At 42.7% G+C, this 115343-nt stretch carries 83 protein-coding genes, 2 tRNA genes and 3 rRNA genes (1 of these 88 cut by a window edge); 58 read left to right on the forward strand and 30 right to left on the reverse strand.

Features of this window, described 5'->3' with window-relative positions:
* Window positions 1-27 precede the first annotated feature (27 nt).
* Window positions 28-414: a hypothetical protein gene (locus tag ACEN9X_RS14940; protein WP_413671102.1), complete on the reverse strand. Its 387-nt coding sequence runs from the start codon at window positions 412-414 to the stop codon at window positions 28-30.
* A 151-nt stretch (window positions 415-565) separates the two neighbouring features.
* On the opposite strand from ACEN9X_RS14940, the gene frr reads away from it, so the two are divergent.
* Window positions 566-1129 (forward strand): ribosome recycling factor, encoded by a 564-nt coding sequence (gene frr, locus ACEN9X_RS14945; protein ID WP_413671103.1) that lies wholly within the window; start codon window positions 566-568, stop codon window positions 1127-1129.
* A gap of 73 nt (window positions 1130-1202) precedes the next feature.
* On the forward strand, window positions 1203-2963 hold the full coding sequence (locus tag ACEN9X_RS14950) for an ABC transporter ATP-binding protein (protein WP_413671104.1): 1761 nt from the start codon (window positions 1203-1205) through the stop codon (window positions 2961-2963).
* Window positions 2964-3542: 579 nt separating this feature from the next.
* Here the strand turns inward: ACEN9X_RS14950 and ACEN9X_RS14955 are convergent.
* The 7 genes from ACEN9X_RS14955 to ACEN9X_RS14985 form a co-directional block, all read right to left on the reverse strand.
* Entirely contained in the window at window positions 3543-4148 is a 606-nt protein-coding gene (locus tag ACEN9X_RS14955; RefSeq protein ID WP_413671105.1) for a biliverdin-producing heme oxygenase, read from the reverse strand.
* 15 nt (window positions 4149-4163) lie between these two features.
* Window positions 4164-4520 (reverse strand): response regulator, encoded by a 357-nt coding sequence (locus ACEN9X_RS14960; protein ID WP_413671106.1) that lies wholly within the window; start codon window positions 4518-4520, stop codon window positions 4164-4166.
* Between the two features lie 4 nt (window positions 4521-4524).
* Window positions 4525-4944, reverse strand: a complete 420-nt coding sequence (locus tag ACEN9X_RS14965) for a response regulator (protein WP_413671107.1) — start codon at window positions 4942-4944, stop codon at window positions 4525-4527.
* A 2-nt stretch (window positions 4945-4946) separates the two neighbouring features.
* Window positions 4947-7169, reverse strand: coding sequence for an ATP-binding protein (locus ACEN9X_RS14970; protein WP_413671108.1), 2223 nt, complete (start codon window positions 7167-7169; stop codon window positions 4947-4949).
* Window positions 7170-7661: 492 nt separating this feature from the next.
* Complete coding sequence (locus ACEN9X_RS14975; RefSeq protein ID WP_413671109.1) at window positions 7662-8399, reverse strand: LytR/AlgR family response regulator transcription factor; 738 nt, start codon at window positions 8397-8399, stop codon at window positions 7662-7664.
* Between the two features lie 54 nt (window positions 8400-8453).
* The gene (locus tag ACEN9X_RS14980) at window positions 8454-9788 is read right to left on the reverse strand and encodes a DUF1080 domain-containing protein (protein ID WP_413671110.1); all 1335 of its coding nucleotides are present in this window, start codon (window positions 9786-9788) and stop codon (window positions 8454-8456) included.
* 18 nt (window positions 9789-9806) lie between these two features.
* On the reverse strand, window positions 9807-10862 hold the full coding sequence (locus tag ACEN9X_RS14985; RefSeq protein WP_413665911.1) for a sensor histidine kinase: 1056 nt from the start codon (window positions 10860-10862) through the stop codon (window positions 9807-9809).
* 241 nt (window positions 10863-11103) lie between these two features.
* On the opposite strand from ACEN9X_RS14985, the gene ACEN9X_RS14990 reads away from it, so the two are divergent.
* From ACEN9X_RS14990 to ACEN9X_RS15000, 3 genes are read left to right on the forward strand one after another with little or no spacing between them, the layout of a single operon-like run.
* Entirely contained in the window at window positions 11104-11313 is a 210-nt protein-coding gene (locus ACEN9X_RS14990) for a hypothetical protein (protein ID WP_110586698.1), read from the forward strand.
* A complete protein-coding gene (locus ACEN9X_RS14995; RefSeq protein ID WP_413665912.1) occupies window positions 11307-12206 on the forward strand; it encodes an ABC transporter ATP-binding protein in 900 nt (299 codons plus the stop codon). The genes ACEN9X_RS14990 and ACEN9X_RS14995 overlap by 7 nt, the downstream gene beginning before the upstream one ends.
* Before the next feature lie 3 nt (window positions 12207-12209).
* The gene (locus tag ACEN9X_RS15000) at window positions 12210-13010 is read left to right on the forward strand and encodes an ABC transporter permease (protein WP_413665913.1); all 801 of its coding nucleotides are present in this window, start codon (window positions 12210-12212) and stop codon (window positions 13008-13010) included.
* Window positions 13011-13165: 155 nt separating this feature from the next.
* Here ACEN9X_RS15000 and ACEN9X_RS15005 read toward each other — a convergent pair whose 3' ends face one another.
* The 3 genes from ACEN9X_RS15005 to ACEN9X_RS15015 form a co-directional block, all read right to left on the reverse strand.
* Complete coding sequence (locus ACEN9X_RS15005; RefSeq protein ID WP_413665914.1) at window positions 13166-14512, reverse strand: M28 family peptidase; 1347 nt, start codon at window positions 14510-14512, stop codon at window positions 13166-13168.
* A 485-nt stretch (window positions 14513-14997) separates the two neighbouring features.
* Window positions 14998-18168, reverse strand: a complete 3171-nt coding sequence (locus ACEN9X_RS15010; protein ID WP_413665915.1) for an ATP-dependent DNA helicase — start codon at window positions 18166-18168, stop codon at window positions 14998-15000.
* Window positions 18169-18375: 207 nt separating this feature from the next.
* Window positions 18376-20088 carry a glycoside hydrolase family 3 protein gene (locus ACEN9X_RS15015; RefSeq protein ID WP_413665916.1) on the reverse strand — a complete coding sequence of 571 codons (1713 nt, stop codon included), beginning with the start codon at window positions 20086-20088 and terminating at the stop codon, window positions 18376-18378.
* Between the two features lie 199 nt (window positions 20089-20287).
* Here ACEN9X_RS15015 and ACEN9X_RS15020 point away from each other — a divergent pair, with 199 nt between their 5' ends.
* Entirely contained in the window at window positions 20288-20968 is a 681-nt protein-coding gene (locus ACEN9X_RS15020) for a porin family protein (protein ID WP_413665917.1), read from the forward strand.
* Window positions 20969-21197: 229 nt separating this feature from the next.
* Here the strand turns inward: ACEN9X_RS15020 and ACEN9X_RS15025 are convergent, their stop codons facing one another.
* Window positions 21198-22604: a methyltransferase RsmF C-terminal domain-like protein gene (locus tag ACEN9X_RS15025; RefSeq protein WP_413665918.1), complete on the reverse strand. Its 1407-nt coding sequence runs from the start codon at window positions 22602-22604 to the stop codon at window positions 21198-21200.
* A 798-nt stretch (window positions 22605-23402) separates the two neighbouring features.
* Between ACEN9X_RS15025 and ACEN9X_RS15030 the strand changes: the two genes are divergently transcribed.
* The 6 genes from ACEN9X_RS15030 to ACEN9X_RS15055 all read left to right on the forward strand — a co-directional run bounded on the left by ACEN9X_RS15030 (window position 23403) and on the right by ACEN9X_RS15055 (window position 29991).
* Window positions 23403-24923, forward strand: a 16S ribosomal RNA gene (locus ACEN9X_RS15030).
* A gap of 232 nt (window positions 24924-25155) precedes the next feature.
* Window positions 25156-25230 (forward strand) — tRNA-Ile (locus ACEN9X_RS15035).
* Between the two features lie 95 nt (window positions 25231-25325).
* Window positions 25326-25399 (forward strand) — tRNA-Ala (locus ACEN9X_RS15040).
* A gap of 287 nt (window positions 25400-25686) precedes the next feature.
* Window positions 25687-28564 (forward strand): 23S ribosomal RNA (locus ACEN9X_RS15045).
* 325 nt (window positions 28565-28889) lie between these two features.
* Window positions 28890-29001: ribosomal RNA gene (rrf, locus tag ACEN9X_RS15050) — 5S ribosomal RNA — on the forward strand.
* Together the 16S, 23S and 5S rRNA genes with 2 tRNA genes alongside form the textbook arrangement of a ribosomal RNA operon.
* A gap of 504 nt (window positions 29002-29505) precedes the next feature.
* Complete coding sequence (locus tag ACEN9X_RS15055; protein WP_413665919.1) at window positions 29506-29991, forward strand: hypothetical protein; 486 nt, start codon at window positions 29506-29508, stop codon at window positions 29989-29991.
* Here ACEN9X_RS15055 and ACEN9X_RS15060 read toward each other — a convergent pair.
* The 3 genes from ACEN9X_RS15060 to ACEN9X_RS15070 all read right to left on the reverse strand — a co-directional run bounded on the left by ACEN9X_RS15060 (window position 29988) and on the right by ACEN9X_RS15070 (window position 31773).
* The gene (locus tag ACEN9X_RS15060; protein WP_413665920.1) at window positions 29988-30293 is read right to left on the reverse strand and encodes a hypothetical protein; all 306 of its coding nucleotides are present in this window, start codon (window positions 30291-30293) and stop codon (window positions 29988-29990) included. The genes ACEN9X_RS15055 and ACEN9X_RS15060 overlap by 4 nt on opposite strands.
* A 4-nt stretch (window positions 30294-30297) precedes the next feature.
* Window positions 30298-31014 (reverse strand): pirin family protein, encoded by a 717-nt coding sequence (locus ACEN9X_RS15065; RefSeq protein WP_413665921.1) that lies wholly within the window; start codon window positions 31012-31014, stop codon window positions 30298-30300.
* 174 nt (window positions 31015-31188) lie between these two features.
* On the reverse strand, window positions 31189-31773 hold the full coding sequence (locus ACEN9X_RS15070; protein WP_413665922.1) for a Crp/Fnr family transcriptional regulator: 585 nt from the start codon (window positions 31771-31773) through the stop codon (window positions 31189-31191).
* Between the two features lie 284 nt (window positions 31774-32057).
* Between ACEN9X_RS15070 and ACEN9X_RS15075 the strand changes: the two genes are divergently transcribed.
* The 5 genes from ACEN9X_RS15075 (at window position 32058) to ACEN9X_RS15095 (ending at window position 37425) form a co-directional block, all read left to right on the forward strand.
* Window positions 32058-33230, forward strand: coding sequence for a glycoside hydrolase family 172 protein (locus tag ACEN9X_RS15075; protein ID WP_413665923.1), 1173 nt, complete (start codon window positions 32058-32060; stop codon window positions 33228-33230).
* Window positions 33230-34081 carry a fumarylacetoacetate hydrolase family protein gene (locus ACEN9X_RS15080; RefSeq protein WP_413665924.1) on the forward strand — a complete coding sequence of 284 codons (852 nt, stop codon included), beginning with the start codon at window positions 33230-33232 and terminating at the stop codon, window positions 34079-34081. Before ACEN9X_RS15075 ends, ACEN9X_RS15080 begins: the two co-directional genes overlap by 1 nt.
* An 83-nt stretch (window positions 34082-34164) precedes the next feature.
* The gene (locus tag ACEN9X_RS15085) at window positions 34165-35301 is read left to right on the forward strand and encodes a DUF6786 family protein (RefSeq protein WP_413665925.1); all 1137 of its coding nucleotides are present in this window, start codon (window positions 34165-34167) and stop codon (window positions 35299-35301) included.
* A gap of 33 nt (window positions 35302-35334) precedes the next feature.
* Window positions 35335-36615 (forward strand): L-fucose:H+ symporter permease, encoded by a 1281-nt coding sequence (gene fucP / locus ACEN9X_RS15090; protein ID WP_413665926.1) that lies wholly within the window; start codon window positions 35335-35337, stop codon window positions 36613-36615.
* Between the two features lie 21 nt (window positions 36616-36636).
* On the forward strand, window positions 36637-37425 hold the full coding sequence (locus ACEN9X_RS15095; protein ID WP_413665927.1) for an SDR family oxidoreductase: 789 nt from the start codon (window positions 36637-36639) through the stop codon (window positions 37423-37425).
* A 215-nt stretch (window positions 37426-37640) separates the two neighbouring features.
* Here ACEN9X_RS15095 and ACEN9X_RS15100 read toward each other — a convergent pair whose 3' ends face one another.
* Both ACEN9X_RS15100 and ACEN9X_RS15105 read right to left on the reverse strand, forming a co-directional pair.
* Entirely contained in the window at window positions 37641-38420 is a 780-nt protein-coding gene (locus ACEN9X_RS15100; RefSeq protein WP_413665928.1) for a GLPGLI family protein, read from the reverse strand.
* Between the two features lie 6 nt (window positions 38421-38426).
* On the reverse strand, window positions 38427-41231 hold the full coding sequence (locus ACEN9X_RS15105; RefSeq protein ID WP_413665929.1) for an outer membrane beta-barrel family protein: 2805 nt from the start codon (window positions 41229-41231) through the stop codon (window positions 38427-38429).
* Window positions 41232-41595: 364 nt separating this feature from the next.
* On the opposite strand from ACEN9X_RS15105, the gene ACEN9X_RS15110 reads away from it, so the two are divergent.
* Both ACEN9X_RS15110 and nagB read left to right on the forward strand, forming a co-directional pair.
* Complete coding sequence (locus ACEN9X_RS15110; RefSeq protein ID WP_413665930.1) at window positions 41596-44160, forward strand: kelch repeat-containing protein; 2565 nt, start codon at window positions 41596-41598, stop codon at window positions 44158-44160.
* 696 nt (window positions 44161-44856) lie between these two features.
* A complete protein-coding gene (gene nagB, locus ACEN9X_RS15115) occupies window positions 44857-46776 on the forward strand; it encodes a glucosamine-6-phosphate deaminase (protein WP_413665931.1) in 1920 nt (639 codons plus the stop codon).
* A 436-nt stretch (window positions 46777-47212) separates the two neighbouring features.
* Here nagB and ACEN9X_RS15120 read toward each other — a convergent pair whose 3' ends face one another.
* Window positions 47213-49480 (reverse strand): aconitate hydratase, encoded by a 2268-nt coding sequence (locus tag ACEN9X_RS15120; protein WP_413665932.1) that lies wholly within the window; start codon window positions 49478-49480, stop codon window positions 47213-47215.
* A gap of 215 nt (window positions 49481-49695) precedes the next feature.
* On the opposite strand from ACEN9X_RS15120, the gene ACEN9X_RS15125 reads away from it, so the two are divergent.
* A complete protein-coding gene (locus ACEN9X_RS15125; protein WP_413665933.1) occupies window positions 49696-50187 on the forward strand; it encodes a hypothetical protein in 492 nt (163 codons plus the stop codon).
* An 88-nt stretch (window positions 50188-50275) separates the two neighbouring features.
* On the opposite strand, the gene ACEN9X_RS15130 is transcribed toward ACEN9X_RS15125, so the two are convergent.
* Entirely contained in the window at window positions 50276-53464 is a 3189-nt protein-coding gene (locus ACEN9X_RS15130; RefSeq protein ID WP_413665934.1) for a S41 family peptidase, read from the reverse strand.
* Between the two features lie 37 nt (window positions 53465-53501).
* Between ACEN9X_RS15130 and ACEN9X_RS15135 the strand changes: the two genes are divergently transcribed.
* A complete protein-coding gene (locus ACEN9X_RS15135; RefSeq protein WP_413665935.1) occupies window positions 53502-54785 on the forward strand; it encodes a glycosyltransferase in 1284 nt (427 codons plus the stop codon).
* Complete coding sequence (locus ACEN9X_RS15140; protein ID WP_413665936.1) at window positions 54778-55530, forward strand: glycosyltransferase family 2 protein; 753 nt, start codon at window positions 54778-54780, stop codon at window positions 55528-55530. The genes ACEN9X_RS15135 and ACEN9X_RS15140 overlap by 8 nt, the downstream gene beginning before the upstream one ends.
* Before the next feature lie 214 nt (window positions 55531-55744).
* On the opposite strand, the gene ACEN9X_RS15145 is transcribed toward ACEN9X_RS15140, so the two are convergent.
* The 6 genes from ACEN9X_RS15145 to ACEN9X_RS15170 all read right to left on the reverse strand — a co-directional run bounded on the left by ACEN9X_RS15145 (window position 55745) and on the right by ACEN9X_RS15170 (window position 62368).
* Window positions 55745-58225, reverse strand: coding sequence for a hypothetical protein (locus tag ACEN9X_RS15145; protein WP_413665937.1), 2481 nt, complete (start codon window positions 58223-58225; stop codon window positions 55745-55747).
* An 85-nt stretch (window positions 58226-58310) separates the two neighbouring features.
* Window positions 58311-58607: a hypothetical protein gene (locus tag ACEN9X_RS15150; protein ID WP_413665938.1), complete on the reverse strand. Its 297-nt coding sequence runs from the start codon at window positions 58605-58607 to the stop codon at window positions 58311-58313.
* Window positions 58608-58623: 16 nt separating this feature from the next.
* Window positions 58624-58878, reverse strand: coding sequence for a DUF4834 family protein (locus tag ACEN9X_RS15155; protein ID WP_413665939.1), 255 nt, complete (start codon window positions 58876-58878; stop codon window positions 58624-58626).
* A gap of 162 nt (window positions 58879-59040) precedes the next feature.
* The gene (gene uvrB, locus ACEN9X_RS15160; protein WP_413665940.1) at window positions 59041-61065 is read right to left on the reverse strand and encodes an excinuclease ABC subunit UvrB; all 2025 of its coding nucleotides are present in this window, start codon (window positions 61063-61065) and stop codon (window positions 59041-59043) included.
* A gap of 315 nt (window positions 61066-61380) precedes the next feature.
* A complete protein-coding gene (locus tag ACEN9X_RS15165) occupies window positions 61381-61860 on the reverse strand; it encodes a MarR family winged helix-turn-helix transcriptional regulator (protein WP_413665941.1) in 480 nt (159 codons plus the stop codon).
* 10 nt (window positions 61861-61870) lie between these two features.
* A complete protein-coding gene (locus ACEN9X_RS15170) occupies window positions 61871-62368 on the reverse strand; it encodes a GNAT family N-acetyltransferase (RefSeq protein WP_413665942.1) in 498 nt (165 codons plus the stop codon).
* Between the two features lie 132 nt (window positions 62369-62500).
* On the opposite strand from ACEN9X_RS15170, the gene upp reads away from it, so the two are divergent.
* The 16 genes from upp to ACEN9X_RS15250 all read left to right on the forward strand — a co-directional run bounded on the left by upp (window position 62501) and on the right by ACEN9X_RS15250 (window position 78490).
* Window positions 62501-63145, forward strand: coding sequence for a uracil phosphoribosyltransferase (upp, locus tag ACEN9X_RS15175; protein ID WP_413665943.1), 645 nt, complete (start codon window positions 62501-62503; stop codon window positions 63143-63145).
* 107 nt (window positions 63146-63252) lie between these two features.
* A complete protein-coding gene (locus tag ACEN9X_RS15180; RefSeq protein WP_413665944.1) occupies window positions 63253-63981 on the forward strand; it encodes a YjjG family noncanonical pyrimidine nucleotidase in 729 nt (242 codons plus the stop codon).
* Window positions 63978-64511: a DinB family protein gene (locus ACEN9X_RS15185; protein ID WP_413665945.1), complete on the forward strand. Its 534-nt coding sequence runs from the start codon at window positions 63978-63980 to the stop codon at window positions 64509-64511. Before ACEN9X_RS15180 ends, ACEN9X_RS15185 begins: the two co-directional genes overlap by 4 nt.
* 259 nt (window positions 64512-64770) lie before the next feature.
* Window positions 64771-65625: a UDP-2,3-diacylglucosamine diphosphatase gene (locus ACEN9X_RS15190; protein ID WP_413665946.1), complete on the forward strand. Its 855-nt coding sequence runs from the start codon at window positions 64771-64773 to the stop codon at window positions 65623-65625.
* A gap of 121 nt (window positions 65626-65746) precedes the next feature.
* A complete protein-coding gene (locus ACEN9X_RS15195) occupies window positions 65747-66739 on the forward strand; it encodes a glycosyltransferase family protein (RefSeq protein ID WP_413665947.1) in 993 nt (330 codons plus the stop codon).
* A gap of 61 nt (window positions 66740-66800) precedes the next feature.
* A complete protein-coding gene (locus ACEN9X_RS15200) occupies window positions 66801-67787 on the forward strand; it encodes a DUF6427 family protein (RefSeq protein ID WP_413665948.1) in 987 nt (328 codons plus the stop codon).
* Between the two features lie 99 nt (window positions 67788-67886).
* The gene (gene purQ, locus ACEN9X_RS15205; RefSeq protein ID WP_413665949.1) at window positions 67887-68579 is read left to right on the forward strand and encodes a phosphoribosylformylglycinamidine synthase subunit PurQ; all 693 of its coding nucleotides are present in this window, start codon (window positions 67887-67889) and stop codon (window positions 68577-68579) included.
* Window positions 68579-69322 carry a type III pantothenate kinase gene (locus tag ACEN9X_RS15210; protein ID WP_413665950.1) on the forward strand — a complete coding sequence of 248 codons (744 nt, stop codon included), beginning with the start codon at window positions 68579-68581 and terminating at the stop codon, window positions 69320-69322. The genes purQ and ACEN9X_RS15210 overlap by 1 nt, the downstream gene beginning before the upstream one ends.
* On the forward strand, window positions 69315-70637 hold the full coding sequence (locus tag ACEN9X_RS15215) for a hypothetical protein (RefSeq protein ID WP_413665951.1): 1323 nt from the start codon (window positions 69315-69317) through the stop codon (window positions 70635-70637). The genes ACEN9X_RS15210 and ACEN9X_RS15215 overlap by 8 nt, the downstream gene beginning before the upstream one ends.
* 9 nt (window positions 70638-70646) lie before the next feature.
* Window positions 70647-71225: an LPS export ABC transporter periplasmic protein LptC gene (gene lptC, locus ACEN9X_RS15220; protein WP_413665952.1), complete on the forward strand. Its 579-nt coding sequence runs from the start codon at window positions 70647-70649 to the stop codon at window positions 71223-71225.
* A 105-nt stretch (window positions 71226-71330) separates the two neighbouring features.
* Window positions 71331-73448, forward strand: a complete 2118-nt coding sequence (locus tag ACEN9X_RS15225; protein ID WP_413665953.1) for a SurA N-terminal domain-containing protein — start codon at window positions 71331-71333, stop codon at window positions 73446-73448.
* 167 nt (window positions 73449-73615) lie between these two features.
* Window positions 73616-74131 (forward strand): DUF2480 family protein, encoded by a 516-nt coding sequence (locus ACEN9X_RS15230; RefSeq protein WP_413665954.1) that lies wholly within the window; start codon window positions 73616-73618, stop codon window positions 74129-74131.
* Window positions 74132-74224: 93 nt separating this feature from the next.
* Window positions 74225-75019 carry a DUF3108 domain-containing protein gene (locus ACEN9X_RS15235; protein WP_413665955.1) on the forward strand — a complete coding sequence of 265 codons (795 nt, stop codon included), beginning with the start codon at window positions 74225-74227 and terminating at the stop codon, window positions 75017-75019.
* A gap of 10 nt (window positions 75020-75029) precedes the next feature.
* Window positions 75030-75593, forward strand: a complete 564-nt coding sequence (locus ACEN9X_RS15240) for a DUF3109 family protein (protein ID WP_413665956.1) — start codon at window positions 75030-75032, stop codon at window positions 75591-75593.
* 145 nt (window positions 75594-75738) lie between these two features.
* Window positions 75739-76875, forward strand: coding sequence for a GDP-mannose 4,6-dehydratase (gmd, locus tag ACEN9X_RS15245; RefSeq protein WP_413665957.1), 1137 nt, complete (start codon window positions 75739-75741; stop codon window positions 76873-76875).
* A gap of 28 nt (window positions 76876-76903) precedes the next feature.
* On the forward strand, window positions 76904-78490 hold the full coding sequence (locus ACEN9X_RS15250; RefSeq protein ID WP_413665958.1) for a gliding motility protein RemB: 1587 nt from the start codon (window positions 76904-76906) through the stop codon (window positions 78488-78490).
* 102 nt (window positions 78491-78592) lie between these two features.
* Here the strand turns inward: ACEN9X_RS15250 and dxs are convergent, their stop codons facing one another.
* A complete protein-coding gene (dxs, locus tag ACEN9X_RS15255) occupies window positions 78593-80524 on the reverse strand; it encodes a 1-deoxy-D-xylulose-5-phosphate synthase (protein ID WP_413671141.1) in 1932 nt (643 codons plus the stop codon).
* A gap of 210 nt (window positions 80525-80734) precedes the next feature.
* Here dxs and ACEN9X_RS15260 point away from each other — a divergent pair, with 210 nt between their 5' ends.
* The 4 genes from ACEN9X_RS15260 (at window position 80735) to ACEN9X_RS15275 (ending at window position 87720) form a co-directional block, all read left to right on the forward strand.
* Window positions 80735-82027 (forward strand): hypothetical protein, encoded by a 1293-nt coding sequence (locus ACEN9X_RS15260; RefSeq protein ID WP_413665959.1) that lies wholly within the window; start codon window positions 80735-80737, stop codon window positions 82025-82027.
* Between the two features lie 131 nt (window positions 82028-82158).
* A complete protein-coding gene (locus tag ACEN9X_RS15265; RefSeq protein WP_413665960.1) occupies window positions 82159-82905 on the forward strand; it encodes a segregation and condensation protein A in 747 nt (248 codons plus the stop codon).
* 395 nt (window positions 82906-83300) lie between these two features.
* Window positions 83301-84587 carry a serine hydroxymethyltransferase gene (gene glyA, locus ACEN9X_RS15270; RefSeq protein ID WP_413665961.1) on the forward strand — a complete coding sequence of 429 codons (1287 nt, stop codon included), beginning with the start codon at window positions 83301-83303 and terminating at the stop codon, window positions 84585-84587.
* Window positions 84588-84591: 4 nt separating this feature from the next.
* On the forward strand, window positions 84592-87720 hold the full coding sequence (locus ACEN9X_RS15275; RefSeq protein ID WP_413665962.1) for a PAS domain S-box protein: 3129 nt from the start codon (window positions 84592-84594) through the stop codon (window positions 87718-87720).
* Window positions 87721-88055: 335 nt separating this feature from the next.
* Here ACEN9X_RS15275 and ACEN9X_RS15280 read toward each other — a convergent pair whose 3' ends face one another.
* Both ACEN9X_RS15280 and rlmN read right to left on the reverse strand, forming a co-directional pair.
* Window positions 88056-88754: a ComF family protein gene (locus tag ACEN9X_RS15280; protein ID WP_413665963.1), complete on the reverse strand. Its 699-nt coding sequence runs from the start codon at window positions 88752-88754 to the stop codon at window positions 88056-88058.
* Window positions 88755-88777: 23 nt separating this feature from the next.
* A complete protein-coding gene (gene rlmN / locus ACEN9X_RS15285; protein ID WP_413665964.1) occupies window positions 88778-89845 on the reverse strand; it encodes a 23S rRNA (adenine(2503)-C(2))-methyltransferase RlmN in 1068 nt (355 codons plus the stop codon).
* 155 nt (window positions 89846-90000) lie between these two features.
* Here rlmN and ACEN9X_RS15290 point away from each other — a divergent pair, with 155 nt between their 5' ends.
* Window positions 90001-91170 (forward strand): amidohydrolase family protein, encoded by a 1170-nt coding sequence (locus ACEN9X_RS15290; RefSeq protein WP_413665965.1) that lies wholly within the window; start codon window positions 90001-90003, stop codon window positions 91168-91170.
* Window positions 91171-91276: 106 nt separating this feature from the next.
* On the opposite strand, the gene ACEN9X_RS15295 is transcribed toward ACEN9X_RS15290, so the two are convergent.
* Window positions 91277-91798, reverse strand: coding sequence for a YceI family protein (locus ACEN9X_RS15295; protein WP_413665966.1), 522 nt, complete (start codon window positions 91796-91798; stop codon window positions 91277-91279).
* A 179-nt stretch (window positions 91799-91977) separates the two neighbouring features.
* Between ACEN9X_RS15295 and ACEN9X_RS15300 the strand changes: the two genes are divergently transcribed.
* The 15 genes from ACEN9X_RS15300 (at window position 91978) to ACEN9X_RS15370 (ending at window position 113454) form a co-directional block, all read left to right on the forward strand.
* Window positions 91978-92259: an acylphosphatase gene (locus ACEN9X_RS15300; protein WP_413665967.1), complete on the forward strand. Its 282-nt coding sequence runs from the start codon at window positions 91978-91980 to the stop codon at window positions 92257-92259.
* 13 nt (window positions 92260-92272) lie between these two features.
* Entirely contained in the window at window positions 92273-93778 is a 1506-nt protein-coding gene (locus ACEN9X_RS15305) for a polysaccharide biosynthesis C-terminal domain-containing protein (protein ID WP_413665968.1), read from the forward strand.
* Complete coding sequence (gene dut / locus ACEN9X_RS15310) at window positions 93775-94209, forward strand: dUTP diphosphatase (protein ID WP_413665969.1); 435 nt, start codon at window positions 93775-93777, stop codon at window positions 94207-94209. The genes ACEN9X_RS15305 and dut overlap by 4 nt, the downstream gene beginning before the upstream one ends.
* A gap of 171 nt (window positions 94210-94380) precedes the next feature.
* Window positions 94381-96081 (forward strand): tetratricopeptide repeat protein, encoded by a 1701-nt coding sequence (locus ACEN9X_RS15315; RefSeq protein ID WP_413665970.1) that lies wholly within the window; start codon window positions 94381-94383, stop codon window positions 96079-96081.
* Window positions 96059-96844: a DUF4292 domain-containing protein gene (locus ACEN9X_RS15320; RefSeq protein WP_413665971.1), complete on the forward strand. Its 786-nt coding sequence runs from the start codon at window positions 96059-96061 to the stop codon at window positions 96842-96844. The genes ACEN9X_RS15315 and ACEN9X_RS15320 overlap by 23 nt, the downstream gene beginning before the upstream one ends.
* Window positions 96845-96860: 16 nt before the next feature.
* Window positions 96861-98171: a murein hydrolase activator EnvC family protein gene (locus tag ACEN9X_RS15325; protein WP_413665972.1), complete on the forward strand. Its 1311-nt coding sequence runs from the start codon at window positions 96861-96863 to the stop codon at window positions 98169-98171.
* A 59-nt stretch (window positions 98172-98230) separates the two neighbouring features.
* A complete protein-coding gene (locus ACEN9X_RS15330) occupies window positions 98231-98671 on the forward strand; it encodes a twin-arginine translocase TatA/TatE family subunit (RefSeq protein WP_413665973.1) in 441 nt (146 codons plus the stop codon).
* A 33-nt stretch (window positions 98672-98704) separates the two neighbouring features.
* Window positions 98705-98881: a twin-arginine translocase TatA/TatE family subunit gene (locus ACEN9X_RS15335; protein ID WP_091219083.1), complete on the forward strand. Its 177-nt coding sequence runs from the start codon at window positions 98705-98707 to the stop codon at window positions 98879-98881.
* Between the two features lie 103 nt (window positions 98882-98984).
* Window positions 98985-100409, forward strand: coding sequence for an Asp-tRNA(Asn)/Glu-tRNA(Gln) amidotransferase subunit GatA (gatA, locus tag ACEN9X_RS15340; RefSeq protein ID WP_413665974.1), 1425 nt, complete (start codon window positions 98985-98987; stop codon window positions 100407-100409).
* Window positions 100410-100476: 67 nt separating this feature from the next.
* Window positions 100477-101754, forward strand: a complete 1278-nt coding sequence (locus ACEN9X_RS15345; protein WP_413665975.1) for a transglycosylase SLT domain-containing protein — start codon at window positions 100477-100479, stop codon at window positions 101752-101754.
* 646 nt (window positions 101755-102400) lie between these two features.
* Window positions 102401-102769 (forward strand): iron chaperone, encoded by a 369-nt coding sequence (locus ACEN9X_RS15350; RefSeq protein WP_413665976.1) that lies wholly within the window; start codon window positions 102401-102403, stop codon window positions 102767-102769.
* A 146-nt stretch (window positions 102770-102915) separates the two neighbouring features.
* Window positions 102916-105195: an NADP-dependent malic enzyme gene (locus ACEN9X_RS15355; RefSeq protein WP_413665977.1), complete on the forward strand. Its 2280-nt coding sequence runs from the start codon at window positions 102916-102918 to the stop codon at window positions 105193-105195.
* Window positions 105196-105475: 280 nt separating this feature from the next.
* A complete protein-coding gene (gene ruvA / locus ACEN9X_RS15360; RefSeq protein ID WP_413665978.1) occupies window positions 105476-106060 on the forward strand; it encodes a Holliday junction branch migration protein RuvA in 585 nt (194 codons plus the stop codon).
* 24 nt (window positions 106061-106084) lie between these two features.
* Window positions 106085-113095, forward strand: a complete 7011-nt coding sequence (gene sprA, locus ACEN9X_RS15365) for a cell surface protein SprA (RefSeq protein WP_413665979.1) — start codon at window positions 106085-106087, stop codon at window positions 113093-113095.
* Between the two features lie 185 nt (window positions 113096-113280).
* Complete coding sequence (locus ACEN9X_RS15370) at window positions 113281-113454, forward strand: DUF2683 family protein (protein WP_413665980.1); 174 nt, start codon at window positions 113281-113283, stop codon at window positions 113452-113454.
* 170 nt (window positions 113455-113624) lie between these two features.
* Here the strand turns inward: ACEN9X_RS15370 and ACEN9X_RS15375 are convergent, their stop codons facing one another.
* On the reverse strand, window positions 113625-115343 hold the 3' portion of the coding sequence (locus ACEN9X_RS15375) for a hypothetical protein (protein WP_413665981.1). Its footprint extends 84 nt past the window's final position; only the last 1719 of its 1803 coding nucleotides appear in the window; its start codon lies off the right edge, out of view; the stop codon is at window positions 113625-113627.

A 115343-nucleotide genomic window follows, 5' to 3' on the forward strand; every position in this document is an offset into this window, starting at 1 on the left:
ATAAGTTGAATGCGGACAAAAGCATTATCACGGAGTAACTTTATCTTTCTTCACCTTAACGCTATCCGGATTAACTACGTCTATTCTTTTAATCAGCATATGATATTTCATTCCCGGCTCATCTGTTTTAACAACGGGCATATTATCACTCGGGTAAGTTTTAACTACCGGCATACGGCTGTAAACAGGTTCATCGGCGATAAGCTCTCGGGTATTTAACAAGGTGTTATTATTTAGGAGCCCGTTTTTCGGAAGTATCGGAATCAACTTCGATAGATTAGTATCTGCCTTTAATGGTTTCAGGTTAAAAAGCTTATCGACAGGATTATTATTGTTAGGCACTTTATTAAGCGTTTGTGCTTTAAGCTGACCTGCACAGGCTATCAGAATAACAAAAAATAAAGTTTTTTTCATGGCGATAATATTTTATACTAATATACCTATCATTCAATAATATTTAAATGTTAAATAATGTTATTAAATGTTAAATGCTTTTGAATTGTACCCAAATACCAAAGCTGTAAAATCATAGATTTTGTTACTTTTGTTGAAAATTTAAAAACCGATGAGCGAACTCATTAAAAAACAAGTGAACGATGCAAAGGCTTTGATGGAAAAGGCCATTGACCATGCAGATAGCGAATTAAATAAAATACGTGCAGGTAAGGCGAGCCCTTCATTACTTGACGATATCAGGGTTGATTACTATGGCACCCAAACACCATTAAGCCAGATAGGCAGTGTTAACACCCCTGATGCCCGTACCATTGTTGTTCAGCCATGGGAAAAATCATTGTTAAACCCTATCGAAAAAGCTATTAAAGAAGCTAACTTAGGTGTTAACCCACAAAACGACGGTATCATTATCCGTATCAATGTACCACCACTTACCGAAGAGCGTCGTCGTGACCTGGTTAAGAAAGCTAAAGCAGAAGCTGAAACCGGTAAGGTAGCTGTTCGGAACATCCGTAAAGATGCCAACGAAAAGATCAAGAAACTAAAATCAGAAGGTGTTTCTGAGGATGAAATAAAAACAGGTGAGGCTGAAGTTCAAAAACTTACCGACGCTTACATCGCTAAAGTTGATCAGCTTTCAGAGGCTAAAGAAAAAGATATCATGACGGTTTAATATTAACCTTATGTCAAATTAAAAGGGAATGAGCTACTTAGCCATTCCCTTTTTTTATGTTTGTTGCCGAAACATGAATGTATTAATCTCTTACTTAAAAAAACACCGCTGGATTGTGGTATTTGCACTATTCCTGGCGGCCATGAATATAGGTTTCTCGCTGTTGGATCCCTGGATAACCGGTCGTATAGTTGACCGCGTTATTGAACAGCGCACCTCCCTTCACTATGACGAATATTTAAACAAAGTATTATTGCTTGTAGGGGCAGCTATTGGTGTTGCCATGGTATCGCGGATAGCCAAAAACTTCCAGGATTATTTTACCAATATCATTACCCAAAAGGTTGGCGCCGAAATGTATGCCGATGGCTTAAAGCACTCGCTTGAGCTGCCGTACCAGGTATTTGAAGATCAGCGCAGCGGCGAAACCCTGGGCATATTACAAAAGGTACGGCTGGATTGCGAAAAGTTTATTACCTCTTTTATCGGGATCCTGTTTGTATCGTTAATCGGGATGGTATTTGTAATTGTTTACTCTATCAATGTGAGTTATAAGGTTACGCTTGTTTATTTTGCTGCAATACCCGTTATTGCCTTTGTAAGTATGGCCATGAGCCGGAGGATCAAGAAAATCCAGAAAACAATCGTAGCCGAAACAACTGCTCTTGCAGGTTCAACTACCGAGTCGTTAAGAAATATCGAACTGGTAAAAAGCCTGGGTTTGGCAAAGCAGGAAATAGCAAGGTTAAATAATACAACCTACAAAATCCTCGACCTGGAACTGAAAAAAGTGAAGTACGTGCGCAGCATGAGCTTTGTACAGGGAACCACGGTAAATTTCGTGCGCAGCGTAATGGTTGTGGTACTGTTAATGCTCATCTTTAAGAGTACTATTTCGCCGGGCCAGTACTTTAGCTTTTTGTTTTATTCCTTCTTTTTATTTAACCCTTTGCAGGAGTTGGGCAACGTGATCCTTTCATGGCGCGAGGCCGAGGTTTCTCTTGGTAACTTCAACAGGATATTGAGCATCCCTATTGATAAAAAACCTGAAAAGCCGGTGCTGCTTGAAAAAGTAGATAAACTGACCTTTAACGATGTTAGTTTTAAACACCTAACGGCTAACCGTAACGCGCTTAATCATATCAGCTTCGAAACTAATTCGGGTGAAACGATAGCGTTTGTAGGGCCGTCGGGTTCGGGTAAAACAACGCTGGTGAAATTACTGGTAGGTTTGTATCAGCCTTTACAGGGGGATATTTTATACAATGGTACGGTAAGCAATGATATCGATCTTGATCAGTTGCGTGAGAAGATTGGTTTTGTAACCCAGGATACACAACTGTTTTCCGGTACTATCCGCGAGAACCTGCAATTTGTGCGTCCCAATGCTACCGATGAGGAATGTATGGATGTACTGCAACGTGCCGCCTGCCAAACCCTGCTTGCCCGCGCTGATAAAGGTTTAAGTACTGTAATTGGCGAAGGTGGTGTAAAAGTTTCGGGTGGTGAAAAACAGCGTCTTTCCATAGCGCGAGCGTTACTGCGCCAACCGGATATCCTGGTATTTGACGAAGCTACCTCATCACTTGATTCTATCACCGAAGAGGAGATCACAGAAACCATCCGTAATGTATCCGAAAAAGAAAATCATATCACTATCCTGATCGCTCACCGATTATCAACTATTATGCATGCCGACAGTATTTATGTACTGGAGAAAGGCCGCATTATTGAAGGCGGTAAACATGCCGATCTGATTGCTCAAAAAGGTTTGTACTACGCTATGTGGAGGCAACAGATAGGAGAGAAGGATACAGCAGATGCGTTGGATTGAAATCCCCATTTTATAAAGAAGGGGCTGTAGCATAATCGTGATACAGCCCCTTCTTATTTTGACTTATTCGGATACTTAAGTGATAGGTAGTTTTGGGTTGACTCTACTGACAGAAGGGGGTTAACAGGGTTAACAGAATTTTGTGCCTATTTTTACTTATATCGCTTGTAGTCAATTAGTTGGGTGTTTTTTATGCCAAAAAAGTGTTAACCCCCCTTTTTAGTATAAATATTATCGGCTAAGTTACAATTCAAAGGTAACACAACACCAGGGGTGGTCAATTTGATTTTTGATACAGCGTCTTCTTATTTTTCTTTGTTTCATTATAATGACGTGATCGTAAGCTATTGATTATTAGGTCTATTTTTGATTTTTTTTGTGATATGGGCGTTGCCTGCGGCCCGGGCTATCCGCTGCAAGTCCTCGCCTTCCCTGCCCGCAAACCCAACCCGCGCTGTGGGCTTTACGCTTCTATCCCTAACGCTGCCCCCACGCAATACCCTAAAACATAGATTAGACGTCATCACGATTTTTTCAGGATTTTCCTGATGGGTGACTTGCAATGACGGAGTTAAACCTTTATACCTCCGGCGGTGCAAGTACTACGGTAGTAGTAGCTATCTTAGTGTTTGCCATATGCTCAAACAAACTTACAGCATTTTTTATCGCTGCTTCGTGTTCAGTTTCAGGTATCGTATTAAGTACCTCTAAAAATTGTTTCCACTTTAAGCCAAGCTGATCGCCATACACCTGGTAATAATGATAGTTCAGATTGTAAGGCAACAACTGCTCATTGGTTTTGAGGCGTTTTGCTATGACGCTGCCGCCAAGCGTTGCGCCTTCCAACACATACATGGCACCCAAAACTGAGGCATCACTGTTTACGTCGATAAAACCGGGGGCAGTGTTTGGCGCCCCCCCCACTGCCGAATTGATCTCCTCCAGGTCACGTAGTAATGCCGGTAGTTTTATCCTGCTTTCGATATGCAGTTTTTGACGCAGTTTATCGCTAAGAGCAGAAAACAAAAAATCTTCTGTTGCGAGGTGAGTAGCATAGTTTACTGTCAATATGGTTTGATACTGCTCAAATGTAAGCGAGCCATCCATAATCTGGCTTACAAACATTTTTTGCTCAAGCTGATCATGCAAATGGGCTGTAGCCTGTTTTATTTTTTCATGAAGCATAGATATGCGTGTTTTTTACGCCGCTAAGATACCATCTATGCATTTGTAAAGATCATCAAGTGCAAAAGGTTTCGCGAGGAATGAAGTTGCATTGAGCATTTTAGCGAGGTGTATAATATTTTCATGACCAGAAAATAATACAAAAGGTATAGTCCTGTGGTCATCATATTGATGAATTTCTTTAATGATCTCCCCGGCCTGCCGCTGGCCAATATAGTTATCGAGTATGATCAGGTCGGGCAAAAAGTTTTCGATTTGTGCTACAACCTCGTGGCCGTCGCGTTTAACCTCAACCTCATATTTATCGCCCAGAGCGATGCCCATGATGTCGGCTATATCGGCATCATCTTCAATAACTAATATTTTTTTCAATGCTTTAATTGATATTAAGGTTTTTAGTGAACCAAAAGTTATAAAGTGATTCAACGCAACTTACCAGGTTTAAATAACCGGCGGGCTTAGTTAAATAGGCATTAGCGCCAAATTCAAGCGATGCTTTAACGTCTTTGGGATTATCAGAGGTTGAAAAAAATACCACAGGCACATACTTTAAAAATGGAATTTCACGGATACGTTTTACCAGATCGAGCCCCGAAAGCCCCGGCAAATTGAGATCGAGCAGTATAAGCTTCGGTTTAACCCTGGCTTCGGTAAGCTGCTTTAATTGCTCAAGCGCATCTTTCCCATTATCAATGATCTTTACGGTAAGTCCATTTTTTACTTCTTGTACGGCATGCTGCATTATAAATGCAAAATCTTCGTCATCTTCAACATATAAAATATCAGGCGAACTCACAACTAACTAATTTTAAAAGATATATAAAAAACTGTGCCAAATCCTAATTTGCTTTCAAACCAAATACGTGCTTTGTGTTTTTCAACAATGCGTTTTACAATGGCAAGGCCAACGCCTGTGCCCTCAAACTCCAGCGCGTTGTCCATGCGTTTAAATAATTCAAACACACGGTTATAATAGTTAACATCAATACCAACGCCGTTGTCAGATACGGAATAAACTATTTCGTTGGTTTTAACCACTCCTTCAATTTTTACTTTGGATGGGGTTGCTTTTGATGAATATTTAACGGCGTTATTAATCAAATTGGTGAACACCTGTGTTATCATTACACTGTCTCCTTCAATTGATGGTGTTTCGCCAATGGTAAATTCAATATTTTCAGGGTTCAGGGCCGATAGTACTTCCCTTTTAATTTCATTTAGTAACAGCTTCATGTTAATTGGCACCGCTTCAATTTCGGCACGGCCCACACGCGAGTAATGCAGGATCTCTTTAATGAGCATATGCATTTTGTCGGTACCCTTTATAATCCTGTCGAGCATTTTCTTAGCCTGTTCATCCAGGCTTTTGTTGCTCGATAGCAGCAACTCTGAGTAATTTTTTATAGAAGAAAGTGGGGTCCGCAGGTCATGCGATATGGTATAACTAAAAGTGTCCAGCTCATCATAGGCCAGTTGCAAACGTTCGTTCAGGATCCTGATCTCGTTTGCTTTACGGTTAATGGCATAAATGATGTCTTCCCGTACCCGTAAAACTGCAGTGATCTCATCTTGTTTCCACTTTTCTGAGGTGTTTTTGACGATTTGTGTCCAGCTTTCAAATGATTTCCTTGGTGATAGCTGTAATAAGCCATTTGCCGTTTCTTCAACCGGTTTTTCGGGATTGCCTGCCCAGTTAATAGACTTTATTTGCTCCGGTTTAAACCAGATGATCATTTCGCCAAGTTCTCTTGACAATGAACAGGCCAATATACCACTGGCAACGCCGCTGTAATCCTTTGCCGCCGGGAATATCTCAGGGAAACGGTGCGTGCTGTAAACGGTATCAACCATATTTACTTTAAGCCATTCAATTATGTCGGTAATTTGCTCTTCTGTAGGCGCCTGTCCTATGATGTTTATTTCGTCATCATATATCAGTGCTGCACCTGTTGCTGTGGTAACATCTTTAATTGTAACCTTATTGCGGGTTAATGCAAAAGTGAAATCGGTGTCTTTTTTTATATAATCGGCAATGGTATTGACCGCCTCACCCAGTTCATGGAGTTTTGCCGAGTCTTCTTCGTCTTGTCTGTATTCCAAAGCTGATGACAGGATTTGGCCGATCAGTTTAGAGGCATCGCGCGATTTATAATCTATAAATCGGGGCGAATAATTATGGCAGGCGATAAGTCCCCAAAGTTCACCGTGGGCGATAAGTGAAATACTAAAGCTCGACCCAACCCCCATGTTTTTTAAATACTGGATGTGGATAGGTGATACTGCCCGTAATACCGAATGGGTAAGGTCGAGCGGTACAGTTCCTTCCTCATAAGTAATAATAGCCGAACTTTCTGAATTTACATCGGCTATGATACGGGTAAGATTGATCTTATAAAGCTCGCGGGCCTGTTTGGGGATATCCGATGCCGGATAATGTAAACCTAAAAAAGGTTCCAGGTCGTCGTTCTTCACTTCGGCAGTTACCTCGCCGTGCCCGTCCTCATTAAATTTATAGATCATTACCCTATCATAGTTGATGATCTTTTTTATTTCAAAGGCAGCGTTTTGCAGCAATATGGATAGATTTTTACCACTTAAGATCTCAGCTACGGAGCGACCAATAGTTTTTTGGATGTCATGCCCCAGGTCTGATTCGGTCGGCTCAAATTCCAGCACCAGGTCATTAGTTGAATGACTGATGATGAGATTATAATTAACGCCTTTTATATCAATAGCCAGTGGATTAATGGTGTCCGAGCTTTTTGAACCTTTGGCCAGGTTTAGCAATTGTTGTAAGGATGCGGTATTGCTTGCTATGGCTAATTGCTCTTCCAGCTCAGCAATATTTTTACCTAACAGCCTGGCGGCATTAACACCGGTGTAGCTTTCAATGTTTTGGCTGATGTAGGAAATGTTGTACGATTGGCTGTTTACAGCGATCAAAAAACCGTGCGATTGGATCTTTCCGGGGATATGGATGGGTTCTCTGTCGCAGTTGGTCAGGTCTACCTGGTAACTCATAGTATGTTTTATAGGATCAATGACCGTGTAAAATACAAAAAATTCACTTTTATGAAATATATTTTTTAAATAGGTAAGTTGTAAGGAGGGGGGTATTTGCGGAATAAATAAATCATGTCATTGCGAGTACCCATCAGGGGAAGCCTGAAAAAAATCGTAATGACGTAAAAAATATATTCCAGCGATACTGTGCGGGGGCCGCGTTAGTGATAGTAGCGGATACCGGCCATGTGGCTAATGCCTGTGCAGTATGAGCGGATAGCACGGGCCGCAGGCAACGCCCACATTCACAAAACTGATAAAAAACATACTTAATAATCAATAACATACGATCACGTCATTATAAGGAGCCGCGTAGGCCTAAGTTAAGGGGCGACGTGGCAATCCCGTAGTTATATTGAGCGGACATGCATTGGCTACAAGGTTGCCACGCTGCGCTTAAATGTCGTGTTTTTATAAGTGTTGGTATTATTTGCGAATCAACGTTAACCCCTAAATATTCTTATTCTCAATCATCCGGAAAAACTCGTCGCGGTAAGTGTCGCCAACGGGGATGATCTTCTCACCTATCTGGATACGGCTCCGTTCAATGCTGTCTATTTTATTGAGGGCGACGATATACGATTTATGAACCCGCACGAAATGTTTTTCGGGTAAGGCATCCTCCATCTTTTTCATGCCCTGCAGGGTGATGATCCGCTCAGCAGAGGTGAAGATGCTGATATAGTCTTTCAAGCCTTCTATAAAAAGGATATCGTGCAAATAAACCTTCTGAATTTTATGCTCGGTTTTTACAAAGATAAAATCGGTTGAAAAATCATCCTGCTGCACAGGTTCGGCCTGTACAACTACCTGCTGCGGCTTAGCCACTACCGGTTGGATAATGCTTTGAGCCTTTTGCACCGATTTAAAAAAGCGATCAAATGCGATAGGCTTTAAAAGGTAATCAACCACGTCAAGTTCATAGCCCTCAAGCGCATATTGTGGATAAGCGGTGGTTAAAATAACTTTGGCCTTGCCGTTGGCTATTTTCAAAAACTGGATGCCGGTAAGCTCGGGCATTTGCACATCTAAAAATACCAGGTCAACTTCTGCGGCCTGAACCATGGTGAGCGCCTCGATAGGGTTGGTTGTGGCTTTAACCAATTGCAAAAAAGGCATCTTGGAAATATAGTCTTCCAAAATATGCAGCGCCAAAGGCTCATCGTCAACTACCAAACATCTGATCATAGCGTAAAAATAATGTAATAATGGATATCTTAAATTTTTTAATGTGCTGTTTTGTTATAACGGTGTCAAATCAACCGATTTGTACCAAATTTCTGCCCCTTCCGATTGTAGCAGGATCCGACCGTGCGATAAGGATGCTATCCCCCAGTTTACCCGGTGCCCGTTTATATAGTGCTCAATCTGGGTGCCGTTACAAATGATTTCGATGGTGTTCCACTCGCCGTGCGGGTTTTCAAAATTTGCCGTGCGGTAAACACGCTGCTGGTCCCACTCAATGGCCGATTTATTAGGTGTAACAACACTGGTATGCTGTACGCACCAGATATCGCCGCAATCACCTTCCTGGATTTGGCACTCTATCGACCTGGGCCATACCACATCTTTATCGCCTTCGCCAAAATGGTATAAGATACCGGCATCGCGGGCTCCTTTTTCGCGTGGGTGGTATTGTTTGGTTCCCCATTTAAACACCACCTTCAGGTAATAATTATCGTACGATTTTTTGGTAGCCATGTAGCCAAAGTATTTGCCCATAACATGTACCATCCCATTTTCTATGGCGAAATTATTATGTACGTCGTTATCCTTGCCCAAGGTATCCAAATAAGTATACCAGCCTTTTTTATCCTTACCGTTCAATAGTTTTTGAACACCAAGCTCCCTGATCCAGATATTGCGGAACGATACCGGGAACTCATGCTCCTGCAATAACAGCGGCAGTGCGAAAGGATGTTTTTGATATTTAGGCTGACCAACGTGTGCTACCGTACCTTTTATAGCCACGTGGTTTTGCACCAGCACACCATTATGCATCACCGTAATAAACGCAGGCGTTTTAACCGAGCTATCAATATTAAAACGCGGTGCGGTATAAATGATATCATATTTTTGCCACTCGCCCGGTTTAAGCGAAGCATTCACCTGCGGTACATATTGTTTGTAAATGGAACCGGCCTGCCCGTTAGAGTAAGTGCGGTTTTTATAGCTATCAAGGATCTGCAGTTCGTACCGGCTTTGCATAATTACACCGCTATTTCCGCGCTCCTGCCCTTCGCCTTTAACAACGGTCGGGGTGCGCCATTCGATATGCAACTGACAATCGGCAAAGTTTTGTTTGGTGATGATGGAGCCGCTGCCCGGCTTAACAGTTACTATACCGTCCTTTACTATCCAGCCCGGTTTGTTGCCCTTCTGATCTGTCCACTTATCAAGGTTTTTGCCATCAAACAAAATAATAGCATCAGACGGAGGTTTGTCGCCTGCACCCGGCAAAACAACTTCTGGTTCGGGGTCCCAAACCTCGGTTGCTTTTGGATCTGTTTGTGCACGGACTGAAAACGCCGATGCCGCTAAAAACAAAACTGTGAGTAGATTTTTCAGATAGGCCATGGTTATAATGGGTTATAACTATAAATCTATTGATAATTCGCAAGTGTAAGTATATTCTTCGTCCCTGATTTTTAGGGAATACCTGTTGGGGTAAAGCAAATCGAGCCGGCGTTGTACGTTTATCAAACCAATACCGCCAACCGCATCGCGGTTATGGTTATGTTTTTTGTTTTGGATATAGAAATGCAGCTTGCCGTCGGCCACATTAATAAGCAACTTTATGGGCGAAGTGATATCATTGGCAACGCCATGCTTAAAGGCGTTTTCGATAAAAGCAATCAGCAGCAAGGGTTCTATTTTCTGATCGGTAATATTGCCATCCACCTTAAAGTCAATAAAGGCTTTGCTGCCGAAGCGGATCTTTTGCAGGTCGATATAATTTTGCAGGTACTGGAGCTCTTTGCTTAAATCAACTTTATTATCGTTACACTCATATAACATATAACGCATAATTTCCGAAAGCTTCAAAATGGCTTCGGGGGTAGTTTCGGAACGCTGGTAGGCCAGCGAATAGATACTGTTCAGGGAGTTAAACAAAAAATGTGGGTTGATCTGCGACTTCAAGAAGGCGAGCTCTGCAATGAGGCGCTGGTTTTCCAGATCGCGCTGGATCCGTTCGTTCAGGAACCAGTCTGTACTGAACTTCAGGGCGGTACTTAAAAAAACAAATATCAGGCTGGTGAAAATACTGCTGTAAAAATAGGTGGCGAAGCTGGTAACGTGCCCTTTTTGATGTACCAATACAATATCTTTAAATAAAAGGCCTACCCCATATTTGGCTACACCGTAAACTATGATGCTTGTAAGCACAAAAGTGGCGTATTGCCAATATCGTTTTTTATTGAGGAATTTTGGTATGAAAACCAGGTAGTTAAGATAAAACAGGCTAATGTTAATGGTAGGATAAAGCAAAAATATCACCAGTAATTCCTTGGTACTGAGCATTGCATCGTTAAGCCTCGCCAAAAAAACAAAAAAGGATATAATGGCCGCCCAGAAAAACAGGTGCCAAAAAATTATCCATGCAGTTTTGATGCCTGTTCTGGATTTCGGTAATGGTAATGAAGCCTCCATTCGCTGTTTTTAAATCCCTTTTTTATTTATGGGTGTGGCATCTAATTTAATATTTTGATAATGATATCGGCCTGTTATTTATATATAGCCGCCCTTTTTTTCGATGAACTGGCTTTTATTATCGATGAACCGGTTAAAAGATGCAGAAAAGCGTTCATCTATAAACAAAGTGTGTTGGTCTAAATGATTTTAGCAGGTTATTTTTTTGATATTCCTTTGTTGTATAAAATCACCACTCACAATGAAAACGCTTATCAAAAATTCAAATCCTTTTATAATGTTATTGATCCCGGTAATGTTTGCCCTTATTTTGGGGGTAAGCTACCAGTTCGAGCAAAAAAAGGAAACAGCAATAATTGGCCGCACAGCAGTACATGCTACCTCATTGTTTCACAAAGGTTTTGTAATGGTTAAAACCGTTTGCTCAATTGCAAAAAATAATATATGGTAATTAAAACCGAAGGGCTTTCCTTCACCTTTGGTAAGCAGCAGGTAGTTAAATCGCTGGCGCTGCAAGTTCCGGAAGGAAGTATATATGGTTTTCTCGGTCCCAACGGTGCCGGGAAAACCACTACCATCAAGCTTCTGCTTAACCTGCTAAAACCTGATGCAGGCAACATCAACATCTTTGAGCAGGACATCAAAACAAACCGCATCAGCATACTTTCACAAATAGGCTCGCTTATTGAGCAGCCTGCTTTATATCAGCATTTAACCGGGAGAGAAAATTTATTGAACAGGGCCTTATTGTTGCAGGTACCCGCTCAACGCGTTGAAGATATGCTTAACCTTGTGCAGCTAAGCCATGCTGCCAATAAAAAGGCCGGCCAATATTCACTGGGGATGAAACAACGCCTTGGCATTGCACTGGCGCTGCTGGCCGATCCTAAATTGTTAATTTTAGATGAGCCTACCAACGGACTGGATCCCAATGGCATTATTGAGATCCGCGAGTTGCTGAAAAAATTGGTTGCTAAACACGGTAAAACCGTTTTTATATCAAGCCACCTATTGGGTGAAATTGAACGCATGGCTACCCATGTGGGTATTATTAACAACGGCGCTATGCTTTTTCAGGGCAGTATAGCCGATTTGCAGGCCATCAGTAAACCGCTGGTACGTGTTGAGGCAGAGAATACTGTCGACGCTGCCAACCTGTTAACACGCAACCATATCAATGTAACTGACGTAACCGACGAACATTTACTGGTACCCTACATTTCCAAACAGCAAATGGGCGAGATTAATACGCTGCTAAACAAAAACGGACAAACGGTTTACAGCATCAGCAAGCAACAAAAAGATCTCGAAAAACTATTTTTAGATATCACCCAAAGCGCCTAAGCCATGAAAGGATTTATACTATCATTCCGTTCGGAGTTTTATAAAAGCCGTAAAACACTTGGCTTTTGGGCCTCTGTTATACTGCCTTTGCTGATAGGGGTTTTGCTGTTTGCCGGGTTTTATACCAAAAGTGAAAAGTTGGTATCATTGCCGCCAATGATGCTTTGGCTACAGTTTGCTGGTGCTATTTTGGCTGTCATGGGGTCGCTAATATTGCCGATTTATATCATTTTTATTGCCTACTCAGTAAATAGCATTGAACACAGGGCTGATACCTGGAAAACGTTGTTTAACCTGCCAATTCCGCGCTGGTCAGTTTATGCAGCCAAATATTTTTATGCAGTATTCCTCGTGTTTTTATGTTTAACGCTGTTTGTACTGTTCACTATAGGTTTTGGTAATTTGCTGAGTATAGTTAAACCCGAACTCCGGTTTGATAATTACCATATGGAAAGTGAACTGGCGCAGATCTATTTTAAACTTTTTTTATCATCGTTAGGTATCCTTTCTATCCAGTTTTTGCTCAGCTTATTTTGGGCCGATTTCTTAAAACCGATGGGGATAGGCTTTGTATGTACCATAGCCGGAGTTGTAGCAGCTACAAAAGGTTGGGAGTATAGTTACTTATTTCCATACGCTCACCCCATGGCAGCTATCAGCAGCATGTTAAAAAATAATCATGGTGATCCCTCTAACAGGTTACAGATAGATGTTTTTACCAAAGACGTATTTGTAAGTATGGCGATAGCCCTGGTGGTATTTATTGCCGGATATTTTATTGTGCAGCGTAAGAGCGTGAAGTAGCTGTTAGTGATTAGAGGCTGGAGGTTAGGAGCTTTTTCCCAAATAGTTATTGCAAGGTATGAAGCAATCGATTAGCACAGCCGCTCTGTATAGCATGCGATTGCCGCGCTGCGCTCGCAATGACATGGGTTTTTTAGTATGCAATTTCCATCAATTTATCTCACAGGCTTCGGAAATACAGGTAAACTCTCATGCCCATCTGCATCAACCGACTGCACCGCAAAAAAATAATTATCCTTTGAGTAATTCAGCGTAGCCGAAGTATCGGTTACATAAAATTTCTTTTCCCAATAAGGGCTGATAGTTTCACGCATCAGTATATAATAGCCAGCCGGTTTTTTACCCGTAGCTGGACTTTCCCATTTCAGTTTGGTTTTGTTGGTTAGGTCACTTGTTATTATACCCACACTTTGAGGCTCGGCTGGGGCGAAAGCAAGATTGGCCAATACCGCAAGGTTCATGCGGGCCACCTTTTGTACATAAGTAAAATCGACAAAATCGGGAAGGTCGCCGTATTCAACGCCATTTTCCGTGCGGATATTCTGGTGCTGACGGTTAAAGTTTTCATTCATTTCGGTAAACCTTACGGCAGTAAAGCCCTGTTCTAAAAATGGCAGGTGATCACCGCCGCGCAGGTAACGGTCGCGCCGGTAAATAAGCTTTACATCCAATTGATCAACATAGCGCTCCCCAATTTCTTTGGTATATCGTGCCAGCTGCCTCGACGGACTATCGTTTTCGCCACCTAACGATTTTAGCGCTGCCACTTGTTTGTCCGTAGCAGCGGTAGGCACACCATCACTAAAAACCCTTACACTGCGGTTGTCCTTCAGGTCGGTTTCCATGCCGTAGGTATTGCCTACGATGTCATTATTCAGCATGGCATCCACATTCCAGTTTTCGGCTTTGGCCCGTCTGGCAACATTGGCCGATCCGTAAAGCCCTTGTTCTTCGCCAACCACCGTCATGAAAATAATAGTAGCCGGGAACGACCGTTTGGCCATCACCCTTGCCAATTCCATCGAAAGTGCCGTGCCCGAAGCATCATCATTGGCTCCGGGCTCAATACCGTTGGCATCCATCACGTCGTTAATCCGCGAATCGTAATGACCCGAAACCAGGTATACCCGGGTATCATTCGGATCTGTACCTTTTAATATAGCCAGTACATTTTTTAATTTGATAGGTTTATCAACGCGCTGACTTTTGGACTGTGTGAAAGTATCAAACTGAACGGTCATCCGCCCGTTTGATTCCGCGGCATATTTCTCCATTTCAGCTTTGATCCAGTTTCGGGCTGCTCCGCTTCCGGTGCTTTTGCTGGTGGTATCACTCAGCGTATGGCGGCTCTTGAAGCTTACCAGCTTGCGAATGGTAGCTTCAATATTTTTGGCCGATACCTCATCAACCATTTGTTTAATAGCAGCATCCTGTTTTACGATGGTTTGGGCGGTGGCCGGAAGGGTTAGGATGAGGAGGATAAATGGGAGAATGTGTTTCATAAAATGATGTCTGAACCCGAATTTATGGAATTAATGAATTGACAGAATGAAACGCATTGTAATAATCCCGTGATGGTGTTTTTTTAATGACGTCGCACGTTCAAGAGTTCACGCAATAGCCGTTAACTCAAGGAAGCAAAAACGCGGGATTGTGCGATTCCCCTCTTGAGAGGGGCGGAGGGGTGTGTTTCTGTTTTGATAAACTTATAGCAGAAACACACCCCAGCTACCACTTGTTCCTACGCGCTCCCTCTCAAGAGCAGGGCTGTTGCATTCTAAATCAATGTGCTTTAAAAATCGCACGGTCGAGCATCCACGCTCGAGTGTTGGCCCTTTTTGAGCGTCCACGCTCGCGTAACAACATCAAAAAGGTAAGCGTGGACGCTTACCGGAGCCATAATTCAAGCGAAAGACGCTTGAGCTTGCGACTAAACATTAGAATGCAACAGCCCTGCTCTCAAGAGGGGATTTTGAAAATATTCTTTTTATTCCCCTTCCTCCTCCGCAACAATCCCTAAAATCTCATCGGCCTGTTTAAAATTGCTTTTTACAAAATGGCACCAGTCGCATTCTTTTTTGCCGCAGCCTGTGCTGAAATTGTGCGCCATGATCTGTTCATAGGTATCTTTGATCTGCCCGGTTACTATCTCTACATCCTCAGGTGTTATCACAAATTTTTCGCTGTAATATTCACCATCGCTTATCGGTTCAACAAAATCAAAAATGGTGCTTATCACCTGCCAGTCGGTAGTGCGGTCATGATCTATCAGTATTTTATAAAATACAGCTTGTCGCCAGTAATCGCCCCCGTTTGGTGCATCGTTGGTTGGGCGCAGTAGCTTATCTTTGGCATTTTTGGGTTTGCCGGTTTTATAGTCAACAACAGTAGCCTGCTTGCCGTCAAATTCAATTTTATCCAGGTTACCTTTAATAGGTACACCTGCTACTTCGATGTTTTTTATTGATCGCTCGGTTACCGCTATTTTATTCCAGTGCGGTACATTTTGCTCATAATACGGAGGCAGGATCTTTTCGCCATAAGCTGAGCGTAGCTTGAACTCATCTTTAGTAAATGAATCGCGGTTGCGGGCCATATACCATCTGAATTCACGCATGAAATTTTCTGTACTCAAAAACTCGTTATCATTATCCTTCAACTGCCTGTAAGTTTTGTTAAGCGCCCAGTGCACTGCCTGTCCAAATGTAGCCGCCGGACTTTTGCCCGATGGCACCCTGATGAGGCACTGAAAATAAAAGCGCAGCGGGCAATCCAGATAACTGCTTAGGTGGGTTACCGATAAAGTATAGTTTTGCAGCAGCTGATTAATATAGTTTTTATCCAATAACTCAACTTTAGGTTTGTCGGTTTCGCTAAACTGGGTTGCCTGGAAGTCGATCATATCATCGGCGTTCACTTTTGGATATTGTACCTGCAGGTTGGTACTGGCCAGTATCTCACCTACAAACTGGCTTGCTTCCTGGTCTTTGTCTTTTTTATCTTTAGCAGCGTATGAGATTACGAGGTGCTGCTTGGCGCGGGTTACGGCCACGTAAAACAACCGGCGGGCTTCCTCTTTTTGAGCTATATCGTCGGCCACGGCACGGGTAAGGGTATCCGGGTAACTGAAACCGCTGTTACGGCCTTTGCTGTCCCAGGTACGTTTATCGCAACCAATAAAAAACACGTATTCAAACTCAAGGCCTTTGGAGCCGTGTGCGGTAAGGAAGTTAATGCCGTTTTCAGAAAAGATACTTTGGTTGAGCTCCAGGCGAATCTGGTGCTTCTTCATCATCTCAATGGTCTGGATCAGGTCATTCAGACTGATATCGGGCCTTTTGCGACTTTCATCCTTCAGAAAATCAAAAAAGCTGGTGAGCATCTGCATGTAGCTGCCTTTATCCTCCTGCTGCATAATGTATTTAAGGATGCCCATTTTGGAGATAACGCTTTGAAAAAGCTGCTGCAGGGTAACACTTACTGCGTCTTTAAGCAGGTAATCAATATTGCTTACGAGGTATCGCATTTCCTGTTGTTGATCGGGCTGAAAAAGGTCAGCTTGTTTGGGTGGCCTCATTTCGCTCACATAACGGCGGATGGATGTTTTAGGCTGATTGTAGGCCAGCGTACCAAAGTTTTCCTTAAATACCGCTACACTTGCTTTGGCAATTTCAATAGGAGGGATATTGAAAAAGTCATAGTGCATGATCTCAAACAGCAGTTCATCACCACTGTATGGTGAGTCGAGCTCCATGGCAAGGTATTGTAAAATATTGATGATCTTTTCGCCGAAGGGCTGAGTGAGTATATCAATTTTACGTTTGGTATTTACCTGGATCTTTTGCACATCCAGGAATTTGATCATTTCTTCAACCTGGTTGTGATTGCGATAAATCACGGCTATCTCTCCTGGATGTATACCTTCGGCAACCAGTTGTTTGATCCGGAGGGATACATCAACCAGTTCTTTATCGGGATTTTCATACTCGCGGATCACCGGCTCAACCAGCAAGTCATTAAAACGAGGGTGTGATGATTTTAAAGCTTTATCTAAATTAAGCTGGCTGGTCAATCGCTCAAAGTTATTGTCGATAAGGGCTTTTGAAATATCGAGGATCTGCTGGTTGGAGCGATAGTTATGTTTTAATACTACAGTATACAGCGTATCTACATAATCATTAGCAAAATCAAGGATGTTTTTCATGTTGGCACCCTGAAATTTAAATATCGACTGGTCATCATCGCCCACCACAAAAACGTTTGGCGTATCCCAGTAATTAAGCAAAAAACGTAACAGCTCATTTTGCGAACCGCTGGTGTCCTGAAATTCATCTACCAAAATATATTGGTAACGCTCCTGGTAACGGCGTAATATTTCTTCATTATCACGGAAGGCACGCAACACCCAGATGATCATGTCATCATAATCATAGCGGCCGCGGTTTTTCATCTTTTCAGTATAATTCTGGTACTCGCCAACGGCTGCCAGCAGCTTTTTCATTACGTCATGCGCGGCATCGATATCTTTTTGTTTAGGGTCGCCAACCTTGATGCCTGCTTTGGCATTGGCCCGTTTATAAATAAACTCTTCGCGGTTGGGCAAGTCTTCCAGGTATTCATTTACCGCCTGTTCAATCATAGCGGCATCCCAGTTTTCCCGTTTCATAGTGCTGAACAGGCTTTTGAGGCGGGGCACATCATAATAAATATCGCCGGTAAAACGCTTCAGCAGGTGATCGTTCGGGAATTCGTCAACCAGTTCGCGGAAAAGCATAGCCGATTCCAGGTCCGACAGTGATTCCAAATTCAGTTTGCCGAAATATTCCAGGTTTTCCTGGATAATCTCGTTACAAAAAGCGTGGAAGGTATATATATTAATACGGTAAGCATCGGGGCCTATAAATTCAAAAAGGCGTTTACGCATGGCCACAGCGCCGGCGTCGGTATAGGTTAAGCACAATATCTCACTGGGCGAAGCGTCAGTATCAGTCAGGATCTTGCCTATCCGGGCCGCCAGGATCTGGGTTTTACCGGTACCGGGCCCTGCTACTACGAGCACCGGGCCATCCATTTTATTAACTGCCGCCAATTGCTCGGGGTTTAATCCTGCTAAAGCTTCTTTAAACTTGTTATTATATTTATTGAATGTAGATTGCATAAGCCCCCTCTAAATCTCCCCCTGAAGGGGGAGACTTTTAATTTGGTTATTAAAATTCCTTGTATTCTGATGTTTGATAGTCAGGCGTGCTTAAGATACTTATCTGAACACCAAAGCTGCCGGTATCAAAATTAGGACTTAAAATGGAAATTGATTACTTCCGTTATTATTATACTTAGCGCTCCCCCTTTAGGGGGCCGGGGGGAGCTACAACCCCATCCCCGTCGTAAAAAACGCATTCACGCTTACAGGCAATTTGCCGGTAGGTTTTAACCGGCCGTTCAATACTTTGGCTGCCGACTGTTGCAACTCGGGCGACATCTGGTAGCAAACCATTAAGTTGCCTGCTTTTTCAAGTCCCGGCAACCCGGCAATAGTATAGGCATTAGCAAACACACTAAAGGCCGTGTTTTTGCGCGATGCCAGATCGGCTATCATCAATTTTACATCGCCGCTGTAATCGAGTTTGCTTTGCGGGCGCAAGCGGGTATCATGTATGCCCACAATTACCTGCTGGTATTGTTTTAACCAGTTCAGGATATTGGTAACTTCAATCGCCGGTGCATCTTTATTAACTATAAATATGCGGCTGTTCGGGAAACTTTTTGCCACTTCCATCTGAAAAACAGTTGGAGAGCTAACCCCTATACTCACTATGGCCGTTTTTAAAAAAGGATTAAGCTTTGGGCCATTATTTTTTAATTGTGTTACCGAGGCATCGCTTAATTGTTGAACTAACGTTTTAGCAGCATCGCTGTTAATGTCCTGGCTAAGGTTAGTTAAGGCCGTTGGCTTATATTGGTTAAGCCCCGCCCAAAATTTAGCGAGTAAAATCTTTTTGATTCGTGCTTCAAACTCTGCGGCGCTAACACTGCCGTGTCTCAGGGCTTTACGGATCAGGCCAATGGCGCGGTCGGAGTTTTCAGATAGCTCAATGATATCGTTGCCTGCAATAAATGCCTTTACATCGGCCTCGCCATTAGGGAAGTATTTTGTCACACCTTTCATTTCCATCGCGTCGGATACCACCAGGCCTTTAAACTTTAACGAATCTTTCAGGATGCCGGTAATGATAGGGCGCGAAAGGGTAGAAGGGAGTTTGGGCGTATTATCCAACGAGGGAATATTCATGTGGGCTATCATCACGCCGCTGATGCCGGCATTGATGGCTTCCCGAAATGGATACATCTCCAATGAATCCAACCGCCCGCGGCTATATGGCAGCAAAGGCAAATCAAAATGCGAATCAACATTGGTATCGCCATGACCAGGAAAATGTTTGGCTGAAGTAAGGAGACCGGCATCCTGCATCCCCTTAAAATAAGCAATTCCCTTTTTTGCCACATTGTACATATTATCACCAAAAGAGCGATAATTGATAACCGGGTTATTAGGGTTGTTATTAACATCCATATCGGGGCCCAGGTTCATTTGCATGCCCAGGCGCTTAAAATCATAAGCCACCTGTTGCCCCATTTTGTAAATCAGGTTATTATCCTGTATAGCGCCAAGCGTCATTTGATATGGATACGATATGGTAGAATCGAGGCGCATGCCTAATCCCCATTCGCCATCCATCGTTATAATTAAAGGTACTTTAGCCAGTTTTTGATATTTATTAATAAGCGCAGCCTGGCGCACCGGTCCACCCTGAAAGAAAACAACACCGCCCAATTGCTGCTCTTTAATCACCTGCCCTACCGAATCCTCATACATTTTCCCTTTGTTGGTGTGCGCTCTTACAAATAGCAATTGCGCAATCCGTTGTTTGCGGCTCATTTTATTATACACCGAATCCACCCAGCGGTTTTGTTTGCCTAATAACTGGATATAGCTTTCATTTTGAGCAAAAGCATTGGCAGTAAAAAATGTGAAGATGATAATTAACGGATAGAAAATGCGGGTTTTAGAAGCTTGCATATGCCAAATGTAGCGTTATTCTGAATTTTTGATGAAAATGATGTTATAACTATAACAAAAATCAAACTCATAATAAACCTTTGTGTTTTTTATTAATCTATCACGTTATTAACATACATACAAGGAAAAGCTGTTAATAACCGGTAAGCCATCGGGGCAACGGCTTTTCCCCGCCACTTATTTAAAACAGAGAAAGACGATGAAAAAATTACTTTTTTTGGCGATTGGCCTTTTTACCGTTGGCACAGTTAGCGCGCAGGGATATTATTATGGCCCGCGTCACCGCCGCCCGCCCCGTGTTGTTGAAAGGCGCGAGCCTCAGCGCCGTTATGATGATTTTTATACCCCAAAAGTTGGCATAGCAGTAGGTTTAAATGTTTCAAACACGGTTGACGCTTATAATAGCAACTACAGCTCAAGTTCACTTGCCGGCTGGCACGCAGGTTTAACATTTGATGTGCCTATTATTTATCCGCTATCGTTTGCTCCCGAGGTATTGTTTTCGCAAAAGGGATATGAGGTAAATGACAGGGACGGGAAATTTACGCAACGCACCAATTATATTGATGTGCCGTTGCTGGCTAAGTTTAGGGTAGTACGTGGCTTTAACATCCTGGTAGGGCCGCAGCTTACTTTCTTAACTTCAACCAAAAATACGTACGAAACCGCTGTGGGCACCAGTATCGATCATATCGACAATGATGCCGATCATAGCTACGTAGCCGGCGTGGTAGGTGTAAGCTTTGATATTAACCGAAATGTCGAGATTCGCGGCCGTTATAACATCGACCTTGGCGAAAATCGCCCATATGCCGATCAGGATTTGCCAAACTATCGTAACCAGGTTTGGCAAATTGGTTTAGGGTTTAAGTTTCAATAAGTAATAAGGTACTGTATTATAGTACTTCATTTTCGCGTAAAGGCGCCGAGCCGCAAAGTTTGAAATAGCTTCTCTTTGCTACTTAGCGCCTTTGCGTAATTTTTAGTTCTAAGACTATATTTTAATAATTATATCTATTATGGCGTTGCCTGCGGCCCGGGCTTTGCACTCATACGCCTGCAGGCATTTCGCTCGTGGCCGGTATCCGCTGCAATCCCTAACGCTGGGGCTACCATTCCCTCGGGGGATGCGCCGACAGAATCCTTATTTCTTTAGGATAATAATTATTGATACGGTTAGGTAGTAATTTGGCCCAACCCAGCGCGTGCCCTTCAAAGGTCATCAATGTCCAGCCTTTATTCGTTGTGGTCAGGTCTATATTATCCCGGCGCAGGTATTGAATGGCTTGATCCTTATTAAGGGGCGTTTCCCAAACAGCATCTTTATTAACTATAAGGCTTAGCGCCAATTCATGATCTGGGATCAGGTCTTTACCGGCAAGCTTACCTATAATTACGCCCGATTTTTTAATATACAATTGTCGCTGTAATATATTAAGACTTTCCTTATGCGCCCGGTTAATAGCCATCCAGTCGTCGTTTACTTTGAAGTAGTAAAAGAGGTCTGGGTTATTAATGTATGAGCGTATCTGGTCAAGTTCCTTGCCCGGTAATTTTTGCTGGGTGTTGTTTTTAAATGATGTAAGGTCGCCGCTATTTTCTTTTTTGCGAAGGCAGGAAGCAAATAAGCCTTCGCCTTTAACTTTGCCCGGATAAAAACGGTAACCCCAGGCTTTCTTCTCCGGCGATTGGGTTTCAACAATCCCCCAGTCGTTATTAATTGGTATGCGGATACTTTGCATTTCAAATTCCGTACAAAGCCAGTCCAGGATATCCTCGTTTTCCTGGTGCGAGTAGGAGCATGTGCTATATATAAGATAACCATCTTCCTTTAAGGCCGGGTAAATATCAGCCAGTATGCGTTCCTGCCGCTGATGACAAAGGTTCACATTCCCTTCCGACCATTCGTTCATCGCATCCGGATCTTTGCGGAACATGCCCGAACCCGAGCAGGGGGCATCAACCAGTATAATATCGAAAAAGCTTTTTAACCTCCCAAAATCTTTGGGATCGTTATTGGTGACTATGGTATTGGCCGTGCCCCAGCGGTTTAAATTATCTGTTAATATGGGTACGCGCGTTTTAATGATCTCATTTGCTACTAACAAATCGGTAGGCTGCAGCGCCGAATTAAGGAGTGTACTCTTACCTCCTGGTGCTGCGCAAAGGTCAAGTACTTTTATTTCGTCATCGTTATTTTGGTTGATCGTTTTAAAAATATGATCGATAAACATAGACGATGCTTCCTGTACATAATAACACCCGGCATGAAAAAGCGGATCAAACGTGAACGATGGACGGCTCTCCAGGTAATATCCGTTGCTGCACCAGGGTACATTTTGTGTGCTTTTTGAGGTAGATGACTTAAAAGGGTTTAGCCTTATAGAGGTTGGCGCATCCTCAAACTGGTGTGCTTTTACAAAATTTTCTTCGTCGAAACCGTTTTCTGCGCCCAATGAAGCGATGAAATGCGGAGGGAAATTAAGCTCATTCATATGCATTTCAAATATACGCATTAGGTAAATGCCCTTCCTTACCTAATTATAACAGTAAGTTTATGTTTATTTAACCTTAATTTACAGCGAGTTGCAGCGATGGTGATGTTTTTTTGAAAATATATCTTGGTTGGAAGCTGATTTTCTGTGTACATTTGTGGCCGCCTTTGAGAAAAAGGTGTTGTTTTTTGAAGAGTAAAGGCGAATAAAAAAGATTTAAAAAAGTGAAATTTTCACTTGCTAAATCAAAATAGAATTCACACCTTTGCAGCCCGCAAACGAGGGAGCGGGGATGGTTCTTTAAAGGTTGAGATTGAGTTAGGGAAGAGGAGAAAAAAGATAAAAATCTTTTTGTGGAATTGGGAAATAATTCACACCTTTGCAGCCCGCAAACGAGGAGAAAGAGAGAGGGGAGCGGGTCTGAAACTTAGAATAAAAAAAATAAAAAAAAAGTTTTGGAAATAAAGAAAAGGTTTCTACCTTTGCAGCCCCAAGCGGGACAGAAGTTTAAAAGCTTCTAAAGAAAAGAGGATGAGGGTTTTAGGTTCTCGGAATCAAAGCGGAAAGAGAGCGATTCTCGCCGGATAGAAAATGACAAATCAGATCAGGTAATCCTGATAGATTATATAGCAGAACCGTGAAGGGGAGGCGAAAAAGTTCTTTTAAGAAATGGAAATCATGTAGCGTAACGGGAGATCGGAAGGGGCTGAGGCAACGGAAGATTGAAGAGTTACAAACAAAATGAGAGACTGTATAAAGATATAATAATACAGATTCTATTAATTAATAATAGGGTCAGAGATTAAAACAAAACATTTTACAATGGAGAGTTTGATCCTGGCTCAGGATGAACGCTAGCGGCAGGCCTAATACATGCAAGTCGGACGGGATCGGGGAGCTTGCTCCCTGTGAGAGTGGCGCACGGGTGCGTAACACGTATGTAACCTACCTTAGTCAGGGGGATAGCCTCTCGAAAGAGAGATTAAGACCGCATAACATTATGATGTGGCATCGCATTATAATCAAATATTTATAGGACTAAGATGGGCATGCGGAACATTAGCTAGTTGGTAAGGTAACGGCTTACCAAGGCTACGATGTTTAGGGGATCTGAGAGGATGACCCCCCACACTGGTACTGAGACACGGACCAGACTCCTACGGGAGGCAGCAGTAAGGAATATTGGTCAATGGACGGAAGTCTGAACCAGCCATGCCGCGTGCAGGAAGACGGCCCTATGGGTTGTAAACTGCTTTTGCAGGGGAATAAACCTCGATACGTGTATCGAGTTGAATGTACCTTGAGAATAAGGATCGGCTAACTCCGTGCCAGCAGCCGCGGTAATACGGAGGATCCAAGCGTTATCCGGATTTATTGGGTTTAAAGGGTGCGTAGGCGGCCTGTTAAGTCAGGGGTGAAAGACGGTAGCTCAACTATCGCAGTGCCCTTGATACTGATGGGCTTGAATGTACTTGAGGTAGGCGGAATGTGACAAGTAGCGGTGAAATGCATAGATATGTCACAGAACACCAATTGCGAAGGCAGCTTACTAAAGTATGATTGACGCTGAGGCACGAAAGCGTGGGGATCAAACAGGATTAGATACCCTGGTAGTCCACGCCCTAAACGATGAACACTCGATGTTGGCGATATACGGTCAGCGTCTAAGCGAAAGCGTTAAGTGTTCCACCTGGGGAGTACGCCCGCAAGGGTGAAACTCAAAGGAATTGACGGGGGCCCGCACAAGCGGAGGAGCATGTGGTTTAATTCGATGATACGCGAGGAACCTTACCCGGGCTTGAAAGTTAGTGAATAGAGCAGAGACGCTCTAGTTCTTCGGAACACGAAACTAGGTGCTGCATGGCTGTCGTCAGCTCGTGCCGTGAGGTGTTGGGTTAAGTCCCGCAACGAGCGCAACCCCTATGTTTAGTTGCCAGCATTTAAGGTGGGGACTCTAAACAGACTGCCTATGCAAATAGAGAGGAAGGAGGGGACGACGTCAAGTCATCATGGCCCTTACGTCCGGGGCTACACACGTGCTACAATGGATGATACAGAGGGCAGCTACCTGGCAACAGGATGCCAATCTCATAAAGTCATTCACAGTTCGGATCGGGGTCTGCAACTCGACCCCGTGAAGTTGGATTCGCTAGTAATCGCGTATCAGCAATGACGCGGTGAATACGTTCCCGGGCCTTGTACACACCGCCCGTCAAGCCATGGAAGCTGGAAGTGCCTGAAGTGCGTAACCGCAAGGAGCGTCCTAGGGTAAAGTCGGTAACTGGGGCTAAGTCGTAACAAGGTAGCCGTACCGGAAGGTGTGGCTGGAATACCTCCTTTCTGGAGCAGTTTCTCAGAGTGATTCGGAACTGTTACCTACATGATATTTCTTAAAGTAGTAGATATGAGATGTGAGATAAGAGACATGAGATATCGCTATAAAATAAACGTAAAAAAGAAAACCCAGAAGATGAAGCCATCGTGTTGTGTGAACAACTGAGGCAGGATTGTAAGAGATTACGATTTACGATAAAAATCTAAAATCGTAAATCCGAAATCCGAAATAAAGAATAGTCCTGTAGCTCAGCTTGGTTAGAGCACTACACTGATAATGTAGGGGTCAGCAGTTCAAATCTGCTCGGGACTACAAAAAAGGCAATAAGTGAATTAATGAGTTAGTGAGTTAGTGAATTAAAAGAAATCGCTAATTCAAAAAAACACCAAATCACTAATTAATCTTAGGGGGGATTAGCTCAGCTGGCTAGAGCACCTGCCTTGCACGCAGGGGGTCAACGGTTCGAATCCGTTATTCTCCACGATGCAGATTAGCAAATGTGAAGATATGCAGATATGCAAATGAGAAATCATCTGCACATCTGAAATCAAACATCTGTACATCCGCAAAACGTTCTTTGACATATTGGAAGAAGTAATTGAAAACAAGAGAAAACAACAGATAGAGACGTTTTTTCAGTTCAATGGTTCATTAGTAAATTAGTTCATTGGTAGCAATACTGCTTGGACAAATGAACGAGTGAACAAGTGAACGAATCAACTAATCTAAAATAAAGACATACCTTGCGGCGCAAAAGGCGCAAGAGTAGAAGAAAGTAAGAAAGGGTACACGGGGGATGCCTTGGCTCTCAGAGGCGAAGAAGGACGTGATAAGCTGCGATAAGCACCGGGGATTTGCAAATAAGACTTGATCCGGTGATTTCCGAATGGGGAAACCTAATTATCTGAAGGATAATTGCATAAATGCGCTAACCTGCCGAACTGAAACATCTAAGTAAGCAGAGGAAGAGAAAACAATAGTGATTTCCAGAGTAGTGGCGAGCGAAATGGAAGAAGCCCAAACCTGTTATGTTACGGCATAACAGGGGTTGTAGGACCACAACATGAATATTAAAGAGAACCGGAACGGGGTGGGAAACCCGGCCAAAGAGCATGAGAGCTGCGTACGGGTAATTGATAGTAGGATAGTGGTATCCTGAGTACCGCGAGGTCGGAGACGCCTTGTGGGAATTTGCCGGCACCATCCGGTAAGGCTAAATACTCCTGAGAGACCGATAGTGAACCAGTACCGTGAGGGAAAGGTGAAAAGAACCCCGAACAGGGGAGTGAAATAGAACCTGAAACCGTGTACTTACAAGCGGTCGGAGCCAGTAATGGTGACGGCGTGCCTTTTGCATAATGAGCCTACGAGTTACTCTTCCCTGGCAAGGTTAAGTGTTTAAGACACGGATCCGAAGCGAAAGCGAGTCTGAAAAGGGCGTATAGTCAGGGGAGGTAGACGCGAAACCTTGTGATCTACCCATGGGCAGGTTGAAGGTGCCGTAACAGGTACTGGAGGACCGAACCGATAAACGTTGAAAAGTTTCCGGATGACTTGTGGGTAGGGGTGAAAGGCTAATCAAACTGGGAAATAGCTCGTACTCCCCGAAATGTTTTTAGGAACAGCCTGGCGGTTGAGTTATAAAGAGGTAGAGCTACTAATTGGGTGCGGGGGAGTCAAATCCTACCAAATCCAGATAAACTCCGAATGCTTTATAATATACGCTGGAGTGAGGCTATGGGTGCTAAGGTCCATGGCCGAGAGGGAAAGAACCCAGACCATCAGCTAAGGTCCCTAAATTATTGCTAAGTTGAACTAACGAGGTCCGATTGCACAGACAGCTAGGATGTTGGCTTGGAAGCAGCCATTCATTTAAAGAGTGCGTAACAGCTCACTAGTCGAGCGATCGGGCATGGATAATAAACGGGCATCAAGCAGTATACCGAAGCTATGGATTCATATTTAATATGACTGGTAGGGGAGCATTCTACAATCGGCGAAGCAGGAAGGTAACTGACTGTGGAGAGTGTAGAAAAGCAAATGTAGGCATAAGTAACGATAAGGCGGGAGAGAAACCCGCCCACCGAAAGACTAAGGTTTCCTGATCAACGCTAATCGGATCAGGGTTAGTCGGGGCCTAAGGTGAAGCCGACAGGCGTAGCCGATGGACAACTGGTTAATATTCCAGTACTTTTTATTACTGCGATGCGGTGACGGAGTAGTGACACTGACGCGAACTGACGGAATAGTTCGTTAAAGGCTGTAGGTATATGGTTTGTAGTTAAGTACGCAGACCGTGCTGAAAGCTGATAGTACACAGAACCTTCGGGGGATGTGATAGTTCAGGTAATCAGACTTCCAAGAAAACCCGCTAAGCTTCAGGTAATAAAAACCCGTACCGTAAACCGACACAGGTAGTCGAGGAGAGAATCCTAAGGTGCTCGAGTGAATCATGGCTAAGGAACTCGGCAAAATGGCCCTGTAACTTCGGGAGAAGGGGCGCTGGCAGCAATGTCAGCCGCAGTGAAAAGGCCCAGGCGACTGTTTAACAAAAACACATGGCTTTGCAAAATTGAAAAATGAAGTATAAGGCCTGACACCTGCCCGGTGCTGGAAGGTTAAGAGGGGATGTTAGTCGCAAGGCGAAGCATTGAATCGAAGCCCCAGTAAACGGCGGCCGTAACTATAACGGTCCTAAGGTAGCGAAATTCCTTGTCGGGTAAGTTCCGACCTGCACGAATGGTGTAACGATCTGGGCGCTGTCTCAGCCATGAGCTCGGTGAAATTGTGGTATCGGTGAAGACGCCGGTTACCCGCAACGGGACGGAAAGACCCCATGCACCTTCACTATAGCTTAACATTGATATCGGATACAGGATGTGTAGGATAGGTGGGAGACTGTGATGCTGCTTCGCCAGGAGTAGTTTAGTCAACGTTGAAATACCACCCTTTCTGTATTTGGTGTCTAACTCTACAAAGTGGAGAACATTGTTTGGCGGGTAGTTTGACTGGGGTGGTCGCCTCCAAAAAGGTAACGGAGGCTTTCAAAGGTAAGCTCAGTACGCTTGGTAACCGTACGCGGAGTGCAATAGCATAAGCTTGCTTGACAGTGAGACAGACAAGTCGAGCTGGGTCGAAAGACGGATATAGTGATCCGGTGGTTCTGCATGGAAGGGCCATCGCTCAAAGGATAAAAGGTACGCTGGGGATAACAGGCTGATCTCCCCCAAGAGCTCATATCGACGGGGAGGTTTGGCACCTCGATGTCGGCTCGTCACATCCTGGGGCTGGAGAAGGTCCCAAGGGTTGAGCTGTTCGCTCATTAAAGTGGCACGCGAGCTGGGTTCAGAACGTCGCGAGACAGTTCGGTCCCTATCTGTTGTGGGCGTAGGAAGTTTGAGTGGGGCTGACCTTAGTACGAGAGGACCGGGTTGGACTAACCTCTGGTGAATCTGTTATGCCGCCAGGTGTACTGCAGAGTAGCTACGTTGGGAATAGATAAGCGCTGAAAGCATCTAAGTGCGAAACTAGCCACAAGATGAGACTTCCATAGAGGGTCGTAGGAGACTACTACGTTGATAGGTTACAGGTATAAAGGTGGTGACATCATAGCCGAGTAATACTAATTGCCCGAAGCTTTCTTCGTGAAGAAACGTTCACTGGTTCATTTGTTCATTAGTTGATTGGTAGCAATACTGATAAGACGAGGGATAGATGAGCCGGTGAGAAACAAAACAAACAGATAAAGAACAAATGCTGTTGTTTTCTCTTAAATTCAATCACTTCTTTCAATAATATGTCATTGTTTGCTGGTTCATTAGTTCATTGGTGTCATGGGTTCATTAGTAGCCAGATAACGAAAGAAGAGAGGACAATAACAAACAAATAAAATATCGGTACAAAGGTAAAATTCTACAGTATGCTCAGACCAATGAACTACTGAACGAATGAACCGATGAACCAAAAGAAATTCAGGTGCCTATATCGGCGGTGTCTACCTCTTCCCATTCCGAACAGAGAAGTCAAGCCCGCCAGAGCCGATGGTACTGCGGTAAAACGTGGGAGAGTAGGTCGGTGCCACCCTTTATCACCTTCAATGGTGCAACATTGCAAAAGCCTTAGCTAATACCTAAGGCTTTTTGCGTTTACAGTACTTTGCTATCTCAACAACTCCAACATCAATAACAACCATCCTCCCTAATCAACCACTCACTACTCACTATTCTCCACTAACCCGCACAGCGCAGAAGATGATCCTTCGTCCCTCAGGATGACAATCGGGGTAATGCAATTTAACATAGTAGTTGATGAGCCATCATAACACCTAACCACTCACCATCTCTACCCAACACTCATCTCAAACCCGCGTTAGGGATAGTAGCGGATACCGGCCCCGTGCGTAAGGCCTGCAGGCGCATGAGCGCATAGCACGGCCGCAGGCAACGCCCATAAACTCATTTGTGGTATTTAACTTACATTGCTCTGCTCATTGGCTTTGTTCTGTTTCTTGATGTAGCAATAAGCATTAATCTTATTTCTTTTTTTATCACCTGAATATATATTTATCTTTCAAAACCTTTTATTACCATGGATAGAGTAACTTATATAATCGATGAATCGAAACTTAGCGGCTTAGTAAAGCGTATGTTAACGGGCGCGCTTAAAAGAATAGGAATAATAGCTTTATCAGTTTTTGTTCTGCAATATCTTTCTTACGGCAGAGGTGAGTTTGGGTTATTGGTATTTTCTTTTGGTATCACTACATCATTTTTAATACTAATGGTGATGTTTTCCGTTAAGCGAAGGCTGATCAAAACTTATAAAAGCTTTAAGTTGGTTTTAGATAATGAGGGTGTTGAGGTTAAAGCCGAAATGATACCTTATAGAAGTATCTCGTGGCAGTATCTTGAGATTAAAGAGCAAAGCAACGGTATCATTGATCTTTATGATAACCGTATTTCAAGTTTTTCGAGAAGATGGAATGGAAAAGGGTGGATCAGAATACAGCCGGAAATAGAAGACCGCGATTTATTATTAAGCGAATTAGCTAAACGGGGAGCGTTAGTCGTTTAATATCGCCCCAACGCCCCAAATATTTCGGCACTGAGCAACCCGCTTCCTCCGCCAAAATGCTGGACAACTTTGATTTCGGGTTTTTCAGCGCGGAAATATTCATTCAATTTTCTTTCTGAAGCTTCATCAACTCCGCCCCCCATTAGTACCAATTTAAAGTCCTGCATTGGAAACGCTGCAATGGCTTCCTCATCGCTGAGGCAGCCTGTCGCGTTCCAGTCAGGATTATTGTTTACGAGCCGTACTACAGTGGCCAGTATTTCCGGGTGCCGGCCAATTACAAGGATTTGTGTCTTTTCCATGATCTTAAAATTTCATTGGTACATCTATCAGTAAAAACTCAGTGTCGGTACCGGCTTCAATAGTAAATTTGTCGGTGTCCCAAATGCCTAAAGCATCGCGGCTGCTCAATGTTTCGCCGTTGATGATCACTTCGCCGCTTAAAACAAACGCGTAAACACCGTTGCCTTCTTTTTTGATGGTATATTCGGTATTTAAACCTTTGTCGAATTTACCCAAATGCAACCATGCATCCTGGTGGATCCATACTCCGGCATCATCCGGGTTTGGCGATAATACCTGTTGCAATTTATTATGACGGTCTTCAAGGTTTAATGAGATCTGATCGTAACGCGGTTCAACATTCCTTTTATTAGGATAAATCCAGATCTGTAGAAACTTAACTTCGCTCGTACGGTCAAAGTTATACTCGCTATGGAAAATTCCTGTACCTGCACTCATGGCCTGGATATCGCCATTTTTAATGACAGCTACGTTGTTCATACTGTCTTTATGCTCCAGGTCGCCTTCCAGCGGAATGGATATGATCTCCATATTATCATGCGGGTGTTTGCCAAAGCCCATGCCCGGATCAACCGTATCATCATTTAATACCCTTAAAGCACCAAAATTCATTCGTTGAGGATTATAATAACCTGCAAAACTGAATGATTGATAACTGTGCAGCCATCCGTGATCAGCGTGTCCACGGGTGTTAGCTTTATGTAAAATGGTTTGTGCCATGATGTGTTTCCTTTAAATTATACCGCAAATTTAAGGAGGGCATTGCCCGACGGCACTTGATGTAGGTTAAGAAATTGGTGAGTAGTTGATTGGGAGAGTAGTGAGTAGTCGTAGCTTAACCACTCACTTAATAAACCTAATCAATCATTCACTCATATTTTTCCAACCATTCACCTACTTTTTCCTCACCATCACACTTTTCATCCGGCTAAAAAATTCGGGGGTTACGCCAATGTATGAGGCTATTTGTTTTTGGGGCAGATGATCGATTAATGTAGGATAACGTTTGCAAAAGTTATTATAACGTTCTTCAGCGGTAAGGCTTAGGCTGTCTATCAATCGTTGCTGGCTGGCCACTAATGAGTTTTCCGTCAGGATCCTGAAAAAATGCTCGAATTTAGGGATTTGTGTATATAATTTTTCCTGGTTTGTTTTTGATAGCAGGAGGATATCGGTGTCCTCCAGCGCTTCAATGTTTTGTATGCCAGGCTTTTGCGATATAAGGCTATACATGTCGGCAATCCACCAATCGGCGGGGGCAAAACTGAGTACGTGTTCGATACCGCTTTTATCTACCGTATATCCCCGTAAACAACCGGCAGTTACAAAAGCCGAATACTTGCATACCTCGCCATAAGTAAGCAAAAATTGTTTACGTTTTATTTTTTTGGGCTGTAAATAGGCCGTGAAAATTTCCTGTTCTTCGCGGGTTAAGTGAATGTGTTTTTCGAGATTGCTAAGTATCAAATCAAGCGGCATATGCAAAAATGTGGTTTATTTAGCTCATAACCGAACGATGAGCCAATTAATCTATCCTGTTTTTTACAGGTATAGGCATTTATTTAATAAATTTTAAATTAGCTTTATCAACCGCAGGTAAGCCATGCCAAAATATGCGAATGTTATGCTTATAAAGCGGTATGGATAGCAAAAAATTATCAATATGATTGTGAATGGCTTTTTAAACGTAGCCTGAAGCATAAACAAATAAACCTGGAGCGCATTACCAATTACTGCGTTAATTGATTTTAAAGATAAGTTTTATGGTGAAAAATTATTTTTTAACGATCTGCCTGTGTGTTATTGTTGCTTCGTTTGTTAATGCGCAGCAAAAATTTAATGGTTTGGATGTGGGGCTCGGAAATCTTTATCGTACATCTGATGCCAAAACCCGGTCTATAAGTCCTGAAAATTTCAACGGTGAAAAAGGTAAAGGCGGCATGGCTACAACCGGTACCGGCGCCAATGCTTCGCGCGATTTGGGGCAGACCTGGAAAGTAAGTCCGAGTGTTATCATCAAAAAACATACAACATTTACTGTTGCCGAAATTAATGGTTCGGGAGCCATTCAGCATATCTGGATGACGCCCACAGGTAACTGGCGTTATTCGATAATCCGTTTTTATTGGGATGACGAAACTACACCATCTGTTGAGGTGCCGGTGGGCGATTTCTTTTGTATGGGCTGGGGTAAATATGCGCCGGTGACCTCACTGGCTGTGGCCGTAAACCCGGGCAGCGCATTTAATTGTTACTGGCCGATGCCTTTTCGCAAAAAATGCCGTATCACTATGGAAAACATTGATGATGAAGATATGGTGCTCTATTACCAGGTTGACTATACCCTGACCGATGTACCCGAGGATGCAGGTTATTTCCATGCGCAGTTTCGTCGTGTAAATCCATTGCCGTATAAGAAAGATTTTGTTTTAGTAGATAGTATTAAGGGGAAAGGGCAATACGTAGGTACTTATATCGCTTATGGCTCGAACAAAAACGGCTGGTGGGGCGAAGGTGAGATCAAGTTTTTTATGGATGGTGATACCAAATTCCCTACTATCAATGGCACTGGTACGGAGGATTATTTCTGCGGATCATATGATTTTGATACCCGCCACAAGGATGCCGATGGTAAGGAGAAGCCAGGCACTGAATATACCGAATTTTGCAGTCCTTACAGTGGTTTACCACAGGTAATCCGTGGCGATGGGCATTATAATATTGCCCAGCGTTTTGGTTTGTACCGCTGGCATATTGTTGATCCTATCCGCTTTGAAAAAAGCTTAAAAGTTACCATACAGGCGTTGGGCTGGCGGCATGATGGCCGGTATATGCCTTTGCAGGACGATATTGCTTCAACGGTGTTTTGGTATCAAACCGGCGAACATGGCCCTTTCCCTAAATTTCCCTCAAAAGACGAATTGGAAGTAAACTGATGAAATTATATAAACTGACAAAAGGCAGCTTACTGCAACATAAAGGGTCATCATATATTATTGATGATGAATGGGACAAACTGATCAATCGTGATGGTTTGGCCGCTTACCTGGAATCGGTAACTACAGATACTACAGCTTTAAACGCCGAAGTAGAAAATGAACATATAAACGGCAATATTTTGCCGCCTATTGGCAACCAGGAAGTATGGGCTGCGGGAGTAACTTATTTACGGAGTAGAGACGCCCGGATGGAAGAGTCAGAAACCGGGGCAAGTTTATACGATAAGGTTTATGACGCAGCCCGGCCAGAGCTTTTTTTCAAAGCGCTTGCACATCGGGTATCCGGTCATAATGGCGAGGTTTACATCCGCAAAGATTCAGAATGGAATGTGCCCGAGCCCGAACTTACGCTATTTGTTAACAGCGATGGTAATATCCAGGGATATACCATTGGTAATGATATGAGCTCGCGGAGTATTGAGGGCGAAAATGCTTTATATCTGCCGCAGGCTAAGGTATATGAAAAAAGTGCCGCTCTTGGGCCTTGTTTATATGTAACCTCCGAACCAATCCCCGGTGATACCGTGATCAGCATGAACATTAAGCGTAAAGGGGGGTTGGTTTTTGAAGATGAAACAACGGTATCACGTATTAAACGTTCTTTTGCCGAACTTACCGGGTATTTATACAGCGAATGTGATTTTCCTTACGGATGCTTTTTGATGACAGGCACTTGCCTTGTACCGCCGCCAAGCTTTACTTTGCAAACCGGTGATGTGGTTGAGATCAGTATTGATCATATCGGAACGATGGTAAACGTGATCGGCTTAAATACTAAACATAAATAACCCGGTATATGCAGCTTTTAAAAAAGTCATGGTTAGTTTTGCTGATTAGCACTTTTGCTGCATGCACTATGTATAAACCACCTGTGAAAAAAGGAAGTTTTGAATATGACGAGGAGTTTCTGCGGAAGCGGGACGATAGTCTGATAGTTTTAAGTGACGGTGGCTTAGGAATGGTTATGGTATCTCCAAAATATCAAGGCAAGGTTTTTACATCAACCGCAGAAGGTTCTTTAGGTAAAAGTTTTGGTTGGATCAAATATGAAACTTTTGATCAGAAACAGCCCGACCCGCACATGAATGCTTTTGGAGGGGAAGACCGCTTGTGGCTTGGGCCGGAAGGCGGGCAGTTTTCATTGTTTTTTAAGCAGGGCACAAAGATGGAATTTGCCAATTGGCATACGCCTGCTGCTGTTGATAGTGAAAGCTGGGAACTGGTTTCATCGTCGGATAAGAAGGTTTCGATGAGCAAAAGCACACATCTGCAAAATTATGCCGGTACTGAGTTATCAATAAAGCTGGAACGGGATGTGGAGATCATGGAGCCAAATGCCATACAGCAGGTACTTGGTATTGATGTCGACCCATCGGTAAAGGCGGTTGGCTTTAGTACAGTAAACTCTATCATTAATACAGGTGATAAGGTCTGGGATAAAGCCACAGGTGCACCTTGCTTATGGAATTTAGATATGTTTACCCCATCGCCCAAAGTAGTGATCGTGGTGCCATACAATGAAAGCGCTGTGGGTAAAGTGGCTACAACTAATTATTTTGGTGAGATCCCGAAAGACAGGGTCACTTATAAAAATGGAATCCTGCTGTTTAAGGCAGATGGCAAAAGCAGGGGTAAATTAGGTATTCCTCCTCATCGTGCAAAAAATATGGCTGGCAGTTACGATGCCGAGAACGATGTTTTAACTATAACTATGTTTGATGTAGACAGCACCGCATCATACTTAAACCAGGAATGGAAAACAGATACGGCGCCTTACAGCGGTGATGCAGTAAATGCTTATAACGATGGCCCGCTGGCCGATGGAAAACAGATGGGGCCTTTTTATGAGATAGAAAGCGTATCACCGGCAGCGTTCCTGAAACCCGGCGAAAAGCTTACACATAAACATAGCGTGTTCCATTTTACAGGCAATAAGGCCGCACTAAATAAAATTGCATTAAAAACGCTGGGGATTTCGTTAGATAATATTTCGGCAGCATTTAAATAAAAAGATCAATATATAACCAACCAATAAACACTAATGTCAAAAAACAACGCCCTGTTCGCAGTAGCATTAATTACCTCCCTGTTTTTTATCTGGGGATTTGCGCTTAATCTTAACCCGATATTAATTCCGCACTTAAAAAAGGCTTGTCAGCTTAATGACTTGCAATCTTCGCTTATAGATTCGGCTTCCTATATTGCCTATTTCATATTGCCAATTCCCGCCGCCCAGTTTATGAAAAAATATGGTTATAAGGGCGGTATCATTTTAGGTTTGATACTTTTTTCTACAGGTGCGTTCCTGTTTTTCCCTGCGGCTGCAGTACGTAATTACGCGTTCTTTTTAACTGCACTGTTTATTGTGTTTTCGGGTGCTGCATTTTTGGAAACAGCTGCCAATCCTTATATCACAGTGTTGGGCGATCCGGCTGGTGCCGAGAGAAGGATCAATTTTTCGCAATCATTTAACGGTTTGGCAGCTACGCTGGCACCATTGATTGGCGGTAATTACATTTTATCGGGTAAGGTATTAACAGATGCTGAATCAAGCAAAATGTCGCCCGAACAGCTGAACGAATACCTTAACCATGAAGCAGCATCCGTGCAAATTCCTTTTGTAGTAATTGGTGCAGCCGTGCTTGTGGTAGCATTTTTAATATATCGTACACACTTCCCGCCAATTGTTGAAGAAACCAGCGATGAAGCTGTTAATGATAATCGCTCACTTGGTGTAAGAATTGCCGAATTATTGCAAGTGAAAAGTTTAAGGGCAGGTATCTTCGCTGAATTCCTGTACGTAGGTGCACAGGCGGGCGTTAGTAGTTTCTTTATCCGCTATTCAGAAAAAGTAGCCGGATTTGCCGAAAAGCCAGCCTCGTTTTATCTCACTATCGCTTCTGCAGGTTTCATGGCAGGCAGGTTTATTGGTACGTTGCTCATGCGTTATTTCAACCCTGTTAAACTGCTTATTACTTATGCGGTTATCAATATTTTCCTGATAGCTATGGCCGTAACGTTAAAAGGCGAAGTTGCTGTTTACGCACTAATGTGTACCTGGTTCTTTATGTCGATCATGTTCCCAACTATATTTTCGTTAAGTATCCGTGGTCTTGGTGCCAAAACCAAACTTGGTTCATCGTTGGTGATCATGGGGATTGTGGGCGGCGCTATATTCCCGGTAATCATGGGCAGGGTATCAGATGCTACACACAATATTCAAATGGCTTATATAGTGCCGGGCTTCTGTTTCCTCGGCATTTTAATCTTTGCCGTCAATAACCACAAAGTTAAAAAGCTGGTGATGGCCGGCAGTCATTAAATATATCTATCATACTAAAAAATGAATTTACAACTTACAGATAAGGTAATTATAGTTACCGGCGGGGCCAAGGGCATAGGCGAGGGCATAGTGAAAGTGTTAGCCGCTGAAGGCGCTATCCCGGTTATTGTAGGCAGGAGTGAGGCTGATAATCTGAAAGTGGTTCAGGCTATTGAAGCGGCAGGCCATAAAGCATACCAGGTAGTGGCCGAACTTACTGATCCTAAAGCAAGCGAAAACGCAGTGAATGAAGTGGTAGCCAAACTTGGCCGCATCGACGGATTAGTAAACAATGCAGGTGTAAATGATGGCGTTGGTTTGGAAAGCGGCGATTACGAAGGCTTCATGGCTTCCCTGCATAAAAATATGGTACACTACTACCTGATGGCCCACCATGCACTGCCCGAACTAAAAAAATCAAAAGGGGCTATCCTGAATATTACCTCAAAAACTGCCGATACCGGCCAGGGGCATACTTCGGGTTATGCGGCATCAAACGGTGGTCGTAACGCCCTTACCCGCGAATGGGCAGTTGAATTGCTGAAATATGGTATCCGTGTAAATGCGCTGGTAGTTGCTGAGTGCTGGACACCGCTTTATGCCAACTGGATCAAAACCCTTCCCGATCCTCAGGCAAAACTGAAAGAGATCGAATCAAAAATCCCGCTGGGTAACAGGATGACTACTGCCGAAGAAATTGCCAATACTGTTGCGTTTTTATTGTCGCCGGTATCAAGCCATACAACGGGTCAGTTAATTTATGTTGATGGCGGTTATGTGCATTTGGACAGGGCGCTGGCTAATGCATAAGGGATTAAATAATCATCGAATTGATCTCCCGTTTACCGTGTCTTCACGGTAAACTTACTTATAACCAAAAGCGCCCGTGAGGACACGGACGCGGGGATAAAATAAAAATATGTCATTGCGAGGAACGAAGCAATCGCACGGAAGCATAGCTGCTCTGTATAGTATGCGATTGCTTCGTACCTCGCAATGACATGTTTTAGAAATCTGTGGATCTCCTACAAAGAAAACCCTTTCAGATACTGTTTCGCATAAGTTTCGCCCCAATCTTTCATGGCGTTTTGCAGTACAGTAAGAAAACTTTTGTTATTACCCGCTTTTCCTTTTTTAGGCGCTGTGAGCGATTTCTCGTCCACCGGTTGTTCGGTAACTTTGGTTGCAAACCAGGTTATATTTTCATGCGGTAATGCAACTCCCAATATCATACCCGGCAGACCATTAAACGATTCGGGGCCGCCGGAAACAGGGATCTCATCGGTATAAAAAGCCACTACATAAATTGAATCAAGGATCAGTCCGTTCGCTCTGCGGCATGGATAGCCTGCAATTTCACGTGTTTCGCCGGTTAGTTTCCATTTAATGTGCCTTGTGGTGTCTTTTACCAGGAAAGTTTCTTCAAATACCCTTTTTTGGCTGGTGCTTATTCCTGTATTAAAATCGGTGTATATTGTATTATTCTGTATGGCCATCGGCAGTTCGTCGCCAAAATTGTTGGGTGTGTACTCCGGTTCAATGGGGGTAAACAGGGTTTGGTTATTGCCAAACTTTAAAGTGCTTTTCAAAACCTTAAATTGGGGCTTGTTCTTTTTGTATTGATCATACATGGGCTGATACCAGGTTTCATTATCCTTATTGATCAGTTTTTGCAGCAGCGCCCACATATTTGATGTTTTATCATACTCAATGGTGCCGTGAAATGTAAAGTGCTTGTTGCCTTGCGCCAGTAAAGGGTTTGCGCTTAGTAGCAGTAAGGTTACTATGGTTAAAATCTTTTTCATGATAGGTTATTTTTTAGGTGCGCCGCCTCCAACTTTGTTAAAATCCCATGTTAGGGAGAACATAAAATATCTTCTGATGGTAGTATAACGCTCCTGGGTAAGCACATTGGCTGATCCGGTGCGGTTATAGCCGGTATTTTGATTTAGCAGGTCATTACCTGAAATGGTAGCTTTCAAGGCATCTTTCATAAACGTCCTTGATACATTGGCATTAAGAAGAAACCTTCTGAAATCTTGCGGGAATGATTTTGTCGGCGCATTATAAGTATAGTTTCCGTCCGATCCGATCTGAAATTTGCCGGGCAGGTAGATATTAAACCCTCCGTTAGCATTAAACCCGCGACCATTATTATTCAATAAGGTGTTAAGCGATGACGAGTTGATGGTATAAGTTGGGCCTGCCGATACCCATGCGTCATACTTCTTTTCCTTGTATTTAGATAGCCTGACACTGCCCGAATAGCTATATGATTTGGTTTCGTTCAGTACATCGTTAGACATATTGTAATAGGTATTACCATTAGCATAAACCTCCAGGCCTGCATTAATTCCTATTCCCGGAATCTTCCTTTCAAAATAAGTATTCACCCAGAAATTGTTGGTTGATTTGTTTTTAAGGTTTGATGATTTATAGGTGCTGATACCGGTTGTAGTATCGCGCATAACATTGCTAACGATAGGGTTGCTGGTAGTTGAGTATGATCCGCTGATCCAGATATATTGATTACTGATCACCTTGTACGAATTATAGCTGATGTTATACCTGTTGGTGAAAGACGGCTTTAAATCGGCGTTACCCTCCTGTATATTCAGCGGGTCGGTATTTATTCTCACCGGCTGAATTTGATCGATATTAGGTTGAGTTGTATTACCATTATAGCTTACACGGATGCTTGATTGCTTGGAAAACTTGTACTGGAAGGAAGCCTGCGGGTACCAGTTGGTGAAGTTGCGCACCAGGTCAGAGATTCGTCCAAACTCATCAACCTGTTTAAACTTTACGCCGGCTACCTTGGTGCCAAAGTTGAACGAATATTTTTGCTTTTGCATATTAAATACCGCACCACCCTGGTTTGAAAGCTGGTTCAGTTTATAGTCACTGCTGTAAACACTGTCTAAAGCGGTGTAAATAGCAGCCGAGCTAACCGGTTTGTTAAACGTACGCCTGTCGGCAGTGGCGTTATTAACCGCTAAGGCATAGCTCAGGGCAAGGGTGAAATCCTTGGCCAATGGCTCGGTATAGGTAATGTTGGTATTGATATTGGTACTTTTTGTTTTATTCACCTTGTATTGATCAATGGTGTCTTTGTTTATATAAGTACCAACCGAGTCATAGAATTGCGTGTTGGATTTCAGGAAACCTTTGGAGTCACTTTCGTTATAAGCCGTTCTGAAGTTTACCGAAAGTGTACGACTTTTCTTCTTAAATTTTTTGGTATAAAACGCGTTTGCATTAAATACTTTGCCATCAACATTGGCACTATTTTCACGATCGTTGCTGTTGATCAGGCTGCCATCTAAACGACGCGTTTGCGTGGCAAAATTGCTGCGGGTATTACTGTTTTTTAATGTTCCGTCGGCAGTGATCTTCAGGTTCTGCATCGAATCGATCTTTACCTGGTAGTTTACATCCAGCTTTTGGCGGAACATGTAATTATGATTGTTTTGATCGCTGTTCACATTCGATATGTTACCGGGGAAGTTATTTTGCTGTTGGGTGTTTTTGGTGCCATCAACAGTAAGCGAACCTATTTTATAGTTGGTGTTAATGGATTCTTTATCATTATTCCATTTGGTATCATAATGAGCGCCGCCGGTACGGGCAACAGGTTTGCCTTCACCATTATACCTGCCATCAAAGCTGTCAAGGTCATCACCACCGCCACCGAAGATATAGATGCCACCATCATCGCCAAATTCCATGCCGCCACCGCCTCCGTATTTGTTATTATCTTCCCAGCCTAAACCTGTTTTGCCTGTGTTGCCAAGGGTACCGTAAACAGAAAATTTCTGTTTGCCTTTAAAGCGGTTAAATAAAGCCTGTCCCTGGTAATAACCATCAGTACCTATGCCGCCGTCCAACTTGCCAAAGTAACCGTTCTTTTTATCTTCTTTTAGTTTAATGTTAATGGTTTTATCTTTTACCCCATCATCAATACCGGTAAAGGCAGCCTGGTCGCTTTTTTTATCATAAAGCTGAACCTTATCAACCATATCGGCACGCAGGTTTTTAGTAACCAGTGTAGGGTCATCTCCAAAAAACTCTTCGCCATCAACCAATACTTTTTTTACAGTTTGCCCCTGTGCGGTGATCTTCCCGTCTTTATCAACCTCAATGCCGGGCAGCTGTTTAAGCAGGTCTTCAACTTTTGAGTTAGGCTGGATATTGTAGGCAGCCGGATTAAACTCGGTGGTATCGCCCTTAATTTTAATGGCTGCCGCTTTGCCTTTTACAATAACTTCCTGTAAAAGCCTTTCTTTAAGGAGCATGCTGATACGGCCGAAATTATGTGTTGTGTGTGCCGAATCTAAAGTAAAACGTTCTACAAAATCGGCATAACCAGGGTAGGTAGCTACAACAATGAATTTGCCCTTGCTTAGATTCGCGATAGAAAAAGTGCCGTCATCCTTAACCCGGGTAAATTTTTGAAGGATAGAATCTTTTGCAGTAATAACACTGATGCTGGCGTTGGCTAATTTTGAGTTTGAAACGGTATCGGCTAACGTTCCTTTAATGTTGTAATTGGTTTGGGCTGATAAGTTTGCTGCGCCCACGAAAAATAGTAATAGTCCAATAATTGTGATTTTCATAAGGTCGATTATGAAAGCCAAAATATAACTAAATAGTTAGTTGTGCAAGGGATTTAACACTTTATACTGTAGATTTAACATTTCATCGCCAAAATTTAACATTTGGTCGTGGTTGGAAGTGTTAAATTCCTGTGGGGATAGCATGGTGTATACAGCCGATAGCCCGGGTATTATAAATAATTACGCAAATTCGCCCTATAAGTTACAGGGATGAGGTTACATCCAAATTGGCCAGGTAAAAAATACATGCCATTAGTATAAATGATCGAATCTACCTCGCCTGTTACCCGAAAAAATACATATTTTAGCACATTATTCTAACCTGTGGCGCTGTCCGGTCAGCGAGTTTAAACATGTATTTTAAATGGTGAAAAAAAGTAAGGTTTTAGTGCTTTCAAAAAGGGCATGTAAGCTTATATTGCTTTTTGTTATGCTGCTGCCTGCAATTAAAGGCAGGGGACAGGGTTTGCAGTTTGGTTCAAACGACAGCCTGATGAGCAAGCGCACCTCGTACCAGGTTTTTAAGGATGACTTGCCAACTTTTCATGACCGCCTGGTTATCAGTTTCGATCTTTCACTATGGGACAACCAGCACCTTGGCTACATTTTAAATTTAACCGATGATAAAGGTAACTCATACAGTCTGAGTGCCATTTACGATCATGGCTCGTTCCTTAACTTCAATATCGACAGCCGGAGCAACAAGCTCAATATTCCTCTTCCTGATGCTTTGCTGAAAAGACGTAAATGGTTTAAGGTGATTGTTGATCTTGACCTTAAAGGTGATAAGGTAGGTATCGCCGTAAACGGAAAATGGTATCGGGCCAACGAGTTGGGTTTTACCGGTAAAATAACTGCAAAGATCACTTTTGGCAAAAACGAGCATTATTCGGATGTGCCCAATATGGCCATCAAAAACCTGGTTGTGAGCAATGACGATAAAAGCTATGCATTCCCACTTAGTGAATGGACGGGTAACGATGTTTTTACTGCCGGTGGTGATAACCTGGGCCATGTTGATAACCCGGCATGGCTTATCAATGAGTCATATTTCTGGAAGCAAAAGTTTGAGCATACTTTTAATGAGGTTGCCGGGATCAACTTTAATGAAAAAAATGAGCAGTTCTTTATTTTTAAAAGTGATTCGCTTATGTTTTATGATGCAGGGCGTGACGCGGTGGGAACCAAGCCATTCAAAAATAAATTGGCGGTGCCGTTGCACCTCGGGAAAAACATTGTAAACCTTAAGGAAAATAAGTGCTATTTATATGAAGTGCTCAGGGCCCCGCAACCTGCGCCAAGTATCGCTTCTTTTAACCTCGACAGCCTTAACTGGGATTTTTATGGCAAATCGACCATAATGGAGCAAAGGCATCATCATAATATTTTTTACGATAAAGACTTTAATAACTTTTACCTGTTTGGGGGGTACGGATCGTTTAAATACTATAATAATTTTTTTAAATACGATAAAGCCACAGATACCTGGCAGCAGCAAAGCTTTACCGGCGACGTGATTAATCCGCGGTTTTTCTCGGCTGCAAGTACGGCTGACAGCAATAACGAAGTTTACATTTTTGGCGGTTACGGCAACCAATCGGGCAACCAGGTAGTAGGCGGGATGCACTATTATGATTTGTACCGAGTTAATCTTAGCAATCGTACCATCAAAAAACTATGGGAGATTAAACCCGATGAGGAGGCTTTTGTACCGGCCAACAACCTTATCGTTTCAAAGGATAAGCAGTTTCTGTATGTGCTATGTTATCCGCATGAACGGCCTAAAACCAGTTTGCGCTTATATAAGTTTTCAATCAGGGATGGTTCATACCAGATTGTAAGTGGCACTATTCCCGTTGTGTCCGAACGGATAGAGACGGATCATAACCTGTTTTATAACGCCAAGCAGGATGTGTTTTATTGCACAACACAAGAGTTTGAAACCCCGTCGCGATCAACCATAAAAATCTTTGCGCTTACTGCGCCACCTGTGAGCCAGGAAGCGTATATGGCAGCCCATGAGCCAAGGAAACAATCCTTTACTTTATACAGGGTTTTAGGCGGAGCATCTGCACTAGTATTGTTATTTGGTATTGTGACATTTTTTCTGAAGAGGAAGAAAGAGGATGAAGAACCTGTACCTGCTGTAAATGGAGAGACCGTTATTGAAGACGCCGAAGAAAAGGAGATAGACAATAAGGTCAACGCGGTTTACCTGTTGGGCGATTTTACAGTTTATGATAAAAATAAGCGGGAAATTACGTATTTGTTTAGCCCAAAGATCAAGCAGCTTTTTATCCTTATTTTATTAAACAGCCGTGAAAAAAATGGGGTGGTATCAAAAAAGATCTCTACTACATTGTGGCCTGATAAGGATATAGTCAAAACCAAGAATATCCGGGGGGTAACTATCAATCACCTGCGCAACATCCTTTCGGATATTGATGGTTTGGAGCTTGCTTTTTTGAATGATACTTATAGTTTTATCATTACCGAAGGTTTTTACTGTGATTACTTTGTAGTGAGGGATTCCCTTAAACAAGCTAATGGTAGCGAACCGGCTGTGTTCAATTACTTTGACCTGGTGGCCCGAGGTGGTTTGTTGCAGCATATCCCTGAAATTTGGCTCGACGATTTTAAACAGGAATATGAGGAAGCGTTGATGCCTGTTATTTTACCGGTGATAAAAAAGGTTTACGATGCTGCTGATTATAAAAAAGCGTTGGAGATTTCCCGTATTGTATTAAGTATTGATCCCTTCAATGATATTGGGATTAAGTTTAAGCTTAAAGCATTACGCCGGACTAAAGGTATTGAACATGCACGCAAGATTTATGAGGAGTTTAGTGCCGAATATGAGAAATCATTGGGCGAAGAATACCCTGTTCCTTTCGAAAAAATCTGCTCCAATAAGTCTGACCAACGCTAAATTAAAAATTTAAAAGCCTGATAATTAAGTGTGTTTTGAAGAAAATTAATGTTTTATGAATAAATACTACTAAATATATGGATTTAATAGAATATTTATATATTTGCAACAGATTAGTTTGCAAATGGGGTTCATTTTTTAAACTAAATGGCAGGTGCTGGCCGGCAGCAAACGGATGGTTCGACTCCACCCCTGCATCTCTTCTCCACTCATGATTTATGTTTTATAATTGGTTAGCAAAAAGAGTATTCCTGCCCATCAGGAACTCTTTTGCCTTTTATAAACAATTGATTGGTGATTTTAATTGCGTAGAGGCGCATTACATGCGTCTCCCGTATGACAAGCTGATAGGTAGTCGATAATCTGAGCACACGAGAAGACTCATGTGATGCGTCTCTACATCAAACTTAATTGTTGTAATGCAAATTTTAACCAAACTTCCCATCAAACAACACCTTTCAGGATAAAATACTTATTAAAAAAATTTAAAAAGTTCTTTTGATTCAGATTTTGTTTTAGTAAGTTTGTATTGATAATGCACAGCATATTATTATACGCACTTTACTTTATTCTCATGTCGGTGAGGATAAACATTTTTGTTAATTGGTTTGATAAAAATCCTCGCCCATGGCGGGGGTTTTTTGTATAGCGACTTTTTTAAACTTTAACATATAACATATAGGTTTTGAACAAATTATGGCACGATTAAATTTATTGGAAGAGACGCGTTACGAGAAGTTACCTGTGAGCGTATACAGCAACCAGCAAGAAGCCTCGGTGGCAGTAGCGAACCGGATAGCAGACCTGATCCGCGCAAAACAAGCCAAAGGCGAAAAAGCGGTATTAGGGCTTGCTACAGGTGTAACTCCTATCGGAGTATATGCCGAACTGGTAAGGCAGCACAAAGAAGCAGGTTTAAGCTTTAAAAATGTGATCACTTTCAACCTGGATGAGTACTACCCGATGAAACCCACAGCAGCGCAAAGCTATGTGACATTCATGTACGATAATTTGTTCAGCCATATTGATATTGAAAAGGAGAACGTTCATATCCCTGACGGTACACTGGATAAAGACGAAGTTGTAGCATTCTGCTTACAATACGAAAAGCAGATAGAAGAACTGGGCGGATTAGACTTACAGATCCTGGGCATCGGCCGTACAGGTCACATCGGTTTTAACGAGCCGGGCTCGGCACCAAACTCCGGTACCAGGATGGTAACGCTTGACGACCTGACCAGGCGTGACGCCGCCCGTGATTTCGGTGGTAAAGCTGATGTGCCAACCAAAGCTATTACCATGGGTATCGGTACTATCTTCAAAGCAAGGGAAATCATATTGATGGCCTGGAACAAAAAGAAGGCTCCGATCATCAAAAAAGCGGTAGAAGGGGAGATTTCGGGCGAAGTACCTGCAACCTATCTGCAATTATCACAGCATGTAGAATTTGTGCTGGATGCAGATGCTGCATCAGAGCTAACAAGGTTTGATACCCCATGGTTGGTAAAAGACTGTGTATGGGATAACCAGTTAAAGAAAAAGGCTGTAATTTGGTTAGCTAATGAGGTTAACAAACCGGTACTGAAACTAACTGAAGAAGATTACAATAACCACGGCATGGCACAGCTTGCTGTAGAGCAAGGCCCGGTATACAATATCAACATTGATATCTTTAATCAAATTCAGCATACTATCACAGGCTGGCCGGGAGGTAAACCGGATGCTGATGATTCACAAAGACCGGAAAGAGCATTGCCGGCCAAAAAACGTTCAATCATTTTTTCGCCGCACCCTGATGATGACGTGATCTCAATGGGGGGCACCTTTATCCGTTTGGTAGACCAGGGCCATGATGTACACGTAGCTTACCAAACCTCGGGTAATACCGCGGTATGGGATGATGATGTGTTGAGGTACATGGAATTTGCCATTGACTTTACCAACAGTATTGGCGAAGACACTACTCATCTTCAGAAATCATATGAAGATATGCGTGCCTTTTTCCCAACCAAACAACCAAACGAAATTGACACCCAGGAGATCCGCAATGTAAAAGGCTTTATCAGGAAAACAGAAGCTATTTCAGGTGCAAGATATGCAGGTTTACAGGACGATCATATTCACTTCATGGCCCTACCCTTCTATGAAACAGGCAAAACCAAAAAGAATTCAGTAGGCGAGGAAGATATCCAGCTGACTATCGATTTGCTGCAGAAAATAAAACCACAACAAATCTTTGCGGCAGGTGATTTTGCCGATCCTAACGGAACCCACCTCGTGTGCTTTAAAATCATCTTAGCTGCATTAGACAGGCTTAAAGGCAAAGAAGCCTGGGTAGAGGATTGCTGGTTATGGATGTACCGCGGCGCATGGCATGAGTTTGAAACTTACGAGATAGAAATGGCTGTGCCACTTTCTCCACAGGAGGTGATCCGCAAGCGTAACGCGATCTTCAAACATCAGTCGCAAAAAGATACACCGGTATTTCCTGGCGATGATGCGAGGGAGTTCTGGGTAAGGGCAGAAGACCGCACGCGCGACACTGCTCAACGCTACGACCGCCTTGGCCTTGCCGAATATGAAGCTATGGAAGCGTTTGTAAGATATAAATTTTAAGTTAAAGATATTAACGCAAAGCCAGACTTACGAAGTTTTTAAAACTTCGTAAGTCTTAAAGCTATCAAGAAGTCCTTACATTTTGTAACGGCCGTATGGTTTACCATACGGCCGTTTTTTTATGAAAAATTAATACATTTATAAGTAATGAGGGCAAGGTTAACAAAAGTTAAATCAATAGATTTAAAAAAGGTTACTGTTGAAAAAGCAGTAGCAGAAGAAACGAAGACGGACCAACAATCGGATAGAATAGTCATTTTCGTCTTTATCTTGCTTGGTATAATCTTTATAGTTTTGGGACTAATCTTTGGATTCCAACGAAGATTGTATGTTTCTCAATAACGCGTTTGTAATTATTACCCAACAAAAAAAAGCCTCCCCCATTTGGGAAGGCTTTCAAATATTAAATCCAAAATCAAAATTCCAATATCCGAAATTAAGATGCCATTTGCTTGCGGATGATGTTTAACGCGCCACCTGCTTTAAACCACTCAATTTGCTGCGCATTGTAGGTGTGGTTTACAGGGAATGATTCGGTTGAACCATCTTTGTGGTGTAATACAACGGTTAACTGTTTGCCTGGAGCAAAAGTTGTTAAGCCGGTGATATCGATGTTATCATCTTCCTGGATCTTTTCGTAATCGTTAGGATCAGCGAAAGTGATACCAAGCATACCTTGTTTTTTAAGGTTGGTTTCGTGGATACGGGCAAATGATTTTACCAATATAGCACGTACACCAAGGTGACGTGGCTCCATAGCCGCGTGCTCACGTGATGAACCTTCGCCATAGTTTTCGTCGCCTACTACGATTGAACCGATACCTGCTGCTTTGTAAGCACGCTGAGTAGCCGGAACAGGACCATACTCGCCGGTTAATTCGTTTTTAACGCTATCGGCAGTAAGGTTAAAGTAGTTGATAGCACCGATCAGCATGTTGTTTGAAATGTTATCCAGGTGACCACGGAATTTCAACCATGGGCCGGCCATCGAAATGTGGTCGGTAGTACATTTACCTTTAGCTTTGATCAGCAATTTCAGGCCTGTAATGTCGGTACCTTCCCAGGCTTTAAATGGCTCAAGCAATTGTAAACGCGATGAAGTTGGAGAAACGATAACTTCAACTTTGCTGCCATCTTCGGCTGGTGCCTGGTAGCCTGCGTCTTCAACCGCGAAGCCTTTTACCGGTAACTCGATACCTTGTGGCTCGTCAAATTTAACCTGCTCACCGGCTTCGTTAGTTAAAGTATCAGTAAGCGGGTTAAAAGTTAAATCACCCGCGATAGCGAAAGCGGTAACAATTTCCGGTGAAGCTACGAAAGCGTGGGTGTTAGGGTTACCATCCTGGCGTTTAGCGAAGTTACGGTTAAACGAAGTGATGATAGAGTTTTTGCGGGTAGGATCGTCAGTATGACGGGCCCACTGGCCGATACATGGTCCGCAGGCGTTGGCCAATACAACACCGCCCATTTGAGCAAAAGTATCAAGGTAACCGTCACGATCGACAGTGTAGCGCACCTGCTCAGAGCCCGGAGTGATGGTAAACTCGGCCTGGGTTTTTAATTTTTTATCGATAGCCTGTTTGGCGATAGAAGCTGAACGGGTAATGTCTTCGTAAGATGAATTGGTACATGAACCAATCAAACCAACCTCTAATTTGGTAGGCCAGCCGTTTTCTTTAACAGCGGTAGCAAATTTAGAGATAGGCCAAGCCAGATCCGGAGTGAACGGACCGTTTACGTGTGGTTCAAGCTCGCTCAGGTTGATCTCAATAACCTGGTCAAAATATTGTTCAGGGTTTGCATAAACTTCTTCGTCGCCGGTTAGGTGCTCAGCGATAGCGTCAGCAAGTTCAGCAATATCGGCACGTTTAGTACCTTTTAAATAAGCTGCGGCTTTTTCGTCGTAACCGAAGATAGAGGTAGTAGCACCTATCTCGGCACCCATGTTACAGATAGTACCTTTACCGGTTGCAGAAAGTGAACGGGCACCTTCGCCAAAATATTCAACAATAGCGCCGGTGCCACCTTTTACAGTAAGGATACCAGCTACACGCAGGATAACATCTTTTGCTGAAGTCCAGCCAGAAAGTTTACCAGTTAATTTAACACCGATTAGTTTAGGGAATTTAAGCTCCCATGGTAAGCCGGCCATTACGTCGCAGGCATCAGCGCCACCAACACCAATAGCAATCATACCTAAACCACCGGCATTAGGTGTATGTGAGTCGGTACCGATCATCATACCGCCAGGGAAAGCGTAGTTTTCCAACACTACCTGGTGAATGATACCTGCACCGGCTTTCCAGAAACCGATACCATATTTATCAGATACTGAAGCCAGGAAATCGTAAACTTCACGGTTAACGTCAACAGCAGTACTTAAATCTTCAACAGCGCCAATTTTAGCCTGGATCAGGTGATCGCAATGTACGGTAGACGGAACAGCAACCTGCGGGCGACCAGCTTGCATAAACTGCAAAAGGGCCATCTGCGCAGTAGCATCCTGCATGGCTACGCGGTCTGGTGCAAAGTCAACATAATCTACCCCGCGACCGAATGCTTTTTGAGCATCGCCTTCGCTAAGGTGGGCATATAAAATCTTTTCGGTTAAAGTTAGGGGTTTACCGGTCGCTTTACGGGCAGCCTCAACGCGGGTGCTGTAGCGGTCGTAAACCTTTTTGATCATATCTAAATCAAAAGCCATTTGTATTTGATTTTTAGGTGAAAAGTAAAAGAAATTGACGTTAAGCCCATTAACTGGCCTTAGAGCGGCGAATTTACAAAAAATAACATTTGAAAGCGGTTAGTGGTTTATACAAATGTTATTTGGATATGTTCTAAATAAGTGATTGGGATGATAGGTAAAGAAAATATATAATTCTTTTGTGCAAAAAATTATCTTCGTTTAACCTTTTCACTATGCGCAATTTATTTTTCTTTTTTATAACCATCATTTTTCTCTCGTCCTGCATTACTGTGGTTCAACAAAAAAATCCCGAAGATCAGGAGGCAGAAAAGAACAAGCAGATAGATCACGACTTAGAACTGGCGACGCAAGCCATGAAAGATATTGAGAGTCGTTATAAACACCAAAAGGGTATAAACCCTGATCCACAAATCCCAATCGTAAGTTATAAACTCACACAGTCAGAGTTGATGACCCATATGGTCATAAAATTTAAAAATAAATCCAAAGAATCCATATCACACATCGAATTTGTTTGGCGAATTTTTGACAAAGATGGGAAGGAGCTACGTTATGATAAAGATCAACGTGGTATCGGAGACGAGTTAGTAAATCCTGGCCAGGCTTATACGGGAGAATGGTCATTTAATAAAATTCCTACCGCAAAAACAGCTGAAATCAAGCTGAAAACGGTGCAATTTGAAAATATAATTAAGGACTATTGACATATAATTACCAGTTTTTATGGCAGTGGCAGTTGATAACCGCAAACTATTGCTAACCAAACCGCCACTGCAACAAAACCTGCCACTGCTACTTCAACTGCTTCAAAATCTCCTCAATAGCCCTATCCAACTGCGGGTCTTTATTTTCAATCCTGTCTGCAAAATCTGTTTTTACATAGATATCCGGAGTTACGCCTGTTTTTTCGATATCCTTACCATCAAGGGTGTAGCAACCCCAGGCCGGGATGCGATAAAACGAACCATCAACAAGGCCTTTGCCGCTGGTGAAAATGATCCAGCGGTAGGTTTCGGTGCCGATGATCTTGCCCAGGCCCAGTTGCTTAAAGCCTTGCGAAGTCATTTCGCCATCGCTCAGGGTTTGCTCATTCATGAGCAGGATGATGGGTTTGGCTGCCGGTGCAAAGTTTGATTGCTGCGTTTTTTTACCATCGCGGTAAGCCCATTGCAGGTATGGCTTTTGCGACAGGAACCTCAAAACATTATCATGCACGTTACCACCGGTATTATACCTCAGGTCGAGGATCAGCGCATCTTTATTATAAGCATCGTCAACCATATCTTCCAGGAAGTCTTGCAAAGCGCCGTCGCCCATGTTTTTCATGTATGAGTAAGCAATGCGGTTTTTACTTTTTTCGGCAACAGTTTTGGCATTGGTCTTGATCCAGTCGTCGTAAAGATTGCCCGACAGATCGCCGGTTGATTCGGGATGAAGTTTTACTTTAATATCCTTGCCGCCACGGTTAAAGGTTAGCTCAATTTCCTTATCAAGCGATGGCTTACTGAAGTAATAGTTGCGGTCTTGTTTTTCATCAACGGCAACACCATTTACTGCTTTTAGTATATCGCCCGGTTTCACATCGATACCTGCTTTATCCGCATTACTATGGATGGCAATACTGCTCACTTTATATGGCGATTCATTATCAAAAATGATCCCGGTTTCCATGGTACGGTAGGAGATGGTTTTTTTCTCCTCGCTGCCGTTTGAGTAAAAGCCCTGGTGCGATGAGTTGAGCTCGCCAAGCATATCATTCAGCAACAGGCGAAGGTCTGCACGGTTTGTAATGTATGGCACAAAGGCTTTATAGGTATCATGCACCTTTTTCCAGTCGGCACCGTGGAAATTACCATCGTAGTAATTTTCATCCAGACCGGCCCAGGTTTCGTCAAACATCTGTGCAAACTCGCCTGCCATGTTACGGGTGAAACTGTAATTGATCTCTACTTTATCAACTTTGTTGGCATCAATGTTTAATGTATAGATATTGCCACCCGCCGTTATAAAATATTTATCGCCATTGCCAAAAATATCAAAGTTGCCAAAATCGCCGCCGCCAACTTTTTCTGTTTTAGGCTGTTCAAAGTTTTCGAGGGTGGTGCGGTAAAGTGCTGCTTTGCCCTCGCTGTGGTTGGATGCATAATATATCAGCGTTTTATCTCCCTTTTGAATTACATATGAACCCTGTGCCTGTCCAAACTCCGGACTGATCCGCTCCAGGCGTTTCATCAGTTCTTCGGTATCTATGGTAATATCATCGGGTGCCTTTGGTGTAGGCTGCTCAGATAAAGGTTTCTTTTTGTTAGACGCTTTTTTGTCCTTATCCTTTTTGTCTTTATCGTCCGAATCTTTTTTCTCCTCTTTAAACAAAGCGGTAAACTTATCCATCTTAAAAGGATCGTCATACTTTTGCAGCGGCATCCGGTAAATATGGGCATCTTTTGAGCCATAAGGATATTCCGGCTGTGTGCGCGATGATGTGAAATAAATATACTTTCCATCCGGCGACCAAAACGGCGCAGCCTCAGTAACACCGCTGTTGGTGAGATTAGTGATCTTTCCGGTTTTTATCTCGTAAACAAAAATATCCATTTCAAAATTGCGGTAGGCATTGTAAACCACATATTCACCATTTGGTGAAAAGCGAGGCTGCGGATTATAAAAGCCCCAAAACTCGTCGGTAACAATAGTTTTTGAAGTAAGCGCATTCAGATCCAATAATTTCAACTCATTGCGACCGCTCAGGTAAATAGCTTTTGACCTGTCTTTGTTCATGCTCAGCAGGCGGTCGCTGCCTTTATCGCCGGTAAGTTGTTTTTCAGAACCTGTACCGTCGGCTGCTATCGTATACCAGTTAGGGAAGCCGCCTAAAGTTTGACCAAAAATCAAGGTTTTATTATCGCTCATCCAGCTAACTTCGGTAACCCGCTCGCTGGTATTACGCTCCAGTTTTTTGCCGAATTTACCTTCGGCATCACTTACAAATAATTCGCCGCGGGATACAAAAGCCAGTTTCTTGCCATCGGGTGATAATGCTGCCGACTCAATTTTACCGCCTGTTTCAAACGATTGATCCTTAGGCAATACATTATTGCGGAACAGGTTTAAGTTTAACTTTTGTGTTTGTTTAGATGCAACATCGTAAACAAAAATCTGGTAATCTTTTTCAAAAACAATTTTGCTGCCATCGGCACTCACCTGCGGGCGTTTGATAGAGGTTGGGAACTGGGTTAAAGCCGTTTTTTTGCCATCGATAAATGTGTACAGGTTATATTCCTCGTTGCCCTCATCGGATATGAAATAGATATTCCCTTTTTGATCTATGGTAGTCCAGAAATCCTTGCCCTGCCAGTCGGTATATTTTTTATACGCCTTGGTTTTAGGATTGTACGATTGGATATCGGGATTATAAGCACCTTTATAGTGCTTGCGGGTTGGGAAATAGATACTTTCCCATGTATTGCTGAAAAACAATTCGCCGGTTTGCGGATGCTCAACAACGCCGTGTATGGTATTGAAATAATGCCCGAACAACCTTACAGGCGTGCCTCCGGTTGCTGCTACCTTATACTCGCTGAAACCATTATAACGGGACGAGTTGAAGTAGATGGATTTCGAGTCCCAGGTCCATGAATCAACATTATCGCCGGCATCGTTATAGGTAAGCTGTTTGATGTCACCGCCGGCAAGGGGCATCACGTACACATCATTGTTGCCAAACTGGTTTGACGAAAAGGCAAGCCATTGCCCGTCGGGCGACACCCGCGGACTGGTTTCTTCTCCCTGCATGGCTGTTAACCTTGTTGCTGCCGGACTGTTAATATCGGCTTTCCAAAGGTCGCCTTCATAAGTAAAAATTACGGTTTTGCCGTCGGGAGTAAGGGTAGGATTTGAAGTAAAATAGTTGCTGGTTGTTTGAGCTTTAAGATTTGTTTGACACAATACTGCCGAAAACAATACAATGTATAGTTTCTTCATATGGTTTAAGTTTTATGAATAAATGTATTTTTGAGCCATGTTAAAAGTGGTGCACCTCAATACGTATGACGGCAATGGCGGGGCGGGCAGGGCCTGCATGCGCCTTAACCGGGCATTACTAAGCCAAAATATCGATTCTAAAATTATAGTACATTATAAATTTGGAAATAATCCTGATATCAAGACTTTTAACCGTAATGTTATCCAAAAATCATACACGGCGGCAACCATTATTTTGGAGCGCATACTGGCTAAACGCTTTTTAAAACCCGATAGCCGCACACCATTTTCCTTTACCTGGTTTGGTCGTTCGGTAATTAAACACCCTGATGTTAAAAATGCAGATATTATTCACTTGCATTGGATCAATCATGGCTTTTTAGATCCCAGGCATATAGCGGAAATTAGAAAGCTGGGTAAGCCTGTAGTGTGGACTTTTCATGACAGCAATGCCTTTACCGGAGGATGCCATGTGCGCTATACCTGCGATCATTACCAACAACAATGCGGCAATTGTCCATTGCTGATCAACGCAGGAGATAATGATATTTCGTACCGCATCTGGCAGCAAAAAAATGAAGCTTACCAGCAGCTGGGCTTTAACATCATAGCACCAAGTTTATGGATGCAGAATTCTGTAAAGAAAAGCAGTTTGATGCGGGATATAGCTACATGTAATATTCCGAATACGCTGGAAACCGATGTTTTTAAGCCGATAGATAAATGGGAGGCAAAAGCAAAAGCCGGGTTGCCAATGGATAAGTTCATTTTTTTAAGCGGTTTCATGCCATCGCGCAAAGATCTGCATAAAGGTACCCAATACCTGCTGGAAAGTATGGAATTACTTAAGCAACGTTTAGGTGCAAATACAGATCAGGTAGAACTGGTTGTATTTGGGAACCGCGGCACAGAAAACCTGCCCGACTTCCCTTTTAAAACCAGTTTTTTAGGAACCATCAATAACGATGAAAAGCTGGCCTTGCATTACGCTGCTGCCGATGCTTTTTTAATCCCCTCGCTTGAGGATAATTTGCCTTACACCGTGATGGAAAGCCTGAGTTGCGGCACACCGGTAATAGCGTTTACTACCGGCGGTATCCCCGACATGGTGCAGCATCAATACAGCGGTTACTTAGCTACCTATCGTTCGTCCGAAAGTTTTACTGATGGAATGGAATGGATCATTAAACATCCTGAAAAGGACAAGTTGAATAGGCAGGCACGGCAAACCATAATGGATAGATTTTCGGAAGAAGTGATCGCCAAAAAACATATCGAAGTATATCAACAATTACTAAACACGGGAGGTAACAATGTTTAACCCCCGGTTAAGCGTTATCACCATTGTTTATAATAATGTGAGGGATATTGAGCGGACTATCCGCTCGGTGATTAATCAGACATATACCAATATTGAATATGTTATTGTCGATGGTTTATCTAACGATGGTACCCTACAGGTAATTGACAAGTACAAAAGCAAGGTAACCAAATTCATCAGCGAGAAGGACGAGGGTATTTATGATGCCATGAATAAAGGCCTTACCCTGGCAACCGGCGATTATGTGATCTTCATGAACTCGGGAGACGAGTTTTATGATCACGAAACCGTTGCCGCTGTTTTTGCTTCGGCACATGACGCCGATATTTATTATGGTGAAACCGAAATGATTGACGATGACGGACATAGTTTAGGTCAACGCCGGCATAACGCCCCCGCTAAGTTTACCTGGCGTGGTTTTAAATATGGCATGAGCATCAGTCACCAGGCTATTTATATCAGGCGTTCATTAGCCGAACCTTATGACCGCCGTTATCAATTAAGCTCAGATATCGACTGGATAATCCGCGCAGCAAAAAAAGCCAAGAAGATCGTCAACGTTAACCGTTACGTGGCCAAATACCTGGTAGGCGGCATGTCGAAGAAAAAGCACCGACAGAGTTTGATGGAGCGCTTTGACATCATGAAGCGCAATTATGGCTTGATACCAACCGTTTTTAACCATTTTGTTATTGCCTTTAATTTAGGCTGGTATTGGTTAAGGAACAGAAGGACGAATGATTAATCGAATGCGAGAATATGTTCTTCTCTGGCGCAAGTGTTGCGTGGTTGGCTGAACAAGGCCCACTTGTGGCTGCGTGTATCGGAAAGCACAAGTCAGCAATCGCACATCTCTCTGCTCAAGACTTGCGCTAACGTAAGGAATAACTGATTGAATAAATCTCACAAAAAAAGCGACGAGTATCAACCCGTCGCTTTTCTTTTAAAGACAAAGCTGTTTATGCTTTTTTCTTATCAGCAGGCTTTGCAGCCGGGGCTTTCTTTTTGTTTTCGGTATAAGCAGCACCGCCTAAGGCAAGCACCAATAGGATTGAACCTGCTAATGATATTTTTTCTCCTGTGTAATAAGAAGCCGGCTCGAATTTAAATTCAATTGTATGATTGCCAACAGGAATTTGTGCAGCACGCAAAAGGTAATCAGCACGGAAGTAAGGTTTTTCAACGCCGTCGATATACATTTTCCAGCCTTTGTTATAGTATACTTCAGAGAATACTGCGATTTGCGAAGCCGTTGAACCGCTTTTATAAATCATATGATCGGGAGAGTAACTGGTTAGCTCAATTTTACCCTCACCGGCACCTGCTCCCAAAGTTTTTTCATCAATAACGCTTTTGTATTGTTTATCAACAATAGCTTCATCTTTTGGTGTAAAGCTGCTGATGGCTACCATTTCCTGGTCGGCATTATCAGCATATTTAATGCTTTTAACAAACCATGCATGACCACAGGCGGTTTGGTTTACCTGCATACCCACGTTCTGCGTTTTAGGATCAGAATTGATGATGTATTTAACATTCATCATGTCCAAAACATCCTGGTTAATGCTTTTGGTTAGCTGGTTATCAAATAGTTCTTGCCAGCGTTTTAACCTTGCTGCAGAATAGCCACCTAATGATTTGTAGAAAAATGGTGTAAAGCCATCACCCGGAAGGTATTGGGTTGCGTCAAACACATGGAAGTCAGGATCTTTATCTTTCATGATAAACTGATCTACCTCACGCGCTTGCGGGGTTTCGTTATCCTGTTTAGGTGCAAAACTATCTTGATTCAGATACCTTTTATCAATAGCCCACAGATCAATTAAGATAAGCGCCAGGAAGCCAATTGACAGGACGCCCGGTTTGATCTTGTTTTTAAGAAATGCCCAGGCAAGACCGAAAGCGATAGCTATAAAGATAAGTGAACGAACAGCATCGGCTTGTGCTATAGATTCCCGATCTGAAATTAAAGCGCGGGTAACGGATGCGCCATCGATTTTAAATTGCTGAGCTATTTGAGAGATAATACCGGCAGTTTGTTCACGGACGCTGAACGATAGGAGTAATGAAGGCACAACTGCAACAATAAGTGTAATACCGCCGGTGATGTAAAAAGCTATTTTGAGTTTTTTAAACAAGTTTGCTTTGTCTTCATTCACTATGGCTTCGTTCACTGCTAATACTGCAAGTATAGGGAAGCAGAAACCTGCAACGGCCAATATTGACTCTACGGCGCGGAATTTATTGTAAAGTGGGAAATAATTAAAGAACAGATCAGACAGGTAAGGCCAGTTTCTACCAAAAGATAGTAACATGGTTAAAACAACGGCGCCTAATAGCCACCATTTGATACGGTTTTTAACAATCATTAAGCCCCACACAAACAACAGGCAAATTACAGCACCAAAATAAAACGGGCCCTCTGTAAATTGTTTGTCTCCCCAATAAAGCGGTAAATATCGGGCCGAAATTCCAATTACTTGATTAGGGTCAACACCAGTACCGCTTAGTGCCTTGATTACGTGCGAATCCGGATCAATTGAACCCTGACTGCTGCCGCCATAAGCATTAGGGATTAAGAATGTAAGACATTCGCCCACGCCTTGGCTCCACTCGTAAGCGTAGTCTTTTGGTAAACCGTTATTTGGCTCTGATGTTTGCTTGGTAAGGTTTGATTTACCACGGATACTTTCGCTTCCATAATCGGCGGTGCTCCACAATATAGATGCGTTTACTGCCACCGCCAAAGCAAGGGCCGCTGCTATATATCCAACAGATTTGATGAAACTGTTTAAAGTTTTATTCTTAATAGCGTGGTAAAGCTCAATCCCCAGCATGATCAATAGGGCCAGCATCAGGTAATACGTCATTTGTACGTGGTTGGCCCTGATTTCCATAGCTAAAAACAACGCGGTAACTGAAAAACCTAACAGATGCTTACCGCGTAGTGTGAGAATAATACCCGCAAGTATGGGCCCAAAAAAGGCTATAGCAAATGCCTGATTTGAGTGACCTGCTACCAAAAGAATGATGTTATACGATGAAAACGTGAATGCTACCGCTCCCGCTGCAGAAAGCCATGGATTTACCTTTAATACAATGAATAAAAAGTATGTGCCTAATAAAAACAGCAATACTGTACCTATAGGTGCTGGAAAGGTGTGATTAATACCATCTACGATGTGACTGGTCAAATTGGCCTTGTAGGGTGCCCATATCTGGTAAGTTGGCATACCGCCGTAGATCTGGTTCGTCCAGAGTATGGTGGTATCTTTAGCTTTGTAATCGTTAATTTCTTTTTGGGTTGATTGCGCCCTTGTAACGTCATTTTGCCCTAAAGTTTTACCCTGAAATGCCGGGGTTAAATAGATAAAGCAGATCACTAAGAAAATTGCAGCTATGGCAAAATGAATGCCGTTACGCTTAAACCAGTTATTCATTTAAATTTTTTGAAATGGATATTATATTCCTCAAAAATAGAAATTACAATGAGAATAGGAATTATAAGTTTTGTTAAGGAATAACTTAACAGATTTGCGCACGGCTGCGCAGCAGGAAAAACATGGCTATCAACACAATGATAGATATTACATAGGCAATAACCTGCGCCTTGCCATAGTCCTCGCGGAATTTGCGGATATTATAAAAGTTATAAACACCCAATGCGCCCATAACAACCCAGTAAAAGGTACTGATCTTAGTGCAATTGGCAAAAATTTGAGTAGCAACAATAAATACTATTACGTTGGTAATAATCAGTGTAAAAGATTCAGGCGTGTTATTATGATTTTGGCGCCTTCTAAATACCGGGTTGGTGTCCATGATTTATTGATTAGGTTTATTTTACTTCTTCGTAATCAACAAATTCACCTTCACTGTCGGGCACGCTGCCTTTTTTTGGCTGCGGAATATGGTCTATCCTGATTTTTCCATCAGATTTGGGGCCTTCGTTGTAATTACGTTGCTGCTGCTGATATTGTTGCTGGGCTTTATTCACAACGCTTTCAAAAAGAAATGGCAGCAGGTAACGAGCCAGGCTGCGGATAATGTATAATATACAGATAGATATGATCAGGAAACGAATAAGAATCATACTGTTAATTTTGAGCTTACAAATATAAGGTATATAACGGTAAAATTGTTTTATTATGATTTGAGGATAGCTGATGCTGTTTTAATTTGAAAATGAAGCAATTTGAGGATTTGAAAATGTGAGATTGTCGTTTTCAAATCTTCAAATCAATAAATTTTCAAATTAAAATTTCTCCTCCATCATTTTTTCCAAAGCAAACATTTCGTCGCGCAGCTTGGCAGCCAGCAAAAAGTCCATATTTTTCGCAGCAGCAAGCATATCCTTTTTGGTATTGTCGATCGATTTTTTCAGATCGGCTTTGGTCATGTACTGAACAATAGGATCGGCGGCAAGGGTAACAACATCAGTTTCCACATAGGCTTGTTGTACGCCGCCCTTAAAGTCAACCACCGATGTTTGTTCCATAATTTCCTCGCGCGATTTGCCAACGGTTAACGGTGTAATACCATGTTGCGTGTTGTATGCAATCTGGATTTCGCGGCGTCGATTGGTTTCATCCATCGTGATCTGCATCGAATCGGTTATGGTATCTGCATACATGATCACCCGGCCACGGTCATTACGGGCAGCGCGACCGATGGTTTGGATCAATGAACGCTCCGATCTTAAAAAGCCTTCTTTATCAGCATCTAAAATGGCTACTAATGATACTTCGGGTAAATCAAGGCCTTCGCGCAATAAGTTGATACCTATCAATACGTCAAACTCACCAAGTCGTAATCCCCGTAAAATTTCCACACGCTGCAGAGTTTTTACCTCCGAGTGAATGTAACGGCATTTAATGCCGAGCCTGTCCATGTATTTAGCCAGTTCTTCGGCCATGCGTTTGGTCAGGGTGGTTACCAGTACGCGGTCGCCCTTTTTAATGGTTTTATCTACTTCATCAAGCAGGTCATCCACCTGGTTTATCACCGGCCGAACGTCAATAACAGGGTCAAGCAGTCCTGTAGGGCGAATCACCTGTTCAACCACTACACCGCCTGATTTTTCCAATTCGAAATCGCCCGGGGTCGCACTTACATAAACAGTTTGCGGTGCCAGATTTTCAAACTCCTGGAAATTAAGCGGACGGTTATCCAATGCTGCCGGCAGGCGGAAGCCATAATCAACCAGCGAAATTTTGCGTGACCTGTCACCACCATACATGGCCCTGATCTGCGGAACAGTTACGTGGCTTTCATCAATCACCATCAAATAGTCTTCCGGGAAATAGTCAAGCAAACAGAATGGCCTTGCGCCCGGCTTGCGTCCGTCAAAAAAGCGGGAGTAGTTTTCGATACCAGAGCAATAGCCCAATTCGCGGATCATTTCCAGATCGTAGTTGACCCTTTCTTCCAGGCGTTTGGCTTCCAGGAAACGGCCGTCATCAATAAATTGCTTTTTCCGCATTTCCAGTTCTTCCTGTATTGCCCAGATAGATTGCAGGAAGCGCTCGCGTGGAGCAACATAGAGGTTGGCAGGATAAACTACCATATGCGTCATTTTTTCGATGGTTTTGCCTGTGCCGATGTCAAAGGCACTTAGCTCTTCAATATCATCGCCAAAAAAGGAAATACGGTAAGCATAATCCAGGTAAGCCGGGAAAATGTCTACGGTATCACCCTTCACCCTGAATGTTCCTCGTTTAAAATCGGCGGTGGTGCGGGCGTATAAAATCTCCACCAGGCGATGTAAAAAAGCGTTCCTGCTGATGCGCGTACCTACAGCAAACTTAAAAACCGAATCGGCAAAGTCGTCCGGGTTACCCATACCATAAATGCAGGATATGGATGATACCACGATAACATCGCGCCTGCCCGACATTAAAGCAGATGTTGTGCGTAAACGAAGTTTTTCTATCTCCTCGTTTATCTGCAAATCCTTTTCAATGTATGTATTTGTAGTAGGGATGAATGCCTCAGGTTGATAATAATCGTAGTACGACACAAAATAGTTCACCGCGTTTTCTGGGAAGAACTGCTTGAACTCACCATACAACTGAGCTGCCAATGTTTTGTTATGGCTCAGTATGAGTGTTGGCTTTTGCGTTTGCGCTATAATATTGGCAACCGTAAACGTTTTGCCCGACCCGGTAACCCCTAAAAGGGTTTGATATGGGTCGCCATTGTTGATACCTTCCACCAGCTGCCGTATAGCTTCGGGCTGATCGCCGGTGGGTTTATATTGAGATGTTAATTGAAAATCCATGTTGTTATGTAAAAATACAAATAATCCAGGAACAGGGTTTGCAAATCAAAATAAGTACATGGTAATGACAACCGTATGTCAACATTGTTGGGATGTGGGCAATAATTTACAATCAATAATTGCAAGTTGGAGCCTGTGGTGCGGTGTTATCACCGTACCATATGATTTGCATGATGTATTGCTAATTGAAGAATGATGATAGGCAAAATGGTGCGGTGATAACACATGCTGCCGCTCGGCTCCAGCCGAGCGGCGGCGTTTTTTTATTTCTTCTAAATATCGATGAAAGTAATAACCACTGTAAGCTAAAATCAACTACATCTCCGCTTTCAAGCGCAACGCCCTATCCAAAAAGCTTTGTTGTTTTAATTTTTCTTCTGCTTCTATAATCGCTTTCATCAGGTTGTTTTGAGTGTCAGTAATTTCGGCGGCAGCGGCTTTCATAATTTCCCAAACGGGTTTCATACGCACAATAAGTTCCTGCCCCTTTGTTGTTAGCATGATAAGCCGCTTCCTTTCGTCGGCTTTGTCTTTTTTTGAGCGGATCAATTTCTGTTTTTCAAGCTCTTTTAACAGACTTATGGTAGAGGGGTGTGTATAGCCAATTTCTGCTGCGATTTCCACCACGCTTAAAAGGGGCTTAAAATGTAAAGTGTAAATAACCGGGAACCATTTGGGTTCAAATTCAATATTGTTGGCTTTATATATGAGCACACCCTCTTTGCGTAACTGCTCGGCCAGGCGCTGCAGCCTTGTTGAAATTGCTAAAATTCCCGATTCGTCAATAACATTCATTATACTGCTGTTAGTTGTTCAAATGTAATTCATAAAAGATAGTATCTGCAGCCATAAGTGGGAATGATTTCGGCAAATCATGTTTAGCAAGGCGCGTAAACCCATTTCTTTCATAAAAGCGATGAGCCGCTTTCAGCACTTCAACCGTACCTAAATAAATGGAGGTGATATTGTTTTGTCTGCAGTAAGCAATAAGATTATCAAGCAACAGCTGCGCAATGCCCAGCTCTTTGCCGCGATATTCTTTACGCACAAACATTTTGCGTATGGCGGCTGCATTTTTTTCAAAAGCAATAAGTGCTATGGTGCCAACAAGCTGCTCATTATAGGTAGCTCCCCAAAAATTGCCGCCGGTTTGATGGTAGTTTGTTTCAATGTCAAGCAGGTCGGGTTGATCTTCAAGCGTAACGGGTACATTAAATTCTATTTGCTGAATCGGCAAAATGATATCAATGACCTGCTGGCAATAGGTGTTGTTTAATGGGCTGATAACCGGTGTAGTATTCATGACTATAATATTTATGTACAAATCTACGTAGTTAACTACATATATTCAAAATTCAATTTCTTTTTAGCCAGGCGATATGACATTTAGTAAACAAATAATGATGCTATTGCCAAAAAACGTTTAAATTTAAGCATGATTTTCATCCTCAATAAAACCGATACCATTGCCAACCAGTTTCTGGCCGAATTGCGGGATGCAGTTATCCAGCAGGATAAGGAACGTTTCAGGCGAAACCAGGAGCGGCTGGGTGGCATACTGGCTTATGAGTTAAGCAAATCATTACATTACGAAACCAAAGAAATTCAAACCCCGCTGGGCACTGCCAGCGTCAATATGCCTGCCGATGAGCCGGTGCTGGGCATAATATTACGTGCCGGCCTTCCCTTTCACCATGGCTTTATGCAGTTTTTTGACCGGTCTTCCTCTGCGTTCATCACTGCATACCGTAAAATAAAACGTAACGGCAGCTTTTTAATCCAGGTTGATCATATCGCCACGCCTAATCTTGATGATAAGATCTTTATTTTGTGCGATACCATGCTGGCAACCGGCCAAAGTATCGTAGCTGTTTGTAAAGAGTTGATGGCGCAATACAAAATAAAAGAGCTGCACATTGCCGCCGTGATTGCCAGTACCGAAGGTGTGGCCCACGTAAAGGCTAACCTTCCTAAAGCAAAATTGTGGCTCTGCGCTGTTGATGATGAAATGACCAGCAAATCGTATATCGTACCTGGCTTGGGCGATGCCGGGGATCTGGCATTTGGCGAGAAAGCGTAGCTTGATTTCGGATTTCGGATGTTCGATTTCGGATTTAGTAGGATTGAATTTCTTAATTTTGAATTTTTAATCAGGGAATAAAAAATTCCGAAATCGAAAATCCGAAAATGAATAATTCCGAAATCGAAAATCCGAAATCCGATATAAAGTATAAACACATTTTCTTTGATCTCGACCATACCATTTGGGATTTTGATAAAAATGCCGAGGAGGCTCTGTACGAACTATATGTTATTCACCAGCTCGGTGAAATAGGACTGCACTCTGCCGAATTGTTTATCGAAACCTATACCCGTAACAATCACCGCCTTTGGGCGCAATACCATATTGGCGAGATCACCAAAGATGAGTTGCGCGAGGCCCGTTTCAAATCAACTTTTACTGATCTTGGCCTGCATCCTGAATTAATGCCGGTTGATTTTGAGGATGCTTACGTAAAACTTTGTCCCACCAAAACCAACCTGTTTCCGCACGCGCACGAAACCTTGCAGTATCTGCAATCGAAATATACCCTGCACCTGATCTCGAACGGGTTTAAAGATTCAACCCGCATAAAAATAGCCGGAACAGATCTGGCCAAATATTTTCAAAATATTATCATCTCCGAAGATGTAGGTGTTAACAAGCCTGATAAAGCCATATTTCAGCATGCGCTTGATTTGGCCGGAGCATTGAAAGAAGAAAGTGTGATGATAGGTGACAGCATTGAAGCCGATATTCGCGGGGCACTTAATTTTGGGATGGACGCCATTTATTTTAACCCTTTTAATGCAGAAAAACCTCATGATGTAACCGTACAGATTGCTCATTTAAAAGAGTTAACTTTACTTTTATGAGTATCGCCAAAGAACGTAAAGCTATTGATGCTGCCCTTGATGAATACCGCAAACAACTGGATCTAATCCCGGATGAATTGTTTGATGTTACTCCCGACGAGGGTGGCTGGTCCTTTGCTGAAGTGTACAGTCATATTATGCAGGCTACGTTGGGTTCATCGATAGCGCTTGAACGTTGTACCCACGGTAATTGCGAGCCCTCCAAAAAAGGCATTAACTGGGAAGGGCGGATCCTGTTGTTGTTAGGCAAATTTCCGCCGGTTCAAACAACAGTGCCTAATGCGGTAAATGATAAAATGGCTGCCAATAAAATCAGTAAGGAAGATGCCAAAAACCTGATCATTAAATGCCGCAAACGGGTTGAAACCACCATGCCACTCATTGCCGCTTCTTTACCGGCAAATAAATACAAACACCCGCGTTTGGGAATGCTGAATGCCAAACAGTGGTTTAAGTTTATCCGGATCCATTTACAGCACCACTTAAAGCAACTTGACAGGATCAAAAATAAATTTCGTTTGGCAAAGTAACCTTTTACATTTAATGTAGTCTTAACAGTAGGATAATGTTAGATTTCAGACATTTGTAAAAATCTTTGTAATGAATTTTGAGTATGCTTATTTGGTAGTTATAGGGTTGCTGATATTGGTCGGCTGCTTCTACGCAAGTCCATATGAATTGACAGTTAACGAAGATGAAGACGACGAGTAATCGTTGCTTTATTAATAAAATATTGTTTTTTCCGGCTAACCAAATCATGCCGGCCTGTAAAATAGCCCCTTTAATTTAATGGCAAAACGCGAAGTTGATATTGTAGTAATATCTGATGTGCACCTTGGTACTTACGGCTGTCACGCAAAAGAATTGCTTAAATATTTAAAAAGCATCAAGCCCAAAATCCTTATCCTTAACGGCGATATTATCGATATTTGGCAGTTTAGTAAATCGTACTGGCCCGAAGCCCACATGAAGGTAGTACGCCGGATCCTTAAGTTTGTTACCGATGGCATCCCGGTTTATTATTTAACCGGCAACCATGACGAGATGCTGCGTAAGTTTACAGATTTTAACATGGGTACTTTTCAGCTGCTTGATAAGCTGGTGCTCAATATCGACGGCAAAAAGGCCTGGATTTTTCACGGGGATGTATTTGACGTTACCATGCAACACTCTAAATGGCTGGCCAAACTGGGCGCTGTTGGGTACGATACACTCATTTTGATCAATAGCTTTGTAAACTGGTTCCTTACTGCTATCGGCCGCCAAAAAATGAGCTTTTCGCAAAAAGTGAAAGCCAGTTTTAAAGAGGCGGTAAAATTCATCAATCAATTTGAACAAACTGCGGCCGACCTGGCCGTGGATAAACAGTATGGCTACGTAATTTGCGGTCATATTCATCATGCCGAGATCAGGGAAATTACATCAACCCAAAACACAGGATCGGTACTTTACCTAAACTCGGGCGACTGGGTAGAAAGTTTAAGCTCGTTGGAATATCATGATGGTAAATGGGAAGTGTTTAAATACAAGCCTGATGATTTCAATACCGATGCGGATGAAGATGATAAAACCGACTCTGAAGATTTGAACGCCATGCTTGATGTTAAAAACTTATTGGAGCGCTTTAAGCACGAACACGATTAAATTACTCACCGAAAACATTTTCTTTGCTAAATTAAGCCCCTGAATATTGTTGCAGGCAAATCAGCGAACCTGTTGTACCTGCGTGGCGCAATCATCATCCTTTTGAAAAGAATTTATTTTAATGAAGATACTGTTTGGTATACAGGGAACAGGTAACGGGCATATAAGCCGGGCAAGAGAAATTGTGCCCCTGCTGCAGCAATACGGCGAAGTGGATTTACTGGTAAGCGGCACTGAAGCCGAAGTATCATTATCACAACCTCTGAAATATCGCTTTCATGGCGTTAGTTTTGTATTTGGCACCAATGGCGGGGTGGATAACTGGGCCACCTGGAAAATTATGAACCTGCGCCAGTTTCAGCGCGATTTGCGGAGCCTGCCATTAAAGCAATATGATCTCATTATAAACGATTTTGAACCTGTGAGCGCCTGGGCTTGTAAACTACGTGGAGTGCCGTCGGTATCACTCAGCCACCAGTGTTCATTTGTATCTCCCAATACTCCGCGCCCCGAAAAGAAGGACCCCTTTGCCCAGTGGCTTTTAAAAAATTATTCGCCCACCACTTATCATGTGGGTTTCCATTTTGAGCGTTATGATACCTTTATCAACACGCCCGTAATCCGCAGTGAAATCAGGCAGATGGAAACTTCTGACCTTGGGCATTATACCGTTTATTTGCCGGCATATGATGATAAAACCTTGCTTAAATATTTGGGTGCCCAAAAAGATGTTAAATGGCAGGTATTTTCAAAACGGCAAAAGCAGGCTTACCAATCGGGCAATGTGGAAATTTTTCCGGTAAACAATGAAGCTTTTAATAAAAGTTTGGCAAGCTGCACCGGCCTGCTTACTGGCGGCGGCTTTGAAGGCCCTGCCGAAGCCTTGTTTTTAAAGAAAAAGGTAATGATGATCCCCATGAAAGGGCAGTACGAACAGCAGTGTAATGCGCTTTCGGCCTCTAAACTGGGAGTACCGGTAGTAAGCGAAATAAACGATAAATTTACCGGGCACTTAAATAACTGGGTGAACGACAGCAAAAAGATTGTGGTAGATTTTCCTGACGAAACGGCTGCTATTGTTGATAATTTGGTAAAGCAATATGCAAGAGCTTAAAGCATTGCAACGTAAGCGGTTTTTCTGTTAATTTTGCAACCGCAAATACGGCCCGCACATTATGATCAATATTTTTCGGAACTACAATCCTCTTAACATCTTATGGCTGGCTGTTTTGCTGCTCGTACTCCGGATTGGCTACATAGTACAAATTCCCGAAAAGGTTGAGTTTATTTTTGTTGAACCATTTGCCCGGCTGCTGGTGCCTGTAAAATATGAATACGCTTTTTCACCACTGTTGAATGTGATCCTGGCCGGCGCACTCGTATTTGCCCAGGCCCTGCTGCTTAATTCGTTAATTAATCATCATAATTTATTAGGTAAACCCACTTTTTTGCCTGCACTGATGTACATCACGCTTGCTGGTTTGTTCACACCTTTTCTAACATTAAGTGCCCCGCTTATCTGTAATTTTTTGCTCATATGGATGCTGTATAAATTATTTAACCTTTATAAAGGGGATGATGTTAAATCGGCTACTTATGACGTGGGTATGATAGTAGCGGTGGGATCACTTATTTATTTCCCGTTTATTTATCTGTTTTTAGCTATATGGGTAGCGCTTACTGTATACAGGCCATTTAACTGGAGGGAGTGGGTTATTTCGATATTAGGGTATGTAACTGTGTTTTTTTTCCTGGCGGTTATTTATTTTATGAACGATATGCTGCCCCGGTTCACCCATATCTGGTCGCCCCTGGGCAAAAAGTTTCCGGATCACATCAGTATAAATTCTTACAACTACCTGTTGCTTGCTCCTGTTATCTTAATATTGGTGCTTTGTTTTTTTAAGCTGCAGCAAAATTTCTTTAAAAGTTATGTGCAGATCCGTAAAACATTTCAGCTGCTGTTTTTTATTTTTCTGATCACGGCGCTTTCATTTTATCTTAATTCGGAGTTTCGCCTGAGCCATTTTTTGCTTTGTGCAGTGCCGGCAACGGTGTTTTTTGCCTATTATTTTTTGTATGCAACAAAGCGCTGGTTTTATGAAGTATTGTATTTGCTGTTGTTTATCAGCATCATTTACTTTCAGTTTAACAAATTTTAACTTTTACATTCGTCCTTATTTCGGCGGTTATGTTAGTTTTGTAGCCTGAAACTATAATAATAAACTATTTAGGTTCAACCCCAATTTAAAAAAGAACTGATGAAGTTTGGAGTAGTTATATTTCCTGGTTCTAATTGTGATGAGGATATCATATACGTATTAGAAAAAGTACTGGGTCAGCAGGTGGTAAGGTTATGGCACAAAGATCATGACCTGCAAGGTGTTGACTTTGTTGTTTTACCCGGTGGTTTTTCATTTGGTGATTACCTGCGCTCTGGCGCCATTTCCCGTTTTTCGCCAATTATGCAGGAGGTTATTCAGTTTGCTGCAAAAGGTGGATACGTAATGGGTATTTGCAATGGCTTCCAGATCCTTACCGAGGCTGGCTTGTTGCCCGGAGCATTATTGCACAACACCAACCGCAAATTTATTTGCCGCAACATTTACTTAACGCCGCAAACATCAAATTCGTTACTTACTGCGCAGCTTGATCCGCAACAGGCATTAAGGATCCCGATTGCACACGGCGAAGGCAACTATTTTGCTGATGCCGATGTAATCAAAGCCCTTAATGATAATGACCAGGTAATGTTCAGGTATTGTGATGAGGCCGGTAATATCACTGCTGATGCAAACCCTAACGGATCATTGGAAAACATAGCAGGTGTTACAAACTTAACCAGGAATGTATTTGGCTTAATGCCACACCCGGAGCGTGCCGCCGATGGCTTGTTAGCCAATGAGGATGGTTTAGCTATTTTTGAATCAATATTATCAATAGTTAGGGCCTGATGACCAGTTTGGTTATCGATATTGGTAATACCCTCATCAAAATTGCAGTTTTTAAACTGGATGAGATGCTTGATGTTAACCAGTATGAAACTATTGATATGCCGGTACTGGATGTCTTGCTTAACAAATACGATCCGGTTAGGGCAATCATATCCTCGGTAAAAAAAAATACAGAAGCATGGCAGGCCGAACTGGGGCAAAAAATTTCGCTGATTCATTTTAATACTTTAATGACCAGCGGGATAAATAACCATTATTTAACCCCCGAAACCCTTGGCCCCGACAGGTTAGCAGCTGTTATTGGTGCATATAACATGTTTCCGGGGCAAAACAGCCTGGTAATAACAGGCGGTACCGCCATTACTTATGATGGTGTTAACGCCGGAGGAAATTATTTTGGTGGCAGTATATCGCCGGGCTTAAATATGCGTTATAAGGCTTTAAATAATTATACGGCAGGTTTGCCGCTTATTGAAGCCGATGCAGATTTTGATTCGCCATACGGGAATAATACAACAACCGCTATCCGTTCGGGAGTACAAAACGGAGTGAAATATGAGCTTACCGGTTTTATTGAAAGCTATAAAACCATGGGCGAACAACTGAACATTATACTAAGCGGGGGCGACAGCATTTTTTTTGATACTCTATTGAAAAATAGCATCTTTGCCCGCTACATAAAAATTGAACCATATTTGGTTTTAAAAGGTTTAAACGCAGCTATACAAAAGCATAATGATTAAATATACCCGGTTTTTTATAACACTTTTACTGGCTGTTGCCGCTTTTTCAGTACATGCACAATCAACGGCAACCTCAAGCTCTCCATATTCACGTTACGGTATCGGCGATATTGACCCTCAGTTAATGGGGCAAAATATAGGTATGGGCGGCATTAGTGTAGCTACCAATAAAATTGGTTTTTTTAATAACATCAACGTTGTAAACCCGGCATCCTACGGTGCAATCAACCTTACAACTATTGATGTTGGTTTGTATGCAAACTTTTTAACGCTTTCGCAAACCGGTTCTGCAAGTCAAAAAAATAGCAATTTCAGGCTTAGCCACATCGCATTCGCTATCCCTACCTCAAAGCGTTCGGCCTTGAGCTTTGGTTTATTGCCATACAGCGAGCGTGGTTACAACTATAAAAAATCGGTAAGTAAATTAGGTACTTCAGGTTCACCTGCCGATACCAACGTAACAAATTACAGCTACAGTGGCGATGGTAGCTTATCAAAAGCATATTTTGGTTATGGTTTTGGCTTAGGCAAACACTTATTGTTAGGCGCTAACGTATCGTACATATTTGGTAACATCAAAGATATTGCCACCACCGAAATCCCCGACCTGGCAGGTGCAATCAACTCAAAAATCCAGTCGAGTAATGCCATCGGTGGTATAAACTATGACTACGGCGTGCAGTATTCATTTGATTTTTCAGAAACAAAGCACCTTGTTTTGGGCTATTCGGCATCGGCCGGCACAAAACTGCATACGCAAAGCAGTTTTGTTGTCAGCCAGTATTTTAATGATGCAAATGGCAACCAGGATATAGCTGCCGATAGCGTGGTTAGCACAACCGGCCCTAAATCAAAATTGAAGTTACCACAGATCAACAGGTTCGGGATCTCTTTTCAAAGCGACGGTAAATTTTTGGTGGGTGCCGATTACTCTATGGGCAAATGGTCCGACTTATCAATTGCGGGTGTAAATCAGGGCTTACAGGATAGCAAGACATTTAACATTGGTGGTTCGTATACACCAAACATATCAACCATCAGAAACTATCTTGCCACTGTCGATTACCGCATAGGCGCTATCTATGATCAAACCTATATGCACATTAACGGTACTACCATTAAAAGGTATGCAGGTACCGTAGGGGTAGGCTTGCCTTTACGCTCAAACAATGGCAGTTACTATAAAATCAATATCGCGGCCGAAGTTGGTCAGCGCGGATCATTGGTTAACGGCTTAGTTAAAGAAAACTACGTTAATATCCACCTTGGCTTCACACTTAACGATAAGTGGTTTACCAAGTATAAATTTGATTAATCAGCCATCATGAGCCGCCTTGCAGTTAACATACCGGCTTTGTGCCTGTTGCTGTTGCCAATGGCGGCTTTGCTGTCTTCGTGCGAAAATGACCTGAAAAAGGTTAGGGAAATTTCGGCAAACGAAGTAGATACCGTAGCTCAGCGTACTATGGGGCTCGACCTCATCATGAGCGATTCGACCAAAGTAGAGATCCACCTTACTGCGCCGCTGATGATCGAATACCAGATCAAGAAGCCTTATAAAATTATGCCTAAAGGCGTAAAGATTGATTATTATGACCGGGCAACAGGCCAATTTGCGGGTGATATAGTTGCAGATACAGGTATTCAGCGCGAACAGGAAAAACTGATTGAGTTTCATGGTAATGTGGTTGCAACCAATGCCAAAGGCGAAACCTTTAAATCAAACGAATTATTTTGGGATCAGGTTACCAAGCGCGTTTATTCCAATAAACCTGTTCAGGCCACACTTAGCGGTGGTAATGTTATGAACGGCAATACCTTTGAAAGCGATGATAAGCTTTTAAACCCTACCTTTAAAAGCAGCACCGGGCTGTTTCACGTTGATGAAAAAGATACACAATAATGACTTTTTTTAACGAAAAATTTGTGTTATAGAATTTTAACAAAAATTGTATCTTGCGCCCTCTTAAAAAAGAATTAGAATAATTATAAATGTAATATGGGTATAATGGGTTTTTTGCGCGAAAGGATGGGGAAGATTCTCGCATTCTTTATTGGTTTCGCGCTGCTTGCATTTATTGTGAGCGAAGTTGTAAGATCGGGCGGTTCCTTTTTTAGGGACGATAGTAACGAGCTTGCCGTTGTTAACGGCGAAAAAGTGCCCTATGACAAATTCAACGAAAAGCTGGAGCAAAACTCTGCACAGTTTAAACAACAGGGACAAAGTATTTCTCCGCAGATAGCCAGCTACCTGCAGGAAACTACCTGGAACCAGTATTTAAGCCAGTTGCTGATAGGCAAAGAGATTGAGAAGCTTGGCCTTACTGTTGGTGACGATGAAATGAACGTAATGATCGGCGATAACAATCCCGACCCGCAGATAGCCCGTCAGTTTGCTGATCAGCAAACCGGTCAGTTTGACCGTAGCAGGTTTAACCAGTTCAAAGCTTACCTGCAATCAGGTAAAGCAGATCCGGCTCAGAAAAAAGCCTGGAGCGATTTTGTTATCGACCTGATTGAAGCTAAAAAAGCTACCAAATACATGACTTTGGTTACCAATGGCCTTTATGTAAACTCGCTTGAAGCTACAGATGATTACGAAGCAAAAAACAAGTTGGCTAATTTTAAATATGTATCGCTTGATTATGCCTCAATCCCTGATGCTAAAGTTACTTTGACCGATGCTGACTACAGTGCATATTATGACGCGCACAAAGCTTCATTTAAAACTCCGCAGGAGTTAAGGAACTTTGAGTACGTAAGCTTTAATGCTGCGCCTTCGAAAGAAGATTCAACAGCTGTTAAAGAGCAAGCTCAAAAATTAGCGAACGAATTTAAAACTACTCCTAACGATTCGCTTTTTGTACAGATCAATGCCGAAACAAAAGCTCCTTTAACTTATCAGCGTAAAGGTAGCCTCGATCCAAAACTGGATACTACCATGTTTAACGCGGCTAAAGGATTTGTTTATGGTCCATATCTTGAAAATGGCAGCTACAAAATAGCTAAACTGGTTGATACCAAAACTACTTTTGATTCGGTTAAAACCAGGCATATCTTAATCGACCTTGCATCTGCAGGCGGCGATGATAAAGCTAAAGCTAAAGCCGATTCAATAAAGAAATTGATCCAGGGCGGTAAATCATTTGCCGAGCTGGCTACCACTTTTTCTGCTGATAAAGGCAGCGCTGTAAAAGGCGGTGAAATCCCTTCATTTGACGCCAATGGCTCAATGGCTGGTCAGGGTAATTTGGTTCCTGAATATTACAACGCTGCTTTCAAAGCAGGTAAAGGTGATATCATTGTAGTGAAATCACAATTTGGCTACCACGTTATCCAGATTGAAGATCAAAAAGGCTCAGTGAAACTGGTTAAAGTTGGTGTAGTTGATAAACCTTTAACAGCGAGCAGCAAAACTCAAACTGTAGCTTACAGCAAGGCACAAGCATTCTTAGCTTCATTAACATCTGATAATTTTGATGCAGAAGCAAAAAAAGAAGGTTTAAAATCACGCACTGCCGAAGATGTTACTGCAATAGCTTCTGGCTTGCCAGGTTTGGATAACGCACGTGACGTGGTTAGATGGGCTTACAAAGCCGGAAAAGGTGATATCACTGATAAAGTATTTACTGTAGGTGATCAATATATAATTACCCGCCTTACCGAAATTAAACCAAAAGGTACTTTAACGCTTGAAGCTGTTAAAAAACAAATTGAGCCAATGGTACGCAATGAGGTTAAAGCTAAACAACTAAAAGAGAAATTTGACTCAGCCCTTAGCGGTGGTGCTTCAATTGACCAGGTTGCGCAAAAAGTAGGCAGCAAGGTAGTTCCGGTTGAAAACATTGTGTTTGCTAACCCTATCATCCCTGGCCAGTCGGCAGAGTATAAAGTTATCGGTTCAATCTTTGGTTCGGCTATCAACAAAATTTCAAAACCTGTTGATGGTGCGCAAGGTGTTTACGTATATGTAGTTAACGGTTTCACTAACCCGCCGGCACTTGCTAACGCCATTAAACAAAAAGAACAAATTAACCAGGTGCTTTTACAGCGCTCACAGGGTCAGGTTCTGGATGCATTAAAAGATAATGCAATTGTAAAAGATAACAGGGCTAAATTTTTCTAAACAAAATTTAAAGTAAATTTACATCCGGGAATGGCATTAAGCCGTTCCCGGATTTTTTGTTTTATATACTGCTTGTTTATATAAAGTAATTATACAATACTGAACATCAGGCTAAGCAGCTTTAGGCTTTGTGCATTCCGCTTTTAGCTTTAATAGATATAACTGATATGGATATCCAGGAAAACATAGTAAATAAGGTAGCCCAGAGTGGTTTGGTTACCTTAGACCCGGCAGATTTTTATCCGGCAGGGGAGCGCGTTATATACGATATAAAAGATAATCTTTTCCACGGTCTTATTTTAAAAGAGAAGGATTTCAGAGAGTTTATAAAAGAACATGACTGGGCGCAATATGAAGGCAAGAATGTAGGTATAACCTGTACTGCCGATGCTATTGTACCTGCATGGGCATATATGCTGTTAGCCAACCGCATGGCCCCTTACGCCCGCGAAATTGTATTTGGGAATAAAGAAGTGCTTGAAACCGTACTTTTTGAAAAGGAAATAGCTAAAGCCGATTTTGAACAATATCGCGGGCAGCGCATTGTACTTAAAGGCTGCGGCGATACCGAAGTGCCTGTATCTGCTTATGTTGAAATAACCAAAAGGCTAACTGCGGTAGTTAAAAGCCTTATGTTTGGCGAGCCGTGCTCAACGGTGCCTATCTATAAGCGTAAGGACTAAGTATTTAAGTGGCTGTACGCAATAAAAACAAGTTTAAACCATTTATAATAGCAGTTGTCATATCACAAGCTTCGCAATAGAGGCTCTTAATAAATGAAAAAACTGCTGATTAATAAATACTTTTTTACTGTACTGCTTTTTATAGCCTGCTGTACCGGGGCATTTGCCCAGGAGCTTAAAAAAATCAACGAATCGATTTTTAAGGCAGGCGAACAGTTGGATTACAAGATGAAATACGGCTTTTTTACCGCTGCTGAAGCTACGATTAAAGTAGAAGCAAGCGATAAAAAATATGATGGCCGCCCTACGTTTCACCTGGTTGCCGAAGGTAAAACCGCCGGCTCTTTCGATCTGTTTTATAAGGTTCGTAACCGGTATGAGTCGTACGTTGACCAAACAACGCTGATGCCTTATTTTTATACCGAAAACAGGCGTGAAGGCAAGTACAGGCATACAGACAATGTTACCTTTGATCAGAAAGATAAAAAGGTAACAGCCAATAAAGGAACCTTTGCCTACAAAGGCGAATCCTTTGATTTTGTATCGGCTTATTATTTTGCGCGGGCCATTGACGTTTCAAAGCTGCACGAGGGCGATACATTTGATTTGCAATACTTCCTGGAAGATGGTTTTCACAGTATGCAGATAACCTATGTAGGTACTGAAACGGTTGAATGTTCGCTTGGTAAATTTAATTGTCTTAAATTTAGCCCGGCAATTATTCCGGGTCGTATTTTCCGGAAAAACAGTAAATTATACCTTTGGGTTACTAATGATAAAAACAGGATCCCGGTAAAGGCGCATGTTGAAGTGCTGATTGGCAGCGTATCTATGGAGCTGAAATCGGCAGCCGGACTTAAATATCCTTTGAACCCTATTAAAGATTGATTTTAAAAAGATGATTGAGGTTGGCAATGTATTACTGCATGAAGATGTGGTAAAGGAAAATTTTGTATGTAATTTAAATAAGTGCAAGGGGGCATGCTGTCTTGAAGGCGATTCGGGGGCTCCGCTTAATGCCGATGAACTTGATATCCTGAAAGAGATTTACCCCAAAGTAAAACCTTATCTTACTGCAAAAGGCATCAAAACCATTGAGAAGGATGGCGTTTACGTTACCGATTTTGAAGGTGATTATACTACGCCATGCGTTGATACCAATAAAGAATGTGCCTATGTGATATGGGAAAACGGCATCACCAAATGCGGTATCGAAAAGGCATATGAAGAAGGCGCCGTTAACTGGAAAAAACCTATCTCATGTCATTTGTATCCTATCCGTATTACTTCATACCCAGAGTTTGATGTTTTGAACTACGACCGCTGGAATATCTGCAGCCCTGCATGTTCATTTGGCGATGAGCTGAAAGTACACGTTCATGAATTTTTGAAAGACCCGCTTATCCGCAAGTACGGGGCAGATTGGTATCGTGAATTGGAGGATACCGTAGCCGGGATTTAATCCTCACCATATTTACGGGCAAATATCCTTATTCATTTAACCGTTGCATAAACACCAGCCCAAGCCTATATATTGAGTGTCATAGAGGTAATTACAATAAAATTGGATATTATTGTACTACATAATATCTGTACGGTTACTACTAATGAAAAAGGCTTTAATTACAGGAATAACGGGTCAGGATGGTGCTTATTTAGCAGAGTTTTTGCTGAAGAAGGGCTATGAGGTACATGGGGTTAAACGCCGTTCATCGTTATTAAATACCGACAGGATAGACCATTTATACCATGATCCGCATGAGCCTGGTGTAAAGTTCAGGCTTCATTACGGCGACCTTACAGATTCAACTAACCTCATCAGGCTTATCCAGGAAGTTCAGCCCGACGAAATTTATAACCTGGCAGCTCAAAGCCATGTAAAAGTGAGTTTTGAAACGCCGGAGTATACCGCCAATGCCGATGGGGTTGGCGTGCTGCGTATTCTTGAAGCAGTAAGGCTTCTTGACCTCTCTAAAAAGACACGCATCTATCAGGCCTCCACATCCGAGCTTTATGGTTTGGTACAGGCTGTGCCGCAAAATGAAACTACTCCTTTTTATCCGCGCTCGCCTTACGCTGTAGCAAAACTATATGGCTACTGGATTGTAGTTAACTATCGCGAAGCTTATGGTATGTATGCCTGCAACGGGATTTTGTTTAACCATGAAAGCCCGGTAAGGGGCGAAACTTTTGTTACCCGTAAAATTACACGGGCAGCGTCAAAGATAGCTCTCGGCCTTCAAAATTGCCTGTATGTAGGTAACCTTTCGGCGCAGCGCGATTGGGGGCATGCCAAAGATTATATTGAAGCGATGTGGCTGATGCTGCAGCAGGAAACTGCCGAAGACTTTGTGATAGCAACCGGGGTGACCACTACCGTACGTGATTTTATCAGAATGGCGTTCCTGGAGTTGGGTGTTGAAGTTGAATTTAGCGGAAAGGGCGAAAATGAACGTGGTGTGATCATTGATATTGACGAGGAAAGAGCCATTTCGCTTGGATTGAATTTGGACGCCCTAAGATTTGGGCAAACAGTTGTAAAGGTAGATCCGAGGTATTTCAGGCCAACCGAGGTTGATCTGTTAATTGGTGACGCTACAAAAGCTTATACTAAACTTGGATGGAAACCTAAATATAACCTGCAGGCACTGGTAACCGATATGGTACTTGCAGATCTGCATTTGGTAAAGAAAGATGAATACCTGAAAAAAGGTGGTTTTAATACGCTTAATTATTTTGAATAAACAACGATAAATGCCATATCAACCATATATGAAGAAAATATTTACAAGCATTACTTTCCTGTTTTTGATAAGTGGATTTGCGAAGGCCCAATCCGACTATCAGCCTTATAATTACCAGTTTTACCAAAAGCTTAATGAAGATGTTTATTCGACCAAAACACGTGTGCATAGCTCATTGAAGCCATTTATGGTTGATGATTCGCTTTTGAAAACTCATTACGATTCGTTAATGAACCTTAACGGACTTAAAGGGCGTTTTTTTAACGAGCATCAAATTGATGTTAAAAGCAATAATTCCACTTTTTATGCCGATCTGTTGCCCGACTTTAATTTGAGCCGCGATTTCTCGGGGAAAAAGAATACCAATTTTGGTACGCTGGGTATTCAGTTTGGCGGAACCGTTGGTAAAAACTTTTCATATAATGTGGCCGGTTATGAAAACCGCGCGGTATTGCCCAATTACCTGCAAACTTATGTTAACCAGGTTGGGATAGCTCCCGGGCAGGCATTCGCGGGTATTTATGGTAACGAATACCGCTGGTCATACATTACGGCTAATGTATCCTACACCCCGATAAAGTTTTTGAACATCAGCGCCGGCCGCGATAAAACTTTTGTTGGCGACGGCTATCGTTCATTGTTATTATCTGATTATGCATCGCCATATCCATTTTTTAAGTTAACAGCTACGCTGGGCAATGTACGTTATATGGCTATGTGGGCTTATTTCAATGATCCGCTATCGGTAAAAGTGGATAATGGAGATAGAAAAAAATTTGGTGTATTTCATTATTTAGACTGGAATGTATCTGACAGGTTATCATTCGGTTTCTTTGACGCAGTAATATGGGCGGCCAAAGATGATCAGGGCCATAAACGCGGATTTGACTTTACTTACATAAACCCTGTAATATTTTTAAGGCCTGTTGAGGCCTCAAATGGCTCACCTGATAACGCTTTGATTGGCTTTACAGGAAAGTATAAGCTAACAGATGGTATTACGGCTTATGGTCAGTTTGCACTTGATGAATTTGAATCATCAAGCTTTTTTTCAAGTAAGGGCAGCTCACGCAATAAATACGGTTTTCAGTTGGGCATAAGAGGAGCAAACCTGTTTAATGTTAAAGGCTTAAACTATTTGCTCGAAACTAATAATGTAAAGCCATATACCTACTCAGAACGTGCATCCGTACTTAATTATGCCGAAAATGGTGAGCCGCTTGGGCATCCCTGGGGGGCCAATTTCCGCGAAGCGGTTGCTTTGCTGAACTACTCATATAAACGGTTCGATTTTACCGGCGAGGTTGACTACGGCCATTATGGTTTAAATATCAATGGCCTTAACTATGGCAAAGACCTTTACCTTGCATATCAGGACCCGGCGCGACAGAATGGTAACTATACAGGACAGGGCTTAACCACCAATATGGTTTACCTGGAAGGAAAAGTAGCTTATTTAATTAATCCAAAGTATAATTTAAGGTTTGAGCTTGGAGGCTTGGTGCGCCGGGATAAGAACAACCAGTTTAATGATAAAACATCGATGCTGACATTTGGTATCCGCAGTTCATTCCGGGCTGTATATAATGATCTGGTGAGCTATAAGGTTCATTGATGATATTCCCGATATTAGGAATTATTTAATTTGAGAAATTAATGAACATAAAAAAAGCGACTGTCAGTCGCTTTTTTTATGTTATAATGTCATCATATTTTATTATGACGCTATATTATTCACATTCCGCTTTTCGGCCATATTCCTCACTTGCCGGGCTATGCCGTTGGCATCAAAGCCGCAGTCGGCCCAAAGTTCGGGTTGGTCGCCGTGTTCAATGAACTTATCAGGGATCCCCAGGCGTTTAACCTGGATATTGGTGTAGCCATTATCAGCCATAAATTCAAGCACTGCGCTGCCTGCACCGCCTTCAATGCAACCATCCTCAACGGTAATTACTTTACTAAAGTTTTTGAACACGTCATGCAATAAAGCTTCATCAAGCGGTTTTACAAAACGTAAATCGTAATGAGCCGGGTTATAACCTTCGGCATTAAGTTCGGCGATGGCTTTAACAACTTCGTTACCGATGGCACCTATAGATAGGATCGCCACATCATCGCCATCACAAACCTTACGGCCTTTGCCTACAGGGATAACCTTGAACGGACGTTGCCAGTCAACCATAACGCCATTACCACGTGGGTACCTGATCACGAATGGCCCCATGTTTTCCTGCTGGGCAGTAAACATCAGGTTTCGCAGCTCTTCCTCGTTCATGGGCGCTGATACCACCATATTAGGGATGCAGCGCATATAGGCCATGTCATAAGCACCATGGTGGGTAGCACCGTCAGCTCCGGCAAATCCGGCACGGTCAAGACAAAATACAACATTGAGCTTTTGTATGGCCACGTCATGGATCACCTGGTCATAAGCCCGTTGCATAAAGCTGGAATATATATTACAAAACGGAACAAGCCCTTGTGTCGCTAAACCGGCAGAGAAAGTCACCGCATGCTGCTCGGCAATGCCTACGTCAAAAGCACGGTTTGGCATGGCTTTCATCATAAGATTTAATGAACAACCTGATGGCATAGCCGGGGTAATGCCCATGATCTTAGGGTTCTGCTCGGCCAGTTCAATGATGCTGTGCCCAAACACATCCTGGTACTTAGGAGGCTGTGGCTTATCGTATTTAGCTTTTTTGATCTCACCGGTGATCTTGTCAAACAAGCCGGGGGCATGCCACTTGGTCTGGTCTTTTTCGGCAAGGGCATAGCCTTTGCCTTTTACCGTAATGCAATGCAGTAATTTAGGGCCCGGGATATCACGCAGGTCTTTTAAAACTTTTACAAGGTGGTTTACATCATGGCCGTCAATGGGGCCAAAATAACGGAACTTAAGCGCCTCAAAAAAGTTGCTGCGTTTAAGCAGGGTTCCTTTAATGCTCTTTTCAAGCTTTTGGGCTATCTTAAAGGCATCCGGGCCAATTGATGATAATTTGGCCAGTACATGGGCAATATCGTCTCTGAAGCGGTTATATGGCTTTGAGATGGTAATATCAGTCAGGTATTCTTTCAATGCACCAACGTTAGGGTCGATGGCCATATTATTATCATTCAGGATCACCAGCAGGTTGGAGTTTTCAATACCTGCATGGTTAAGCGCTTCAAAAGCCATACCCGCGGTCATCGCACCATCGCCAATCACGGCTACGTGCTGCCTGTCGGTTTCGCCTTTATAGTGCGAAGCAACAGCCATACCTAATGCTGCAGATATAGAAGTTGATGAATGGCCTACACCGAAAGTGTCATATTCACTTTCCGAACGTTTTGGAAAGCCGCTGATACCGCCGTGGATACGGTTGGTGTGAAACTCATCCCGGCGGCCGGTAAGTATTTTGTGGCCGTAAGCCTGGTGGCCAACGTCCCAAACTAACTGATCGTAAGGTGTATTGAGTATGTATTGTAAAGCTACCGTAAGTTCAACCACTCCCAGGCTGGCGGCAAAGTGCCCGCCATTAACAGATACTACGTCAATAATATACTGGCGTAGTTCCTTGCATACCTGTTCAAGCTCTGTTTCATTAAGTAGCTTTAAATCAGATGGATAATTTATTTTTTGTAATAAATTCCCGGCCGGTACCTGCATTGACATTCGTAAGGATATTTAACCTGCAAAATAAGGTAATTATTGTTAAAATAAGGACATATAAATGTATTAATTGTTTTGCAGGCCTGCCAGATACAGGATAAAGTGCAATTGTACCCGGTTAATTTAAAGTAGGTAAAATATTTATCTGCCTGGGTTAGCGTAATTTATTATATTTAGCCTTATCCAAACCGTCAACCTTGTTATCATATGACCGAGACTACCGTAGCCCCGCTTTATTGGTCGGCCCTGCAAAAAATAGCATTGAGATTTTTCCTCTTATTATTCATATTATACATCTTTTTTAATCCCAATGGAGTATTGCCTTACACCGATGTTATCGCCGAATATCTTATCCAGCCTTTCCACATCATTATTCCCTGGCTGTCTAAAAATTTATTGCACATGCCGCAACCCATTACCACTTTTACAAATGGCAGCGGCGATACTACGTATGATTATCTTGTTATTTTATTAATAGTAACTGTATCTGCAATAGTAACTGTTATTTGGTCGGTGCTTGACAGAAAAGCCCGCAACTACAATAAATTATTTTATTGGTTATGCGTGATTTTGCGGTACTATGTAGGTATAACCATGCTTAGCTATGGTTTTGTTAAGGTCATTAAACTGCAGTTTCCCTCACCTTCGCCGGGGCGATTGTTACAATCATTTGGTAATGCCTCGCCCATGGGTTTGGCCTGGACCTATATGGGCTACTCAACCGGCTTTAATTATTTTACCGGCATAGCGGAGGTTTCTTGTGGTTTGTTCTTGTTTTTTCGTAAAACCACAACGCTGGGCGCAGTGCTGGGCTTAGTAGTTGCGGGTAATATTATGGCTATAAATTATTGTTTTGATGTGCCGGTTAAGTTATTGTCGACCACACTGGTGCTTATGTCGCTGTTTTTGCTTGCAAAGGATGCCCACCGGCTTGTCAATTTCTTTTTCCTTAACAAAACTGCACATCCATCCGAAATTGAACCGCACAGGTTTAGGCGGAAATGGAAAAATATTACGCTTTCTGTTTTTAAATATGTTTTGCTTGTTTACCTGCTGATATCAAACATTGATGGCGATATAAAAGCCGCTGCCCAATACGGAGAGGCTGCTGTGAAGCCGCACTTTTACGGTATTTATGATATTCAAAGCTATGTTGTGAATAAAGACACCATTGCGCCGCTAACTACCAATGCAGAACGATGGCGTAAACTGATAGTAGGGAACTTCGGCCGCTCAACTGTTAAAAAAATGAACGACAGCACGCAGAATTATACTTTCAGAGAGGACATTAAGGCACATACCATAGTGATGTTTACTGATGCTGATACATCTGCCAAGTATCATTTTACTTATTTTGAACCTGCGAAAGACAGCCTGATACTGAAAGGAAAGCTTGGCCTGGATTCGATTAAGATCAGCATGAAGAAATTCGACATGAAAAATTTCAGGCTCATTAACCGCGGCTTTCATTGGGTAAATGAATATCCTTATAACAAGTAGCGTAAAGTTAATAGTACTAAGTCTTAAGTCAAAAGTTAAAATTGTTCTTTTTTGACTTAGAACTTAAGACTTTCGACTAACAACTTATTGGTAATCACTTGATGTTGTAAAATGCTTATTTTTGACCCTTTATGACCGAAGATAGTTTTGCCATTAGGTTACCCCAGTTTGAAGGCCCGTTTGATCTGCTGCTGTTTTTCATTGAACGCGATGAGCTGGATATCCACGATATCCCGATAGCCAAAATTGCCGATGATTTTCTGAACTACCTGCACCAGATGTCAAGCCTCAACATGGAAATTGCCAGCGAATTTATTTTCGTTGCGGCGACGCTTATGCGTATCAAGGCCAAAATGTTGCTGCCGCGCTACGGTACCGAAGAAGCGGCCGATGACCCGGACACCAAAGAAAACCTGATCAGGAAACTCATCGAATACAAAAAATTCAAGGAGGTGTGTGAAGAGATCAGGCCGATGGAGGACGAGCGCTTTAAGCAGGAAAAGCGGGGCAATATTATACATGACCTTGAGCTGGTTGAAAAAGTTGCCATTCCCGGCGAAGAACTTTCCGAGCTAACTCTTTACCGCCTCATGGTAGTTTATGAGCGAATGCTTCGCAATTTCACCCGGCGCAGCGAGGAAGTAAAGCATACAGTAGTACAATATCCTTACACCATCGAAAAGCAAAAAAAGGCGGTTGCCGATTTGCTCAAGATCAATAAAATGCTCGATTTTAAAGCCATCGCCAAAGAATCTGAGAATAAGGTGCATTTTGTGTACAATTTTTTAGCTGTGCTGGAAATGCTGCAACAGGATTTAATTGATATTCAGATAGGATTGGGATATAATAATTTTTGGATCTCGCCTAAAGAGATATGAGACATTAGATTTGAGACAAAAAAAGTCGGGTGTTTTACAAAAGCTAAAGCCACCGGTTAGTTTATCATAGGCTGATTTTTGGACTGATGTTCCCAAAGAAATCAAGCAGGCTATTCAAAAAGCTAAAGAACAACTTGATCGGGGGTGAAGGCATTGTTCATTATCAAGTGATGGAAAAAATAAAGTCAAGATTTCTCAATGGGTGAAGTTGTTTGCTATTCAATAGCATGATATCATAAAATTCTGGTAATTTATTCGCCGTAAATACCTGATTGGCAAATAATATTGCGTTTGCTTTTGATTAAGTAAAATCTAACATTGCCCTGTCTCAAATCTCACATCTCACATCTCAAATCTATATCAATTGCTTAACTTAGCGCCGTTAAAAACACACAATGAAAAGAGACAAACTGATATTTAAGCTATTGGATGAAGAGCAGCAACGCCAGGAAGAAGGCATTGAACTTATAGCATCTGAGAATTTTGTAAGCAGGCAGGTTATGGAAGCTGCAGGTTCTGTTGCAACCAACAAATATGCCGAAGGTTTACCGGGCAAGCGCTATTATGGCGGCTGCCAGGTGGTTGACGAAATTGAAACCATAGCTATCGAGCGCGCTAAGCAATTGTTTAATGCCGAGTGGGTTAACGTACAACCGCATTCAGGTGCACAGGCAAACGCGGCAGTTATGCTTGCTGTATTGCAGCCGGGCGATAAAATATTAGGTTTTGACCTTTCTCATGGTGGTCACTTAACACATGGTTCGCCTGTTAACTTTTCGGGTAAGTTGTATGAGCCCCATTTTTATGGTGTAAATAAAGAAACCGGTTTGGTTGACTATGATCAGTTAAAAGAAGTAGCCCTGCGCGAAAAACCAAAACTGATCATCGCAGGTGCTTCGGCATACTCGCGCGATTGGGATTATGAATTTATCCGTAAGGTAGCTGATGAAGTTGGTGCTTTGGTTCTGGCTGATATTTCACACCCTGCAGGTTTAATTGCCCGCGGTTTATTGACCGATCCGCTGCCGCATTGCCACATTGTTACTACCACTACCCACAAAACTTTACGTGGTCCGCGTGGTGGTTTAATTATGATGGGTAAGGATTTTGAAAACCCATTCGGTATCAAAACTCCAAAAGGCGAGATCAGGATGATGTCGTCATTGTTGGATATGGCTGTATTCCCAGGTACACAGGGTGGTCCGTTGGAGCATATCATTGCCGCTAAAGCTGTTGCTTTTGGCGAAGCTTTGAGCGAAAACTACATGAAATATATTGTACAGGTTAAAAAGAATGCCGACGCTATGGCCGAAGCATTTGTGAAACTGGGCTACCAGATCATATCTGGCGGTACCGATAACCACCTAATGCTAATCGATCTTCGTAACAAAAATATCACCGGTAAAGCTGCCGAAAACGCATTGGTAACTGCCGATATCACTGTGAACAAAAACATGGTGCCATATGATGATAAATCACCATTTGTAACTTCAGGTATCCGTGTGGGTACTGCGGCTATCACTACCCGCGGCATGAAGGAAAAACATATGGAACATATTGTTGAATTGATAGATGCTGTAATTACTGATCCTGAAAATGAACATTCTATCAAGAAAATCCGTAAAAGGGTTCACAAGTTAATGTACGACTTTCCGTTGTACAGAGATAAGGACACAGAGTAAAAAAATGACACCAAGGCAGGAAGATCCATCAAACATAGAAAATAAGCGTTTAGCCGCGCTTAAATCATATAATGTTTTGGATACCATGCCCGAAAAGGAGTACGATGCTATCACGCGTTTAGCTTCTTATATATGCCAGGTACCGGCAGCGCTGATATCGCTGCTTGATGCCGAAAGGCAATGGTTTAAATCAACATATGGCGTCGACGTGGGGGAAACACCCCGCGCCGACGCTTTTTGTAACCGCACTATCCAATCAGACACCATTCTTGAAATAACCGATTCCAAACAGGATGAGGAGTTTAAGGATAACCCCATAGCCAATGAAATGGGCGTTCGCTTTTATGCCGGCGCACCATTAATAGACCCGGATGGTCACAGGCTTGGCTCGTTATGTGTGATTGATACAAAACCCCGAAAACTCACTGCCGAACAACGTGATGCACTCCGCACATTAGCAGATGAAGTAATGTCGCACCTGCTGCTCCGTAAGCAAAAATTGGAGCTGGAGCAAACGCTCAAAAGCCACCAGGAATTTCACAATCTCTTTGATAGCTCTCCTGATGTTCATTGTATAATGGACAGGGATTTTAATATCGAGCAAATCAACCGTTCTGTCAAAAATGTTTTAGGTTATTCGCCTGTCGAGGTTATAGGTAAACCTATCTGGAGCTTTTTTCAGGAAGAAGAGCGGGCTAAATCATTGTCGATAATAAAAAATGGCTTAAGCAGGCAGCAGCGCTATTTTGAAATAGAAGCACATATTATAACGCCATCCGGCGATATCAAATGCATTAGTTGGACGGTAAGTTTTAAAAATGATAAATGGTTTGCCGGTGGGCGCGATATCAGCTATCAGAAGAAGGTGGCCGATGAACTGGCGTTATTATCGCTGGTAGCAAGTAAGGTTACCAGCGGCGTGGTGATCAGCAATGCGGCCGATGAAGTGATGTGGACCAATGAAGCTTTTGAGCAAATAACGGGCTATAATCAGGCCGATGTTGAAAACCGGCGCTTGCGCGATGTGCTTAAAGGCGTGCCGCTGGATGCCGAAGCAGTAAAACGGCTTGATGAAGCCATCCGTAAACAGGTATCTTATGAGGTTGACTTGTTGATAGATAAAAAAGATGGCGAACCTGTTTGGATCTCGGTATTTAATTCGGTGATCCGCGACGGTGCCGGGCAAACTGATAAATTTATCAGGGTTATCATTGATATAACCCAGCGAAAAAAAATTGAGCAAGACCTGGAGATCCTTTCGTTTGCTGCCCGCAAATCGCCAAGCGGTATCCTGATCCGCAGTAATACCGGCGAAGTGGTCTGGATGAACGAAGCCCTCGAGAACATAACCGGCTATACCTTTAATGAAATGCAGGGTAAAATGTTCGGTACCATGTTACTGGGCGAAGATACCGACCTTAATGTATTTAATGCGGCGGTAAAAGCTGTAGAGGAAAAACGGGGCTATGAGATTGAAATAAAAATATATAAAAAAGATAAGACACCAATCTGGGTGTTTTTGTCGAATAGTCCGCTGTTTAATGAAATAGGCAATGTTGAAAGGCAGATAGCTGTCATGGTTGATATTACAGAGCGCAAGAAAACCGAAGAGCAGGTAACCATGCTTTCGTTGGTGGCCAGCAGTACGGCCAGCGGTGTTGTAATTAACAATAGCGATGGCAAGGTTGAATGGGTGAATAAAGCCTTTGAACAGATTACAGGCTATACTTTGCTTGATGTAGAGAACAACCATCTTGGTGATGTGCTTAAAGGCGAGCTTACGGATGTATCCATTATTCAAAAGGCGCGCGAACTGTCCCGCAACAAACAATCATTTGAGGTGGATCTGTTGGTTTACCGAAAGGACAGGCAGCCTTTATGGATCTCTGTTATCAACTCGGTAATCATTAACAGCAAGGGCGAAGTTGATAAATATATAGAGGTTATCATCGACATAACTGCTAAAAAGAAGGCCGAAATTGAACTGATCACTGCCCGCGAAGAAGCCATACAGCTAAGTCGCGCCAAAGATATGTTCATATCGGTGATGAGCCACGAAATCCGTACGCCGCTGAATGCTGTAATTGGCATGTCGCATTTGTTGCTGGAGGATGATCCGCCTGAAGGGCAGAAGGAAAATTTGAATATCCTGAAGTTTTCGGCCGAAAACCTGATGACACTGATTAACGATGTGCTGGATTTTGCCAAGATCGAAACCGGAAATGTGGAGCTTGAAAAGGCGCGGGTTGATTTAACGGAGCTTGTTCAAAGCATAACAAGTTCGATGCAATATAAAGCCGGCGAAAAAAATATATATATTAGCAAAAGCATCGATGAGGCCATACCCAAAGTTGTTTTGGGCGACCGCACCCGGCTGATCCAGATATTATTAAACCTGGTTGGTAATGCTATTAAATTTACCAATAAAGGTGGTGTCACTATCGACCTGCGGGTGATACAAGAGACCGAACAGGATGTGCGTATACGGTTTGCTGTAATTGATACGGGCATAGGCATTGCGGCCAATAAACTGGGCACCATATTTGAGCAGTTTAAGCAGGCCGAAATGGATACCACGCGTAAATATGGAGGCACAGGCCTTGGCCTGGCTATCAGCAAGCGATTAATCGAGCTGCATGACTCGCGCATAAATGTTGACAGCGTGCCGGGACAAGGTTCAACCTTTTGGTTTACCATAGGTTTTAAAAAGGGTGATTACCAGTTAAACAGAAATAGCAATAACGTGGAAGAAGGACTTAAAATAAATGTTTTGGTAGTGGATGACAACCAGATAAACCGCCTGCTCATTAATAAAATATTGAAGAAGTGGGGTGCCAATGCTGATTTTGCCGAAAACGGCATTGAGGCTATTGAAAAGGTTGAAGTAAACCGCAACTATAACGTGGTACTGATGGATATCCATATGCCAGAAATGGGCGGTTTGGAAGCTGCCGGTATCATTCGTTCTAAAACAGATACTTATTTCCAGCAATTGCCAATTATTGCTCTTACGGCTTCTATGCTCAGTAATCAAATGGGTGAGATCAACGACGCCGGCATGAATGATTACATCCTTAAGCCTTTCGATCCAAGGGTGCTTTACGATAAACTAAGCAGGTATCAGCAACAGTAGCCTCCCAACCCCCTGAAGGGGGAGTTTTGATTTGCGTTTTCTTGTTCTTCTAATGGCGCATGGGGCAGCGTTAGGGATGGGAGCGGATACCGGCCTGTGGCTAATGCCTTGTGCAGTATGAGCGTACAGCCCGGGCCGCAGGCAACGCCCATATTATAAAATCAATCGAAATATTCCTTATAATCAATAGTTCACGATCGTGTCATTATAGATAATAGCGCGACAATCGCACGGAAGCATGATCTTCTGTATAGCATGCGATTTGGCTCGTTACCCTCAAATTTATTCCTGTTTCGCTCCTTACAACAATGACATAGGTTAAAATATTAACGGGTTTACACCGCGTAAGCTATTGCCGCAATACTCAACTTCAATCCCGGTACTTTCAGTAATTCCGCACCGCAGGCTTCGAGGGTTGAGCCGGTGGTTACTATATCATCAACAAGCAAAATATGTTTACCTGCAAGTACCGCCGGATCTTTAACCATGAAAACATTCTGCATATTCTCAAAACGGGCAAAGCGCGATCGTTGAGTTTGCGTTTTCGTAGCCACCGTGCGTACAAGGCTATGCTCATCAACAACAGCATTTAGCTTTTCGGCAAGTCCATAGGCAAAGCAGGCGCTCTGGTTGTAACCGCGTTCGCGCAGGCGGCGTTTATGCAGGGGGACAGGGATTATTACATCTGCAGTTTTAAAAATATCATTTGAAGCAAGCTGTGCACTGGCAATGCCACCAAGCAGGTTGCCTATCTGTTGCATGCCTTTGTATTTAAAGTGGTGCATCAGGTTCTGGATTTTGCCGCCTTTATGGAAATAGTAAAGTGCATAGGCCGCTTCGACATTGATTTTGCCCCAAAATTGCTGCGCTACAATATTTGCAGGCTGCAGGTGAAAGTTTGTAAAGGGCAAATTGAAGCGGCAATCGCTGCAAATGATGTGCTCGCCGGCTACTAAACTTGCCTGGCAGGCCGGGCAAAGTTCCGGGAACAGCAGGGCTACAAAATCGGCAAGGTAGGCACGCAGTATATTCATGCCCTCAATTTAATACGGATTTTTTAAACTTCGGCCAGTTTATCTTTTTCTTTGATAGCAAGCTGCCCGCAGGCTGCATCAATATCCTTACCACGGCTGCGGCGCAGATGGGTGTTGATACCCTGTTTGGTAAGGTAATCGGCAAAGGCCTCAACTTTATCCTCACCTGCGTTGATGTAGCTGGCAAAGGCAATGGGGTTATATTCAATGATATTTACCTTGCAGGGCAGGTGCTTGCAAAATTTAGCCAGTTCCATAGCGTCCTGGATGCCATCGTTTACACCATCAAAAATAATGTACTCGTAAGTTACCGGGTTTTTGGTTTTGGCATAGTAATATTTCAATGCTTCGGCCAATGCCTTTAACGAGTTTTGCTCGTTGATGGGCATAATGGTGTTACGCTTTTCATCGTTTGCCGCATGCAGGGAAAGGGCGAGGTTAAATTTCACCTGGTCATCGCCCAGTTTTTTGATCATTTTGGCAATGCCGGCAGTTGATACGGTGATGCGTTTGGCAGCCATATTGAGCCCATCTTCGGATGTAATGCGCTCAATTGATTTCATCATGTTGGCATAGTTAAGCAACGGCTCGCCCATACCCATGTAAACAATATTTGATAAAGGCTGATTGTAGTTTTCGCGGGCTTGCTGATCAATCAAAACCACCTGATCATAAATTTCATCGGGGTTGAGGTTCCTTTTGCGCTCCATATAACCGGTAGCGCAAAATTTACAGGTAAGGCTGCAACCCACCTGCGATGATACACAGGCTGTCATACGGCCGGGAGTAGGTATTAATACGCCCTCAATTAGATGGTTATCATGTAAAATAAAAGAATTTTTTATAGTTTTATCAGCACTAACCTGTGAAGAATTAATTTTTACGTTATTAATTACAAAATTTGCATCCAGTTTAGCACGGAGTTCTTTTGAAATATTGCTCATCTCGTTGAAAGAAAAGCAAGATTTTTTCCAAAGCCATTCATACACCTGTTTTGCCCTGAAGCCTTTTTCATCCATGCGGATAAAATGCTCCTGTAAAGCATTCAGGCTCAGGCTACGGATGTCAATTTTTTGTTTTGTATTGTTCACAATGCAAAAGTACTTAAATTTAAAAAAATCTATCTTTTTTTAAAGTCATTCTTTTTGGCTCAATAAAAAACAATAACTAAAAGTTAATTGTCTTATTTTGCAGGATAGTTTGTTTTGAAAAACGTTATGTGTTACGATACTAAGTTTAAATTTTAATGAAAAGTTTTAGAGCCGATTACGTTTTTCCTGTTTATGCCGATCCGATTAAAAATGGTATAGTTACTGTTGATGATCAGGGTAAGATCATCGCCGTTACCGATAGCAATAAGCCTCCGAGCGGGCAAGTGCAGCAGGTAAGCGGTATTATTTGCCCCGGGTTTATTAATACGCACTGCCACACCGAACTTTCACATTTAAAAGATAAAGTAAAGCCAAAAGGTGGCCTGGTAAATTTTATAAAAGACGTTCAATCCTTACGTAATACCGATCAGCAGGAAGTTCTTGATGCCATTGCTAAGGCCGATCAGGAAATGTACGATAATGGCATTGTAGCCGTCGGCGATATCTCCAACACTAAAAACAGTGTTGAGATGAAAAAACAAAGCAAACTGTACTACCACACATTTGTTGAAACTTTTGGCTTTTTGCCTGAAAAGGCAACCGAAGTTTTTGAAAAAGCGCTTGCCCTGCTCAATGAATTTAAGCCCGGCTCCTGTTCTGTAACCCCGCATGCTCCGTATTCGGTATCAAAAGAGCTGTTTAAACTCATCAAAAAACATAGTGATACCAACGACGAAAATCTCATCAGCATCCATAACCAGGAGTGTGAAGATGAGAATAAATTTTACCGCTATAAGCTTGGTGCCTTTTTAGAGTTATATGAGCATTTTGGCATGGATATATCCTACTTTAAGCCACAGGCCCGTAACTCGGTACAATCTATTATTCCGCTGCTTACCAATAAGCAGAAAGTTTTGCTGGTGCATAATACCTGTACCAACCTGAAAGACATTTATTTTATTAAGCGGTTCGATAGGTTGATAAACTGGTGCTTTTGCCCCAATGCTAACCTTTATATTGAGGGACGCTTGCCCAAGATCGATCTTTTTATTGATCAAGGCTTCAATATTACATTGGGCACCGATAGTCTCGCATCTAACAGCAAATTATGTATCCTGAGCGAGATGCGTGCCATTCAGCAAAAATTTCCGTCCATAAATTTGCCCCGCCTTGTTGAATGGGGTACCCGCAATGGCGCCGAATACCTGGGTATAAGCGATGAAAAAGGTACACTTGAGACAGGCAAGACACCCGGCCTGAACCTGATTAGCGGGCTTGATGGTTTTAAGATCACTCCCGAAACTAAAGTGAAGAAACTAATATAATTGACACTAATTCTCACGAATTAGATCGAATTACACGAATATCCGGAGGAGGAATTCGTGTAATTCGACTAAATTGTAGTCAGGCTTACAAGTATTTGTCTAAATATTAAGCTTTACTAACCGGCACAATTAAATGAATAGTAACCTCGGGTGGTGTCCCGCTCCGGTCGATGCCGTATTTAGGAGGCAGCACTTTAAAGTCACCTTTAAAAACACCTTCGCTGCCTTTGTCATCAAACGTAAAATGGATCGATTCGGGATTGGTTTTGCCTTTCATGGTTAGCTTGCCGTTGGCAACATAACCACTGCCGCTTTTTGACACCGAGGTTGATTCAAATTTAATGGTAGGGTAATCTTCAGCACCCAAGGCTGATTTTACGTGACTGGTTTTAATAAAAAAACCGGTAGCCGCGGTTGTAACATCAATAGTTGCTGAAATTTTGGCTTGCTCCGGATGGTCTTTATCAAATGTTATCTCGGCCTTTAAGCCGCTGAATGAACCACTCACCCTATGCCCCTCAAAGGTTACCTGGGCTTCATCTCCTTTAACTCTCCAGTTGCCCAAAATTGCGAATGCCGAGAAGGCTGTGAAAGCAAGTATGAGTGCAGAAAAAATAATTTTTTTCATAGAACAGATTTTTAGTGTTACGTCAATCAAATTAAACTACTATACGTTTTATAGTAGTTACGCTTGTGAAGTAAAGCAGGTTGCTTAGCCGGAAAAAAGTTAACTTTGTACCATGAGGACTGTTAGCTTTAGGCTTTGGGCGTTCCGCTTTCAACTCTTATTTAATACCTGTAAATCTAATGATCAAACATCTCAATATTACAGTTAAAGGTAAAGTGCAGGGCGTTTTTTACCGTAAATCAACCAAAGCAGTTGCCGATCAGCTTGGCGTACGCGGTTTTGTATTGAATGAGCCTAACGGCGATGTATACATGGAAGCCGAAGCTGATAATGCCACACTCGATATGTTTTTGGACTGGTGTAAGGAAGGCCCCGAAGATGCCGAAGTAAATGCTGTTGAATGCCATGAAGGCGAATTGAAAAACTATCGTAATTTTGAGGTTGTTAAAAGACGCTCATAAATAAACAGCACCATTGTCTACCGCTAAAAAATTTGCAGGCCAGACTGCCGTTTATGGTTTAAGTACCATTGCCGGCAGGGTACTAAGTTTCTTCTTAACCCCGGTTTATACAAGGGCTTATTCGGTTAAAGTATACGGTATTTTCGGTAACTTATATAGTTATGCTTCCATGCTTAACGCTTTGCTTGCGTTTGGTATGGAAACTACATTTTTCAGATACCTGAATAAAAGGCCAAACGATAAGCAATTAGTTTATAACAATACTTTTGGTGCAATACTTACAATAGCTGTATTGTTTTTGTTGCTCACGTTTCCGTTTGCAAATTTTATTACCGGTTGGATCCGCATTGATCCGGATACGCCTTTTGCCGATTACGTTTTATATATCAAATACTTTATCGGGATACTTATAGTGGATGCGCTTTGCGTTATCCCGTTTGCAAAGATACGTGCCGATGGACGTCCCGGTAGATACGGGCTTATCAAGTTTTTGAATATCCTGATATTTGTTGGGCTTAACCTCATTTTTATATTTGGTTTGCCTTTTTTTGTAAAGCACAATCTGCCGGGCACGGTTTGGATAAATTCATGGTACACCAAAGGATGGCTGGGATACGTTTTCATGTCAAACCTGTTGGCAAGCTTAGCCACAATGCTTATGCTGCTGCCCGAGTTTCTGAAACTCCGGCCTCGGTTTGATAAGCATTTATTTAAAGAAATGCTGGTTTATAGCTGGCCTGTTCTGGTAGCTAATTTCTCATACCTGATTAACGAAAATTTAGATAAGATTTTATTGGGCAAGTTGCTGCCCCCCGGTATTAGCGCCACGAAGGTAGGTATTTATACAGCCTGTGCTAAAATCTCTATTTTCCTGAGCATCTTTGTTAACGCGTTCAGACTTGGCGCCGAGCCGTTTTTCTTTAGCCACGCTAAAAACAAAAACGCAACGCAAACTTACGCCACTATTATGAATTATTTTGTGATAGCGGTGTGCGCCATATTTGTTGCATTGGTAGCTAATATCGAGATCCTTAAGTATTTTATTAAGGGCAAAAACCCGGCGCAGGCCGCAGAATTCTGGTCGGGAATTGGTGTTGTACCAGTGCTTTTGTTTGGCTATGTAAGTTTGGGTATTTACATGAATTTATCGGTTTGGTATAAGCTTACTGATCAAACCAAATATGGTTTATATATTTCGGGTATAGGTGCCATCGTCACCATTGTGCTTAACTTAATATTTATACCTTATTACGGTTACATCGCATCGGCCTGGATTTCGCTTGCGGCTTATGCTACTATGATGGTGCTCTCATACCTTTGGGGACAAAAAAATTATCCTATCCCTTACAACTTAAAGAAGAACCTTGCGTATATAATTGTCTCGATAGTGTTTGTTTTTGTGTCGTTTACGGTATTTAAACGTAATATTTTTGTTGGTAACGGACTTTTACTGTTATTTGCGGCGGGCGCGTTTTATTTTGAGCGCAATAATTTAAAAGCTATATTAAATAGGAAATGATCATCAGGGTAATCAACAAGTCGAAAAATAGTTTACCGGCCTATGAAACGGCCCACGCAGCAGGTATGGATTTGCGTGCCGACGTAGAAACTACTGTGGTGCTTAAACCAATGGAGCGTAAACTTATTCCAACTGGTTTATACATCGAACTACCTGAGGGTTTCGAAGCGCAGATCCGCCCGCGAAGCGGCCTGGCCTTTAAGCATGGTATCGGCATTGTTAATTCGCCGGGTACCATTGATGCCGATTATCGCGGCGAGATCAAAGTGTTGCTCATTAATTTTTCGACAGAGGATTTTGAGATCAACACGGGCGACAGGATAGCCCAGATGGTGGTTGCCAAGCACGAACGTGTTAATTGGGAACAGGTAGAGGTGCTGAATGAAACTCAAAGGGGAGAAGGCGGCTACGGGCACACAGGGAAGGTTTAGAATCAAGACTGTAAGAGTCAGGAAGCAAGAAAGCAAAAGAAGTAAGACTACAAGAGTCAAGAGACAAGACGAATGAAGATTGAAAAAAGCAATATTGAATTAGACAGTACACTGAAAATCCATCTGTTTTCAGCGGCTTTTCTTGCGTCTTTATTCTTGCTTCTTGAAATCTTGCCTCTAAGCTCTCAGGCTCAGCATAAAAAGAATAGCGATAATAAAACTGTTTCATCGGCAGGTAAAGTGATGTCCTACCAGGACAGTGCCTTAGTGAAACAGCTTTTCTTTTCGGCCCTGCGCGAAAAAACGATTGAAAACTACAAGCTTGCTACCGAAATGTTTGAGCGCATTTTACAGGCCGACCCTGCAAATGACGCTTCAATGTACGAACTGGCGAACCTTAAACGTCAACAAAATGACTTTGCAGGTTCCGAGCCCCTTTTGGAGCAGGCTGTAGCTATAAATAAAGATAATGAATGGTATTGGGGCGCGTTGGCCGATAGCTACGAAAAAACAAATACCATTGATAAGCTTGAGAATGTTTTTAACCAGTTGATCAGGCTTAACCCCGATAAGTCGGAATATTACTTTGATAAAGCCAATGCTTTCACCATCTTAAAAAAATATGATGATGCGCTAAAAGTATATGATGAGCTTGAAAAGGTTAACGGCCCAAGCGATGATCTTTTAGCCAACCGTCAAAAGATCTATCTAAAGCAGGGCAAAATTGATCAGGCTGCGTCCGAACTGGAAAAGCAGATAGCTGCTAATCCGGGCGAAATTCGTTATTACCTTGCCCTTGGCGAAATATACAACTCAAACGGATTTGCAGATAAGGCCCTTAAAACTTTGCAACAGGCTGAAAAGCTTGATCCGCGTAATGGCATGGTGCATTTTGCACTGGCCGATATCTATCGCGATAAAAAAAATAACGAAGCCAGCTTCAATGAACTTACCCAGGGATTTGCCATTCCTGATATCGGCGTCGATCAAAAAATCAATATTATATCGGGTTACTTTCCAAAGTTCCCGGATGCCAACGCCAAAGCGAGTGCACTTGAGCTGAGCCGTATTTTAACTGTTGCCCATCCTAATGATGCCAGGGCTTATGCCATTTATGGCGATATGCTTATCCAGAATACCAAATACAAAGAGGCAAAGCCGGTGCTTAAAAAATCGGCCCAGCTTAATAACCAGGTATACAATGTTCAGGAACAACTCGTGCGGCTGGAATTAGGCGACAATGACCTTGATGCTGCTATTAAGGATGGCGAAAACGCATTGTCGTTATTCCCCAACCAGGCCTGGATGAATTACCTGGTGGGTGTTGCCTGGGCGCAAAAAAAAGATAATAACAAAGCGGTTGGCTATGTTAAAAATGCTACTTCATTAGAACTTCAGGATAAGGAGCTACTTTCGTTAAGTTTTTCATTATTGGGCGATTGCTATCATGAGCTGAAGAATATTAAAAGTTCTGATGAGAGCTATGAGAAGGCGCTGAGCTACAATCCGGATAATGCATTCACTTTAAACAATTATGCTTATTATTTATCGTTAAGGAATGAGCAATTGGAAAAGGCGGCAGCAATGTCGGCGCATTCCAACGAGTTGCAGCCTAATACAGCATCGTTTGAGGATACTTATGCCTGGATACTGTTTAAACAAAAAAAATATGCCCAGGCAAAGGAGTGGATGGAGAAAGCCCTGGCGCATGATAAAGATAATAGTGGCGTTAAGTACGAACATTATGGCGATATATTGTTCTTTATTGGGAACACCGACGCCGCTGTAACTAACTGGAAAAAAGCGAAAGGCTTTGGTGAACAATCACCGGTTTTAGATCGTAAGATAAATGAAAAAAAATATAGCGAATAGTTTACTTATAGCTTGCTGCCTGCTGGTAATGGTGAGCTGTAAGGCGCGTAAACAGGTTTTAGTTGCCCGTAAGGCCGATTCGACGGTAAAAACCAATGATGTCGTAAGTAAGCTGGCAGCCATACGGTCAAGCCAGGTAAACTTTACAACATTTGCAGGCAAGGCAAAAACCAAGCTTAGCATTAATAACAACAGTAATGATGTTACGCTCAATATCAGGATAGCTAAAGATAAGAGGATCTGGGTTTCAATCACCGCGGTATTAGGTATTGAAGCCGCGCGCGCAGTAATAACACCCGATAGCATCATGATCATCAATCGCCTGCAAAGTATTTATATTAAAAAGCCGTTCAGCTACATATATACTTATGCCAGCAAACAGGTTAATTATAAAACGCTCGAATCATTGCTGATTGGTAACGCGGTGCCCGAACTGGTTAATGAGCAGGCAACTATTGATCATGCCGATGGCAATACAACCCTTAGCGGGGTTCTGAATGATCTGGTTTACAAGCTGATACTTGGTCCGGATAATAAGGTTACACAAACTAATTTAGATAATCAAAGCCAGGCCCAATCGTTGCAGGTTACCAATAATACCTTTATCCAGGCAACAAACCGGGTACTGCCGTCACAAATAGATATAGCATCTGTAGTAAAAGATAAAAAAATACAAGTTAATTTGCATTATACTAAGGCCGATTTTGAAGTAGAGCAAAACTATCCGTTCAGCATTCCTGACGGGTACGAGCCTGGCAAATAATTAATATGTTTACTTGATGAAGTTTATAAAAGCAGTTTTCTTTTTACTATTGGTACTGGCAGCAGTTAATGTACACGCACAAAGCAGTGACGAACTGAAACGTCGTAAAGCTCAGCTAAACAAAGAGCTTGAACAGTTAAACCAGGATTACCAGGAAACTTTAAACAACAAGAAAGCTTCATTAAAACAATTAAGCATACTTAAGGCGCAGATAAACCTGAGGCAGGAAAAAATAGAAAACATCAATTCGGAAGTGAGGCTTTTGGATAACCAAATCTCGGAGAGCAATAATAACGTACGTAGTTTACAGTCACAGTTAGACCAGCTAAAAAAGGAATACGCGGCCATGATCCTGTTTGCATACCGCAACCAGAGTGCCTACAATAAAATGATGTTCCTTTTTGCATCAAAAGACTTTAACCAGGCCTACAAGCGTTTAAAATATTTACAACAGTTTGGCACCTACCGCGAGCGGCAGGCAAGCTATATTCAGGGCACGCAAAAAGAGCTGCATATTAAAATTAATGAGCTCGACCGGACAAAAGACGAAAAGAATGACCTTTTGAAGGATCAGCAAAAAGAAAAGGAAACACTGGGTAATGAGCGTAATAACCAGGTTAAAGTAGTAAGCGATCTGTCACAGCATGAGGGCATCCTGAAGAAACAGCAAAAAGACCTTCAGGCCAAGATTGTTAAAACCACCCGTGCCATTAACGAAGCTATCCGTAGGGAAATTGAGGAAGCCAGGCGAAGGGCGGAAGAAGAGGAACGACGAAGAGCTGAAGAAGCCGCAAGGCTGGCCGCTGCACGTGCAAAAGCCGAAAACAAACCGGCTCCTGCAGCACCTGCCCCCGCTAAACCGGTGGCAACGCGCAGTAATTCAAGTGTATTGAATGCTACACCTGAAGCTGCCAAGCTGTCGAACGACTTTTTGGGTAACCGTGGCGGTTTGCCATGGCCGGTATCTAACGGAATAATTACCCAGGGCTTTGGTACTTATACTACGCCTGAAGGCATAAGGAGCGAAAGCACCGGTGTGGATATCCGTACTAATCAGGGCAGCACTGTAAGGGCTGTATTTGATGGCACGGTTGTGAAGGTTGGAGATGTGAGCGGTACATACCTGGTAATTATATTGCATGGAGAGTACTTTACTGCATACAGTAATTTACGGTCGGTAACTGTTGCGCGTGGTCAAAAAGTAACTACCAAACAAGCCATCGGCACGGTAGCTACCGATCCGTCAACCGGTGAAACCGAGGCGCATTTTGAAATTTATAAGGGAACAACACCGGTTAACCCTAAGATATGGCTGGCGCCTAACTAATTAGTTATGAACTATAAGAAATTTTAATTGTATATATTTGTATCCTTAAACAGAATGCTATGTTAAGTTCAGTTTTGTTATTTTTAAATATTGGTACGGGCGAGATGGTACTGATACTTTTTGCAGCATTGATGCTATTTGGAGGCGAAAAGTTACCCGGACTTGCCAAAACCTTAGGTAAAGGCATCCGCGACTTTAAAGATGCCTCGGAAGACGTTAAACGTGAGATCAACAACCAGATCAATAATTACGATGATAGAAAACCGGAGCCTAAAAAGGAAGAAACCCCTCTTTTAGATGAAAAAGCCTCAGAAGCTCCTGAAGCAACAACGGAGCATGAAAAGCCGGTTGTTGAAAATACTGTTCCAAATACAATCGCTATTAGTGATTATCACGTAAATACACCAACAGAACCGGAACATCATAGCCATATTAATTTAGATAAAGGTACTACTGAAAATCATTCAGAAACCGAAAAGCACGAAGAATACAAATCTTAAATATAATTTAATCATACATAAAAACTTAAAATCATGGGTGGATTAGGCGCACCAGAAATTATTCTGATCATCATTGCGATACTTTTATTATTCGGCGGTAAAAAAATCCCTGAACTAATGAGAGGCTTAGGAAAAGGCGTTAAGGAATTTAAAGACGCACAAAACGGCGAAGGCTCATCTTCATCATCATCTGAAGAGAAAAAAGCTTAATACCCTAACAGGGATTAGGTTTTATTGCCGTTTTTATTTAGTATATGAACTTATCTGTTGATTTATTTCTTATTTCAACGGATAAGTTTTTTATTTTAGCCCCATGGCTAATATTTATTCCTCTTTAACCGAAATAAAGAGTGGGTTGCAACGTGCAGAAATTACTGTTGAAGGTCTTGTAAAAGGCTATTTGATCGAGATTGAAAAAAATGCTCATTTAAACGCTTTTAATGAAGTGTTTGCTAATGAAGCATTGATTGCCGCACAAAATGTTGATAACAAAATAAAAAATGGTACTGCCGGTAAATTAGCCGGTATGGTTATCGGAATTAAAGATAATATTTGCTATAAAGGGCACCGGGTTAGTGCCTCATCAAAAATTTTAACCGGTTTCACTTCCATTTTTTCGTCAACCGTAGTTGAACGCCTGCTGGCGGAAGACGCGGTGATCATTGGCCGCTGCAATTGCGATGAGTTTGCTATGGGCGCCACCAATGAGTCGTCATATTTTGGCCCGGTGAAAAATCATGCTGATGAAACTAAGGTAGCGGGTGGTTCTTCGGGTGGTTCGGCTGTAGCTGTGCAGGCCGGAATGTGCCATGCCGCGCTGGGTACTGATACCGGCGGTTCGGTAAGGCAACCGGCCTCTTTTTGCGGTGTTGTAGGTTTAAAGCCAACTTACGGAACAATTTCAAGGCATGGCATTATTGCTTATGCTTCATCGTTTGACCAGGTAGGGCCCATTACCAAGTCGGTTGAAGATGCGGCATTATTGCTTGAAGTACTCGCCGGTCCGGATGATTTCGACAGCACACTGTCACAAACTCCGCCGCCTGCATCATACACTAACCTTCAAAAGCCGGGGAAAAAGAAGATAGCCTATCTTCAGGAAGCGATATCAAGTCCCGGCGTTGATAACGAAGTAAAAGATAATCTTGTACAATATATTGATAAACTGCGTGCCGATGGGCATACAGTTACCCCAATAGCTTTTGAGCTGCTGGAATATCTGGTGCCAACTTATTATATCCTGGCTATGGCCGAAGCTTCATCAAACCTGGCAAGGTATGATGGTGTGCATTATGGCTATCGCAGCCCGCTGGCTACCGATCTGCAATCAACCTATAAACGTTCCCGCTCTGAAGGGTTTGGTAAGGAAGTAAAGCGCCGTATCATGACCGGTACCTTTGTTTTAAGCGCAGGCTACTATGACGCTTACTACGCTAAAGCGCAAAAGGTACGAAGGCTGATCCAGGAAAAAACTAATGAAATACTGGAAGAGTATGATTTTATACTGGTGCCATCGGCGCCCGAACCGGCTTTTGAAATAGGTAAAGAAGAGAAAGATCCGGTAGTAATGTATCTTTCTGATATTTTTACCGTACAAGCCTCACTAACCGGTGTTCCGGCTATATCAATACCTACGGGCAATAACAGCAACGGTTTGCCGTTAGGTTTACAGTTATTAACAAAGCACTTTGGCGAGCAGCAACTGTTAGATTTTGCCAAATATTTTCTCGATCTGTAATAAAAATGATATTTTAGTAAATATGCTGATGCTTTGGGCATTATAAATTAATCAAATCCCTTAATAAATGAAGAGATTATTTACGCTGACCATTTGCCTCTTATCACTCCAACTTTTACAAGCCGAAACAACTACAGTAAGCTCGGCAAAATCATTCAAGCAAATAAACCGGGTAACCAAATTTAACCCCGATGCTGTTAATGCCGACACTACTATTCTGCCGGTACTTAATCAGTCGTTGCCGTTAAGTACGTACGGCGGTTTATACAAACGCAGGTTAGATTCTATCCGTAAAGATATCCAGCTTGATTATAATGAGTATGTGCAGGCTTACATTGACCTGTATATGCACAATCGTGATGAAATGGGCCAGGTTGCAGGTTTAACCAAATATTACTTTCCTATTTACGAAAAAGCTTTCCGCGAAGCGGGCATCCCTGAAGAAATAAAATTCCTGTCGATAGTTGAATCAAAGCTTGATCCTAATGCGGTTTCGAGAGTAGGGGCAACTGGTTTGTGGCAGTTTATGGGTACCACTGCTAAAACCTACGGTTTAAATATGGATAACTATATTGATGAGCGCCGTGATCCTATCCAGTCGAGCTATGCTGCTGCCGCCTATTTAAAAGATGCCTATCAGGAATTTGGCGACTGGCTGCTGGCCATTGCTTCATACAATTGCGGTAAAAGCAATGTGGAGCGTGCGGTTGAAAAAGCCGGTGGTGTAACTGATTTCTGGAGCATCCGCCAATACCTGCCTGTTGAAACCCGCGGTTACGTACCCGCTTTCATCGCAATGAATTACGTGATGCATTATTTTAATAAGCATAACATCGTTGCGCAGGCCTGTAATTTTTCTACCCGTACCGATACAGTGATGGTAAAAAGGGTAGTACCGCTAAGCAATGTTGCCCAGGCGCTTGATGTGAGTTTGAGGGAGATCACCATTCTTAATCCATCGTACAGGATGGCGGTGGTTAACGGCAGCCCTAAAACACCACGCAGGCTTATTATTCCACAAACAGCGAAAGATAATTATGCTGCATTGTATAATGTATTGAATGGTGGTGATGCCCCTGTATCGCCCGTTGCAGCAAGGCCCGCTACATACGCTGCTGTCCAATATTCTCCGGCTAAGTCTGAGCGCAGAATGCCCACCCATCATAAAGTGAAAAGAGGAGAAACACTTGCTTCTATAGCTGATATGTTCGGTTGTGAGGTATCTGATCTAAAAGTTTGGAACCATCTTAAAACTAACCGCGCGCCGGTAGGGGCCATGTTAAAAGTATCGGCCGGTGAAGTTGCTGCCAATGTGCAGGATGATGGGCCTTATTCAAAGAATTAAGTTTTTTTAGTCGGAAAGTCTGATGTCCGTAAGTCCGAAAGTTGAAATTCTTCTTTCGGATTTTTGTTTTAATAGGACGATAAAAATCATTTTGCCGCCATTGGGCTCCGGCCGGATGGCAGCTTTTGGGGGTTAATACTATTTTTCGTTTATGTAACTGATTGTCAGTATAATATGTGTAAATAGCCCCAATTTCTGTTAACCCTGTTAACCCCCCCCGCCGCCATTCGCTTCCCGGCGAGTAGTAATTTTTGTCCCATCAGGGTCTCTCGCAGATTTAAGTTAACTCGCAAAATTACTTGTCGCTTAACGGTAAGACGTCGTGTTATGCCCCTCTGGGGCAAAGAGCATTTCTATACTTTTTATGCTACAAACCTTTTGCACCTCTGGTGCACCTGTCCTTAAGCACATCTCTATTACATGTTTATTAACCAATAAAAATCCCCCAGAGGGGGAATAGGTTTGTAGAAATAACGTCCCACCCCTTATCCGAACCCCAGAGGGGTTCAACTCGCGCTGATTAATCAATCGGCAATAATCATTTTGTGGGTTAACTTAAACTCGCAGAGGACCCTGATGTATACGGTATGTAATTTCAAAAGCCAAAAAAGCTTCGTAGATTTATTTCAACCAATCACGCGTCAACATGGAAAAGCCAAAGGAAAATATCGATGAATATATTGCCGGTTTCCCGGAAGATGTTCAAAAGAAACTGCAAACCGTGCGTGCTACTATAAAAGCTGCCGCGCCGGATGCGGAAGAAGCTATCAAATACGCTATCCCAACGTTTATACTTAATGGTAACCTGGTGCACTTTGGCGGCTTTAAAAGTCACATCGGGTTTTATCCTGCCCCGCAGGGTTTGGAAGAATTTAAAGAAGAACTATCCGGTTATAAAGGAGCAAAAGGCTCGGTTCAGTTCCCGCTGGATGAACCACTGCCACTCGATCTGATCACCAAAATTGTAAAGTTCAGGGTACAGAAGAATATGGAAAAGGCAAAGAAGAAAAAATAGAACATTGCCAAATCCATTCTTTTAAATCGATCTTATCAAAACATTAACCATATTTTATCCTCTTTTTAACATAATCGTAAAAAGGGGCTTTTTTATGTTTGTTCCATAAAAAGAATTGTAATTTTGGGCGCTTCAATTTGAAAAAAATGAATAAAACTAACCGAAAACAGGACGCGCTAAACTACCACTCGCAAGGCCGTCCCGGGAAGATACAAGTTGTACCTACCAAACCAACAAATTCGCAGCGCGACTTAACCATGGCTTACTCCCCAGGTGTGGCCGAACCATGTTTAAAGATTGCTGATAATACCGAAGATGTTTATAAATATACCGCCAAAGGCAACCTGGTGGCTGTGATCAGCAATGGCACTGCCGTACTTGGCTTAGGTAATATTGGCCCCGAGGCCAGCAAGCCGGTTATGGAAGGCAAGGGCCTGCTGTTTAAGATCTATGCTGATATTGACGTGTTTGACCTTGAGCTGAACGCCAAAAGTGTAGATGACTTTGTGAACATTGTAAAAGCACTTGAGCCAACTTTCGGTGGTGTAAATCTGGAAGATATATCGGCCCCAACCTGCTTTGAAATTGAGCGCAGGTTAAAGGCCGAAATGAATATCCCCGTAATGCATGACGACCAGCATGGTACCGCCATCATATCCGGCGCAGCTTTAATGAATGCCTGCGAAATTCAGGGGAAAAAGCTGGATAAGATAAAAATGGTGGTTAACGGTGCCGGTGCTGCAGCTGTATCCTGCTCAAAAATGTACCTGTCATTAGGGGTTAAAAAAGAAAACCTGGTGATGTTTGATATTAACGGGGTGTTAAACCAGGAGCGTACCGATCTTGACGATATCAGGATGGAGTTTGCTACCAACCGCACAGATGTTAAAAACCTCGCTGATGCCATGAAGGATGCCGATGTGTTTGTTGGTCTTTCGGCAGGTAACGTGGTAACGCCCGATATGCTGAAAACCATGGCTAAAAAGCCTATTGTTTTTGCTATGGCTAACCCGGTGCCCGAAATTGATTATGATCTTGCAGCTGGTACACGCGATGATATCATTATGGCAACCGGCCGTTCCGACTTTCCTAACCAGGTAAACAACGTGCTTGGTTTCCCTTACATTTTCCGAGGGGCGCTTGACGTAAGGGCCACCGCTATTAATGAGGAAATGAAGATTGCCGCAACGCATGCTATTGCCGAAATGGCAAAAAAACCGGTTCCGGAAGCAGTTAACCTGGCCTATAACCTTACCAACCTCAAATTTGGTAAAGATTATATCATCCCGAAGCCAATGGACCAAAGGCTCATCACCGAGGTATCAATGGCGGTGGCAAAGGCGGCCATTGCATCGGGCGTGGCCCGCAAGGTGATCACCGATTGGGATGCTTATGCCGAGGAACTGAGATCGCGCCTGGGTACTAATGATAAATTGCTGCGCAACCTTACCGCCAAAGCCAAACAGAACCCTAAGCGGGTTGTATTTGCTGAGGCCGATAATTATAAGATTTTAAGGTCGGCACAGATAGTGAAAGAGGAAGGTATTGCTACCCCTATTTTGCTGGGTAATATCGACAGGATCAAAAAGATCATCCGTGATAATGATCTGGATCTGGGCGATGTACACATCATTGACCCGCGTGAGGGATGTGAGTATATAGATGAATATGCCGAGTACCTGTACAACAAACGTCAGCGCAGGGGGATTACCTTATTCGAGGCAAAAAAAATGCTTATCGACAGAAATTACTACGGCGCCTGCATGGTACAGTTTGGCCGGGCCGATGCCCTGATCTCGGGCTTAACCAAAAACTATGTGACTACGGTAAAACCCGCACTACAGATCATCGGTACCGAAGAAGGTGTGAACCGCGTTGCCGGTATGTATATGATGATCACGGCCAAAGGGCCTGTGTTTTTTGGTGATACCACAGTGAATGTTAACCCATGTGTTAATGACCTGGTGGATATTACGGTACTGATAGAACGCTCGGTAAAGCAGTTTAATGTTAGCCCAAGGATTGCAGTATTATCTTACTCCAACTTTGGATCGAACGAAGGCGAAGTGCCCGAAAAAACAAGGGAGACCGTAGCCATACTCCATGAGAAATATCCTGACATGGTGGTTGACGGTGATATGCAGGCCAACTTTGCACTGAACGCTGATCTGCTTGCCGATAACTTTCCGTTCTCGACCCTTAACGGAAAACCTGCCAATACGCTGATCTTCCCTAACCTGGAGTCGGGCAATATTGCCTATAAACTTTTGCAGGAAATAGGCGGCGCAGAAGCTGTTGGGCCGATATTGGTTGGGTTAAAGAAACCGGTACACGTGCTGCAATTAGGCAGTTCGGTACGCGAAATTGTGAATATGGTTACTATTGCCGTGGTTGATGCCCAGGCGAAAGCTGCCGCTAATAGTTAAAGCCCCACCCAAACCCTCCCCGGAAGGGAGGTTTTTTTTAAAAAGATCGCAATTAAAGACTCCCCAACAGCAGGAGATTTACAGGGGCTAATATATTTTATAATAAAGACGCTGGTATTTAAATACTTAGCGTCTTTGTTTTTTTAAGTGAGTATATTGCAGCTTTTTGTTTGTCATTATGTGAGCATAATGACGCCGGAATTTTATCTTTGGATAATCACTGTAAGGGCTGTTTTGCCATTAACATCATTGTTTAATAAACTTAATAAAGTAATAATATATGTATGATTATATTAGTGGTAAGCTAATGTTCAAAAGCCCGTCGTATGTGGTGATAGATGCTGGAGGAGTGGGGTATCATATTAATATTTCGGTAAATACCTATTCGGGCATCGGCGACGACGAAAAATGTAAACTCTTTGCGTGGTTGCACGTAAAAGAGGATGCGCATACGCTTTATGGCTTTGCTACAGAGGGTGAGCGCAGATTGTTCTTACATCTGATCTCTATTTCGGGTATCGGGCCAAATACGGCAAGGATGATGTTATCATCCATAAGCCCTGCCGAGATCCAGGCGGCTATTGTAAATGGCAATGTTTCATTAATCCAGCGGATAAAGGGGATCGGCCCTAAGTCTGCCCAGCGTATCATTTTGGAGCTGCAGGATAAGTTGCGTAAGGAAGGTCCTGATGCTTTAACTGTTGTGCCTGTAAGCCAAACTGTTAAGGACGAAGCCCTTTCGGCATTGGTGATGCTGGGTTTTGCACGTAACGCCGCCGAGAAGGTATTAGATCAGGAGATAAAGAAAAATAATGGTGAATTAACGGTTGAAGAGCTTATTAAGTTCGCGTTAAAAACTCTATAATTACGGATAAATATCTACTAACTTTTGACCAAAGTATTTACTTATAAGACACTTATAAGTGTGTTGTTCATTGTGATATTCGGGGGGCTGGGTAATGTGTATGCACAACAAAAACCCTCGCCTGCGGCTAAAAATGATACAACCAAATCAAATGCACCAATAAACCTAACCGCGCCACGAAGCCAGCGGATGAGGGAAGGTATTTTCAATGCCGACCCGGCGGGCCTGGTGCGTACTATTGAATATGACCCGGCTACAAACCGGTATATTTTATACGAAAGGGTAGGTAATTTACTTTACCGCCCGCCGCAATACCTCACTTTCGAGCAGTATTTAAAACTTAAAGAGAGATCAACCCAACGGGGGTATTTTCAGCAGCTGGCAGATAATTATGCCTATGATTCGCAGCAGCCGGGCTTTATTCCGCCTATAAAGGTGAGGAGCCATACGTTTGAGCAAATCTTTGGCAGCTCGGTTATCGATATCCGCCCGCAGGGATCGGCAGAAATGATCATGGCCGGGCAGGTAAATAAAAACCAAAATCCGCTTTTTAATACCCGGCAGCGCAGTCAGTTCAACTTTAATTTTGATCAGCGCATCCAGTTGAACGTAACCGGTAATATAGGCGATAAATTAAAGATCACCACTAACTATAATACCGATGCGCAGTTCCAGTTTGAAAACCAGATCAAGTTGGATTATACAGGGTCGAAGGATGAGATCATCCAAAAAATAGAAGCGGGTACAGTGAGTATGCCGCTTAATACTACGTTGATCACCGGCAGCCAGGCGCTTTTTGGTGTTAAAACCAAACTGAAATTCGGGCGGCTGGATGTTACCAGTATCTTTTCGCAGCAGCGCTCACAGTCAAAAACGATAACCATCACCAATGGTTCGCAGCAGGGTGAGTTTCGTTTAACACCTGCTGATTATGAGGCCAACAAGCACTTCTTCCTGTCGCAGTATTTCAGGAATAATTATAACAGGGCACTGGCCAATATCCCCATTATCAGCTCAAACGTTAACATTACCAAAATTGAGGTTTGGACAACTAACCGTACCAACGTAACTACCGATTCGCGGGATATCTTGGCGTTTATCGACCTTGGTGAAAATAATCCTTATAATAAAACCAGGATTGTTGGTGGCGGCAGTGCGCTGCCGGCCGGCTTTAAAGGGCCCGGTTTTGCACAGCAATCAAACAACCTGTTAACAGTTTTGCCGCAAAACGCGAGGCTCACCAATTCCAATGATGTTGCCAGCTTTTTCCAGGGATCTGGTAGTACAGATAACTATTCAAAACTTACCTATGCCCGCAAGCTTACTGATAAAGAATATACCCTGCATCCGCAATTAGGTTATATCTCCCTAAATTATCCCTTAAATAATGATGAGGTACTGGCGGTTGCTTACCAGTATACCGTTAACGGTGTACAATACCAAGTGGGAGAGTTTAGCAGTGATGTAGCGGTTAACCCTAATACACCCAATGTGCTGTTTGTAAAATTGCTTAAAGGCGAGCTGCTGAAAACCAATCTGCCAACCTGGGATCTGATGATGAAAAACATCTATTCCCTCGGTGCATTCCAGATAGCACCTACCGATTTTAAACTGACAGTTACCCGCCTCGACGATAAAACGGGGATTGAAAAAACGGTAATGGAAGAAGGGCAAAATCTAAAAGGTAAGCTATGGCTTCAGGTAGCAGGGCTTGATAACCTCAACCAGCAAAGCGACAAAAAGCCCGATGGCTACTTTGACTTTTTGGAGGGGATTACCATCGATTCACAAAACGGGCGAATTTCGTTCCCGGTGGTGGAGCCTTTTGGCTCAGACCTGGCAGCCAAATTTACTGCGGGCGAGACTGACCTGATTAAACGATATGTTTATCAGCCATTGTATGATTCAACCAAAACCATCGCGCAGCAATATTTTCCGGCTTTAAACAGGTATGTGATTAAAGGAACCTATACCTCAACTGGAGGTTCTGAATACCAGTTAAACGCGGTTAATATTCCGCAGGGATCGGTAGTTGTAACTGCCGGTACTGTAAAACTGCAGGAGGGGAATGATTATACGGTTGATTATAATGCAGGACGAATCAGGATTCTGAACCAGGCTTTGTTGTCTTCGGGCCAGCCTATAACCGTTAAACTCGAGAACAATGAGCTGTTTGGCGTGCAGCAAAAATCGTTATACGGCACAAGGCTCGATTATCATGCCAGCGATAAACTTCAATTGGGTGCTACCTTGATGCACCTTACCGAGCAGCCTATCACACAAAATGAAATTGCCGGCGAAGAATCTATTTCAAACACCATTTGGGGCTTTGACGCCAATTATAGTTCAAACTCGAGGTTCTTAACACGATTGGTTGACAAGATTCCGGGTATTCATACCAAGGTACCATCGTCTATTAATTTTTATGGCGAGTTTGCCAAACTGATGCCTGGCAGTCCAGGTGCACTGAATTTTGCCGGCTCAAAAAACGGTACATCCTATCTTGATGATTTTGAAAACAGCCAATCGGTAATAGATATTAAAGGAGCAAACAGCTGGCAAATTTCTGGTACCCCGCAGTTGTTTGGCGAATCGGCTTTGTTTGATAACCTGAGTTATGGCTATAACCGTGCACGACTGGCATTTTACAATATCGACCCTATATTTTATACCAACACCGGTTCTATCCCGATATCAAGAAGTGAGCTTTCCAACCATTATGTAAGGCAGGTAATTGAGCAGGAAGTTTTCCCTTATAAGCAATCGGCTACCGGGCAGCCGCTTAGCCTGGCTACCCTGAACATGGCTTTTTATCCAACCATCCGCGGGCCTTACAATTATGCTACCACCGGCATTAATCCCGATGGTACCTTGCAAAATCCTAAAACACGCTGGGGCGGTATGTTCAGGAAACTGGAAACTAACGACTTTGAATCATTAAACGTATCATACATTGAGTTTTGGGTGCTCGATCCGTTTATCTACAAGCCAAACTCGGCTGGCGGCGACCTTTACTTTAACTTAGGCTCTATCTCAGAGGATATATTAAAGGACGGCCGTAAAAGTTTGGAGAACAGCTTGCCTGTTGATGGCGATATGACCAAGGTTGATGAAACCAACTGGGGCAGGGTATCCAAATTGCAGCCGGTTATCAACGCTTTTGATAATAACCCTGATGCGCGTAAACTGCAGGACGTTGGTTTGGACGGCATGAACGACCAGGATGAGCAAACCAAATTTGCGCCCGTTGTTCAGCAGATCAAAGGACAACTGAACGCGCAGGCAGCAACCGCTTATGCAGCCGACCCATCATCGGACGATTACCAATATTACCAGGGCCCGGCGCTTGACCAGGCCCGTGCCGGTATCCTTGACCGTTATAGCAAGTACAACGGCACCGATGGTAACTCTAAAACAGCTCAGCAATCACAAGCGGAGCTTGGTTTGCAAAACTCGGCCTCTACTTCCCTGCCTGATGGTGAGGATATTAACCGGGATAACAACATGAGCCAGGAAGATTCATACTTCCAGTACAAGGTATCTATGCGCCCTGCCGATATGGTTGTTGGGCAAAATTATATCAGCGATAAAGTTACCGCCCAGGTGAAATTACCCAATGGTACAACGCAGGCGGTTAACTGGTACCAGTTCCGGATCCCTATTACCGATTATCAGTCGAAGGTGGGCAATATCCAGGATTTTAAGGCCATCCGTTTTATGAGGATGTTCATGACCAACTTTGCCGATACCGCGGTGCTTCGCTTTGCTACGTTGGAGCTGGTACGTGGCGAGTGGAGAGCTTTCAATACCGAAAAAAATCCGCTGAATGTAATTGCAGATCCGGCTATCTCAAATCCGCCGATAGATAATTCGACCATTGATGTGCAGGCCGTAAATATTGAGGAAAATGGTAACCGTACACCTATACCCTATGTAGTACCACCGGGTATTAACCGTCAGCGTAATTACAATAACCTGCAAACCAATACCAAGCTTAACGAGCAATCGCTGTCGTTAAATGTGAAAAGCCTGCGTGATGGGTATTCAAGGGCTGCTTTCCGTACTTTTTACAATGATTTGCGTAAGTACAAGCGCATGCAAATGTTTATTCATGCCGAAGGTGATTATTTGAAAGATAATGACCTGAATGCTTTTATCCGTCTGGGCGTTGATTACCAGGATAACTATTATGAGTACGAATTGCCTTTAAAAATAACCCAGCCCGGTACCAGCGACCCGGCATCTATCTGGCCAGATGTTAACCAGATGGATCTTGAGCTTGATTTGCTTGTACGTGCGAAGTTGGCACGTAACCATTCCAACGTAGCATACAATCAGTTGTTTAAATACACCGAAGGGGATAAGGTGGTTTATATCAAAGGCCAGCCCGACTTAAGTAAACTGCGCACCATCATGCTTGGCGTGCGCAACCCTTATAAAGGTACAAATGCCATACCGGATGATGGGCTGGATAAATCAGGTACCGTTTGGTTTGATGAGCTGCGCCTTACCGATTTTGATCAGCGTGGCGGATGGGCCGCCACTGCGAGGATGGATGCCAAGCTTGCCGACTTTGCCGATATAACCGTATCGGGCAGTAAAACAACCATTGGTTTCGGTACCCTTGATTCGCGGTTGAACGACAGGAGTCAGAGCGATGACCAAACCTATGATGTATCGGCCAATGTTGAGTTGGGTAAGTTTTTCCCGGATAAAAGCGGTATTCATATTCCCGCTTATATCAATTTATCGTCGCAAAGGAGTATGCCGCAATATGACCCCGGCGCGCCCGATGTTGAGCTAAAGGCATCGCTTGCTGCTGCTACAAGTACCAAAGAACGCGACTCTATCAGGAATGCCGCCATTGACATTACTACCCGAAAAAGCATCAATTTCACTAATGTGCATAAAGCAAGGACTAACCAAAGTGCCATAAATCATATTTGGGATATCGAAAATTTTAATGCCAGCTATGCTTACACCGAATACAATCACCATGATTTTGTGACGCAGAATGATGTAGAGAAAACATACAACCTTACACTGGCTTATAACTATACCAATCAACCCAAATACTATAGCCCTTTTGCCAAGATCATTAAAAGCAATATGCTGGCCCTGTTCCGGGACCTGAACTTTAGCCTGCTACCGTCAAGGTTAAATTTCAGTATTAATTTCGATCGTTTCTATTCCGAGAATACCCTGCGTGATAATGATCCTAATAATTATATCCCCATCCCTACAACTACATTCAACAAGTATTTCAATATAACCCGTGTTTATGGTATAGGCTGGAACCTGTCGAAATCATTGCAAATGGATATCGACGCTACCAACCTTTCGGTTGTGGATGAGCCTGCCGGTCGTATCAATGGCCTGAAGCGCGATACGCTTTGGGATAACCTGAAAAAATTGGGCCGTACTACTAATTATAACCATACCATCAATTTTAATTATACGGTACCTATCAACAAAATTCCGGGGTTGGATTGGGTATCGGCAGTGGCGCGTTACAGCACCCACTTTAACTGGCAAACACAGCCGCTGTTTGCCATCAACAGCACCAATTATGACGTGGGTAACAGCATTCAAAACTCAAGGGCTATCCAGCTTAACCCAACCTTGAACATGGTTTCGCTGTACAATAAGTTCCCTTTTATCCGCAAGGCCAATAATCCCAATAAAAAGAATAATATCCTGATTGGGCTGCTAACCAGCATTAAAAACCTGAGTGCTACCTATACCCGAACGCAGGGTACATTTTTACCTGGTTATTTGCCGCAGTCGGGTTTTTTTGGTGCCGATGGCAGCGCTCCCGGTTTAGGTTTTTTATTAGGCAGCCAAACAGATATCAGGGCTAAAGCAGTCGCCAATGGCTGGATCACCAAAGATACCCTGCAAAATCAGTTATATACCACATCGCTAAATGAGGATATGCATTTCAGAGGTATCATTGAACCTTTTAAAGATCTGCGTATCGAACTTACCGCTTTTAAAACCCAGGACCATAATTACCAGGCAAACTTTAAATACCTGGCATCAAGCAATAGTATTGAAACCTTAAGCCCGATTACTTCGGGTAACTATAGTGTGTCATTCCTGACCATTGGTACCGCCTTTGAATCGGCAAAAGGGATTAACAACGTGTCCAGTACTTTCCAGAAGTTTTTAGATGCCCGCACAGTAATATCTCAAAGATTAGGTCGTACCAATCCAAACTCAAGCGGTGTTACCGATGGGTATGCAGATGGCTACGGGCCAAATTCACAAAACGTATTGGTGCCCGCGTTTTTGGCTGCTTATGGAGGTAAAAATGCGTCGGGCAGTAACTTGTCGCAATTCCCTAAAATCCCTATTCCTAACTGGCAGGTGACGTATAACGGGCTAAGCAAGATCTCCTGGTTCCAGGATATTTTTGATTCGTTCGATCTGAGCCACGGTTACCGATCGTCGTATAACGTAAGTGGATTTACATCATTGCTGCAATACCAGGAAGCTCATGGAGCATCGTCAGCCCGTGATTTAAACAACGACTTCCTGCCGCTGTACCAGTTTTCGCAGGTTACTATTTTTGAACAGTTTGTGCCATTGCTGGGTGCAAGCATGCGTTTCAAGAACAGCATGACCGCCAATGCCGAGTTTCGACAAAGCCGTTCGTTAAGCTTAAGTATGCTTAACAGCCAGCTGGCGCAGCAAAACGAAAAGATCATCGTTTTGGGCTTTGGTTACCACACCAAAGATTTTCATTTCCCGTTTGGCTGGTTTGAAGGCCTCCAGCATAAGGATGTAAATTTCAAACTCGATTTTTCGCTTCGAGATAATAAAACACTCATTTACCGTGCAGATGTTGAATCGGCCGAGATCTCATCAGGTGCGCAGAACATTACTGTAAGGCCGTCTATTGATTATGTGATTAACCAGCGCTTTAACCTGAATTTGTTTTACGATTCCAATCTTACCAAGCCATACACTTCACAGACATTTAATACGTCGTTCACCAACTTTGGCATTAATTTGAAGTTGTTGTTGCAATAGGATTGATTTGAAAATGAGTTGATTTGAAAATTTGAAGATGAAATACTTCGTCTCATCAGAGTTCCTCTAATAGGACTACCCTTGGTTGATAGTATGTCGTACCAAGCTTAAATCTTTCCCATAATTAAATTAGTATATTTGTTCATATGGATTCATTAATTGTTTACCCTGAAAATAAGTAACAGATGGGAACTTTAGAGGCAGTTATGAAAGCGATGAAAATCTCTTTTGAACAAAAAAGTGAAGTTTACCCCAATCATGTGGTTAAAGGTGTTAAAGAATCTTTAAAGCAAGCCGATGAAGGAAAGTTAACTCCGTATACCGGATTTAGAGATGTTCTTATTAAGGTTTCCCGTTAATTCAAAACTTCAATGGGAGGCACCTACGGAGCCAAAGATGTATTTTTTTATGGCTATAAACACGTGGCCCCACTGGGGCCGGTAAATGTTTATAATATGTCGCTCAAGAGGCTCTGAAACGCCTCAAAAGGGGCATCATTTTCAAATCTTCAAATCAGAAAATTTTCAAATCAAAACTTTCCCTGGTCCATCAATTTCTTTCGTTCCGCTTTCCTTTTCTGGCGTTCTGCTTTATTCTTTAAACGCTCCTCTTTGTTTTTCAGATGTTCGTCAATACGGTCTTTCGTAGCTTTTTGTTTTTCTTCATCGAGGCCGATACAAGGCTTTATACCAGTAAGCAGGGTTTTCCAGATTGTTTTAAAAAACGGCGAATCTTTTGGGCGTTTATAGATTACCAATGCCGAAGTTAGCTTTCCCTTATCATCCGGGTTACTGCGCCTGATCACAAACAGGTTGGCGAATATCGACATGATTGATTTTCTTTTAAAACGGTCATTAGCGGTATCGGGCTTTAGCAGCACTACCTTTAAATCGTTATATAAAAAATCAATCTTACCCTTAAACACTTTGCTGTTGGCCTGGATATCAAAGCTGAATTTTTTAACACTGCCCGATGTCATCTTTACCATGGCCAAAGGCATGGTAGCCGGATTTAGCCTTCCAAATTCCATGGGGCCTAATGTGCCTTTATAGCTGAAGGCCGCATCGTCATCACTTAAATTAAATTTCATTTGCACATCGAGCCGGCCACGGTTCATGAAATAGGTGGTCAGGTCAACAGTGGTAATGTTGTTTCTGGCTATGGCCGATGGGTTGTTTGTAATATTATAAATGCGTCCGCTGGTGTTATAAAAGGCTACTGTACCCGTTTTTTGCGATTTTTTATTAAACTCGTTATAGATCACATCCACATGCCTGAGTTTCACGGTATCTATCCTTAAATCAAGATTTAATTTCCTGATCATCATGTTAGGAAAGGTTTTAACCTTATCAGTCAGTGAATCCGGCTTTTTACCCGGGTTGGTGAAAGCGGTTATCTTGCCTCCGGCCAGCGTTAAGCTTGAGGTAGAAACCGTACGGTATTTATGATAATTTAGATAGTCAAAATTGTTGAGCTGCACCGAATCTGCGAGGAAGCCCAGGCGGTCTTTCTGGCTTTTGCCAAAAAATACGTCTGATTTTGCGGGTTGCATAGCAAGTCCTTCTATATTTAGTCGGGAGGTAAGTGTGGAAAGTTTAAGATGCCTGATCTTGTAAGTGTACAAGCCGCTTGGAGTTTCCCCTGTGTAGTTATTCAATTCGGTAATGATGTCCTTACAATAAAGCAGGCGCGATTTATCGTATTGTGTGGCCGAATCTATCAGCAGGTCGGTAGCACTTAGGTTTAGCTCTTTAAGTTTGGAAATAGCTACTTTATTGCCAGAGTAATCTTCATATTTCAGATTGACGTCATTCAGTAAAATGGCGCCGATATGGATCGACTCCAGGCTTTTTGAAATACGCTGCCAGGCAGTTCGATGGTCTTTAACAACAGTATCTTTAGTATGGTTTAACTGGTAGCTAACGCTCAACTGTGGTTCATTCAAGATAATCTGACCGATGTTTAGCTTTTTTCGAAAGTAAAGGCTAAAAGGATGTACGTGGTTAAGCACCAATCGTTTTACCTTAAGCTCAACAAGTGTGTTTGGCGCCAGGTGCAATCGCTTCTTCTGATTGTAAACAGTTGTATCGGGCTTAAGGGTGATATTGTAAATAATGATCTTCCCCTGCAGAACATGTAGTTCCGCATCCGAAAAATCGGCTGTATAAAGGCTGTCACTGCTGCTTAATACTACATCTTTTACCTTACCGGCCAATATGGGCGACCAATACCTGTTTACAACTACAGC

Source organism: Mucilaginibacter sp. Mucisp86, assembly GCF_047324315.1.
GTDB lineage: Bacteria > Bacteroidota > Bacteroidia > Sphingobacteriales > Sphingobacteriaceae > Mucilaginibacter.

Coding starts and splice junctions, on each gene's coding strand:
- ACEN9X_RS15165 (WP_413665941.1), bottom strand. CDS start 61,860: ATGAATGTTATTGACGAATCGGGAATTTTAGCAATTTCAACAAGGCTG.
- ACEN9X_RS14970 (WP_413671108.1), bottom strand. CDS start 7,169: ATGAGTTACCAGGTAGACCTGACCAACTGCGACAGAGAACCCATCCAT.
- ACEN9X_RS15335 (WP_091219083.1), top strand. CDS start 98,705: ATGGGTGGATTAGGCGCACCAGAAATTATTCTGATCATCATTGCGATA.
- ruvA (WP_413665978.1), top strand. CDS start 105,476: ATGTATGATTATATTAGTGGTAAGCTAATGTTCAAAAGCCCGTCGTAT.
- ACEN9X_RS15345 (WP_413665975.1), top strand. CDS start 100,477: ATGAAGAGATTATTTACGCTGACCATTTGCCTCTTATCACTCCAACTT.
- ACEN9X_RS15295 (WP_413665966.1), bottom strand. CDS start 91,798: ATGAAAAAAATTATTTTTTCTGCACTCATACTTGCTTTCACAGCCTTC.
- ACEN9X_RS15320 (WP_413665971.1), top strand. CDS start 96,059: ATGAAAAAAAATATAGCGAATAGTTTACTTATAGCTTGCTGCCTGCTG.
- ACEN9X_RS15180 (WP_413665944.1), top strand. CDS start 63,253: ATGAATAATTCCGAAATCGAAAATCCGAAATCCGATATAAAGTATAAA.
- ACEN9X_RS15100 (WP_413665928.1), bottom strand. CDS start 38,420: ATGAAAAAGATTTTAACCATAGTAACCTTACTGCTACTAAGCGCAAAC.
- gmd (WP_413665957.1), top strand. CDS start 75,739: ATGAAAAAGGCTTTAATTACAGGAATAACGGGTCAGGATGGTGCTTAT.
- ACEN9X_RS15260 (WP_413665959.1), top strand. CDS start 80,735: ATGACCGAGACTACCGTAGCCCCGCTTTATTGGTCGGCCCTGCAAAAA.
- ACEN9X_RS15210 (WP_413665950.1), top strand. CDS start 68,579: ATGACCAGTTTGGTTATCGATATTGGTAATACCCTCATCAAAATTGCA.
- ACEN9X_RS15290 (WP_413665965.1), top strand. CDS start 90,001: ATGAAAAGTTTTAGAGCCGATTACGTTTTTCCTGTTTATGCCGATCCG.
- ACEN9X_RS15300 (WP_413665967.1), top strand. CDS start 91,978: ATGATCAAACATCTCAATATTACAGTTAAAGGTAAAGTGCAGGGCGTT.
- ACEN9X_RS15195 (WP_413665947.1), top strand. CDS start 65,747: ATGAAGATACTGTTTGGTATACAGGGAACAGGTAACGGGCATATAAGC.
- ACEN9X_RS15095 (WP_413665927.1), top strand. CDS start 36,637: ATGAATTTACAACTTACAGATAAGGTAATTATAGTTACCGGCGGGGCC.
- dut (WP_413665969.1), top strand. CDS start 93,775: ATGATCATCAGGGTAATCAACAAGTCGAAAAATAGTTTACCGGCCTAT.
- ACEN9X_RS15145 (WP_413665937.1), bottom strand. CDS start 58,225: ATGAATAACTGGTTTAAGCGTAACGGCATTCATTTTGCCATAGCTGCA.
- ACEN9X_RS15200 (WP_413665948.1), top strand. CDS start 66,801: ATGATCAATATTTTTCGGAACTACAATCCTCTTAACATCTTATGGCTG.
- ACEN9X_RS15170 (WP_413665942.1), bottom strand. CDS start 62,368: ATGAATACTACACCGGTTATCAGCCCATTAAACAACACCTATTGCCAG.
- ACEN9X_RS15190 (WP_413665946.1), top strand. CDS start 64,771: ATGGCAAAACGCGAAGTTGATATTGTAGTAATATCTGATGTGCACCTT.
- ACEN9X_RS15325 (WP_413665972.1), top strand. CDS start 96,861: ATGAAGTTTATAAAAGCAGTTTTCTTTTTACTATTGGTACTGGCAGCA.
- ACEN9X_RS15265 (WP_413665960.1), top strand. CDS start 82,159: ATGACCGAAGATAGTTTTGCCATTAGGTTACCCCAGTTTGAAGGCCCG.
- ACEN9X_RS15225 (WP_413665953.1), top strand. CDS start 71,331: ATGGGTTTTTTGCGCGAAAGGATGGGGAAGATTCTCGCATTCTTTATT.
- ACEN9X_RS15015 (WP_413665916.1), bottom strand. CDS start 20,088: ATGCAAGCTTCTAAAACCCGCATTTTCTATCCGTTAATTATCATCTTC.
- ACEN9X_RS15000 (WP_413665913.1), top strand. CDS start 12,210: ATGAAAGGATTTATACTATCATTCCGTTCGGAGTTTTATAAAAGCCGT.
- ACEN9X_RS15185 (WP_413665945.1), top strand. CDS start 63,978: ATGAGTATCGCCAAAGAACGTAAAGCTATTGATGCTGCCCTTGATGAA.
- ACEN9X_RS14990 (WP_110586698.1), top strand. CDS start 11,104: ATGAAAACGCTTATCAAAAATTCAAATCCTTTTATAATGTTATTGATC.
- ACEN9X_RS15130 (WP_413665934.1), bottom strand. CDS start 53,464: ATGAAGAAACTATACATTGTATTGTTTTCGGCAGTATTGTGTCAAACA.
- ACEN9X_RS14985 (WP_413665911.1), bottom strand. CDS start 10,862: ATGGAGGCTTCATTACCATTACCGAAATCCAGAACAGGCATCAAAACT.
- gatA (WP_413665974.1), top strand. CDS start 98,985: ATGGCTAATATTTATTCCTCTTTAACCGAAATAAAGAGTGGGTTGCAA.
- lptC (WP_413665952.1), top strand. CDS start 70,647: ATGAGCCGCCTTGCAGTTAACATACCGGCTTTGTGCCTGTTGCTGTTG.
- ACEN9X_RS15105 (WP_413665929.1), bottom strand. CDS start 41,231: ATGAAAATCACAATTATTGGACTATTACTATTTTTCGTGGGCGCAGCA.
- ACEN9X_RS15355 (WP_413665977.1), top strand. CDS start 102,916: ATGAATAAAACTAACCGAAAACAGGACGCGCTAAACTACCACTCGCAA.
- ACEN9X_RS15155 (WP_413665939.1), bottom strand. CDS start 58,878: ATGATTCTTATTCGTTTCCTGATCATATCTATCTGTATATTATACATT.
- ACEN9X_RS15055 (WP_413665919.1), top strand. CDS start 29,506: ATGGATAGAGTAACTTATATAATCGATGAATCGAAACTTAGCGGCTTA.
- ACEN9X_RS15235 (WP_413665955.1), top strand. CDS start 74,225: ATGAAAAAACTGCTGATTAATAAATACTTTTTTACTGTACTGCTTTTT.
- ACEN9X_RS15250 (WP_413665958.1), top strand. CDS start 76,904: ATGAAGAAAATATTTACAAGCATTACTTTCCTGTTTTTGATAAGTGGA.
- ACEN9X_RS15135 (WP_413665935.1), top strand. CDS start 53,502: ATGTTAAAAGTGGTGCACCTCAATACGTATGACGGCAATGGCGGGGCG.
- ACEN9X_RS14975 (WP_413671109.1), bottom strand. CDS start 8,399: ATGATCAGATGTTTGGTAGTTGACGATGAGCCTTTGGCGCTGCATATT.
- ACEN9X_RS15065 (WP_413665921.1), bottom strand. CDS start 31,014: ATGGCACAAACCATTTTACATAAAGCTAACACCCGTGGACACGCTGAT.
- ACEN9X_RS14995 (WP_413665912.1), top strand. CDS start 11,307: ATGGTAATTAAAACCGAAGGGCTTTCCTTCACCTTTGGTAAGCAGCAG.
- ACEN9X_RS15080 (WP_413665924.1), top strand. CDS start 33,230: ATGAAATTATATAAACTGACAAAAGGCAGCTTACTGCAACATAAAGGG.
- ACEN9X_RS14955 (WP_413671105.1), bottom strand. CDS start 4,148: ATGCTTCATGAAAAAATAAAACAGGCTACAGCCCATTTGCATGATCAG.
- ACEN9X_RS15060 (WP_413665920.1), bottom strand. CDS start 30,293: ATGGAAAAGACACAAATCCTTGTAATTGGCCGGCACCCGGAAATACTG.
- ACEN9X_RS15020 (WP_413665917.1), top strand. CDS start 20,288: ATGAAAAAATTACTTTTTTTGGCGATTGGCCTTTTTACCGTTGGCACA.
- purQ (WP_413665949.1), top strand. CDS start 67,887: ATGAAGTTTGGAGTAGTTATATTTCCTGGTTCTAATTGTGATGAGGAT.
- ACEN9X_RS15140 (WP_413665936.1), top strand. CDS start 54,778: ATGTTTAACCCCCGGTTAAGCGTTATCACCATTGTTTATAATAATGTG.
- ACEN9X_RS15215 (WP_413665951.1), top strand. CDS start 69,315: ATGATTAAATATACCCGGTTTTTTATAACACTTTTACTGGCTGTTGCC.
- ACEN9X_RS15370 (WP_413665980.1), top strand. CDS start 113,281: ATGGGAACTTTAGAGGCAGTTATGAAAGCGATGAAAATCTCTTTTGAA.
- ACEN9X_RS15330 (WP_413665973.1), top strand. CDS start 98,231: ATGTTAAGTTCAGTTTTGTTATTTTTAAATATTGGTACGGGCGAGATG.
- ACEN9X_RS15275 (WP_413665962.1), top strand. CDS start 84,592: ATGACACCAAGGCAGGAAGATCCATCAAACATAGAAAATAAGCGTTTA.
- uvrB (WP_413665940.1), bottom strand. CDS start 61,065: ATGGATTTTCAATTAACATCTCAATATAAACCCACCGGCGATCAGCCC.
- ACEN9X_RS14980 (WP_413671110.1), bottom strand. CDS start 9,788: ATGGCCTATCTGAAAAATCTACTCACAGTTTTGTTTTTAGCGGCATCG.
- upp (WP_413665943.1), top strand. CDS start 62,501: ATGATTTTCATCCTCAATAAAACCGATACCATTGCCAACCAGTTTCTG.
- ACEN9X_RS15280 (WP_413665963.1), bottom strand. CDS start 88,754: ATGAATATACTGCGTGCCTACCTTGCCGATTTTGTAGCCCTGCTGTTC.
- ACEN9X_RS15025 (WP_413665918.1), bottom strand. CDS start 22,604: ATGCGTATATTTGAAATGCATATGAATGAGCTTAATTTCCCTCCGCAT.
- ACEN9X_RS15230 (WP_413665954.1), top strand. CDS start 73,616: ATGGATATCCAGGAAAACATAGTAAATAAGGTAGCCCAGAGTGGTTTG.
- ACEN9X_RS14950 (WP_413671104.1), top strand. CDS start 1,203: ATGAATGTATTAATCTCTTACTTAAAAAAACACCGCTGGATTGTGGTA.
- ACEN9X_RS15350 (WP_413665976.1), top strand. CDS start 102,401: ATGGAAAAGCCAAAGGAAAATATCGATGAATATATTGCCGGTTTCCCG.
- ACEN9X_RS15110 (WP_413665930.1), top strand. CDS start 41,596: ATGGTGAAAAAAAGTAAGGTTTTAGTGCTTTCAAAAAGGGCATGTAAG.
- ACEN9X_RS15125 (WP_413665933.1), top strand. CDS start 49,696: ATGCGCAATTTATTTTTCTTTTTTATAACCATCATTTTTCTCTCGTCC.
- frr (WP_413671103.1), top strand. CDS start 566: ATGAGCGAACTCATTAAAAAACAAGTGAACGATGCAAAGGCTTTGATG.
- dxs (WP_413671141.1), bottom strand. CDS start 80,524: ATGCAGGTACCGGCCGGGAATTTATTACAAAAAATAAATTATCCATCT.
- ACEN9X_RS15010 (WP_413665915.1), bottom strand. CDS start 18,168: ATGCAATCTACATTCAATAAATATAATAACAAGTTTAAAGAAGCTTTA.
- ACEN9X_RS15070 (WP_413665922.1), bottom strand. CDS start 31,773: ATGCCGCTTGATTTGATACTTAGCAATCTCGAAAAACACATTCACTTA.
- nagB (WP_413665931.1), top strand. CDS start 44,857: ATGGCACGATTAAATTTATTGGAAGAGACGCGTTACGAGAAGTTACCT.
- ACEN9X_RS15005 (WP_413665914.1), bottom strand. CDS start 14,512: ATGAAACACATTCTCCCATTTATCCTCCTCATCCTAACCCTTCCGGCC.
- ACEN9X_RS15120 (WP_413665932.1), bottom strand. CDS start 49,480: ATGGCTTTTGATTTAGATATGATCAAAAAGGTTTACGACCGCTACAGC.
- ACEN9X_RS15240 (WP_413665956.1), top strand. CDS start 75,030: ATGATTGAGGTTGGCAATGTATTACTGCATGAAGATGTGGTAAAGGAA.
- glyA (WP_413665961.1), top strand. CDS start 83,301: ATGAAAAGAGACAAACTGATATTTAAGCTATTGGATGAAGAGCAGCAA.
- ACEN9X_RS14940 (WP_413671102.1), bottom strand. CDS start 414: ATGAAAAAAACTTTATTTTTTGTTATTCTGATAGCCTGTGCAGGTCAG.
- ACEN9X_RS15075 (WP_413665923.1), top strand. CDS start 32,058: ATGGTGAAAAATTATTTTTTAACGATCTGCCTGTGTGTTATTGTTGCT.
- fucP (WP_413665926.1), top strand. CDS start 35,335: ATGTCAAAAAACAACGCCCTGTTCGCAGTAGCATTAATTACCTCCCTG.
- ACEN9X_RS15150 (WP_413665938.1), bottom strand. CDS start 58,607: ATGGACACCAACCCGGTATTTAGAAGGCGCCAAAATCATAATAACACG.